93 protein-coding genes (2 of these 93 only partly in view) are annotated in these 115,343 nt (G+C 29.4%); 52 read left to right on the forward strand and 41 right to left on the reverse strand.

The annotated features are described in order from the left end of the window. Positions 1 to 540: the 3' portion of a head GIN domain-containing protein gene (locus BW723_RS16870; protein ID WP_068357643.1), read on the forward strand. The gene continues 195 nt to the left of window position 1, outside the view; the window shows 540 of its 735 coding nt (coding positions 196-735); its start codon lies beyond the left edge, outside the window; it ends in the stop codon at positions 538 to 540. Positions 541 to 782: 242 nt separating this feature from the next. Here BW723_RS16870 and BW723_RS16875 read toward each other — a convergent pair whose 3' ends face one another. The 3 genes from BW723_RS16875 to BW723_RS16885 all read right to left on the reverse strand — a co-directional run bounded on the left by BW723_RS16875 (position 783) and on the right by BW723_RS16885 (position 3,322). Further along, positions 783 to 1,217, reverse strand: a complete 435-nt coding sequence (locus tag BW723_RS16875) for a hypothetical protein (RefSeq protein ID WP_139059063.1) — start codon at positions 1,215 to 1,217, stop codon at positions 783 to 785. A gap of 48 nt (positions 1,218 to 1,265) precedes the next feature. Then, on the reverse strand, positions 1,266 to 2,441 hold the full coding sequence (locus BW723_RS16880) for a GlmU family protein (RefSeq protein ID WP_068357507.1): 1,176 nt from the start codon (positions 2,439 to 2,441) through the stop codon (positions 1,266 to 1,268). 101 nt (positions 2,442 to 2,542) lie between these two features. Continuing rightward, the gene (locus BW723_RS16885; RefSeq protein ID WP_068357504.1) at positions 2,543 to 3,322 is read right to left on the reverse strand and encodes a T9SS type A sorting domain-containing protein; all 780 of its coding nucleotides are present in this window, start codon (positions 3,320 to 3,322) and stop codon (positions 2,543 to 2,545) included. Between the two features lie 214 nt (positions 3,323 to 3,536). Between BW723_RS16885 and BW723_RS16890 the strand changes: the two genes are divergently transcribed. Genes BW723_RS16890 through BW723_RS16910 form a run of 5 tightly spaced genes read left to right on the forward strand, consistent with a single transcriptional unit; the run spans position 3,537 to position 8,057 of the window. Further along, positions 3,537 to 4,094 carry an acyl-CoA thioesterase gene (locus BW723_RS16890; RefSeq protein ID WP_068357501.1) on the forward strand — a complete coding sequence of 186 codons (558 nt, stop codon included), beginning with the start codon at positions 3,537 to 3,539 and terminating at the stop codon, positions 4,092 to 4,094. A 12-nt stretch (positions 4,095 to 4,106) separates the two neighbouring features. Continuing rightward, positions 4,107 to 4,655, forward strand: a complete 549-nt coding sequence (locus tag BW723_RS16895; RefSeq protein WP_068357499.1) for an NUDIX hydrolase — start codon at positions 4,107 to 4,109, stop codon at positions 4,653 to 4,655. After that, positions 4,652 to 5,437 carry a hypothetical protein gene (locus tag BW723_RS16900; RefSeq protein ID WP_068357496.1) on the forward strand — a complete coding sequence of 262 codons (786 nt, stop codon included), beginning with the start codon at positions 4,652 to 4,654 and terminating at the stop codon, positions 5,435 to 5,437. The genes BW723_RS16895 and BW723_RS16900 overlap by 4 nt, the downstream gene beginning before the upstream one ends. 37 nt (positions 5,438 to 5,474) lie before the next feature. Beyond that, positions 5,475 to 7,385 carry a DUF294 nucleotidyltransferase-like domain-containing protein gene (locus tag BW723_RS16905; protein WP_068357492.1) on the forward strand — a complete coding sequence of 637 codons (1,911 nt, stop codon included), beginning with the start codon at positions 5,475 to 5,477 and terminating at the stop codon, positions 7,383 to 7,385. Between the two features lie 9 nt (positions 7,386 to 7,394). Next, positions 7,395 to 8,057: a 3'-5' exonuclease gene (locus BW723_RS16910; RefSeq protein ID WP_068357491.1), complete on the forward strand. Its 663-nt coding sequence runs from the start codon at positions 7,395 to 7,397 to the stop codon at positions 8,055 to 8,057. A gap of 94 nt (positions 8,058 to 8,151) precedes the next feature. Here BW723_RS16910 and BW723_RS16915 read toward each other — a convergent pair whose 3' ends face one another. The 3 genes from BW723_RS16915 to acs all read right to left on the reverse strand — a co-directional run bounded on the left by BW723_RS16915 (position 8,152) and on the right by acs (position 13,388). Beyond that, entirely contained in the window at positions 8,152 to 8,916 is a 765-nt protein-coding gene (locus tag BW723_RS16915) for a DUF6503 family protein (protein ID WP_068357485.1), read from the reverse strand. A 633-nt stretch (positions 8,917 to 9,549) separates the two neighbouring features. Then, positions 9,550 to 11,316, reverse strand: coding sequence for an ABC transporter ATP-binding protein (locus BW723_RS16920; RefSeq protein WP_068357482.1), 1,767 nt, complete (start codon positions 11,314 to 11,316; stop codon positions 9,550 to 9,552). Positions 11,317 to 11,480: 164 nt separating this feature from the next. Next, positions 11,481 to 13,388 carry an acetate--CoA ligase gene (gene acs, locus BW723_RS16925; protein ID WP_068357479.1) on the reverse strand — a complete coding sequence of 636 codons (1,908 nt, stop codon included), beginning with the start codon at positions 13,386 to 13,388 and terminating at the stop codon, positions 11,481 to 11,483. Positions 13,389 to 13,605: 217 nt separating this feature from the next. Here acs and BW723_RS16930 point away from each other — a divergent pair, with 217 nt between their 5' ends. The 6 genes from BW723_RS16930 (at position 13,606) to BW723_RS16955 (ending at position 22,086) form a co-directional block, all read left to right on the forward strand. Then, positions 13,606 to 14,310 carry a hypothetical protein gene (locus BW723_RS16930; RefSeq protein WP_068357478.1) on the forward strand — a complete coding sequence of 235 codons (705 nt, stop codon included), beginning with the start codon at positions 13,606 to 13,608 and terminating at the stop codon, positions 14,308 to 14,310. Between the two features lie 5 nt (positions 14,311 to 14,315). Further along, positions 14,316 to 17,030, forward strand: coding sequence for a carboxypeptidase-like regulatory domain-containing protein (locus BW723_RS16935; protein WP_068357475.1), 2,715 nt, complete (start codon positions 14,316 to 14,318; stop codon positions 17,028 to 17,030). A 2-nt stretch (positions 17,031 to 17,032) separates the two neighbouring features. Then, positions 17,033 to 18,244 carry a DUF4249 domain-containing protein gene (locus tag BW723_RS16940; RefSeq protein ID WP_068357468.1) on the forward strand — a complete coding sequence of 404 codons (1,212 nt, stop codon included), beginning with the start codon at positions 17,033 to 17,035 and terminating at the stop codon, positions 18,242 to 18,244. A 13-nt stretch (positions 18,245 to 18,257) separates the two neighbouring features. After that, positions 18,258 to 20,006 (forward strand): hypothetical protein, encoded by a 1,749-nt coding sequence (locus BW723_RS16945; protein WP_068357463.1) that lies wholly within the window; start codon positions 18,258 to 18,260, stop codon positions 20,004 to 20,006. 480 nt (positions 20,007 to 20,486) lie between these two features. Continuing rightward, positions 20,487 to 21,218 (forward strand): sulfite exporter TauE/SafE family protein, encoded by a 732-nt coding sequence (locus tag BW723_RS16950; RefSeq protein ID WP_068357461.1) that lies wholly within the window; start codon positions 20,487 to 20,489, stop codon positions 21,216 to 21,218. Positions 21,219 to 21,291: 73 nt separating this feature from the next. After that, positions 21,292 to 22,086, forward strand: a complete 795-nt coding sequence (locus BW723_RS16955) for a TerC family protein (protein ID WP_068357458.1) — start codon at positions 21,292 to 21,294, stop codon at positions 22,084 to 22,086. A 47-nt stretch (positions 22,087 to 22,133) separates the two neighbouring features. On the opposite strand, the gene BW723_RS16960 is transcribed toward BW723_RS16955, so the two are convergent. The 4 genes from BW723_RS16960 to BW723_RS16975 all read right to left on the reverse strand — a co-directional run bounded on the left by BW723_RS16960 (position 22,134) and on the right by BW723_RS16975 (position 25,276). Next, positions 22,134 to 22,502 (reverse strand): glyoxalase, encoded by a 369-nt coding sequence (locus BW723_RS16960; RefSeq protein WP_068357452.1) that lies wholly within the window; start codon positions 22,500 to 22,502, stop codon positions 22,134 to 22,136. Continuing rightward, the gene (locus BW723_RS16965; RefSeq protein ID WP_068357448.1) at positions 22,499 to 22,978 is read right to left on the reverse strand and encodes a hypothetical protein; all 480 of its coding nucleotides are present in this window, start codon (positions 22,976 to 22,978) and stop codon (positions 22,499 to 22,501) included. Before BW723_RS16965 ends, BW723_RS16960 begins: the two co-directional genes overlap by 4 nt. 86 nt (positions 22,979 to 23,064) lie before the next feature. Then, entirely contained in the window at positions 23,065 to 24,252 is a 1,188-nt protein-coding gene (fabV, locus tag BW723_RS16970; protein WP_068357445.1) for an enoyl-ACP reductase FabV, read from the reverse strand. 76 nt (positions 24,253 to 24,328) lie between these two features. Continuing rightward, positions 24,329 to 25,276 (reverse strand): phosphoribosylaminoimidazolesuccinocarboxamide synthase, encoded by a 948-nt coding sequence (locus BW723_RS16975; RefSeq protein WP_068357443.1) that lies wholly within the window; start codon positions 25,274 to 25,276, stop codon positions 24,329 to 24,331. Between the two features lie 231 nt (positions 25,277 to 25,507). On the opposite strand from BW723_RS16975, the gene BW723_RS16980 reads away from it, so the two are divergent. Further along, positions 25,508 to 28,555 (forward strand): choice-of-anchor I domain-containing protein, encoded by a 3,048-nt coding sequence (locus tag BW723_RS16980; protein ID WP_083139589.1) that lies wholly within the window; start codon positions 25,508 to 25,510, stop codon positions 28,553 to 28,555. Positions 28,556 to 28,638: 83 nt separating this feature from the next. On the opposite strand, the gene BW723_RS16985 is transcribed toward BW723_RS16980, so the two are convergent. Together BW723_RS16985 and BW723_RS16990 are read right to left on the reverse strand one after the other, a co-directional pair. Continuing rightward, positions 28,639 to 29,259, reverse strand: a complete 621-nt coding sequence (locus tag BW723_RS16985; RefSeq protein ID WP_068357436.1) for a hypothetical protein — start codon at positions 29,257 to 29,259, stop codon at positions 28,639 to 28,641. Further along, positions 29,256 to 30,209 carry a PhoH family protein gene (locus tag BW723_RS16990; RefSeq protein WP_068357434.1) on the reverse strand — a complete coding sequence of 318 codons (954 nt, stop codon included), beginning with the start codon at positions 30,207 to 30,209 and terminating at the stop codon, positions 29,256 to 29,258. The genes BW723_RS16985 and BW723_RS16990 overlap by 4 nt, the downstream gene beginning before the upstream one ends. Before the next feature lie 126 nt (positions 30,210 to 30,335). Here BW723_RS16990 and BW723_RS16995 point away from each other — a divergent pair, with 126 nt between their 5' ends. From BW723_RS16995 to gldG, 5 genes are all read left to right on the forward strand, one after another. Beyond that, a complete protein-coding gene (locus tag BW723_RS16995) occupies positions 30,336 to 31,196 on the forward strand; it encodes an SAM hydrolase/SAM-dependent halogenase family protein (protein WP_068357429.1) in 861 nt (286 codons plus the stop codon). A gap of 6 nt (positions 31,197 to 31,202) precedes the next feature. Beyond that, entirely contained in the window at positions 31,203 to 31,499 is a 297-nt protein-coding gene (locus tag BW723_RS17000; protein ID WP_076686440.1) for a putative quinol monooxygenase, read from the forward strand. A gap of 124 nt (positions 31,500 to 31,623) precedes the next feature. After that, a complete protein-coding gene (locus tag BW723_RS17010; RefSeq protein ID WP_068359230.1) occupies positions 31,624 to 32,148 on the forward strand; it encodes a GNAT family N-acetyltransferase in 525 nt (174 codons plus the stop codon). Then, a complete protein-coding gene (gene gldF / locus BW723_RS17015; protein WP_068359233.1) occupies positions 32,149 to 32,868 on the forward strand; it encodes a gliding motility-associated ABC transporter permease subunit GldF in 720 nt (239 codons plus the stop codon). Beyond that, entirely contained in the window at positions 32,861 to 34,501 is a 1,641-nt protein-coding gene (gene gldG / locus BW723_RS17020) for a gliding motility-associated ABC transporter substrate-binding protein GldG (protein WP_068359238.1), read from the forward strand. The genes gldF and gldG overlap by 8 nt, the downstream gene beginning before the upstream one ends. Positions 34,502 to 34,654: 153 nt before the next feature. On the opposite strand, the gene BW723_RS17025 is transcribed toward gldG, so the two are convergent. Next, entirely contained in the window at positions 34,655 to 35,419 is a 765-nt protein-coding gene (locus tag BW723_RS17025) for an NAD(P)H-binding protein (RefSeq protein ID WP_068359240.1), read from the reverse strand. A 129-nt stretch (positions 35,420 to 35,548) separates the two neighbouring features. Here BW723_RS17025 and BW723_RS17030 point away from each other — a divergent pair, with 129 nt between their 5' ends. The 3 genes from BW723_RS17030 to arsB all read left to right on the forward strand — a co-directional run bounded on the left by BW723_RS17030 (position 35,549) and on the right by arsB (position 38,330). Further along, positions 35,549 to 36,397 (forward strand): DUF2911 domain-containing protein, encoded by an 849-nt coding sequence (locus BW723_RS17030; protein WP_068359246.1) that lies wholly within the window; start codon positions 35,549 to 35,551, stop codon positions 36,395 to 36,397. A 248-nt stretch (positions 36,398 to 36,645) separates the two neighbouring features. Then, positions 36,646 to 37,278 carry an arsenate-mycothiol transferase ArsC gene (locus BW723_RS17035; RefSeq protein WP_068359252.1) on the forward strand — a complete coding sequence of 211 codons (633 nt, stop codon included), beginning with the start codon at positions 36,646 to 36,648 and terminating at the stop codon, positions 37,276 to 37,278. Between the two features lie 2 nt (positions 37,279 to 37,280). Then, a complete protein-coding gene (gene arsB, locus BW723_RS17040) occupies positions 37,281 to 38,330 on the forward strand; it encodes an ACR3 family arsenite efflux transporter (protein ID WP_068359255.1) in 1,050 nt (349 codons plus the stop codon). 81 nt (positions 38,331 to 38,411) lie between these two features. Here the strand turns inward: arsB and BW723_RS17045 are convergent, their stop codons facing one another. The 3 genes from BW723_RS17045 to BW723_RS17055 all read right to left on the reverse strand — a co-directional run bounded on the left by BW723_RS17045 (position 38,412) and on the right by BW723_RS17055 (position 43,850). Beyond that, on the reverse strand, positions 38,412 to 39,383 hold the full coding sequence (locus tag BW723_RS17045) for a Gfo/Idh/MocA family protein (RefSeq protein ID WP_068359258.1): 972 nt from the start codon (positions 39,381 to 39,383) through the stop codon (positions 38,412 to 38,414). Between the two features lie 2 nt (positions 39,384 to 39,385). Then, entirely contained in the window at positions 39,386 to 41,098 is a 1,713-nt protein-coding gene (locus BW723_RS17050) for a sodium:solute symporter family protein (RefSeq protein ID WP_068359260.1), read from the reverse strand. 265 nt (positions 41,099 to 41,363) lie between these two features. Continuing rightward, positions 41,364 to 43,850, reverse strand: coding sequence for a PIG-L family deacetylase (locus tag BW723_RS17055; RefSeq protein ID WP_068359262.1), 2,487 nt, complete (start codon positions 43,848 to 43,850; stop codon positions 41,364 to 41,366). Between the two features lie 220 nt (positions 43,851 to 44,070). On the opposite strand from BW723_RS17055, the gene dnaN reads away from it, so the two are divergent. From dnaN to BW723_RS17090, 7 genes are all read left to right on the forward strand, one after another. Further along, positions 44,071 to 45,189, forward strand: a complete 1,119-nt coding sequence (dnaN, locus tag BW723_RS17060; protein ID WP_068359265.1) for a DNA polymerase III subunit beta — start codon at positions 44,071 to 44,073, stop codon at positions 45,187 to 45,189. A gap of 150 nt (positions 45,190 to 45,339) precedes the next feature. Next, entirely contained in the window at positions 45,340 to 45,555 is a 216-nt protein-coding gene (locus BW723_RS17065) for a hypothetical protein (protein WP_068359268.1), read from the forward strand. Beyond that, positions 45,548 to 45,862, forward strand: a complete 315-nt coding sequence (locus BW723_RS17070; RefSeq protein ID WP_068359271.1) for a type II toxin-antitoxin system RelE/ParE family toxin — start codon at positions 45,548 to 45,550, stop codon at positions 45,860 to 45,862. The genes BW723_RS17065 and BW723_RS17070 overlap by 8 nt, the downstream gene beginning before the upstream one ends. A gap of 8 nt (positions 45,863 to 45,870) precedes the next feature. Beyond that, a complete protein-coding gene (locus BW723_RS17075; protein ID WP_226789179.1) occupies positions 45,871 to 46,470 on the forward strand; it encodes an acyl carrier protein phosphodiesterase in 600 nt (199 codons plus the stop codon). A gap of 49 nt (positions 46,471 to 46,519) precedes the next feature. After that, entirely contained in the window at positions 46,520 to 48,220 is a 1,701-nt protein-coding gene (ggt, locus tag BW723_RS17080; protein ID WP_083139660.1) for a gamma-glutamyltransferase, read from the forward strand. Between the two features lie 106 nt (positions 48,221 to 48,326). Next, positions 48,327 to 48,746: a VOC family protein gene (locus BW723_RS17085; RefSeq protein ID WP_068359286.1), complete on the forward strand. Its 420-nt coding sequence runs from the start codon at positions 48,327 to 48,329 to the stop codon at positions 48,744 to 48,746. After that, complete coding sequence (locus tag BW723_RS17090; protein WP_068359290.1) at positions 48,746 to 49,624, forward strand: RluA family pseudouridine synthase; 879 nt, start codon at positions 48,746 to 48,748, stop codon at positions 49,622 to 49,624. Before BW723_RS17085 ends, BW723_RS17090 begins: the two co-directional genes overlap by 1 nt. 78 nt (positions 49,625 to 49,702) lie before the next feature. On the opposite strand, the gene pdxR is transcribed toward BW723_RS17090, so the two are convergent. After that, positions 49,703 to 51,202 carry a MocR-like pyridoxine biosynthesis transcription factor PdxR gene (gene pdxR, locus BW723_RS17095; protein ID WP_068359298.1) on the reverse strand — a complete coding sequence of 500 codons (1,500 nt, stop codon included), beginning with the start codon at positions 51,200 to 51,202 and terminating at the stop codon, positions 49,703 to 49,705. A gap of 84 nt (positions 51,203 to 51,286) precedes the next feature. Between pdxR and BW723_RS17100 the strand changes: the two genes are divergently transcribed. From BW723_RS17100 to BW723_RS17170, 15 genes are all read left to right on the forward strand, one after another. After that, positions 51,287 to 51,817: a DinB family protein gene (locus tag BW723_RS17100; RefSeq protein WP_068359302.1), complete on the forward strand. Its 531-nt coding sequence runs from the start codon at positions 51,287 to 51,289 to the stop codon at positions 51,815 to 51,817. Then, positions 51,804 to 52,094: a DUF1272 domain-containing protein gene (locus BW723_RS17105; RefSeq protein WP_068359310.1), complete on the forward strand. Its 291-nt coding sequence runs from the start codon at positions 51,804 to 51,806 to the stop codon at positions 52,092 to 52,094. Before BW723_RS17100 ends, BW723_RS17105 begins: the two co-directional genes overlap by 14 nt. Position 52,095: 1 nt before the next feature. Next, positions 52,096 to 52,611, forward strand: a complete 516-nt coding sequence (locus BW723_RS17110; protein ID WP_068359313.1) for a GNAT family N-acetyltransferase — start codon at positions 52,096 to 52,098, stop codon at positions 52,609 to 52,611. 1 nt (position 52,612) lies between these two features. Then, positions 52,613 to 53,272, forward strand: a complete 660-nt coding sequence (locus BW723_RS17115) for a pyridoxamine 5'-phosphate oxidase family protein (protein WP_068359384.1) — start codon at positions 52,613 to 52,615, stop codon at positions 53,270 to 53,272. 49 nt (positions 53,273 to 53,321) lie between these two features. Beyond that, positions 53,322 to 54,599, forward strand: a complete 1,278-nt coding sequence (locus BW723_RS17120; RefSeq protein ID WP_068359316.1) for a hypothetical protein — start codon at positions 53,322 to 53,324, stop codon at positions 54,597 to 54,599. Beyond that, a complete protein-coding gene (locus BW723_RS17125; protein ID WP_068359319.1) occupies positions 54,599 to 55,681 on the forward strand; it encodes an AI-2E family transporter in 1,083 nt (360 codons plus the stop codon). Before BW723_RS17120 ends, BW723_RS17125 begins: the two co-directional genes overlap by 1 nt. A 7-nt stretch (positions 55,682 to 55,688) precedes the next feature. Continuing rightward, positions 55,689 to 56,885 (forward strand): class I SAM-dependent methyltransferase, encoded by a 1,197-nt coding sequence (locus BW723_RS17130; RefSeq protein ID WP_068359321.1) that lies wholly within the window; start codon positions 55,689 to 55,691, stop codon positions 56,883 to 56,885. A gap of 179 nt (positions 56,886 to 57,064) precedes the next feature. After that, positions 57,065 to 57,871 (forward strand): formate dehydrogenase accessory sulfurtransferase FdhD, encoded by an 807-nt coding sequence (fdhD, locus tag BW723_RS17135; RefSeq protein WP_068359323.1) that lies wholly within the window; start codon positions 57,065 to 57,067, stop codon positions 57,869 to 57,871. Further along, entirely contained in the window at positions 57,864 to 60,155 is a 2,292-nt protein-coding gene (locus tag BW723_RS17140) for an FdhF/YdeP family oxidoreductase (RefSeq protein ID WP_068359325.1), read from the forward strand. The genes fdhD and BW723_RS17140 overlap by 8 nt, the downstream gene beginning before the upstream one ends. A gap of 87 nt (positions 60,156 to 60,242) precedes the next feature. Next, positions 60,243 to 61,697: a hypothetical protein gene (locus tag BW723_RS17145; RefSeq protein ID WP_226789180.1), complete on the forward strand. Its 1,455-nt coding sequence runs from the start codon at positions 60,243 to 60,245 to the stop codon at positions 61,695 to 61,697. Positions 61,698 to 61,733: 36 nt separating this feature from the next. Beyond that, positions 61,734 to 63,365, forward strand: a complete 1,632-nt coding sequence (locus BW723_RS17150; protein WP_068359331.1) for a beta-N-acetylhexosaminidase — start codon at positions 61,734 to 61,736, stop codon at positions 63,363 to 63,365. Between the two features lie 5 nt (positions 63,366 to 63,370). Next, a complete protein-coding gene (locus tag BW723_RS17155) occupies positions 63,371 to 64,447 on the forward strand; it encodes a mevalonate kinase family protein (protein WP_068359334.1) in 1,077 nt (358 codons plus the stop codon). 10 nt (positions 64,448 to 64,457) lie between these two features. Further along, positions 64,458 to 65,330 (forward strand): sugar phosphate nucleotidyltransferase, encoded by an 873-nt coding sequence (locus BW723_RS17160; protein WP_068359337.1) that lies wholly within the window; start codon positions 64,458 to 64,460, stop codon positions 65,328 to 65,330. A 48-nt stretch (positions 65,331 to 65,378) separates the two neighbouring features. Beyond that, positions 65,379 to 67,187 (forward strand): sodium:solute symporter family protein, encoded by a 1,809-nt coding sequence (locus BW723_RS17165; protein WP_068359343.1) that lies wholly within the window; start codon positions 65,379 to 65,381, stop codon positions 67,185 to 67,187. Between the two features lie 97 nt (positions 67,188 to 67,284). Beyond that, the gene (locus BW723_RS17170; protein WP_068359346.1) at positions 67,285 to 67,506 is read left to right on the forward strand and encodes a hypothetical protein; all 222 of its coding nucleotides are present in this window, start codon (positions 67,285 to 67,287) and stop codon (positions 67,504 to 67,506) included. Between the two features lie 228 nt (positions 67,507 to 67,734). Here BW723_RS17170 and ettA read toward each other — a convergent pair whose 3' ends face one another. Together ettA and BW723_RS17180 are read right to left on the reverse strand one after the other, a co-directional pair. Continuing rightward, positions 67,735 to 69,426, reverse strand: a complete 1,692-nt coding sequence (gene ettA, locus BW723_RS17175; protein WP_068359348.1) for an energy-dependent translational throttle protein EttA — start codon at positions 69,424 to 69,426, stop codon at positions 67,735 to 67,737. A 50-nt stretch (positions 69,427 to 69,476) separates the two neighbouring features. After that, a complete protein-coding gene (locus tag BW723_RS17180) occupies positions 69,477 to 69,659 on the reverse strand; it encodes a CAL67264 family membrane protein (RefSeq protein WP_068359350.1) in 183 nt (60 codons plus the stop codon). 119 nt (positions 69,660 to 69,778) lie between these two features. Here BW723_RS17180 and BW723_RS17185 point away from each other — a divergent pair, with 119 nt between their 5' ends. Then, positions 69,779 to 70,753, forward strand: a complete 975-nt coding sequence (locus BW723_RS17185) for a hypothetical protein (protein ID WP_139059086.1) — start codon at positions 69,779 to 69,781, stop codon at positions 70,751 to 70,753. Continuing rightward, a complete protein-coding gene (locus tag BW723_RS17190; protein ID WP_139059087.1) occupies positions 70,753 to 71,718 on the forward strand; it encodes an early set domain-containing protein in 966 nt (321 codons plus the stop codon). Before BW723_RS17185 ends, BW723_RS17190 begins: the two co-directional genes overlap by 1 nt. Before the next feature lie 104 nt (positions 71,719 to 71,822). Here BW723_RS17190 and BW723_RS17195 read toward each other — a convergent pair whose 3' ends face one another. The 9 genes from BW723_RS17195 to BW723_RS17235 form a co-directional block, all read right to left on the reverse strand. Then, complete coding sequence (locus tag BW723_RS17195) at positions 71,823 to 72,284, reverse strand: hypothetical protein (RefSeq protein WP_139059088.1); 462 nt, start codon at positions 72,282 to 72,284, stop codon at positions 71,823 to 71,825. Between the two features lie 134 nt (positions 72,285 to 72,418). Next, on the reverse strand, positions 72,419 to 74,443 hold the full coding sequence (locus BW723_RS17200) for an NADPH-dependent 2,4-dienoyl-CoA reductase (protein WP_068359355.1): 2,025 nt from the start codon (positions 74,441 to 74,443) through the stop codon (positions 72,419 to 72,421). Positions 74,444 to 74,689: 246 nt separating this feature from the next. After that, positions 74,690 to 75,397, reverse strand: coding sequence for a pirin family protein (locus BW723_RS17205; RefSeq protein ID WP_068359356.1), 708 nt, complete (start codon positions 75,395 to 75,397; stop codon positions 74,690 to 74,692). 159 nt (positions 75,398 to 75,556) lie between these two features. Continuing rightward, positions 75,557 to 76,426: a pirin family protein gene (locus BW723_RS17210; protein WP_068359357.1), complete on the reverse strand. Its 870-nt coding sequence runs from the start codon at positions 76,424 to 76,426 to the stop codon at positions 75,557 to 75,559. Positions 76,427 to 76,532: 106 nt separating this feature from the next. After that, complete coding sequence (locus BW723_RS17215; RefSeq protein WP_068359359.1) at positions 76,533 to 76,970, reverse strand: MarR family winged helix-turn-helix transcriptional regulator; 438 nt, start codon at positions 76,968 to 76,970, stop codon at positions 76,533 to 76,535. Between the two features lie 79 nt (positions 76,971 to 77,049). Beyond that, positions 77,050 to 77,298: a glutaredoxin family protein gene (locus BW723_RS17220; RefSeq protein ID WP_068359360.1), complete on the reverse strand. Its 249-nt coding sequence runs from the start codon at positions 77,296 to 77,298 to the stop codon at positions 77,050 to 77,052. 2 nt (positions 77,299 to 77,300) lie between these two features. After that, a complete protein-coding gene (locus BW723_RS17225; RefSeq protein ID WP_068359361.1) occupies positions 77,301 to 77,834 on the reverse strand; it encodes an NADPH-dependent FMN reductase in 534 nt (177 codons plus the stop codon). A gap of 141 nt (positions 77,835 to 77,975) precedes the next feature. Further along, positions 77,976 to 78,377 carry an OsmC family protein gene (locus tag BW723_RS17230; RefSeq protein WP_068359362.1) on the reverse strand — a complete coding sequence of 134 codons (402 nt, stop codon included), beginning with the start codon at positions 78,375 to 78,377 and terminating at the stop codon, positions 77,976 to 77,978. Next, a complete protein-coding gene (locus BW723_RS17235) occupies positions 78,377 to 78,733 on the reverse strand; it encodes a DoxX family protein (RefSeq protein WP_068359364.1) in 357 nt (118 codons plus the stop codon). The genes BW723_RS17230 and BW723_RS17235 overlap by 1 nt, the downstream gene beginning before the upstream one ends. A gap of 218 nt (positions 78,734 to 78,951) precedes the next feature. Between BW723_RS17235 and BW723_RS17240 the strand changes: the two genes are divergently transcribed. Next, positions 78,952 to 79,518 (forward strand): PAS domain-containing protein, encoded by a 567-nt coding sequence (locus tag BW723_RS17240; protein WP_068359366.1) that lies wholly within the window; start codon positions 78,952 to 78,954, stop codon positions 79,516 to 79,518. A gap of 79 nt (positions 79,519 to 79,597) precedes the next feature. On the opposite strand, the gene BW723_RS17245 is transcribed toward BW723_RS17240, so the two are convergent. From BW723_RS17245 to BW723_RS17285, 9 genes are all read right to left on the reverse strand, one after another. After that, positions 79,598 to 81,286, reverse strand: coding sequence for a hypothetical protein (locus BW723_RS17245; RefSeq protein WP_068359386.1), 1,689 nt, complete (start codon positions 81,284 to 81,286; stop codon positions 79,598 to 79,600). Between the two features lie 63 nt (positions 81,287 to 81,349). Then, entirely contained in the window at positions 81,350 to 81,874 is a 525-nt protein-coding gene (locus BW723_RS17250; RefSeq protein ID WP_068359367.1) for a hypothetical protein, read from the reverse strand. 248 nt (positions 81,875 to 82,122) lie between these two features. After that, positions 82,123 to 83,358, reverse strand: a complete 1,236-nt coding sequence (locus BW723_RS17255; protein WP_068359369.1) for a DUF6638 family protein — start codon at positions 83,356 to 83,358, stop codon at positions 82,123 to 82,125. Then, entirely contained in the window at positions 83,358 to 83,951 is a 594-nt protein-coding gene (locus BW723_RS17260) for an NUDIX domain-containing protein (protein ID WP_068359389.1), read from the reverse strand. The genes BW723_RS17255 and BW723_RS17260 overlap by 1 nt, the downstream gene beginning before the upstream one ends. Positions 83,952 to 83,962: 11 nt before the next feature. Beyond that, positions 83,963 to 84,730: a YwqG family protein gene (locus BW723_RS17265; protein ID WP_068359372.1), complete on the reverse strand. Its 768-nt coding sequence runs from the start codon at positions 84,728 to 84,730 to the stop codon at positions 83,963 to 83,965. Between the two features lie 6 nt (positions 84,731 to 84,736). Next, complete coding sequence (locus tag BW723_RS17270; RefSeq protein ID WP_068359374.1) at positions 84,737 to 86,698, reverse strand: AAA family ATPase; 1,962 nt, start codon at positions 86,696 to 86,698, stop codon at positions 84,737 to 84,739. 69 nt (positions 86,699 to 86,767) lie between these two features. After that, the gene (locus BW723_RS17275; protein WP_068359376.1) at positions 86,768 to 87,811 is read right to left on the reverse strand and encodes a hypothetical protein; all 1,044 of its coding nucleotides are present in this window, start codon (positions 87,809 to 87,811) and stop codon (positions 86,768 to 86,770) included. A 3-nt stretch (positions 87,812 to 87,814) separates the two neighbouring features. After that, positions 87,815 to 88,363, reverse strand: a complete 549-nt coding sequence (locus BW723_RS17280; RefSeq protein ID WP_068359377.1) for a hypothetical protein — start codon at positions 88,361 to 88,363, stop codon at positions 87,815 to 87,817. Positions 88,364 to 88,533: 170 nt separating this feature from the next. Continuing rightward, a complete protein-coding gene (locus BW723_RS17285; protein WP_068359378.1) occupies positions 88,534 to 89,877 on the reverse strand; it encodes a microtubule-binding protein in 1,344 nt (447 codons plus the stop codon). A gap of 245 nt (positions 89,878 to 90,122) precedes the next feature. Here BW723_RS17285 and BW723_RS17290 point away from each other — a divergent pair, with 245 nt between their 5' ends. After that, positions 90,123 to 94,592 (forward strand): T9SS type B sorting domain-containing protein, encoded by a 4,470-nt coding sequence (locus BW723_RS17290; RefSeq protein WP_076686443.1) that lies wholly within the window; start codon positions 90,123 to 90,125, stop codon positions 94,590 to 94,592. Between the two features lie 6 nt (positions 94,593 to 94,598). Then, positions 94,599 to 97,316, forward strand: a complete 2,718-nt coding sequence (locus BW723_RS17295; RefSeq protein ID WP_068359597.1) for a T9SS type B sorting domain-containing protein — start codon at positions 94,599 to 94,601, stop codon at positions 97,314 to 97,316. 70 nt (positions 97,317 to 97,386) lie between these two features. Here BW723_RS17295 and infB read toward each other — a convergent pair whose 3' ends face one another. From infB to rimP, 3 genes are read right to left on the reverse strand one after another with little or no spacing between them, the layout of a single operon-like run. Next, entirely contained in the window at positions 97,387 to 100,251 is a 2,865-nt protein-coding gene (gene infB / locus BW723_RS17300; protein ID WP_068359599.1) for a translation initiation factor IF-2, read from the reverse strand. Positions 100,252 to 100,311: 60 nt separating this feature from the next. After that, positions 100,312 to 101,568 (reverse strand): transcription termination factor NusA, encoded by a 1,257-nt coding sequence (gene nusA, locus BW723_RS17305; protein WP_068359601.1) that lies wholly within the window; start codon positions 101,566 to 101,568, stop codon positions 100,312 to 100,314. Positions 101,569 to 101,579: 11 nt separating this feature from the next. After that, positions 101,580 to 102,041, reverse strand: coding sequence for a ribosome assembly cofactor RimP (gene rimP / locus BW723_RS17310; protein ID WP_068359602.1), 462 nt, complete (start codon positions 102,039 to 102,041; stop codon positions 101,580 to 101,582). A 196-nt stretch (positions 102,042 to 102,237) separates the two neighbouring features. Between rimP and BW723_RS17315 the strand changes: the two genes are divergently transcribed. Continuing rightward, positions 102,238 to 103,068, forward strand: a complete 831-nt coding sequence (locus BW723_RS17315) for a universal stress protein (protein ID WP_068359604.1) — start codon at positions 102,238 to 102,240, stop codon at positions 103,066 to 103,068. A 582-nt stretch (positions 103,069 to 103,650) separates the two neighbouring features. Here BW723_RS17315 and recR read toward each other — a convergent pair. Further along, positions 103,651 to 104,268, reverse strand: a complete 618-nt coding sequence (gene recR / locus BW723_RS17320) for a recombination mediator RecR (RefSeq protein WP_068359606.1) — start codon at positions 104,266 to 104,268, stop codon at positions 103,651 to 103,653. Positions 104,269 to 104,361: 93 nt separating this feature from the next. On the opposite strand from recR, the gene BW723_RS17325 reads away from it, so the two are divergent. The 3 genes from BW723_RS17325 to BW723_RS17335 all read left to right on the forward strand — a co-directional run. Then, positions 104,362 to 105,804: a sodium:solute symporter gene (locus BW723_RS17325; protein WP_068359608.1), complete on the forward strand. Its 1,443-nt coding sequence runs from the start codon at positions 104,362 to 104,364 to the stop codon at positions 105,802 to 105,804. Between the two features lie 331 nt (positions 105,805 to 106,135). Beyond that, positions 106,136 to 106,681 carry a hypothetical protein gene (locus BW723_RS17330; protein WP_068359610.1) on the forward strand — a complete coding sequence of 182 codons (546 nt, stop codon included), beginning with the start codon at positions 106,136 to 106,138 and terminating at the stop codon, positions 106,679 to 106,681. 1,008 nt (positions 106,682 to 107,689) lie between these two features. Beyond that, positions 107,690 to 115,343, forward strand: the 5' portion of a protein-coding gene (locus BW723_RS17335; protein WP_076686445.1) for a choice-of-anchor A family protein. Its footprint extends 2,015 nt past the window's final position; 7,654 of the gene's 9,669 nt are visible here — the first part of the coding sequence; its start codon is at positions 107,690 to 107,692; the stop codon falls past the right edge of the window.

Here is a 115,343-nt window from a genome sequence, read left to right on the forward strand (position 1 = left end):
AACATAAAAATTGAAGGTGAAGAAAACATTATACCTTATGTAGAAACTGAAGTGAGTGGAAATACTCTTAAAATTAAATATGAAAAAAACATAAATATTAACACTACAAAAAGACTTACTGTAACTGTAACTTATAGTGATATTGATAAAGTTTCTTTAGGTGGTTCTGGTAATATTTCTAATCAAGGCACTATAAAAGCTAGCGATTTAAAAACTTCTTTAGGTGGCTCTGGTAATATTACTTTAAAAATAGATGCTGATGAAGTTAGTGCAAACATTGGCGGTTCTGGAAACATTAAATTAGAAGGAACTTCTAATGAATTAACCTGTTCTATTGCTGGCTCTGGAAGTATTAAAGCTTATGAATTAAGTACAGATACTTTAAATGCAACAATTGCAGGTTCTGGTTCTATAAGAACTACAGTAAAAACCAAGATTAAAGCAAAAGTTGTAGGTTCTGGAAGCATTTATTACAAAGGAAACCCTAAATATGTAGATTCTAAATCTGTTGGTTCTGGTGATGTAATTGATAGAAATTAACATTCATAGAATCATTCTAAACCTATTAAGATAAGCCTTAGAAATTAAAATTATATTCTTAAAAAAAGACCTGAAAATTAAATTTTCAGGTCTTTTTTTATTTTATCACAATAAATATGTATTTGAGTATGTTTAGTTATCAATTTGAGCCCCAAAATTAGTAAATAAATGACAGATATAAAGTTTTAAAACTTTTAGAAATAATCCATAAACAGTAAAAATTTTATATACAGATTTCACTATTAGCAATGTTTAATAAATTGCAAATACAGTACCAATAATAAAACTAATAATGGCTTCTTTATTGATAATTTATTAGAACTAAAAGTATCTGTATATGCAATATATAAAGCAGTTAATCCAAAAATTAGAAATGTTATTGTTAAAAATAAATCATATTGGCTATCTGATATTTCTAACCAATTAAAGAGAATTTCCTCAACTACAGAATGACCAAACAAAGCTAATGCTAGATTTGCTTTAGCAGGATTAATAAACAGTAGAATACCAGCAATTAAAAGAATTATAGAAATTACTACAGGAGAGAAACTCATTAAATAATCAAAATCAAAATAACTTTCTAGATGATAAGTCAGCTTTGAATTGACAATAAAATTAATCGAATAAACAATCGAAAAAATTGAAAAAATTAATCCTATAATTCTGTTGTATTTCATTTGATAAATTATAAAATTTCTCTGCTTGTTGTTACCAATTACAAACTATTAATAATTTCTATACTGTGCTGTTAATTCAAAAACATTTTGCAGAATTCTTTTTTCTACATCATCAAAAACTAAACTTCTACGTTGCATAACTACAGTTGCAACTTCATAAACTTTATTAGTTTTGTATTCTGTAAAACCAGATGCGCCTCCCCAACTAAAAGATGGTACAAAATTTCTTGGAAAACCACTTCCATAAATATTAGCAGAAACACCAACTACAGTTCCTGTATTAAACATTGTATTTATGCCGCATTTAGAATGATCTCCCATCATTAAACCACAAAACTGTAATCCTGTTTTTGCAAATCTACCAGTTTCATAATCCCATAATTTTACTTCTGCATAATTATTTTTAAGATTAGAATTGTTAGTATCAGCACCTAAATTACACCATTCCCCTAAAACTGAATTTCCTAAAAAGCCATCATGTGCTTTGCTAGAATAACCCATTAAAACTGAATTATTAACCTCACCTCCTACTTTACAATATGGTCCTAAAGTGGTTGCTCCATAAATTTTAGCGCCCAATTTTAAAACTGATTGTTCGCACATTGCTAAAGCACCTCTTATTACACAACCTTCCATTATTTCTGCATCTTTACCAATATAAATAGGCCCATTAGATGCGTTTAAAGTGGCAAAAGTTAATTTGGCACCTTCTTCTAAAAATATGTTTTCTTTATCAATACATTGTACAGTTTCAGGAATTGGTTGAGAGGTTCTACCTTCTGTAAGCAAATCGAAATCTTCTTGAATTGCTTTGCTGTTTAATGAAAAAATATCCCAAGTATTTTTAATTTGAATAATATCTTCATCAAACTCAATTGCAGTGTATTCATCAAAATCTACTTCTTCTTGAGAATCTGAAGTAAAAAAAGCAATTACATCATCACCTTTAAAAATTGCTTCATTTTCTGATAAATTTTTCACTTTTTCCACCAAACTTTTTGTTGGACAGAAAGAAGCATTTATTAAAATGTTTTCTGCCAATTCAACCATAGGATATTTTTCTTCTAAATATTCCTCAGTAACTGTAGTTGTAGTTAAGCTTAAGTATTTTTCCCATTTTTCTCTAATGGTTAAAATTCCGATTCTTAAATCTGCTACTGGTTTGGTGTATGTAAATGGTAAAAGGGATTTTCTGACATCTCCATCAAATAAAATATAATTCATTACTTGGTTTTTATAGATAAACAAATTTACCTTTTTTTAAAGCATAAAAAAAACCGATAGCAATAAATACAACCGGTTTTCATCATTTGAATTAAAAGGGTTTAATATTTCATAAATTTCTGACTTCCAATTTTATCTTCAGAAACAACTTTTAAGATATAAATACCTTTTGATAAATTACTTACGTTAATTTTACTATTTAATTCAGTAATATTATTTGTTAAAACTAATTTTCCTGTATAATTATAAAATTGAACTAATGCTTTATTTGTACCATTAGGTAACTGAATGTTAAGATTTTCTATAGCCGGATTTGGGTATAAATCAAATTTTAAACGTTTTGCTTCAGAGATGCTTAGTGAAGGCGAAGATGTACTTGCTGTTATAACTTGATCTCCACCATCAAAAGCATTTCCATTACCATTAGTTGCATTTACAGCAGTATAAAATGTTACATTTCCTAAATCTGTAGAAGGAGACCTCCATGTAAAAGACCAATCTCCAGAAGTTGAGGGAAAGGAATGGGTTATTGCTTTGCTACTATTTACAGTTCTACTTCCAGAACCAGCAGTAAAAGCACCAATTTTTGCATTCGAATTATTTTCTGCTGTAAGTTGAAAACCGTGAGCAGAAGAACTAGAAGTTGTGTTTATATTTATAGTATAATCTGTATTTAATAAATAACCTGTTGTAGGAATATTAGACGTTATTATAGCAGATGCATTAAAATTACCTCCACTATGACATGCAGCACAAGTTGCACCTCCATCTCCTGGAGAACCAGATCTAGCATCAGACCTACCTCCAGAACTAGACATTAATAGAAAAGCAGAAACAGGAATTAACAATAATAAAAGTTTAAAGATGTAATGTTTTTTCATTTTTTTTAATTTAGTTGATTATATATTGATAAGTAAAGTCGATTTAGCAAAAAATCATAATACCATTGTAAATAAACCTATTAGATAACTTTAAAACAATAAAAAAAGGTTGAGAGGGAAAAATAAGCTTGTAAAAAGGAATATTTTTACTTGAAAATCTATACTTTTTAAGCAACAAAAGAATTTCGAAAAAAAAGAATTGTATTTTTGATATATGACAAAAAACAAAACAAACTTTAAGCACATTAGCGAATCTCAATTAATGATTACAGAATTAATGTTGCCTTCTCATTCTAATTTTAGTGGTAAAATTCACGGAGGGCATATTTTAAATTTAATGGATCAGATTGCATTTGCTTGCGCCTCAAAACACTCAGGTTATTACTGCGTTACAGCTTCTGTAAACAAGGTAGATTTTTTAAACCCAATAGAAGTTGGAGAATTACTTACATTAAAAGCATCTGTAAATTATACTGGTAGAACCTCTATGGTTGTCGGTTTAAGAGTAACATCAGAAAATATTAGAACTGGTAAAATAAAACACTGTAATTCGTCTTATTTTACAATGGTTGCAAAAGATGATGATGGTAAAAGTGTACCTGTTCCTGGTATAATTTTAACCTCAGAAGAAAGTATTAGAAGGTTTGCAAGAAGTATTGTTAGGCAACAACATAGCAAAAAAAGAACTTCTAGATTTAACGAAGAATCGTTTAATATGGAAGAATATATGCACCTTTTCGAAGATAGCAACTCTAAAATTGAATTAAAATAAATTTTATTTTCTGTGGATGAACGCATAGACATTTTAACACCTGATGGAAAACCAACAGGAAAAACAGCTTTAAAATCTGAAGCGCACAAAAATGGATGGTTCCACGCAACTGTACATATTTGGTTATTTACTTCGGATGAAAAAATATTGCTTCAAAAAAGAGCAATGACTAAAAAAGTTTTTCCGGGTTTGTGGGATATTTCTGTAGCTGGCCATATTGCTGCTGGTGAAACTGTTTTAACATCAGCAAAAAGAGAAGTTTTAGAAGAAATTGGTTTAAATTTAAAAGAAAATGAACTGATTAAAATTGGAACAAGAATACATCAAGTTTCTCATCCTAACGGAATTCAAGACAACGAACATCATCACGTTTTTATTGCAGAACTTAAAAAACCTATAGAAACACTAACTATTCAAAAAGAAGAAGTAGACGCCATAAAATTATACGATTTATCCATATTAACAGAAACCGAAAAATTTGAAAACGTGTTGCTTTCTAGGTTTCATAATTATTATTGTGATGTTTATTCTAAAATTCATCAGCATATAAAAAAAAGATGAAAAAAAACAAAGTAGTAAAATTATTAGCGGACCATAAAACAAGTCAAAATCCAGAAGAAAAATACTCTTCATTAATAGAGAAATTTATTTCTCCTTTTGTAGATGACCTTAATGATTTTGATCATCAAGAAGAAATTTTTAATTTTATTATAAACGCCTGGAATTATGGTAATTTAAAGTCCATTTTTGATAAAGATGAGTTTAAAGAGATTATTTCTGTTGCTAAAGAAGATGATCCTCTTCATTTTCCTTTACTTAAAAAAATGGTAAAAGAAAAAACCATTAAATTTAAAGAATTTACCGATTTTATTGTCGATTTTGATATTAAAGTAAATAAAGATTCAATTAGTTTTAAAGTAAAAACAGCAGAAGAAGATGATTATATGCTAAATCTTTTAACAGATACTATTTCTGACGATACTACTCCTTTAAAAAGTGATTTTGAAGAGAACTATATTAACAGAGCAGCAATTTCTATAAAACCTTTACAACCTTTTATAGATTGGCAAAATGCTATTTACCCAGATTCTACCATAGATGAAAATGACTTGAAGGATATAAATATTTATTTAATAAATAACGCTAGTTACGAAGATGTAGACACCTATTTAAAAAAGAAATTTGATAAATATTTTATGATGGAGCTAGAAGGTTGGCATACAGATAAAAGAGATTGGCCACAAAGACGTAATTACAAAATGTTTAAAAAATGGTTTCAAGTTAACATTTCTACTGCTGTTTTTGATTTAGAAAAAACACCAATTAGTAAAACTGATTACTAATTTTTTATATTAAAAATTCATCAACCAATAAAAATAGATGAAAAACTCAATTGCAGAACGTGTTTACGATTTTTTAAAGAACTTCCCTCCTTTTAATTTGCTTTCTAAAAGTAAATTATTAGAAATTGCTACTGAAATAGATATCATTTATTTAGAAAAAGGAAAAGTACTTTTCAATCAAAATGATGCAAATCACAAACATTTTTATATTGTTAGAAATGGCGGAATTAGTCTATCTAAAAAAACAGAAAAAGATAATGTTTTAATTGATATCTGTGATGCTGGAGATATTTTTGGACTAAGACCTCTAATTAGTAAAGAAAACTATTTGTTAGATGCAATTGCCAATGAAGAATCTATTGTTTACGGTATTCCTATTGAAGTTTTTCAATCAGTATCAGAAAAAAACATCAAAATCAATAAATACCTAATTACTTCTTTTGCATCAAAATCTTTTGATCCTTACACAACAGAACAAAGCAGTAATGTTTTTACGGATTATATAGTAAAAGACAGTTTAAAATATTCTAATTTACATTCAGTAAAATATACTAAAAATCCTTTAAGTTGCACCGTAAATTCTAGTGCAAAAGAAGCTGCAATAAAAATGAGTACTCAAAAAGTAGGTTGTATTGTTGTAGTTAATGAAGCCAAAATTCCAAAAGGAATTATTACCAATAGCGATCTTAAAAACAAAATTGCAACTGGTGTTTTTTCGATTGATACTTGTGTTTCAGAAATTATGTCATCACCAGTAATTACACAACCAAAAAACTTGACAGTTTTAGACGCTCAATTACAAATGATTAAACATAAAGTTAGTCATTTATGTATTACTGTAGATGGTACAAGCAATTCTAAATTAATCGGAATTTTAAATAATCACGATGTTTTAGCCTCTTTAGGAAACAACCCAACTGTTATTTTAAAAGATATTAAAAGAGCCAAAAGAACTAGCGAACTTCGCAAAATTAGAAATAAAGCCAACATTCTTTTAAAATCGTATTTAGAACAGAACATTCCGCTTTCGCATATATCTAAAATAATATCAGAAATTAACAATAGTGTTATTATTAGAGTTGTAGAAATTTCTTTAAAAAAGATGCCTACTCCTGCACCTGTAAAATTTTCTTGGATTGCCTTAGGTAGCCAAGGTAGAGAAGAACAACTTTTATATACAGACCAAGATAATGCTTTGATTTTTGAAGATACTACAGCAGAAAACTACTTAGAAACTAAAAATTACTTTTTAAAATTAGCAGGGTATATTACAAAGTCGTTACATAAAATTGGGTTTGAATATTGCCCAGCAGAAATGATGGCAAACAATCCAAAATGGTGTTTATCTTTATCTGAATGGAAAGAACAATTTAATAGCTGGATTATAAATGTAGATGAAAAAGCAATTTTATTATCTTCTATTTTCTTTGATTTTAATCACGTCTATGGCGATGCTACTTTGGCAAAAGAACTAACTAAAAGTATTTTCAAAACGCTAAACAAAAGAAGTTTACTCTTTAATTTTCTTGGCAAAGAAGCCATTGCAAGTCCTTCTCCTTTAGGCTTTTTTAAACAATTTTTAGTTGAAAATAATGGTGATCATAAAGATTCTTTTAACATAAAACAAAGGGCTTTAATGCCTTTAATTAATGCTGCAAGACTTTTAACTTTATCTAATAATATTTACGAAATTAACAACACTGCCAAACGTTTTGAAAAGTTAGCAGAAATTGAACCACAAAATAAAGAATTATACCAATCTTGTTCTTATGCTTTTAAAGCCTTGCTAAAGTTTAAAACCAAACAAGGTATTTTGCATAACGACTCTGGTAAATTTATAAAATTAGAATCTTTAACAAAAGAAGAAAAACTGAAACTAAAAAGATGTTTTAAACCAATTAGAGAAATACAAGAAGTGCTTTCTCTTCGATTTAATTTATCTAAATAAAATTATACTATGGAGTTTAATTGGTTTCAAAAAAAAGAGAAAAAAGTATTACCTGAGTATTTTTTAGAGTATAAAAATGCTTTTTTAAATGCAGAAAAACTCCCTATAAACCAAACTCGATTTGTTGTTTTTGACACTGAAACTACTGGTTTTTCTATGAAAAAAGATAGAGTTTTATCTATTGGTGCAGTTTCTTTAGTAGACAATATTATAAATGTAAACAATTCTTTTGAGGTTTATATAAAACAAGAAATTTTTAAAGCAGAAACTGTGCCCATTCACGGAATTTTAAAATACGGTGAAATGGATAAAATAAATGAATTAGAGGCTTTAAAACAATTTCTAAAATATATAGAAAATGCGGTTTTAGTTGGACATCACGTGGGTTTTGATGTACAAATGATTAATGAAATATTAAAAAGAAATAAATTACCCAACTTGGTAAATAAATCGATTGATACTGGTTTTCTTTTTAAAAAATCAAAACACGCTGTTTATAAAAATGATAAAAAACATTATACTTTAGATGATTTGTGCAATGAACTAAAAATCTCTAAAAGTGATAGACATACTGCAAGTGGAGATGCTTATATTACTGCAATTGCCTTTTTAAAAATTCTATCTCGTTTAAATAATAGAACTGATTTAAAATTTAAAGATTTACTTTTTTAAAAAAAGAAAACCTCGAAAACATTTTTGTTTTCGAGGTTTTATATTTCTATTTATTGATAAAGTTCTAATAATTTAACAATAATACAATCTTAAATTATTGAACTGGTTTTGCAAAAAATGTGTCAACCAATTTTCCTTGACTCAATAAAGGCAAAGTAAAAACTGTTGCTGGTCTTGCAGGTTCTGTCGGATTTCCTTTTTCGTCTTTTTTGTACCAAGTTAATTCTTCTGGTAAAACTAAACCATTAACATTTGCCCATTTATTATAACGAATTAATTTAAAACGATCGCTTGTAGCTTTAGAATTAAAAGTTACTGTATACGCTAACCATTCCATTTGGTAAGTTTCTGGATTGTAATAAATAATGTAATTATCATCAGAAGAATTACCAATATTTGCTTTATAAGAAATTTTATAACCAGGATAATCTACACCATCAAAAGAAATTGGTGCTGCTTTTTTATACACAATTCCATCATCAGCTAGCACAAAAGGCATAGCGTAAAAATAGAAATACAAGTTGTAATAAAATTTAGGATTACCTTTATAGGCACCTTCTTTTTCTTCAGCTAACCAAACTTCTTTTCCATCAAAACCTAAAGAATAATTTGGTGAGTTGATTACTGTTTTTCTTGATTTTAAATTAATAGTATGCGCTTCTTCACCTTTATTAAAAGATAAAATTTCAGCATTTCTCCAAGTTTGTATTCCACCATGTTTTTCAAATACTTTTCCAAGTTCATCAGGGAAATTTTCATTTTTAACTACTTGTGCTTCTTTTTCTTTGGTTTCTTTCTTTTTTTCATTTTTACAGGCAACAGCAATAACTATAACTAGCAATAAAAGTATTTTTTTCATTTGTTTTTAATGTGTTTGATTTGATTTTCTTATGTCGGATTAAAAATTAATACTTACTGATAATATGAAAAAAATTATTTATTAAAAAAAACATTTTAATAATAATAATAATATCCAATCGCCTGTCTTTTAAACTAACTAGTTGTTATTTAACTAAGATGTTAATGTTAGTTTTTTGTTGATAAGTATAATTTATAGTAAAAAACATATTTAATAGATTTTTTTTATATTTGTATAGATAAAATATTATTATCAATAATACAGGTTAGAGCTCTTAGACCTTTATGTTAAGGGAAATAAATTTTAATCTTATATAAATTGGTTAAAAAAGAAAAAAAACACTTCCAAATGGTGGATAGTGTTTAAAAAAGAAATTAGACTTGTAGTTCAAACTGCAATAAGTCTAATCCGATTGTGGCTTCTATAATCGATTACCACTCTAACCAAAGAGGTTAGTTTTAATTTATCAAATTTTAATAAAAGTCTGTTGTTGGCGCAACAGACTTATTATGTCTAATAATTTTCTATAAAGGTAAGGTAATTGCTGTTAAATTACAAATTTATCCAAATATTATAGTTTTACACCAATAGGGATATAATTAAATAAATTACAAATACTAAAATTAAAACCTTTTAAATTTTAGATTGATACGTATACAAATCAAAATATCTGCCTTTGGCTGCTATTAATTCTTCGTGAGTACCTCTTTCTGCTATTTTACCAGCCTCTATTACTAAAATTTGATCTGCTTTTTTAATAGTACTTAATCTGTGCGCAATAACAATGGTAGTTCTATCTTTTATTAATTCTGATAAACTTTTCTGAATTAATGCCTCACTTTCTGTATCTAAACTAGATGTTGCTTCATCTAAAATAAGAATTCTTGGATCTGCTAAAATGGCTCTTGCAATCGCTAATCTTTGTCTTTGTCCTCCTGATAATTTTACACCTCTTTCTCCAATTAAGGTATCTAAACCATCATCAAATCTGTCTGTAAATTCGTTTACATAAGCTGCTTTTACAGCATTTTGTAATTCTTCTTCTGATGCGTTTGGTCTTGGGAATAGAATATTTTCTCTAATTGTACCTTCAAACAGAAACTCGTCTTGTAAAACAACTCCTAAATTTTTACGATAACTAGACAATTTTACTTTAGACATATCTTGATTATCAATAGTAATTGTACCCGATTTCGGATTTAAAAATGTTGCAGACAAACCTGCAATTGTAGACTTCCCTGAACCAGAACTACCAACCAAAGCTGTTACAGAACCTGCAGGGACTTGAAAATTGATGTTATGCAACACTTGTTTACCTTCTTCATAAGAAAAAGAAACATCATCAAAATTAATCTCGCCATTTACATTATCTAATTCAATATTTCTGCTTACATCATCTTCTTCTGCAGACATATTCATCAATTCTTCTGTTCTATCTAAACCTGCTAGTGCTTCTGTTAACTGACTTCCAATATTACTCATTTGCACAATGGGTGCAACCATAAATGCTAGTAAAAATGTAAATTGAATAAAATCTCCAAAAGTTAAAGATCCTTGCATCATATAATAACCGCCAATTCCCATAACTCCTGTAGTGGCTAAACCAATTAAAAAAGTAGAAGAACTTGTCATTATAGCAGTTGCTGTCATACTTTTTTTAACATTGATAAAAATATCTGCAACACCTTTTTCAAAAATTTTGCTTTCTTGTTCTTCTGCATTAAAGGCTTTTATAACTCGAATTCCGCCTAAAGTTTCAGTTAAACGTCCTTTTACCTCTGCATTTATTTTACCTCTTGTTCTAAAAATTGGGCGAATGTATTTGAATGATTTTAAGGCTATCAAACCAAAAATGGATAATGGCACAAAGGTAAAAACTGTCATCCAAACATTCATTTTTAATAAAATAACCAAGGTTACAATTGCTGTAAAAGAGCCACCAATTAATTGTACTAAACCTGTACCAATTAAGTTTCTAACCCCCTCAACATCGCTCATAATTCTAGAAACTAAAGCGCCAGATTTTGTGTTATCAAAAAAACTAATAGGTAATGTTAAAACCTTTTTTTGCACTTCTGCTCTTAACTCTGATATTAAATATTGCGCTTGTATACTCAATACTTTTGTCAATAAAAAAGAAGTAATTGCTTGTACAGAAATAGCACCAATAACTATTGCTATTAAAGTATATAACTGACTGTAATCTTTATTAGGAACAACCTCATCTAACAATACTTTGCTTTGTAAAGGTAAAACAAAACCAGATAAACTTCTGATAATAATTAGAATTAAGCCTACAAAAACAAGGTTTCTTCTTGGCCAAATAATCGTTTTAAAAGCTTGTTTTAAGGTTACTTTTGGCTTCTTTTTATCTTTTGATGATTCTTTATAATGCTGCATAATTTTTAATCGTCAATTTATATGCCATTAGAAACTATTCTGACAGATGTGCAAAATTAATAGAAAGAACTGTCAGGTTTCTAATACTTGACAGCTCTATTATTTTTTGATAAGGTAATCAGCAAGCTAGTTTGCATAAGCCATAGAATCCTTTCAGAAATTATTTACAATCGATCATCAATAATATTTTGTACAACTTCTGGATTTAAAAGTGTGCTTGTATCTCCTAGATTACCCATATCATCTGATGCTATTTTACGTAAAATACGTCGCATAATTTTTCCTGAACGTGTTTTTGGTAAACCTTCTGAAAACTGAATTTTATCTAATTTAGCAATCGGTCCTATTTTTTCTGAAATCGCTTGATTGATTTCTTTACGTAAATTATCGTGATTTCTGCTTTCGCCTGTGTCTTTTAAAATTACGTAACCATATAAGGCACTTCCTTTAATTTCGTGTGGAAAACCAACAATGGCAGATTCTGCTACTGCAGGATGTTCGTTAATTGCATCTTCTATGGGTGCTGTGCCTAAATTATGACCAGAAACAATAATTACATCATCTACTCTACCTGTAATTCTGTAATACCCAACTTCGTCTCTTAGAGCACCATCTCCTGTAAAATATGTATTTTCAAAGGCTGAAAAATAGGTTTCTTTATAACGTTGATGATTGCCCCAAATGGTTCTTGCAATACTTGGCCAAGGATGTTTTATACATAATCTACCTTCTACTTGATTCCCTTTTAATTCCTCTCCATTTTCATCCATTAAGGCTGGTTGAATTCCGATAAAAGGCAAAGTTGCATAAGTGGGTTTTGTTGGGGTAACATACGGAATTGGAGTAATCATTATTCCTCCTGTTTCTGTTTGCCACCAAGTATCTATAATTGGACTGTTCTTTTTACCTACATTATCATTATACCAATGCCAAGCTTCTTCATTAATAGGTTCTCCTACAGAACCTAGTACTTTTAATGATGATAAATCGTATTTATCAACCAGTTCTGTTCCGTGTTTTGCTAAAGCTCTAATTGCTGTTGGTGCTGTATAAAATTGATTGATTTTATGTTTTTCTACTATTTGCCAAAATCGACCAAAATCTGGATAACTTGGCACACCTTCAAATAGTACTGTTGTTGCGCCATTTGCTAAAGGCCCATACACAATGTAAGAATGACCAGTAATCCAACCAATATCTGCTGTACACCAATACACATCATTTTCTCTATATTGAAAGGCATTTTTAAAAGTGTATGCAGTATAGACCATATAACCTGCTGTGGTATGTACCATCCCTTTTGGCATTCCTGTTGAGCCTGAGGTATATAAAATAAATAAAGGATCTTCTGCATCCATAGTTTCTGCTTGACATTCTTTTGATGCAGCATCTAACAAAGGTTGCAGCCATTGGTCTCTTCCTTGTTTCATTTGGATATCAGAATTGATTCTTTTTGCCACCAAAACTGTTTCTACACAAGTACAGTTTTCTAAAGCATCGTCTACAATTCCTTTTAAATCGATGGTTTTTGATCCTCTGTAAGAACCATCTGCAGTAATTACCATTTTACAATCGGCATCATTAATTCTTGTTGCTAAAGCTGATGCTGAAAAACCTGCAAAAACCACAGAATGTATGGCTCCTATTCTTGCACAAGCTAAAGTTGCTATAGCCAACTCAGGAATCATTGGTACATAAATACAAACTCGATCGCCTTTTTGAATTCCGTTTTCTTTTAAAACATTGGCAAACTGATATACCCTTTCTGATAACTGTTTATAAGTAATATGTTCGGCTTTTTCATCAGGATGATTGGGCTCGAATAAAATTGCAGTTTTATTGGCTCTGGTTGCCAAATGCCTATCTATACAATTTTCTGTGATGTTTAATTGTGCGCCTTTAAACCACTTGATTTCTGGTTTTGTAAAATCCCACTCTAGAACTTTATCCCATTTCTTTCGCCAAATGAAATGTTCTTCTGCTATTTCTTCCCAAAAATTCTCTGGTTCACGAACAGATTTTCTGTAAACTTGAAAATATTCTTCTAAATGTTTTATGTGATAATTACTCATAATTAACTCTTAATCTCTCATTATTAATATATTATTTATCCTTCAGTACTTGCTATTCAATTTTTTTACTACTATTTTACTCTCTTTTAGTTGGAGTATTTGTAATATTAACAAATACACAGTTAAAACAGCTATTTATTACGATTTTTATTTTTTTTTAACTAAAAAAATAAAATTATAAACCATAAAATAGATTTTTTATACATAAATTAGAACTATGAAAAAGATTACTATAAGCACTTACCTATTATTGCTAAATTTCTTCCTATTAAATAGTCAGTCTAAAATAAATGAAAAGAATAGTTATTTATTATTTGATGAAGCATTAGGGCTTAATAATACAGAGTTATATAATGGAATTATTTATAGAAACAATTTAAAAAAAACGAGCATCAATACCCGTTTTTATAATTCAGAAAACTTCCAGTTAGCTAATATAAAGTATAATAACAATTGGTTTTATAATATTGAAACTAAATACGACTTATACAGTCAAAAAGTCATAGTAAAACTATCTTATTTAAATGAAGGTCATATAGTTATAGAACTTTTCAGCAACAGTATTGAGGAGTTTAATATCAATAATAAAAAATTTATTAGAACCAAAGACTTTACTTTTTGGGAAATAGTATTGGAAAACAATAATCTAAATATTTACAGGAAACATAAAAAAAATAAGAAAGAAACAATTGTTGACAATAAGCTATACGATAATTTTAAAACTGTTGGCCCAAATTTAATTGTTAGCTATAAAAATAAACTTCACGAAGTAAAAAAAGAAAAAGATATTTTGAAAATTTTTGGCAATGATAAATTTTTAAAAAAAATTTTTAAAGAAAACAAGTCTATTAAAAAAACAAATAAACAAGATTTTTACATAGAATGTATTAAAAATATTAATGATTTATTATTGAATAAATAGTTTATATGAAATCAATATTAATTTTGCTATTAACATTTACTTTAAGTATTACTTATGGACAGGAAAAAGAACAATTGATTTCTGCTTTATATGAAAATACTAAAATTGAAGATGTTTTAAATGATTTAGAAAAAAAAACTGCATTTAAATTCTTTTATAAGAATGAGTGGATTGATAATGAAACTATTACTAAAAGTTATCATAATAAATCATTAAAAGATATTTTAAAAGACATATTTACAGATAAACCTATAAATTTTTACTTCATAGAAAATAAAATTATTTTTACTAAAAACAATTATATTCGAGATGATTCTCTTTTTAATAGTAGCAACGATAATAAAAGTTTTTTTGATGAAAATGAATTTAACGATCCAGATATAATTAAAATAGGAAAAGAGTCAAAAAATAATAAAAAAAGTAAATTTACACTTAAAGGTTACCTTAAAGATGAGAATACCAATGAGCTTTTAAAAGGAATATTAATTAGTGTTAAAGGACAAAATACTAATACACAAACTAACATAAAAGGTTATTATGAAATTGAACTAAAGCCAGGATTCAATATTTTACGTTTCCATACTTTGCCTAGTATAATTGAAGAAAAAAAGATTTTAATGTTTAATGATGGTAATTTTGATTTTAGTTTTACAAATAATTCTGTAGAACTAGAAGAAGTAGTTATATCTGCAAATAGTAACCAAAATGTTAAAGAAGCTGTTACAGGCTTAGTAACTATTCATGTAAAAAATATAAAAACTATTCCTACATTATTGGGGGTAAGTGATATTTTTAGAGTTGCTACTACATTACCTGGCATTACAACAGCGGGTGAAGGAGCTTCTGGATTTAATGTACGAGGTGGTAAAGCAGATCAAAACCTAATACTTTTAGACAATTCAGTTATCTATAATCCTTCACATTTCTTTGGAATTTTTTCTGGTATAAACCCATCTACTTCTGGAAACGTAGACATTTTTAAGGGCTCTATGCCTGCAGAATATGGTGGCAGATTATCTTCTGTCTTTGACATAAACACTAAAAATGGAAATACCACTGAGTTTACAGGAGATATTTCTGTTGGACCAGTTATGAGTAATTTTTCTATAGAAAATCCAATTGTTAAAAATAAGTCTAGCCTATTAGTAGGTGGTAGAATAACGCACTCTAATTGGCTATTAAAATCTATAAACAATGAAAATTTAAAAAATAGTCAAGCTTCATTTTATGATATTATTGCTAATTATAGTCATAAAATAAATGATAATAATAATATTAAAATATCTAGCTACTACAGTAAAGACCAATATAGTATTACCTCGGATTCATTATATAATTATAGTAATAAATTAATATCATTTAATTGGCAACATAAAATTAATGAATATAACAAAGCTAAACTTTCAATATCTAATAGTAGATATCAATTTGGAATTGATTATGAGAGCCAAAATTCTATTTTAGATAAAAGCTTTACTCTTAATTATGAAATATCCGATTCTGAATTAAATTATAAAATAAATTATTCTCCCAATAAAACGCACCATATAACTTATGGTATTTCTGGAAAGCTTTATGCTGTAACTCCAGGAAATTTAACACCCATTAACAATACAAATGTAGTTCCTGTTAACTTACCCAAAGAAAAAGGACTTTTATTTGCACTTTATGCATCAGATAAATTTGAAATAAATGATAAACTCTTATTAAATTTTGGATTTAGGGGTTCACTTTATTCTTTTTTAGGTCCAGCAGAACAAAGAATTTATGAAGAAAATCTTCCTTTAAGCAGTAGTAGTTTACTTGAAGTTAAAGAATATGGAAAAAATGAATTTATAAAAAATTACTTTGGGCCAGAATATAGATTATCATTAAGATACTTTTTAAAAGAAAATGTTTCTATAAAAGCAAGTTTTAATAATGTTTACCAATATATCCATACATTATCAAATAATACAACCCCATCACCAACAGACACTTGGAAACTTTCAGATTTAAATATAAAACCCCAAGAATCTATTCAGTATTCTTTAGGGGTGTATACAAATACATTAAACAATCAATATGAATTTAGTTTAGAAGGTTATTATAAAAATTTTGATAACATTCTTGACTATAAAGTTGGCGCAAAATTACTACTTAACGAAGCTATAGAAACAGAAATTTTACAGGGTACAGGAAAAGCTTATGGAATTGAATTATTATTAAAAAAAACCACTGGGAAGCTTAATGGCTGGGTTAGCTATACATACTCAAGATCTCTCAATAAATTTTTTGGAGAATTTAATGAAGAAATTATTAATTCTGGAGAATACTTTCCATCCAATTTTGATAAACCTCATGATCTGAGTTTAGTTACGAACTTTAAGTTTTCTAAAAGACTAAGTATCTCTACTAACTTTTTTTATCAAACAGGTAGACCTGTAACATACCCTGTTGGAAATTATTTATATAATGGTCCTGAATATGTTTTATATAGTGATAGAAATAAATTTAGAATTGACGATTATTATAGATTAGATTTAAGTTTTAATTTTGAAGGTAATCATAAGTTAAATAAAGCTATACATACATTTTGGAATTTTTCTATCTATAATGTTTTAGGTAGAAATAATCCATATTCTGTTTTTTTCCAAAATATTGATGGAAATGTAAAAGCGTTTCAAAGCACAATTTTTTCGCAACCAGTACCTACAATTTCCTTTAATTTAAAATTTTAGTAATGAAATTTAAAAATAAATATTATACCATCTTTTTTCTAATAGCTCTAACATTTAATAGTTGTGTCGAAGAGTTTGAAATAACTTCAGAAAAATTTGAAGATTTATTAGTAATTGAAGCAGTATTAACTAATGAAGTTAAAAATCATGAAATTACTCTAAGTAGAACCTATCCTGTAAATGCATTGTTTAATATAGCTATACCCGAAGAAAGTGCAACTGTTAAAATTATAGATGACCTAGGAACAGAATATAAGTTTTCTGAAGGTGAAAAAGGTATTTATACTTCTAATATAGAATTTGGAGCAACAACAGGTATAGGATACAAATTATATATTAAGACTAATGATGGAGAAGAATACTCAACACAAAATTATAATCTTCCAGATTCTAATTTAGAAAACGAAGTTTATTTTGATCAATATTTTGATGGAGATGATAGTGGTGTAACTTTTTATACTAAAAGTAACGACCCTACTTCTAGCTCTAAATATTATAGATATGAATTTGAAGGCACTTATAAAATAGTTGCTCCTTTATGGTCTCCTTATGAGTTAGTTGCAGAGCCAACAGTTGTTGATAGTTTACGTTTAGAATTAAAGACCAGAGAAGAACAAATTTGCTTTAAAACAGAAAGATTAAATGGTTTAACACTCAGAAACACTTCTAATACGCACCAAGATGTTATTGATCCTTTTATTATTACATCAATAAGTAGAAAGAATTCTAGAATTGCATATAGATATAGTATGTTAGTTAACCAATATGTTTTATCTAGAGAAGCTTATAGTTATTACGAAGTATTGCAAAAATATTCTGATGGTCAAGATAATGTGTTTTCAGAAAATCAACCTGGTTTTGTTTTAGGAAATATATTTGATGTAAATGAACCTAAGAATAAAGTAATTGGTTTTTTTGATGTTTCAAAAGTATATTCTAAACGGATATATTTTGATTATTATGATTTCTATCTTGGTGAAATAAGACCTAATAAACTCTCACAGTGCCCTTATATCTCTCTTTTAGATGTGGGGCAAACTGAAAGTGAAGGCTTATTCAGTAATTCACTTTGGACCTTAGTTAAACAAGGCTCAGTAAAATTTATTATTGAACAAGATTTTAATCCTGTTTCACATTACTGGGTTACATATCCTGAATGTGGAGATTGTAATTATTTTGGGACTAATATACGTCCAGATTTTTGGGAAGATTAAACTTATAAAATTTATGAAAAAAAATATCACTCTTTTTATTTGTTCTTTTTTTGTATTTCAATTTTCATTTAGTCAATTAAATACTAAAAATCAAACAAGAAGTTTTAATAATATACATAAAGAATCTATTTTTATTCATTATAACTCTAGTTTGTACTTAACTGGTGAATACATTTATTTTAAAATTTATTGCTTAAATGCAAATAATAATAAATTAAGTAATCTTAGTAAAGTTGCTTATTTAGATATTGTAAATGAAGAAATGCAAACGGTTTATTCAGTTAAAGTGAAACTAGAAAATGGAGTTGGTTTTGATGATTACCTAGTTAACACAAAACTTAAATCTGGAAATTATAAACTTATTGCTTACACAAATTGGATGAAAAACAATAATGTTTCAAAAGCTTTTTTTGAATCAAACATTACAATAATTAACCCATATACTCAAAATCAAAAAGGATTAACAATTAGCCAGAACAATGATAGTTTACTTATTGCCCCAAAAAATGAACTTAAAAATAATATAACTATCAAGAGTAAAATAATTGATTTACAAACTAATAAAAAAACATTTAACAGTAGAGAAAAAGTTAAATTGCGCATTAAAGCTTTAGTAGAAAATAATTCTTTTGGATCCTATTCTTTATCTGTAAAAAAAGTTGATTCAATTTCTAATAGCAAAACGAAAGATTTTATAATTAGTAAGATACAAAAAGCGAATACATCAGAAAATTTAACCAAACCATTATATTATCCTGAAATAAGAGGCGAACTGTTTTTTGGTAAAATCATTAGAAAAGATGAAAGTGAAGATATTAAAAATAAAAAAATTCTTATTTCTACATATAATAATGCATCCTATTTTAACGTATCAACCACTAATGTAAATGGAGAATTTAACTTTAGCTTAAAAAACAACATTGATAATAATATTAATTTTCAAATCTTAAATGAAAATAATGATAATTTTGATATTGTAATTTTACCTAATAACAATGTAATTAAAAAAGAACTAGCATTCGAAAAATATATTCTAAACCCTAAACTGGAGAAAAAAATTATAGAAAGAAGTGTGTATAATCAAATAAACAACTCATTTAATATCGTAAAAACCACTAATTCAAATTCGAAAATTTCTAACGTTTTTTATAAAAACGCAGATGATTCTTACAACTTAGATGATTACACCAGATTTAAAACCCTTAAAGAAACTTTACTAGAAGTTGTTAAAGACTTAACTATAAGAAAAATAAATAGTAAAGAACATATTTTTAAATTAAGACGTAAAAATAATAGAAATAGTTTAAGTTACGATTATATACCATGGGTTTTTATAGATGGAATTTTAATACAAAATCATAATGATATTATCGATTATCCTAGTAAAAATATTAAAAGTATTAGTTTGTTAAAAGACAAATATTTAATAGGAACAGAGATTGTTAGTGGTATTGTATTAATGGAAACTTTTAATAATCATTTTATTGATAACAATAATCTTAAATACTCAAATATTAAAACTTTGTCTAGAGCTTTACCAAATAAAAACTATTTATTTCCTAATTACGACTCTATTAAGAATGATAAAATCCCTGATTTTAGACATCAATTATTTTGGAAACCAGATATTCTTTTAAATAAAAGTCAACTCGAAATTATGTTTTTTACTTCAGATATTTTAGGAACTTATGAAATATCTATAAAAGGTGTTACAAAACAAGGTAAATTAGTTTCTACCTCACACATTATTGAAGTCAAATAAAATAACACAAAAATTTCTGATTAATTTAAATCACTTCTCAACTTGGTTTTCTGATATTTATTACCCGAACTTCTTTTGAAAGATTAAAAATTAATTTTAATATATTTATTGATACTGTAAAGTTAGTTACCATTAATTACTATAAAGAAATTGAGTTAATAGTTTTATCATTAAAAAAGTATCACTAAAACTCCTAACAACGTAAATACAATAGTGTTATTTCTCAATATTTATTTTTATAAACCAACCTAATGCGATTGAAAGAAAAAAATCTGCTGCAAGTCTAAAACACCTAAAAATAATTACTACCAAAAACCTAATATATCATTACTATTTTATTTTAAAAACAATATAATCCATTACTTATGGAATCGAGTTAATTATGTTTTTTATCAAATTTATTTACCTATTTTTAAATTTTATATAACAATTTTAAATATTCTCTTGATTTTAGATCTTTTCAATCAATACTGGCACATTATGCTACTATTTTTTACTGTTGCAATTTTATATTCTTCAGTAGGTTTTGGAGGCGGCTCTAGTTATTTAGCAATATTAGCTTTAACAAGTGTTGTTTTTACACAAATTAGAGCAACAGCTTTACTTTGTAATATTGTTGTGGTTTCTGGTAACGTACTTTTATTTTATCAACAGAAAAAAATCGACTTAAAAAAAATACTTCCTTTGGTTTTAATGAGTATACCTTTTGCATATTTGGGTGGCTATTTAAAAATAAGTCAGCAGTTCTTTTTTATACTTTTAGGAATAACATTATTATTTGCTGCCATTTCTATGTGGCTTTCCAAACGTATAATTTCTTCAGATGAAAAAAAAGAAAATTCAACTAGGTTAAAAAGCTTAAGTTTTGGTGGAATTATAGGTTTCATTTCAGGAATGGTTGGTATTGGAGGAGGAATTTTTTTAGCGCCACTTTTGCATTTAACCAATTGGGATACTCCTAAAAAAATTGCAGCAACTGCTAGTCTTTTTATCCTTGTAAATTCAATAGCTGGTTTGTTGGGGCAATATTCTAATCCTGATTTTATTATTGATTGGAATTTAACCTCAATATTATTAGTAACCGTTTTTATTGGCGGACAAATTGGTAGCAGAATAAGTAACAAATTATTTACACCTATTCAATTAAAAAAAGCAACTGCCATTTTAATTGCTTTTGTAAGTCTTAAAATTTTATGGAAATATCTTTTTTGATAAATAAAATTCGTTTCCATTGTATAATTAAATCAATAAAAATATATTTGAACCTCATCAAACAAAATAAAAAATGTTAGGAATTATTTTTACCTTATTAATGTTAGTGCTTTTACAAGCCGTTTTAGGATTCGACAATTTACTTTACATCTCTTTAGAATCTAAAAAAGCACCAGAAGCAGATCAAAAAAAAGTTCGTAAAACAGGAATTTTAATTGCCATTGTTCTTAGAATTGTCTTGTTATTTGTACTAGTTTCCATTATCGACTTTTTTCAAGAACCTTTTTCTTTTTTATCAGGTGGAATTGACGATATTATCCATTTTGCATTTAATGGTCATAGTATTATTGTGCTTTTAGGTGGTGGTTTTATAATCTACACAGCCATTAAAGAAATTTGGCATATGATTTCTACCAAAGGTTTAGACGTTGATGAAATGGCTACAGAAAAGAAATCTAAATCTGCAAATACAGTAGTTACTAGTATTGTAATTATGAACTTGGTTTTTTCTTTCGATTCTATTTTGGCAGCAATTGGTTTAACTAGCGAAATTGAAAACCCTACAACCGCATTTATTGTTATGGCTATTGCAATTGTAATTAGTGGTTTGCTAATGTTAATTATGGCCGATAAAATTTCTACATTTTTATCTAAAAACAGGATGTACGAAGTACTTGGTTTGTTTATTCTATTTATTGTAGGAATAATGTTGGTTACTGAAGGTGGACATTTAGCACATTTAAAACTTTTTGGCAACGAAATTGTACCTATGAGTAAAACAACTTTCTATTTTGTTTTAGCAGTTTTAATAATTGTTGATGTGGTGCAAGGTAGATATCAAAAGAAATTGCTTTCTGAAAAGAAGTAATTTTAAAGAAATATATAGAAAACCGTTACTAAATTGTAGCGGTTTTTTTATTTAATTTCAGCAATAGAATCCTGTAATCTCTTTGTAATAATTTGTTTGATTCTTCTATTAAATTCTGATGAATTGTTTTGATAAACCTCATATTCATCCAAAGAAAAATGACCTAAAATTGCGCCTAAAATTTGATTTTTAAATTGTAAATCCTTTTCTAAAACCGATTTTATTTTTGCTCTTTTCTTTTGTTCTGATAGTACAGAAAAATCAATTTTTCGCTTAATTAAATAACTTTTAAAAAATGCAATTAACAAAGTGTGTTGCATTTTAATAATTGGTCTTAAAACTGAGTTTTGAAAAGCCTCTGTTTCTGTAGTATTTGCATTTACTAAATCCGATAAAATTAGTCTTTCTTTTCTCATCTTTCTAACAATTCATCTAATTCCAATTGATAATCGTATTGTAAATCTTCGTGTAATTTTTCAATTGCTTTGTTTATCATTCTAACCTGAGCATCAAAAACATTTTGTAAACGCTGACTTCTATTTATTGAAGGCTTCATTTCTTTTAATTTCTTGCAGAAATACAAAAGCAATTCAGTTTCTGTTTCTTTCTTTTTAGAATATCTGATAAACTTTTTGGTAAGCGATAAAATTTTACGGACACTTTTTCTGATGTAAAAATAACTCTTGGTATTTATATCAGAAAATTGCTCATCCATTTGATCTTTAATCGATTGAATGTAACCTTCTTCGTTATGAGATTCAAATAACAAATAGGTTAACAACTCCTTATTTTCTTTTTTAAATCTTGATAAATGCAAGCACAACTCTTTTAACTCATCTGCAGATTTATGAGATAATTCGTCTTTAAGTTGTTTAATAGTTACTGCTTTCAATTATCGTTTTTATAACTTATAAAAATAAGTTTATGATAAAAAAATGAATCCCTACAAGGTTTTGAAAACCTTGCAGGATACTGTTTTTATTGCTCACTAGGTATTGAAACCATTTCATTTACATCTGCATCATAATCTACACCAGCTACTTTAAAGCCAAATAGATTAAAAAACTCGTTGCTGTAACCTTCTAAATCTCCTAATTCTGATAAATTTTCGGTAGTTGCTTTTTTCCAAAGTTCAGCAATTTCTGCTTGTACATCTTCGCGCATTTCCCAATCATCAATTCTAATTCTACCTTTATCATCTAAAGCCAAATCACCACCAAATAAACGCTCACTATACAAACGCTCTATTTGCTCAATACAACCCTCGTGAATTCCTTTTTCTTTCATCACTTTAAATAATAATGAAATGTATAAAGGAATTACAGGAATTGCAGAACTAGCTTGAGTTACCAAAGCTTTATTTACAGAAACATAAGCATTACCATTTATTGATTTTAAATCATCAGTAATTTCAAAAGCTGTTTTCTCTAAATCGTCTTTTGCAGCACCAATTGTTCCATTTCTGTACACTGGTTTTGTAACTTCTGGGCCAATATAAGAATAGGCAACAGTTGTGGCACCTTCAGAAAGTAGGTTTTCTGCTTGTAAAGCATCCATCCACATTTTCCAATCTTCACCACCCATTACTGTAACTGTATTTGCAATATCATCGCCTTCAGCAGGATTTATTGATATTTCTGATACATTACCTGTATGAAAATCGACTGTTTTATTCGTAAAAACTTCACCAATAGGTTTTAAAACAGATTTAAATCTTTTTCCTGTATTTGGATGTTTTCTTACGGGTGATGCCAAACTGTAAATTACCAAATCTACCTGACCTAAATCTTCTTTAATTAGGTTTACAACTTGCTCTTTTATCTCATTAGAAAAAGCATCTCCGTTTATACTTTTTGCATACAAACCTGCTTTATGAGCGTGTTTCTCAAACGCTGCAGTGTTGTAATAACCAGGAGAACCTGGTCTACCTTCTGTTGCTGGTTTATCGAAAAAAACACCTATTGTTGCTGCATCTGAACCAAATGCACTTGTAATTCTAGAGGCTAATCCAAAACCTGTTGATGCTCCTAAAACTAAAACTTTTTTTGCTCCTTCTATTTTACCTTTCGATTTAACATATTCTATTTGATTGATCACGTTTTGTTCACAACCTGTTGGATGTGATGTTAAACAGATAAATCCTCTTGTTCTTGGTTCTATAATCATTTGTTGTATATTTTATCGCCTTTGTCTTTCAGACATTTCCCAAAAGAGGAAAAAAGGTATAATTTAATATTTAGTTTTAATTTTCTAGAAAAGCATTGACATTTTGCTCAATTCTATCCAACACATTTTCTGTTGAAGCTTTAACAAAAGTTTCTCCAGTAATTTGTTCGTATAACTCTATATATCTGTTAGAAATTTCGATGATTTTTTCATCAGACATTTCTGGTATTTGCTGATTTTCTTTACCTTGAAAACCATTTTCTATCAACCACTGACGTACAAATTCTTTCGATAATTGTTTTTGAGCTTCGTTGTTATTTTGTCTTTCTTGATAACCGTCAGCATAAAAATAACGAGAAGAATCTGGTGTATGAATTTCATCAATCAAAACAATTTTACCCTCTTTTGTTTTACCAAATTCGTATTTAGTATCTACTAAAATTAAGCCTCTTTTTGCAGCGATTTCTGTACCTCTTTTAAACAAAGCTCTTGTATAATTTTCTAAAATGATGTAATCTTCTTCAGAAACAATACCTTTTGCTAAAATGTCTTCTCTAGAAATGTCTTCATCATGTTCGCCATTATCTGCTTTGGTAGATGGTGTTATAATTGGTTCTGGAAACTTGTCATTTTCTTTTAACCCTTCTGCCATTGCTACACCACACAATTGTCTTTTACCCAATTTATATTCGCGAGCTGCATGGCCAGAAAGATAACCTCTAATTACCATTTCTACTTTAAAAGGTTCGCATAAATGACCAATAGCCACATTTTCATCTGGATTTGCAATTAACCAATTAGGAACAATATCTGCAGTATCATTCATCATTTTGGTTGCAATCTGATTCAAAATTTGTCCTTTAAACGGAATTTGACGTGGTAAAATTACATCGAAAGCAGAAAGCCTATCAGAAGCAATCATAACTAAAAGTTCATCATTTATATTATAAACTTCTCTTACTTTACCTTTGTAAACAGATTTTTGTGTTGGAAACTTAAAATTGGTTTCGTTTATGGTGTTCATTCTATATAAAAATTAAAAACTGCAACAAAAATAAGTGTTTTGTAATATAAAACAGACCCTAATACTTTTTTTTAGAATAATATTATTTAATTATAAATTAACAATACCATAATTTAGAGCGCCTAATTTAAATCAAATTAAAAATATTTTTTACAATGCCATAACTTTTGATTAATGTTATATCTCATTTTAATTAGTTTCTTGGACTCACTAATTTAAACGAATATTAAAATGAAGAAAACTACTTTGTTAACTAGCTTAATGCTAGTCTTTTCTATTACATTACTAACTGCTCAAAATGAGCTAAAACACGTATCTAGTTACCAAACAAATACAGAAGGTGTAGCAGAAACTGTAGCTTATGATGTTACCAACAAACGTGCTGTGTTTACAAGTTCAGAAAACAATAATTTAACCTTTGTAGATATTAGCACACCAGCAACACCAACCTTATTTACAACTGTAGATTTATCTGCTTATGGTGGTGGACCAAATTCAATTGCAATTCATAGTAATATTATTGCTGTAGCTGTTGAAGCAAACACTAAACAAAATCCTGGTAAAGTTGTATTTTTTGATTTATCAGGTACTTATATTAACGAAGTTACTGTAGGTTCTTTACCAGACATGTTAACTTTTACACCTGATGGCTCTAAAATTTTAGTTGCAAACGAAGGTGAACCAAATGACGATTACACAGTAGATCCTGAAGGTTCTATTTCTGTAATTGATGTAAGTAGTGGTGCTGCAAATGCTACTGTAACTTCCATCAACTTTAATAGTTATGATGATAAAAAAGAATCTTTAAAAAATAAAGGGATTCGAATTTTTGGAAATAACGGATCTGCCACTGTTTCTCAAGATTTAGAACCAGAATTTATTACTGTTATAGAAGATGGTACAAAGGCTTATGTAAACTGCCAAGAAGCAAATGCTTTAGTCGTTTTAGATTTAACAAATAATACGATTCTAGATATTTTACCTTTAGGTTACAAAAACCATATGTTAGGTACACCATCTGTAACTAGTTATACATTAAACGAATTAGTAGCAAATTGGCCAGCATTAGGAGCTCCTGCTTACGATGGTGGACAACCAGTTGTTAATTTAGGTGGTTTTTCTGGTTTGTATTTCGATGATGTGAATTCTACAGACACAGATTACGTTTTTTATGCAATTCCAGATAGAGGGCCAAATGATAGTCCTGTAAGTATTGCAGATGTTAGTCCTGCTCCAACAAAAAACTTAAGACCTTTTAAATTGCCTAATTATCAAGGTAGAATTGCAAAATTCACTTTAAACAAAACAAACGGAACTGTTACTTTAGATGATCAAATAATGTTAACCAGAAAAGATGGTACAACTCCAATTACTGGTAAAGGTAACATACCTGGTTATGACGAAGTTCCTGTAACGTATACTGATGTAAATACAGCTTACACAAATGTAGACTACACAAAAGGAACAGAAGAATATCACGCTTTACCTTTTGATGAATATGGAGGTGATTTTGAAGGTATTTTAATTGATAAAGATGGTAACTTTTGGATGTGTGATGAATACAGACCAGCCATTTATAAATTTGATAATACAGGTAAATTAATAGAACGTTTTGTATCTGAAGGTGCTTCTTTATTAGGCACAACAAATATGCCTGCAGGTACTTATGGTGCTGAAACTTTACCAGAGGTTTATAATAAAAGAAGAGCAAATAGAGGTTTTGAAGCAATTGCTTATGATAAAGACAACCATATTATTTATGCTTTTATTCAATCTCCTCTATACAATCCATCAAGTGGAACAAAAGACAATTCTGATGTGATTAGAATTTTAGGTGTTGATGCAAATAACGGAAATCCTGTAAGCGAATATGTATATTTATTAGAAAGAAATAAAGATGCAGGTTATTCTTCTTCTAGAGTAGATAAAATCGGAGATGCTGTGTTTACAGAAAATGGTAAATTTTTAGTTATAGAAAGAGATTCTGAAGGACCAACGATAGCACATGGAAAAAAATATGTTTTTGAAATCGATATTAATTATGCTACCAATATTCTAAATACAACGTTTACAGGTAAAGAATTAGAAGAATTAACTGCGGATGAAATTGCAGCTCAATCCATAATTCCTGTTCACAAAAACAAAGTAGTTAATTTACCAACAGTTGGCTACCAAGGTTCTGACAAAGCAGAAGGAATTGCTTTATTACCAAATAACGAAATTGCTGTTTTAAATGACAACGACTTTGGTTTAGCTGGTGCAGGTGTTACTGATAATAGTGTGTTAGGAATTATTTCTTTTGCAAATGATTATGGTTTTGACGCCTCTAATAAAGATGATAAAATAAACATTACACAACACCCAACATTAGGGATGTTTATGCCAGACGCAATTAGCTCATACAACGTAAATGGTTTAAACTACATAGTTACTGCAAACGAAGGCGACTCTAGAGATTATGATGGATATTCAGAAGAAGAAAGAGTAAAAGATTTAACTTTAAATACAACTTATTATCCAGATGCAGCAACTTTACAAGAAGATGAAAATCTTGGTCGATTAAAAACTACCACTGCAAATGGCGATTATAATAATGATGGTGAATACGAACAAATTTATTCTTATGGAGCAAGATCTTTTTCAATTTTTGATGAATATGGAAATTTAGTTTTCGATAGCGCTAATGAATTTGGACTAAAAATTGCTGAAGAAGAAGCATCATTATTCAATCAAGATGAAGAAGAACTTGATGGTAGATCTGATGATAAAGGTAGTGAGCCAGAAGCTATAGCAATTGGAACTATTGAAGGGAGAACTTTTGCTTTTATTGGTTTAGAAAGACAAAGCTCAATTTTAATGTACGACATTACAGATCCTAAAGATGTAGAATTTATTACTTATTATAAAGGAAATGTTACTTCTAACGATGTTGCTCCAGAAATCATTAAATTTATTGCTGCTTCAGAGAGCCCAAATGGTAAAAACTTATTATTAGTTGGTTATGAAGTTAGTGGTTCTATGGGTATTTTAGAAATTGATGACGATGCTTTAAGTATTAGTGAAGAAGTTGCTGATAATAATTTTAAAATTTATCCAAATCCTGTTTTAAACAAAGATTTAAAGTTTAATAAAACAATATCTGGAGTTATTTACAATACAAACGGACAAGAAATAAAAAGATTCGAAAATAAAGAAGCTCTAAATGTTTCTGAATTCAATGCTGGTATTTATATTATTAAAACAATTAACAACGGAGTTAAGCGTTTCATTAAATTATAAAAACTTAAGGTCCTTAAAAGTAAAAATCCCGATTAATAATCGGGATTTTTTTTGCTTTATGATGTATCTGATTTTTCTTTTTTCTATTCTTTTTTCTTTTTTAAAACTTTAATTTGTTTTAAATTATCGGTAATAGGTGTTGCTGTAATTACCTTTTCACCTGGAATAAAATAGAAGAAATAAGCAGAGTTTTGCCCAACTTTACGCACATCTAATCTCGAATTGTCTTTAAAAATTAGGGTGTAATTAGGTATAATTTCTTTATTATTATATTTATGTTTCATTCCTATTCCCATTCCTGTTCGCATAGAAATAAATAGTAAAAAGAAAATAATCATCATACCAGGAATTATATTTTTCTTCTCTTTTAGTAACTCGTACTTTTTATCCCATTTTTCTATATCATATAGTTTTCTGTACCATTTTTTCTTTCTTAAAAAAGCGTAAAAACTAAACATCCATTTGGTAAAATACAAATACATCAACCAAAACATAAAACCTAAAAAGAGTGATATTTTCCAGTTATTGGTTAATAAACTTATAGGTGATATTAGCGCATCTAAAATAGTAGTATAGTTTAAATAAGAAACTCCAAAAATTCCATAAAAAATAGCATCGCTTACAATACCTAAAATTATGAGGTATAAATAACCAATATAAAAATAATCTTGGAGTCCTAATTTTTCTTTTTCTATCTTAATCATTCAGTTTCAATACTTTTATACGCTGTAATAATTTTCTTAACCAATCTGTGTCTAACCACATCTTTATCATCAAGAAAAACTTGTCCTATACCTTCAATATTTTTTAAGGCTAAAAGAGATTCTTTTAAACCAGAAACTTGTTTTCTTGGTAAATCTATTTGTCCTGGATCTCCTGTAATAATAAACTTAGCACTTTTACCCATTCTTGTTAAAAACATTTTCATTTGATTATGAGTAGTATTCTGTGCTTCATCTAAAATAACAAATGCGCTATCTAAAGTTCTACCTCTCATAAATGCCAAAGGTGCAATTTGAATAACTCCCTTTTCTAAATGCGATTCTAATTTTTCATGCGGAATCATATCTCGCAAAGCATCATATAAAGGTTGCATATAAGGGTCTAATTTGTCTTTTAAGTCTCCAGGTAAAAAACCTAAATTCTCACCAGATTCTACAGCAGGTCTTGTTAAAATTATTCGTCTAACATCTTTTTCTTTTAACGCTTTAACAGCCAATGCAACAGCTGTATAAGTTTTACCTGTACCTGCAGGACCAACAGCAAAAAGCATATCATTTTTTTCCATTAACGATACCATTTTACGCTGATTTTCGGTTTGCGGTTTTATCAATTTACCACTAACACCATGCACCAAAATATCTTTTGCATTTCTTGCTGCAGTAGTTTTTTCTTCATTTCCATTAGATGTTAAAATACGTTCAATACTATTTTCGTCTAACTTGTTGTAGCGATTAAAATATTTAATTAAACGTTCTAATCGTATTTCAAATTCATCTAAAATATCTGCTTCTCCATAAATTTTAAGTTTTGATCCGCGAGCAACAATTTTAATTTTCGGGAAGTATCTTTTTAATTGCTCTATTGTACTATTCTGTGTACCAAAGAAATCTTTTGGGTTAATTTCCGTTAACTCTATAATGCGTTCGTTCAAATGATTATATTTTATATTTTGTTACAATTTTATTTCAACTAAAAGTAGTAATTAAAACTACTAAAATGATTAGATTTGCTTAAAATAGTTAACAACTTTTACACAATTAATTAACAGTAAATATTAATGTCTTTAATTACTTTAACAACCGATTTTGGAACTAAAGATCACTTTGTAGGTGCTGTAAAAGGGGCTATTTACACAGAATTGGCAGATGCTAGAATTGTAGATATTACACACGAAATATCTCCATTTAACATTACAGAAACTGCGTATATTTTAAAAAATTCTTACAAAAGTTTTCCTAAAGGCACTATACATATTATTGGTGTAGATTCTGAGCTGAGTAAAGATAACAAGCATATTGCGATGTCTTTAGACGATCATTTTTTTGTATGTCCAGATAATGGATTAATCTCAATGATTGCATCAGAAATTAACCCTACAAAAATTGTAGAAATTAATATTCATGATAGAATTGAAAGTAGTTTTCCTGTTTTAGATGTGTTTGTAAAAGTTGCTTGTTTTATTGCCAGAGGTGGAAATTTAACGGTTATTGGTAGAGAAATTTACGATTTTAAAAAGTTAGTAGAAATTCAGCCAAAAGTAAATCAAGCACAAAATCAAATTATTGGTGGTGTTTTATATATTGATAATTATGGAAATTTAATAACCAACATCAGCAAAAAAATGTTTAATGATATTGGTAAAGGAAGAGGTTTTAAAATTAATGCTTCTCGTTATTCTTTTACTAAAATTTTTACCAAATACAATGAAATTACTGGTGATAGTGCCCATGACAGCTATCAATACGATGGTAGTAAATTGGCCATTTTTAATTCTGCTGGTTTTTTAGAAATTGCCATATATAGAAGCAATTTAAAAACAGTTGGTGGTGCTTCTACGTTGTTAGGTTTAGAATATAGAGATCCTATTATTATTGATTTTTTTACAGAAACTAAACCAGAATACTCGTCTTTATCTTAATTATTTATGTTTGTTAGAATTGTAAAAATGAGTTTACACTCTAAATATATTGCTGATTTTCAAGAAATGTTTGATGAAAAAAAAGCAGTAATCAGAAATTCTGAAGGATGTAAATTGTTAGAATTATATCAAGATAAAAATAATCCTGAACTATTTTTCACATACTCTTATTGGGAAAATGAAAGTGATTTAGAAAATTATAGAAATTCTGAGTTTTTTAAACAAACTTGGCAACAAACCAAAGGCTATTTTAACGATAAACCTGAAGCTTGGAGTGTAGATAAAAGAGTTAGTATTCAGTAAGCAGTAAGCAGTAAGCAGTAAGCAGTAAGCAGTAAGCAGTAAGCAGTAAGCAGTAAGCAGTAAGCAGTAAGCAGTAAGCAGTAAGCAGTAAGCAGTAAGCAGTAAGCAGTAAGCAAATTTAAAAATGAATTTTGATTTTAAAAATTTTCCTGAAATTAAAACTGAAAGATTACTTTTAAGAGAAGCTACTTTTAAGGATATAAATTCAGTTTATGAATTACGTTCTTCTAAAGAAATAAATAAATTTGTTGGCACAAAAAGAGTCAAAAATTTAGAGGAAGCTAAAGATTTTATTGAAGTTTGTAACAATTTATATCAAAAAGAAAAAAGGATATTTTGGTTGATAGCATATCAAACTCAAGTAATTGGCAGCATTGTTTTACATCAAATTGATATTCCTAAAAATTATGCTGAAATTGGTTATAAATTAAAACCAGAATTTCAACAAAAGGGATTAATGACAGAAGCAATGCAATCAGTTTTAGGATTTGGAAAATCAAAAATGAAATTGAAAACCATAGAAGCTTTTACACATAAAAATAATTTAGCTTCAATTGCGTTGTTAGAGAAACTTGATTTTGTTTTTCAGCCCAATAGAAAATGTAAAACTTTTGATTTTAATCGAATTTATAAATTAGAAATAAACTAAATGTATCCTATTCTAAAAAAAGAATTCAACTCATTTTTCGCAAGCCCAATTGCCTATTTGGTTATTGGTGTTTTCTTGCTCATAAATGGTTTGTTTCTATTTATATTTAACGACGATTTTAACATTTTAAATGCTGGTTTTGCAGATGTAACTCCGTTTTTTTATTTAGCACCTTGGGTGTTTTTATTTTTGATTCCTGCATTAACAATGAAAAGTTTTGCTGATGAATTTAACACAGGTACAATTGAGCTTTTGAAAACAAAACCCATTTCTGATTGGCAAATAATTCTGGGCAAATTTTGGGCTTCTCTCCTATTGGTTTGCATTGCTATTATTCCCACTTTTATTTATGTTTATACCGTTTTTCAATTAGGAAATCCTACAGGAAATATCGATTTTGGTAGCACCATTGGTTCTTATATTGGTTTGTTATTTTTAGCTGCAACTTACACATCAGTAGGTTTATTTACATCAACTTTATCTAAAAATCAGATTGTTGCATTTATTTTAGGTGTTTTTATAACGTTTTTTTTGTTCTACGGATTTGATGCTATTGCAACTTCTTTTGGTAACAGTAGTTTAACCATTCAACAATTAGGTATCAACGAACATTTTAAAAGTATTTCTAGGGGAGTTATAGACACAAGAGATCTTATTTACTTTTTAAGTGTTACATTTTTCTTTTTATTCATCACTAAAACACGTTTAGACAATGAATAAAAAAATCAAAAATATAAGTTTCATCATCATTGGTTTAATTGTTTTAAACATTGCAAATCAATCTTTTTACCAACGTTTCGATTTAACTTCAGATAAACGCTATACGTTATCAGAAACTACAAATTTAATTTTATCAAAAGTTAAAAAACCACTTTTTATAACGGTTTATTTAGAAGGGGATTTTCCATCAGAATTTAAAAGATTACAAGTTGAAACGCGTCAATATTTAGAAGAGTTATCAGCAAAAAACAGTCAAATAAAAATCCATTTTGAAAATCCTGATGATCAAAGAGAAGAATTGATTAAAAGAGGAATGATGCCAAGCCAATTAACGGTAGAAGAAGATGGTAAATTATCTGAAGCCATTATTTTTCCTTGGGCAGAAATTGTTTTTGGTGAAAAATCAGAAATCGTTTCTTTATTACCAACAGGAATTGTGGCTAGCCAAGAAGAACAATTGCAAAAAGCGATAGAAAATTTAGAATACAGTTTTTCTGAAGCTATAAATTCCATCCATCAGAAAAAACAAAAAAGCGTTGCTGTACTTACAGGAAATGGCGAATTGCAAGACATTTATCAATATAGTTTTTTAAGCGAAGTTGCTAAGAAATACAAATTGGCAAAATTCACTTTAGATTCTGTTGCTACAAATCCGCAGCAAACTTTACAAGATTTAAGCTCTTTAGATTTGGCAATAATTGCAAAACCAACTCAAAAATTTACAGAGAAAGAAAAGCTAGTTTTAGATCAATACATTACAAATGGAGGTAAAACTTTGTGGATGTTAGACAATGTGCAAGCAAATCAAGACAGTTTATTTAATGGAGGTAGGATGTTGGCTTATCCAAGAGATTTAAACTTAACAGATTTATTATTTTCTTACGGAATTCGAATAAACACTACAATAATTAAAGATTTGTATGCAGCTCAAATTCCGCTAGCGACTGGTAATGTTGGCAATCAACCACAATTTCAAAATTTCGATTGGTTTTACCATCCTTTGGTTAGTGCAAATCCGAATCATTCTATTACAAAAAATGTAGCTCCTGTTCGTTTGCAGTTTGCAAATCAGATAGATACTTTAAAAAATAATATTAAAAAAATTCCTTTGTTGATGAGTTCTCCTTTAACTCAAAAAGTAGGAACACCAACAATAATCGAGTTACAATCTATTGCTGATGAACCTCAGGAAAAAGATTACATTTCTGGAAATCAATTATTTGGTGTTTTATTAGAAGGTGATTTTAAATCGGCTTATAAAAACAGAGTTAAACCTTTTGAAACCAAACTTTTTAAAGCAAATGCAATCAATAATAAAATGATTGTTATTGCTGATGGTGATGTTGGAAAAAACCAACTTTTAAAAGGACAACCCACTGATTTATCTACAGACAAATGGACAAACCAACAATTTGGAAACAAAGATTTCTTAATAAATGCTGTAGATTATTTATTGGATGATTCTGGGTTAATCAACCTAAGAAATAAAACTTTACAAATTAGAATGTTAGATAAGCAAAAGGCATTTAAAGAACGTACTTTTTGGCAGTTTTTAAATGTTGTTTTACCTTTAATTTTATTGGTTTTATTCGGTTTTGTTTTTAATTATTTACGTAAGAAGAAATATAGTTAGATGTTAGATGTTAGATGTTAGATGTTAGATGTTAGATGTTAGCAAAAATGAAAAATTAGTCAAACTTATTAAACTTTAAATTTTATCCAAACTTTGAACTTTAAACTCAGAACTTTGAAACTTTGAAACTTTGAAACTTTGAAACTTTGAAACTTAAAATGAAAGTAAATCATCGTGAATAAACTCATACTTTAAAACTTTCTGAATTTTATCCGAAGAAATTATTTTCCATTCATAAACAGCATTAAATTCAAATTCTGGGATTTCAAAACCAGCACTCAACTTGGCTAACGTGTAAAATTCTCTTCTTGTTGGGTGATGATTAGAACAAGCATTAAACGTTTCGTTCCAGGAATTTTGATTAATGATTTCGTGAATGATTTCTATACAATCTTCTCTATGAATCATATTTACAAAACCTTTGGGTTGTGGAATTTTTCTACCATTTTTAAACCAATTATAAGGCTGTCTATTACCACCAAACAAACCTGCAAAACGAATAATTGTAGTTTCAAAAAAGGTGTTTTCTCTAAATAAATTTTCAATTTCTACTAAAGGATGATTTTTTAAAACCTCATCTTCTTCTGTCATCACTTTATTAATTCGCCCATACACAGAAGTAGAACTTATAAAAATTACTTTTTGAATAGATGATTCTTGTATTTGAGCTATTAAATTTTCAAAACCATCAATATCTTTAGAAGTTATAGCAATAATTAAAATATCTGAATCTAAAAAAGCATCAAATTCTTCATTTTCAGAAATATCAACCAAATACGTTTCAATACCCAAATCTTCTAAAACATCTATTTTTTCTTCGGATGTTGTAGAACCTTTTACAGAAAAACCATCCTCTAAAAAAGAGACAGCCAAAGGTTTACCTAACCAACCACAACCTAAAATGCTAATATTTTTCATCTATTACTGCCTTTAATGATACAAAGATACAATCCCTTTTTAAGGTTTTGTTAACATTAGTCACTTTTTGAAATTGTAATTTTGAAGTTGTACTTTTGAAAGTAATTAAAAACTAAAATCAACTTATTTATGAAAAAAATTATATTATCATTATTTGTAGCAGCAATGTCTTTTTCTGCAAACGCACAAATTAAAACTCCAGCTCCAAGTCCGTTTCAAAAAATTGAACAAATTGTTGGCTTAACAGATGTAACTGTAGAATATTCAAGACCAGGTGTAAAAGGAAGAAAAATATTTGGAGGATTAGAAGATTATGGTAAAGTTTGGAGAACTGGTGCCAACCAAAATACTAAAGTAACCTTTAGTACTGATGTAACTGTTGCAGGTACTAAAGTTAAAAAAGGCACTTATGCTTTATACACAATTCCAGGAGAAAAAACTTGGGATATTATGTTATATGCTGATGCTACAAACTGGGGAAATCCTGCAAAATGGGATGAATCTAAAGTGGTTGTTAAAGTAAATGTACCAGTTATAGAAATACCAATGATTATTGAAACGTTAACCATTTCTTTTGATGATTTAACGAACAATTCTGCAGTTTTAGGTATTATGTGGGAAAACACTTATGTAGGTTTAGAATTTGAAACACCTACAGATGCTATGGTTTCTGCTGAAATAGAAAAAATTATGCAGGGTCCTTCTGCTGATGATTATTATGCAGCAGCAGCTTATAATTTAAGTGCTGGTAAAGACATAGAAAAAGCAAAAACTTGGATTGATAAAGCTGTAGAAATGACTGCTGATGCTCCTAAATTTTGGTTTTTAAGAAGACAATCTTTAATTTATGCTAAAGCAGGAGATAAAAGCGGAGCAATTAAAGCCGCAAAAGAATCTTTAAAATATGCTAAAAAAGCAAATAACGGAGGTTATATTAAAATGAATACAGCTTCTTTAAAAGAATGGGGAGCAATGTAAAATGCTTTTTATTTTTTATAAAATTTAAAAACTCAAGCTTATGCTTGAGTTTTTTTTATTGGGTAATATTTATGTTATTTAAATGTCAATAAATTAAAAATGTTTTTTCATTTTAAATATTAATCGTAATATTGCAATGTAATAATTGATGAATGAAATTTTACATCAATATTTATTAAAATCAGAAATAGATTAAAAAAATTTAAAAATATTAATCGCAAAATTGCAATTAACAAATTAATATAAAAATGACAACTACAGAAACTACTCTATTTAAAGAAATTGAAACATTTATTTCGCAGTTAGATCCAAAAACAATTTCAGAAGAACGTAAAGAAGTTTTACAACCTTTAACAGACTACATTCAAGAAAAAGTAAACAATAAAGAAGCGATTAGAATCAATTTTATTTGTACGCACAATTCTAGAAGAAGCCATTTATCGCAAGTTTGGGCACAAGCCATTTCGAATTATTTTAATATTTATAATGTAACTTGTTATTCTGGAGGAACAGAAGCTACAGCGCTTTTTCCTGTTGTTGCAGAAACATTATCTAACTCTGGATTCCAAATCAAAACAATTTCTGAAGGTAATAATCCTGTTTACAGCATTAAATACTCAGAAAATGAGCATCCAATCATTGGATTTTCTAAAAAACTAACAGATGATTTTAATCCAAAATCTGGTTTTGCTGCAATTATGACTTGTTCACAAGCAGATGGAGGCTGCCCATTTATTGTAGGTGCAGAAAAACGTATTCCTATTACTTTCGAAGATCCAAAAGCTTTTGATAACACACCTCAACAAGCAGAAAAATATAACGAAAGAAGCATACAAATTGCTACTGAAATGTTTTACATATTCTCACAAATAAACGCTTAAAAATGGCTAATAAAAAATTAAGTTTTTTAGACAGAAACCTAACTTTATGGATTTTTGTTGCAATGGCTTTAGGTGTAAGTTTAGGATTTTTTATTCCAACTTTTCCAGATTTCATCAACTCATTTAGCAAAGGTTCTACAAACATACCTATTGCCATTGGTTTAATTTTAATGATGTATCCGCCTTTGGCGAAAGTAAATTACGCATTGTTACCAAAGGTTTTTAGAAATACCAAAATCTTATCAATCTCATTAATTTTAAATTGGATTATTGGTCCTGTTTTAATGTTTGTTTTGGCAATTATTTTCTTGAGCGATTATCCAGAATATATGGTAGGTTTAATTTTAATAGGCTTAGCACGTTGTATAGCAATGGTTTTAGTTTGGAACGATCTTGCTGAAGGAAGTAGCGAATATGGTGCAGGTTTAGTGGCTTTAAATAGTATTTTTCAAGTATTTGCTTACAGTTTTTACGCTTGGTTATTTATAACTGTACTTCCACCCTATTTTGGTTTTGAGGGTGCAATTGTAGATATTTCTATTGCAACTATAGCAGAAAGCGTTGCTATTTATTTGGGAATTCCGTTTTTCTTAGGTATTTTAAGTAGGTTAGTTTTGGTAAAATTAAAAGGTGAAGAATGGTATACTAAAAAGTTTATTCCAACAATTTCTCCTTTAACTTTAATTGCACTTTTATTTACAATTGTTGTAATGTTTTCTTTAAAAGGAGAATTAATTGTACAAATACCAATGGATGTTTTATTGATTGCTGTTCCTTTATTGATATATTTTACATTAATGTTTATCATCGGCTTTTTCTTTACCAAAGCAACTGGCGCAGATTACGACAAAACAACTGCGGTTGCATTTACTGCAGCTGGTAATAATTTTGAATTAGCAATTGCTGTTGCTATTGCTGTTTTCGGATTAAATTCTGGGCAAGCTTTTACGGGTGTAATAGGTCCATTAGTAGAAGTACCAGCATTAATTTTATTGGTAAAAGTTTCTTTTTGGTTGCGTAAAAAATATTTTACAAAACCAAAAACTGCTTAACTTTAAATGTATAAAATGAATTAAAAAAGAGTTTGAAATAGGATTTCAAACTCTTTTTTGATGTTTAAATATCTAATAACCTTAATATTCTAAACCAATAATTTCTCTAACTTTATCTAAGGTTGATATTAAGTTTCTAGAAAAATCGAAAGTCATAATATCACTTTCTTTTTTACCATTTCTTATCAAATTATTAAAGTGTTCCGTTTCAAAATTGTAACCAATGGTTTTATAGTTGAAATCAATAATTTCTTCCTTGCCATTTTTAACTACTGTAACTGTTGTTGGCATATGAAACATTGTGTTTATTTTAATTACAGCTTCATCAAAAGTAAAAATTGCTTCTGTTGGTAAATCTTTATCTAAAGAACTTTTTAAAATTGCTTTTGCATTATTATAATCAAAAGTGATATTACAATTGGAATCTGCACCATTTTCAAAAAATGTAGCTGTAGCAGCAATGTTCTCAGGTATTCCTAATGTAGAAAGAGCTGCAAAAATTGGATAAATTCCAATATCTAACAAACTACCACCACCAACAGATTTTTTAAATAATCTTGATGAATTATCAAACGCTCTGTAAAATCCGAAATCGGCTTCTAAAGTTTTAATTTTACCAAATTCCTGACTTTGTATAATATCTAAAACATATTTGTAATGAGGCAAAAAGTACGTCCATAAAGCTTCCATTAAAAGCACATTATTGGCTTTGGCAACTGCGATCATTTCTTCTACTTCTTGCAAATTCATTGCAAAAGGTTTTTCGCATAAAACTGCTTTTTTATGTTGCAAACAAAGAATGGAATGTTCTTTATGAAAACTATGTGGAGTTGCAATATAAACTGCATCTACTTCATTATCTTTTGCTAAATCTTCATAAGAATCATAGGCTTTTGTAGCACTGTGTTCTTTAGCAAAAGCATCAGATTTATCTTGATTTCTAGAAGCAACAGCATACAATTCTGCATTTTCTACAACTACTAAATCCGTAGCAAATTTATTGGCTATTTTACCAAGACCAATTATCCCCCATTTAATCGTTTTATTTTCCATTTTTACACTTCACTTAATTTTAAATTCGTTTTTTTAGGTAAAATTGTTTGAATAATGATTGCAATTGCCATTACCAAAACACATCCCAATAAATTTAGCCATAAATAAGGCAACCAATCTAAAAAATAAACTCCTATAATTATGGTTTGCGTTATTAAAGCTGCTACAAAAACAGCATTTCCTTTAACAAACTTTATAAAAAATGCTAGTAAGAAAATTCCTAAAACGTTACCATAAAAAATAGATCCAATAATGTTAACTAACTGAATTAAATTATCGAATAAATTGGCAATACAAGCCACAGAAATTGCTATTATACCCCAAGCTAACGTAAACCATTTAGATGCTTTTACAAAATGGGCTTCGCTTTTTTCTTTTTTTATATTTCGTTTGTATAAATCCATAGCAGTTGTGCTCGCTAATGCATTTAATTCTGATGCTGTAGAAGACATTGCTGCAGATAAAATTACAGCCAATAATAAACCTATTAAACCTCTTGGTAAATTGTTTAAAATAAAATGAATAAACACATAATCTTTGTCATTAGATTCTATTTTATCTAAAGTATTTTCTTCATCAACTTTATCAATAATTGCTTTCGATTTTTCTTTTAAAACTAAATCTTTAGCATTTAATTCTTGAATTTTTTGTTTTTCATCGATCTGAAATCCATCTAAAAAAAGTGCTTTTTTACGAGTTTCTATGGCTATATGTTCTTGCTCTAATTGCTTATATTCTTGTGCATATTTCGTTTTTACAACCTCTTCATTTGCTGTCGGATTAAAATTTAATGGAGCAGGATTAAATTGATAAAATACAAAAACCATTACCCCAATTAACAAGATAAAAAACTGCATTGGCACTTTTAAAAGTCCGTTAAAAATTAAACCTAACTGACTTTCTCTAACCGATTTTCCAGACAAATAACGTTGCACTTGACTTTGGTCTGTACCAAAATATGAAAGCATTAAAAATGTACCACCTAAAATACCTGTCCAAACTGTGTATCTGTTGCTTAAATCAAAAGAAAAATCGAGCACTTCCATTTTATTGCTTGCTCCAGCAATTTCTAAAGCATTTGTAAAGGTGATATTTTCTGGCAGCTGACTCATTATCATAAAAAACGCAATTAGCATTCCTATAAAAATGATAATCATTTGTTGTTTTTGAGTAACATTAACGGCTTTTGTACCACCAGAAACTGTGTAAATAATTACTAAAAAACCGATAATAATATTAAGCGTTAACAAATCCCAACCTAAAACTGCACTTAAAATTATAGCAGGTGCAAAAATAGTAATTCCTGCAGCTAAACCTCTTTGAACCAAAAATAAAATAGCTGCTAAACTTCGTGTTTTTAAATCGAATCTGCCTTCTAAAAACTCGTAAGCTGTATATACTTTTAACTTATGATAAATGGGTATAAAAACCACACAAATAATAACCATTGCAATTGGCAAACCAAAGTAAAATTGCACAAACCCCATACCACTATGAAAAGCTTGACCTGGAGTAGATAAAAACGTAATTGCACTGGCTTGTGTAGCCATAACAGACAACCCAATTGTCCACCATTTTGTGTCATTACCACCTTTTATATAGTCTGAAACATTGGCGTTTTTTCGGGTTACATAAGTACCATAAGCCACAATAAAAATTAAAGTTACAGATAAAATAATCCAGTCTATTGTGTGTAATTTACTTGCTATTTCCATACTCTAAACTGTAAAATAATTTGTAATAAAATAGAACGCAATTAAATAAATAACATTTGCCACTAACACCAAAGTGTATTCTTTTTTCCAAGTGTATTTTTTATTCATTTTATGTTTTTTTTGTAGCTATTTCCTGCTTTCAACACTCGCTTTTTTTAGTTTGTTCTCGATACAAATTTGCAAAAAAACAAATTTACTCGAACTGACACTAAAAAAGAGCTCAAACAAATGTTTCAATCAGGGCTAAACTAATTTGTGAACTTTATTACTTTTTACCAACAGAAAGCATATTTGCAAACAATTTATAAGCACCAGAAACACCTGCAGGTAATTCTCTAAAGAAACTTATACCTGTATAAATGTAATTTCCTTTACCATATTTTGCAATAAGTAAACTACCTTCTTTTGCAGTTTCTCCTTTATCATTCATAGATAAAATTGGCGTGTATTCTTCGCTCCAAGAATTAGGGAAATATAAACCTCTTTCTTGTACCCAACCTTTAAAATCGTCTTGCGTAATTTTATTTGGATAATTTAAAACAGGATGTTTTTCATCTAAAATTCTAACCTCAGCAAATTCGTCTGTAACACGATCTCTTGATAATTTTAAAGTATAAGGAGCTCCAACATTTACTCCTCTATTGGTGTTATATTGTACAATTAAATTACCTCCTTTTTCTACATATTCTAACAAGAATTTTTGTTTAAACTTCAATTCTTTAACTACATTATAAGCTCTAATTCCTAAAACAATAGCATCGTATTTGTGTAAATTTTCGTCGTTAATTTCTGTTGGATTTATTTCATCAACAGTATAACCAATCTGACGTAAATTTTCTGGAACAACATCTCCTGCACCTTTTATATAACCAATATTATCGCCCACTTTTTTAATGTTTAAACGAACAACTTTGGCTTCAGAATTTAATAAAACAGATTGCTTTGGTATATGATTGTAATTAATTTCTACCAATTCTTTGGTAAACTCTTTTCCATTGGCAGTAGCTTTTACTTTTATTTTACCAACAGATTCATTTTTTGGCGGAAAAACTGCAAAATCAAAAGTTTCTTGATCGTTTTTCTTTTCGATATTAAAAATATGTTGTTTTGGTGATATTTGCCATCCTTCAGGAATTTCTAAAACCAATTTTCCAGAAATAAAATTTGCACCCGCTTTTACAGTAACACTAACTTGCTTGTGATTTTCATCATCAAAAATTAATACTTTGTCTTTTAATTTGGTAGTTACTAATGGCAAAATTTCAAAAGGTTGATAAATTTCTCCTTTATCTCTTTCAGAAAATCTTCTAACTACATTTTTGGTAAATGTTATTGGTATGCCATCAATAATTAAATTAAAATCAATTTGTACAGGTCTTTTGGTTTCTGGATTACCAATTAACACTTGCTCATCTACTTGATACATACCTAAAGTGGCATCTTGCTTTAACCAATAAGGATCTGAATATGCTAGATCTTTAAGGTTAATTATTTCTCTAAAATTAAACTTTTTATTGTTGCCTATTGGCAATTGTTTTGCATACGTTTTATCATCCACAGTAGAAGTTATTGATGACAAAATCATAAAAGATTCGCTTCTATTTAAGACTTCCATATCTACATTAATTTTAGAATTTGGTGTAGCATAAGAACTTTCTGCAGAAGCTTCTAAATACAAGCCTGTACTTGCCTGAATAATTTCTTTAATTTGTTTTTCTTTAATGGTTCTCCAATGGCTATCTTCTAATTGAATAATTAAAGTGTAAGCTTCTAACAACTGCTTTATATGTTTTTCTGGATGTACAAAATCGAAATTCTTTTCAATTTCATATAAAATATCACCAATTTCTCCTCCACCTTTTACACGATTCCAAGTGGTATTAATGCCAGAAAAAATATCATTTTTATCTTTTAAAGGTTCCCCTTTTAAAAACTCTGCGTATTCTGTTTGGGCTCCTCTTGTTGTTAATCTACCAAAACCTTGGCACAAATGCTGACTGCTTGCCATTGAAGCTAACTCATTATTAGACAAACCTTTTAACGGATAATAAACGCCAATATCGAATTTTGTATACTCTTTTGCTATTTCTTCGAACTTTGCTTTATCTCTATAAAACCAAGAAGAAGTGTTATGAAATAAACGCTTTGGCTGCCAAGTTTTCGTATATTCTAACTGATTTTTATAAGCTAAAGTATCGCCTGCCAAATCAAAAGCCTCTACACTTAACATTGCAGAACTTGTGTGATGTCCGTGCGTAGTTCCAGGTGTTCTATGGTCGAATCTATTGATAATTACATCTGGTTTAAAAGTTCTAATGGCCCAAACAACATCACTTAAAACCTCTTCTTTATTCCAAATTTCTAAGGTTTCATCTGGATGTTTAGAATAACCAAAATCGTTGGCTCTTGTAAACAATTGTTCACCACCATCTACATTTCTGGCTGCTAATAATTCTTGAGTTCTAATAACACCTAATAATTCCCTAATTTCTGGACCAATTAAATTCTGACCTCCATCTCCTCTTGTTAACGATAAATAACCAGTCCTTGCTTTAACTTTATTGGCTAAATAAGCAATTAATCTAGTGTTTTCATCATCTGGATGTGCAGCAATGTATAAAGCTGTTCCCAAAAAATTCAATTTCTGAATTTTCTCGTAAATCTGGTTAGAGGTTAATTTTTGAGGTTTTTGTGCAAAAACTGATATTGATATCAGCAAAATTGCTAAAATTGAAAGTATTTTTTTCTTCATTTTTCTTTGTTGACAACAAACAAATGTAGTTTTTTAATCAGTAATAATAGGACTCTTAACATAATTATAACGTTTTTAAATCCGAAGAAAAAGTAAAAAATAGCCGTAAAATTACATTTAGAATATTCATCAACAAATTGCTCATAACCTGTTAATAAATTAATTTTTAAAACAACATATTAAGGTTATATTTGTAAGAATAATTAAGAAAATAAAATCAATGAAATTTATTGTATCAAGTTCGCAATTACTAAAGCAATTACAAGTTTTGGGCGGCGTTATAAATAGCAACAACACTTTACCTATTTTAGATAACTTTTTATTTGAACTATCTGAGAACGAATTAAAAGTTTCTGCATCAGATTTAGAAACCACAATGAGTTCTGTGGTAGAAGTTGAAAGCGAAAGTACTGGTTCTATTGCTGTTTCTGCACGTTTGTTGTTAGATACTTTAAAAACTTTTCCTAATCAGCCTTTAACTTTTAAAACTGAAGGCGAGAATACTATAGAAATTAGTTCTGATCAAGGAAAATATGATATGGCTTATTTTGGTGGTGATGAATTCCCGAAAGCGGTTTCTTTACCTAGCCCAAGTGTAACTGTTGTACCTGCAAGTATTTTAGGAACTGCAATTTCTAAAACTATTTTTGCTGCTGGTAATGACGATTTAAGACCAGTAATGAGTGGTGTATTTTTTCAGTTTAGCTCGCAAAGTTTAACTTTTGTTGCTACTGATGCTCATAAATTGGTAAAATATTCTAGAACTGATGTTACTGCAGACCAAACAGCAGAGTTTATTATGCCAAAGAAACCTTTAAACTTATTAAAAGGTATTTTAGGTGGTTCTGAAAGCGATGTTACTATTGAATATAATGATGCTAATGCAAAATTTACTTTTGATAATGTAGTTTTAGTTTGTAGATTAATTGATGGTAAATACCCAAATTACGAAGCTGTAATTCCTAAGGAAAATCCGAATAAATTAACAGTTGATAGAGCTTCTTTTTTAAACTCTGTAAGACGTGTTTCTATTTTCTCTAGCAAAACTACACACCAAATTCGTTTAAAAATGGCAGGAACTGAATTAAACATTTCTGCAGAAGATTTAGATTTCTCTAACAAAGCAGACGAACGTTTAAGTTGCGATTATCAAGGCGATGATATGCAAATTGGTTTTAACTCACGTTTTTTAAGTGAAATGTTAAACAATTTAAGTTCTAGCGAAGTTTTAATTGAAATGTCTTTACCAAACAGAGCAGGAATTTTAACACCTATTGATGGTACAGACGAAGGTGAACAAGTTACAATGCTTGTTATGCCTGTTATGTTGAATAACTAAAACACGCAGTGTTTTTTTTATTAAGGAAGATTTGTCATTCCTGTGAAAACAGGAATCTATAATAATTATAAAACCACAACTTTTTAGTTGTGGTTTTTTGATTCCTTCTTGTTTATAAGAAGATTTCTTATCTTTACTAAAATATCAGTTATGAGTACTTTAGAAATTCGAAACGAAATATTAGAAATTATAAAAAATGAAGATGAGTCTTCATTAAAAAAACTATACCAAATTATAAAGAACTACAAGCACCAAAAGCAATTAGACAAAATGATTGAAGAAGGTGAAGAGGATATTGAAAACGGAGATTTATACAATACTTCAGAAGTAGAGAAAATGCTAAATAGCTGGGTTAATAATGAGTAATATTATTAATTGGACTAAAAGAGCAACTAAAGATTTAGAAAAAATAACAAGGTTTAACCTTAACTTATATGGTGTAAAGAAAACAACTGAAATTTCTCAAAACATCATCAATACTCCAAAAATTCTTCAAAACCCGAAAGTAAATATTTTAGAATCGGGGCAAATTGATGAGTCTTTTAACCATTTAAAAAGAAACTATCGTAAAATTATAACAAGTCATTATAAAATAACTTATAGAATTGGTAAAGGAAAAATCTATATTGTAAGAGTTTTTGATACTCGCCAAAACCCTAGTAAAAATAGATAACACATTTAATGAATTTCCTAGCTCACCTCTACTTATCGCAAAACAACCCCAATATTATGATTGGTAATTTTATTGCAGATCATATTAGAGGCAACAATTACGAAGGCTTTTCTAAAGAAATTCAGCAAGGTATTTTTCTACACAGAGAAATTGATACTTTTACAGATACACATCCTATTGTTAGAAAAAGTAAAAGACGATTACACGAACGTTACAGACATTATGATGGCGTAATTATCGATATTTTTTACGATTACTTTTTGGCTAAAAATTGGGCCAATTATTCTGCAATTCCTTTAGATGTTTATGCAAATTCAGTTTATGTTTTTTTTGATAAAATTTCAGCAAGCTTACCTTTAAAATCTCAGAATTTTATAAAATATATGATTGAGTACAACATTTTGTACAACTATCAATTTAAAGACGGAATTCAGAAAGTTTTAAACGGAATGAATCAAAGAACTAAAGGTAAATCTCAAATGAATTTAGCTATCGAAGATTTATCTTTATTTGAAAAGGAATTAGAAGAGGATTTTACAATTTTCTTTAAAGATTTGTTAGAATTTACAACTATTAAACTGAAAGATTTAACAAATTTATCAAGCTAAAAAAAAATGCTTTTTTATAAATTTACAACAATTCTAATCTAGAACTATAATGAATTTAAAACCATTTATACTATTCATACTTCTTTTTTCTGTAATTAGTTGTAATGACAAGAAGGAAAAAGTAACTAAAAAAGAAATAGGCCTAATTACAAAACAAGCAATGGTAGTTTCTGCCAGAGTTGAAGCTTCTAAAATAGGAACAGCAATATTAAAAAAAGGCGGAAATGCTTTTGATGCAATGTTTGCCACAGAAATGGCTTTGGCTGTAGCTTATCCTTTTGCAGGAAATCTTGGTGGTGGTGGTTTTATGGTCTACAGAAAAAATGATGGCGAAATTGGTGCACTAGATTATAGAGAAAAAGCGCCATTAGCAGCCACTAGAGATATGTATTTAGATGATGATGGCAATATAATTAAAGGAAAAAGTACTATTGGAGCAATGGGAATTGGAATTCCTGGCACTGTTGCTGGTGTTTTTGAAGCACATAGAAAATTTGGGAGTTTAAGGGTGCAAGAAATTCTAGAACCTGTTATTGCTTTAGCAAAACGTGGTGTTGTTGTAACTGCTAAACAAGAAAAAAGATTGAACAATTATCGTCCTTTATTTGATAAAGTGAACAAAGATTCTATCACTTTTACGCACAAATGGAAAGAAAATGATACTATAAAATATCCTGCTTTAGCAGAAACATTAATCCAAATTCAAAAAAATGGAAAAGATGAATTTTACAAAGGAGAAATTGCAAAAACCTTAGTAAAATTTATACAAGATAATGGTGGAATTATGACTCTTGAAGATTTAGAAAAATACGAAGCAAAATGGAGAACTCCTATTACTTTTAATTATGATGGTTTACGTATCATTTCTATGTCTCCACCTTCTAGTGGTGGAGTTTGTTTGGCACAAATAATGAATGCTATAGAACCTTTTGAGTTAGATAAATTTGGTCATAATAGCACAAAAGCTATTCAGGTTATTACTGAAGCAGAAAGACGTGCGTATGCAGATAGAAGTCATTTTTTGGGTGATCCTGATTTTGTTACAATTCCGCAAAAAGAATTAATTAGCAAATCTTACAGCAATAAGAGAATGTCTGATTTTAGTTTTGACAAAGCCACTTCTTCTGCTGATGTGTCTTATGGAAATGTAGAAATTATTGAAAGTGATGAAACCACACATTATTCAATAATAGATCAGTTTGGAAATGCAGTTTCTGTAACTACAACTTTAAATGGTGCTTATGGTTCTAAACTATATTCTTCTGAATTAGGTTTCTTTTTTAATAATGAAATGGACGATTTTAGCAGCAAACCTGGTGAGCCAAATATGTTTGGTTTAATTGGTGCAAAAGCTAATGAAATTGCTCCAGAAAAAAGAATGTTAAGTTCTATGACACCTACAATTGTAGAAAAAGATGGAAAACTTTTTATGGTAGTTGGTACTCCTGGAGGCTCAACAATTATTACTTCTGTTTTACAAACAATTTTAAATGTTCACGAGTTTAAAATGAATATGCAAGCAGCTGTAAATGCGCCAAGATTTCATCATCAATGGTTGCCAGATGTTGTAAAAATGGAACCAAATAGTTTTGATAAAGAAACCATTACAGAGTTAACAAGTCTTGGTTATACTATTGATGAAACTACTTCTAGAATTATAGGTAAAGTGTCTGCTATTTTAGTTTTACCAAATGGAACTTTAGAAGGTGGTGCAGATAAAAGAGGTGATGATACTGCTGATGGATTTTAATTTGATGTTAGCTGTTAGCAAAAATGAAAAATTAGTCAAACTTATTAAACTTTAAATTTTAAATTTTAACCAAACTTTGAACTTTGAAACTTTGAAACTAAAAAAAATGAAAACACAACCCTTTCACTTAGCAATACCAGTTCAAAACTTAGAAAAATGTAGAGCTTTTTATAGAGATATTTTACAATGCGAAGAAGGCAGATCTGATGTTCATTGGGTAGATTTTAATTTCTTCGGACATCAATTGGTAATTCATCAAAAAGACGGATTTAATCCTGAGCGTATTTCTAATGCTGTTGATGGTAAAGATGTACCTGTTCCTCACTTTGGAGTTGTTTTAACTTGGGAAGATTGGCATGCTTTAGCAGAAAGATTAAAAGCTGTAAATACCAATTTTGTAATAGAACCTTGTATTCGATTTGAAGGAAAAGTAGGTGAACAAGCTACTCTTTTCTTTAAAGATCCAGAAAATAATGCTTTAGAGTTTAAAGCCTTTAAAGATATTGGGCAGTTATTTGCAAAATAATGCAACTCTTAGAAACTCATATTGCTAAAAAATTACAAGAACCAATTCGTTTTCAAGAATATGGAGTTGGTGTTTTTAAAACAATACCCACAAAATCTAGTATAAAAAAAGCAATTAAAAAAGGATATATCTTTATTGATGGAGTTCTAGCAACAACATCAAAATATATTTCTGGAGGAGAAAAAATTGAACTTTTTGAACCTAAAAATCAAGCTAATTTTAAAAGGCTAAAACTCGATTTAGAAGTTTTATTTGAAGATGACTATTTAGCTATTATTTACAAACCTTCTGGCATTTTAGTGAGTGGAAATAAATTTGTAACTGTTGCAAATGCATTAACACAAAACTTACAAAAAAGTAATCAAACAGATGCAGTAAAACCACAACCCATTCATAGATTAGATTACCCAACATCAGGTGTTTTATTAGTTGGCAAAACAAGTTCGTCTATCCAAAAATTGAGTGATTTATTCAAAAACAAAGAAATTCAAAAAACTTATTTTGCTATAGCAATTGGTAAAATGTGTGCTGGAGGTACAATCAATTTTAAGGTTGATGATAAACAAGCATCCACAGAATTTGAAGTTTTATCATCTGTAAAATCAGAACGATTTGAGTTTTTAAATTTGGTGAAATTATTGCCAAAAACAGGTAGAAAACATCAGTTAAGGAAACATTTATCAGCAATTGATCATCAGATTTTAGGTGATCAAGATTATGGAAATTCTGAATTAATTTTAAAAGGAAAAGGTTTGTATTTACACGCTTTTTCTTTAGAATTTCTACATCCGTTTACGAAAGAAACAATTTCTATATCTAAAGAATTACCTAAGAAATTTAAGAAGATTTTTATTTTTTGCCACGAATACACTAATTAATCAATGAAAACAGAATAAAGTTAGAATCGCAAAAATTCCATTTGAATTTTATAACCAGAAAATAATAATCTCAAGTTTCTACGTAAATTTTGTGAATTCTTGACTTTTAATATCATTAAAAATCATTGAAAGCCTACTCATCAACTCATAAATTTCCTCTTCATTATAAGTTGCAAAACCTATTCTTATTGCATTATGACCAATTTTAGCATTGTCATAACGTCGCCATTCACCTATTTCTAATTTATATTTTCTTGCAATTTTTGCAATTGTTTTCCAAGAATATTTTTTATGTAAAGTTAGCCAAACAGCCATTCCTCCTTTTGGTTTATCAAAAGAAAAAACATCTGAAAAATTATCTTTTAATAAACTACAAAACAAGTCTCTTCTTGATTTATAAACTTTCATCACTTTTTTAATATGCCTGTCTAAATCACCAGATTTTATAAAATCTTCAAAAGTTAATTCCAATAAAGCATCACCTTGTCTGTCTATAAACCGTCTTTGATTTGCAGCTTCATTTACAAAAGAACTTGGTGCAATAATATACCCAATTCTGTATACAGGAGCCACAGTTTTACACACAGAACCTATATAAATAACATTGCCATTCGTATCATGACTTGCTAATGGCAAAATAGGTGAATGATTGTAATTAAAATCGTAATCGTAATCATCTTCAATTATTGCAAAATTGTATTTTTTAGCTAAATTCAATAAATGAATCCTTCTTTCTGCGGATAAAGTTACTGTTGTTGGATGATGATGATGAGAGGTAACATAAACTCCTTTTATAGATTTTTTTTGGCAAATTTCTTCAATTTCATCCGTAGAAAGTCCATTTTCATCAACATTCACTCGAATTAAATTTGCATTTCTCTGTAAGAAATTAGTATCAGCAGATGTATAATTTGTTTGTCCAACAATAATATTATCATCTTTTTGTAATAGTAGTTTTGCCGATAAAAAAATTCCCATTTGACTACCTCTAGTAATCAAAATATTTTCCTTTTTAATGTTTAAACCACGAGTTTTATTCAGATAATCAGCTAAAGTGATTCTTAATTTTTCATTGCCAAAAAGAGAACCATAAGACATTTCTTTATAAATATCTTTTCTACTACAAATTCGTCTGTAGGTTCTAGCTAAATCTTCAGTTGGCGTTAATCTAGCATCAGATATCCCATCATTTAAATACATAAAACCTTCTTTAGGTTTCAAAAAACTACGTTCTAAAGATATATCAGTATAAAAGTTAAATCCGATTTTATTATCTGATGATAAAATATCTTTTTCAATAAAGTTTTGCTGATGTAACTCTGGCAAATTAGAATTGATAAAAGTTCCTTTTTTAGGAATACTTTCTACCCAACCTTGTAATAATAATTCTTCATAGCAAGCAACTACAGTTTTCCTGTGTACACTTAACAAATCTGCTAGAATTCTGCTTCCAGGTAATTTTGTTTCAGGAACTAATTTTCGCTCTTTTATCAATTGAATAAACTGATTTGCCAACTGTAAATACAAGGCTTGATTGCCATTTCTATCTAAATGAAAAATTGTTTTATATGGAAACATTCTCTGGACTACTTTATATTTTTATTCTGGACGATTATAATAGACCATAAATATAGTAATTTTGAAATATCAAACCACTAAAAGATGAAAAGACAAGATTTAAAATTAGAAGAATTTGAGATTTATTTTAAAAGATATTTAGATAAATTAAACAATGAAACTGAGTTATTACAAGGTTTTATTGATGGAAAATCTGCTACAACTTCATTTTTTAAATCCATTTCTAAAGATAAATTAGAGTTCAGGTATCAACCAGAAAAATGGTCGATAAAAGAAATTTTACAACACCTTATTGATACTGAAAGAATCTTTATGTACAGATGTTTTAGAATTGCAAGAAGAGACACAACTGCTTTGGCTGGTTACGATCAAGAAATTTACAACCATCCATCAAAAGCTAATAAAAAATCTCTAGAGAATTTATTGAATGAATTTAACATCAATAGAAATAATTCTATAGCTTTATTACAAAGTTTAAGCGATGATGATTTATGTTTTACAGGTAAAGCAAGTGGTGGCAAAATGTCTGCAAGAGCAGCAGCTTTTATAATTATTGGTCATGACATTTGGCATACAGATGTTATTAAAAACAAATATTTGAATGTTAGAAATTAGACCTAATTGCGAACATTGCAATAAAGATTTACCAAACACATCATTAGAAGCAATGATTTGCTCTTTTGAATGTACTTATTGTAAAACCTGTGCTATCGAGATTTTTAAAAATGTTTGTCCGAATTGTGCTGGTAATTTTGTTGAACGCCCAATTCGTCCATTAAAAATGATTGAAAAATATCCAGCATCAACAAAAAGAATTTTTAAACCTAAAGATCTTAAAGTTGCAAAATTAAACTCAGATGCATATTTAAAAATAAATCCAAAGGATAGATAAAATGATTGAAATAAGAAGAGCTACTGAAAATGATGCAACTTATATAGCGTTGTTAGGCAGAATTACCTACACAGAATCTCATGGAGATTTTATTGAAGATAAGAAAAACTTACTTGATTTTTACAATACATATTATGCTGTTTCTCAAATAAAAAAAGAGTTAAATGACATAAACAATATGTTTTGGATTGTTTTTTCTGATGAATTACCAATTGGTTTTGCTAAACTTTGTTTAAACGTAAACACCTTAAATTCAATAGATGAAAGTTATTGTAAATTACAAAGGCTATATATTTTAAATGATTTTATAGGTTTTAAAATAGGAACTCAATTACAAGAAATCATACTTAAAAAAGCAATTGAATTAAATTACAAAAAGATATGGTTAACAGCTTATTACAAAAACACCAAAGGCATAAAATTCTATAAAAAATATGATTTTAAAGAAGTTGGTAGTATCGACTTTTATGTTGGCAAAACTAATTATGAGAACTTAATTTTTGAAAAAACTTTATAAAATGAAAGAATATCCGCAAACAAAAATCAACAGAATTAAAAGAGGTGCAAATAGAGGTACTTACAATGTAGAAAAAATTAACACCATTTTAGATGCTGGTTTTTTGTGTTATGTAGGCTATATTTATGATGGAAAACCAATCACGATTCCTATGGCATATGCTAGAAAAGAGGATAAAATTTATATTCACGGTTCTACAGGCAATAGAATGCTTTTATCAATTTTAGAAAGCAAAGAAACCTCTATAACTGTTATGCATTTAGATGGTTTGGTTTTGGCACGTTCTGGCTTGCATCATTCAGTAAATTATAGATCTGCAACTCTTTTTGGTAATCTAAAAAAGGTCGAAAAAGATGAAGATAAAACAAAAATTTTAAGATTGATTGTAGATCAAATGGTACCAAATCAATGGGATTCTTTAAGACCAATGTATCAAAAGGAATTAGATAGAACATTAGTGGTAGAATTTACCATAGAAACTGCATCTGCAAAAATTAGAGATGTTGGTGTTGCTGATGAACCAGAAGATTATAAATTAGAGGTTTGGGCTGGTATTATACCTATAAAACAAATTGCAGAATATCCAATTCCTGATGAAGGAAAACCAAAATCAATGGAAATACCTCAACATATTTTAGATTATTATGAGAAAAATAAATAATGACTGATTAAAAATTAATAAATTCGCTTTTTAATATATCGTTTTTTCTATGAAAAAGTTTTTCAAAATTATTGCTACTATATTACTTTTAATCATTGGTTTTTGCGTGGTTTACTATTTTATAAATAATGAAGATTTACCACAAGGTAAAAAAGGCAAAGAAGCAGATGCTTTAGCTATAAAAATGTATAATGCCATAAACCACGAAGCTTTCGAAAATACCGAAATTTTAAAATGGAGTTTTAGAAATGAGCATTTTTACACTTGGCATAAACAACAAAATATTGTCCATATTTCATGGGCAGAAAACAAAGTAACTTTAAACACCAAACAACCAGAAAAATCTGTTGTTTATGTTGATGGAAAAATTTCTGAAAATAAAAAATTAATAAAACAAGCTCAAGGCTATTTTAACAACGATTCTTTTTGGTTAATAGCACCTTATAAAATTTTTGATGCTGGCACAGAAAGAAGCATTATAAAACACGAAGGTAAAAACGCTTTAATGGTTACTTATACTTCTGGTGGCTCTACTCCTGGAGATTCTTATCTTTGGATTTTAGACGAAAACTACTACCCTACCTCTTTTAAAATGTGGACCTCTGTAATACCAATTGGTGGAGTTTCTGGTTCTTGGTCTAACTGGAAAAAAACTGAAGCAGGTATAAAATTACCTACAAAACATACATTATCACTTTTTGGTCTAGAAATAGATATGGGTAATGTTAATGCTTATAACGAAAAAGCAAATGAATTGGCTGATAAAATTTTAAAAGCGCTTAAACACGAAGCTTATAAAGAAACAAAGTTTATCGAATGGAGTTTTGCAGGTAAAAGAAGTTTTAATTGGGATAAAAAAAATCATATTGTTGATGTATCTTGGGATGATTTTAAAGTAAATTTATATCCCGAAGATTTAGAAAAAAGTATCGTATTTTTCGAAGGAGTAAAACAAGAAGATACTGATGAAAAAATTGTAAAAAGAGCTTGGGATATTTTTAATAATGATTCTTTTTGGCTAGTTGCACCTCATAAATTATATGATGATGGAGTTATTAGAACCATAGAAAATATAGAAAACGAAACAGCTTTAAGAATAACTTACACTTCTGGTGGTACAACTCCTGGTGATGCTTATGTATGGATTTTAGATGAAAACTATGTGCCAAAAAGTTATAAAATGTATTTAAAAAACCGAGGTAAACAAGGCACTTTAGTTACTTGGGATGATTGGGTTACCACAGAAAGTGGTACTTTACTACCAACAAATCATACTTTTTTAAATGGAAGAAGATTAAGTATGGGAGAAGTAAAAGCATATAATTAATGACAGCCAAAACTATAGCTAACGGAATTTTAAGAGCCTTAGGAATTCTTCTCGGAATTTTTATTTTGGTTTATTTTTTATACGCAATTCAATCTGTAATTATCTACTTAATTATAGCTGCAATTTTATCTTTAATCGCAAGACCTGGTATTCTTTTTTTAAAGAGAAAATTAAAATTCCCAAATACATTAGCTGTAGTTACCACAATGATTTTAATGTTGGGTTTACTTACTGGTTTAATTTTAATGTTTATTCCTTTAATTGTAGAGCAAGGCAGAAGTTTATCTCTTTTAGAAGTAGATCAATTAGAAAATAATTTACAGAGAATTTTTACTCAAATTACAACCTATTTTTCATCGAAAGGTATAGATGTTTTAAGCGAATTAAAAAATGTAGATTTTTTATCACAATTTCAAGAAATACCTAACTTATTAAATTCAGTTTTAGGTGCTGTAGGTTCATTGAGTGTTGGTTTATTTTCGGTATTGTTTATCTCTTTCTTTTTTATGAAAGATAGCAAATTGTTAAAAAATGGAGTAATGACATTAATACCTAATGGAACAGAAAAAAGGTTTTCTAAATCTCTAGAAACCATTAACAATTTACTTTCTCGATATTTTATTGGTTTAATAATTCAGATTACTATTTTATTTGTTTTTTACACAATTATTCTCTTAATATTTGGTATTGACAATGCTGTTGTAATTGCTTTTTTATGTGCATTGCTAAATTTAATTCCTTATGTTGGCCCAATGATAGGCGCCATTTTAATGTGCATTTTATCAATGACTAGTAATATAGAACTAGATTTTCAGACAGAAATTCTACCAACAACAGGTTATATTATGATTGGTTATTTAATTGCACAATTGGTAGATAATTTTGCAAGTCAGCCAATAATATTTTCGAAAACAACAAAATCTCATCCATTAGAAATTTTCTTAATTATTATAATTGGAGGCTTACTTTTAGGTGTTGTTGGTATGATAACTGCTGTACCACTTTACACTGCATTAAAAGTAATTTTAAAAGAATTTTTATCAGAAAATAAGATTGTAAAATCAATTACAAAAGATTTATAACTACTATTTGAATCCGAAAATTTTACATAAGGATGTACAGCAATTTATACAAGAAAATTTAAAATCAGATATTACAAAACTGATTTTAAAAGGAAGTCCTTTTGACGGAATTTCGATTCAAGAATTAGCAAATCAAGTTGTTGCGAAACAAAAATCGTTAGGTAAACTGCCAACTTGGTTTAACACAGAAAACATTTATTATCCGCCAAAAATAAGTATTGAGCAAACTTCATCAGAAATTACAGCCAAATACAAATCAAGTTTAATTTCTGGTGATAAAATTATCGATATTACTGGTGGTTTTGGTATTGATTGCTTCTACTTTTCTAAGCAATTTAAAGAAGTATCGCACTGCGAAATAAACGAGGAGTTATCAACAATTGTAAAGCATAATTATCAACAATTAAAAGCAGAAAATATTACAACTATTTCTGGAAACGGACTTGATTTTTTAAAAAATACAAATCATTTTTTTGATTGTATTTATGTAGATCCATCTAGAAGAAGTGATGTAAAAGGAAAGGTTTTTTTATTAAAAGATTGTTTACCATATGTACCACCAAAAATCGATTTCTTTTTTACAAAAGCAAAACATATTTTAATTAAAGTTTCTCCTATTTTAGATATTAAAAATACAACTAAAGATTTAAAAAATGTAAAAGAAGTACATATTGTAGCCATTAATAATGATGTTAAAGAATTGCTTTTTTTATTAGAAAAAGATTATGAAAACGCTATTAAAATTAAAACTATAAACTTTCAAAAAAACGGTAGCCAAAAGTTTGAATTTGATTTCACAAACTCAGTAGAATCTACATATTCAGAGCCACTTACTTATTTATATGAGCCCAATTCAGCAATTTTAAAATCTGGTGGATTTCATCATATATCAAATCAATTAAGAGTTTTTAAATTGCATCAGCATTCTCATTTATACACATCAGATCAATTAATAGATTTTCCTGGTAGACGTTTTAAAATTGAACATATTATTTCTTATGATAAGAAAAAACTAAGAAAAATTTTACCATATAAAAAAGCGAATATTACTTCTAGAAATTTCCCGAAAACCGTTGCTCAATTTAGAAAAGAAACCAAAATAAAAGATGGTGGAGAAGTTTATATTTTTTTAACTACAGACTTAAACAATAATCATAAATTGGTTATCTGTAAAAAAGTTAACATTAACTTATCATATTTGTAATATTTTACATTTTTTATTCTTTCAAATTCAAATAATTATTTATATTTGCAGCACTTTATGTGTTTTATTTTTAGGGGTATAAGACACTAAAGCCCAAGTCTCGGTTTCTATATCGAGACTTTTTTTATTACTAATAGTTTTTCATTAAGTTTGTATAGAAAGAATAACTTTCCGTAAATATGCAAATAGCTAATTATCAAGGTTTAAAAATATCTTCTAATCATCTTACAAAAACTGATGATTACTTGGTAGTAGAAGCACCACTACAAATTAACATTAACAACGAACCATATACAGTGGTTATGCGAACTCCAAATGATGATTTTGAACTGATAACAGGCTTATTATTTGCAGAAGATATTTATAAAAAGAAAGAGCCTTTACAATTTAATATTGAAAAAGAAACTTCAACAATACCTGCTATCATAAATGTTACCATTAATAAGAATAATTTAGGAAGTGGTTATTTAAATAAACGTACTTTACTCTCAGTTTCCTCTTGTGGAATTTGCGGAAAAAAAGAATTAAAAGATTTAAATGTTGTTGGAGATCGATTACAGAAAAGCACCTTTATTTCTTCGGATGATTTGCATAAGATGTATGTAATTATGAATAACTTTCAAGAAACATTTAGAAAATCTGGTGGTAGCCACGCATCAGCAATTTTTAATAAAAATCAAGAACTTTTAACGGTTAAAGAAGATATTGGTAGACATAACACTGTAGATAAAGCAGTTGGAGATTTACTTAAAAAAGAAGCATTAAAAAATGCTCATTATTTATTAGTAAGTGGCCGAGTTTCTTACGAAATTGTTACCAAAGCTTTTATTGCTAAAATACCGATTATTGTGGCAGTTTCTGCTTGTTCTTCTTTGGCTGTAGATTTTGCAAAAGAATTCGGAATTTGCTTAATAGGCTTTACTAGAAATCAACAAATGACCATTTACGCTAACCCAAATTATATTAATAAACTAGAGAATGTCTAAAAAAACAAATGCACAACCACCAGAAAAATTAACAGGAATTGAATTAAAAGAAATTCCAAAATCTTCTGTGGGACCAAAAGCAATTGCGACAGCATTAGGTCATATTAAAAATGAAGTTGGCGTAGTAAAAGGAATTCGTTTATTAAAAAATTTAAATCAAAAATATGGATTTGATTGCCCAGGTTGTGCTTGGCCAGATCCTGATGAAAAAAGAGCTTTTTTAGCAGAATATTGTGAAAATGGTGCAAAAGCAGTTGCAGAAGAAGCTACTAAAAACAAAGTTTCTCCTTTATTTTTTTCTACTTATTCTGTAAGTAATTTAGCGAAATTATCAGATTACGAAATTGGTAAGAAAGGGAGAATTACACATCCGGTTTATTTACCAGAAGGTGCCAATTATTACAAAGAAATTTCTTGGCAAGATGCTTTTAAGTTAATTGCTGATGAATTAAATGTTTTGGACTCGCCAGATGAAGCTGTATTTTATACTTCTGGTAGAACCAGTAATGAAGCCGCATTTTTATATCAATTATTTGTGCGACAATATGGTACAAATAATTTACCAGATTGCTCTAATATGTGCCACGAATCTAGTGGTGCTGCACTTTCTGAAACTTTAGGTATTGGTAAAGGTTCTGTTACTTTAGACGATTTTAACCATACAGATTTAATAATTGTAATTGGGCAAAATCCGGGAACAAATCACCCTAGAATGCTAACTGCTTTAGGAGAAGCAAAGAAAAAAGGAAGTAAAATTATTACTATAAATCCTTTGCCTGAAGTAGGTTTAATGAATTTTAAAGAACCACAAAATCCTTTAAAATGGTTAGGTTCTGGTCAAGATTTAACCGATTTGTTTTTACAAGTTAAAATAAATGGTGATGTTGCTCTATTAAAAATCATTCTAAAATTAATGTTAGAGCAAGAAGAAAATGTACCTTATTCTGTTTTTGATTATCAATTTATTAAAGATAAAACCTACGGAATTGAAGATTTACTAGACGATTTAGAAACCTATTCAATAGATTATTTATTACCGCAAACTGGTTTAACTTTACAAGAAATCAAAAAAGCTGCAGATTTAATTATCAACAATAAAAAAATAATTATTTGTTGGGCAATGGGCATTACTCAGCATAAAAATTCTGTAGATAATATTAGAGAGATTGTAAACATTTTATTGCTAAAAGGCAGCATTGGTAAAAAAGGAGCAGGTACCTGCCCAGTTCGTGGCCACTCTAATGTTCAAGGAGATAGAACTGTGGGGATTTGGGAAAAAATGCCACAATCTTTTTTAGACAATTTAGAAAAAGAATTTAAATTTAAAGTACCTAGAAAGCATGGTTTTGATGTGGTTGATTCAATTGAAGCTATGCACAAAAAGAAAGCAAAGGTATTTTTTGGAATGGGTGGTAATTTTATTTCTGCTACACCAGATACAGAATATACTGCAACAGCTTTACGCAATTGTAATTTAACCGTTCACGTTTCTACCAAACTTAACAGAAGTCATTTAATCCACGGAAAAAAAGCTTTGATTTTACCTTGTTTAGGGCGTTCAGAAAAAGATTATCAGAGTTCTGGAGAACAATTTGTATCCGTAGAAAATTCTATGGGAGTTGTTCATAAATCAAAAGGACATTTAAAACCTTGTTCTGAAGATTTATTAAGTGAAGCTGCCATTGTTGCTGGTTTAGCAAATGCTACTTTAAAAAAATCGACAATAGATTGGTCTAAATTAGTGTCTAATTACGATTATATTAGAGATAAAATAGAAGCAGTAATTCCGGGTTTTGATAATTATAATGAAAGAGTTAGAATTGATGGTGGTTTTTATTTGCCAAACAATGCCAGAGATAATGATTTTAAAAACACTTTTACTGGTAAAGCTAATTTTAGCGTCAATTTACCTTCGGATATTGTTTTAAAAGACAATCAATTTATGATGATGACCATTAGAACACATGACCAATACAACACTACTATTTATGGTTTAAATGATAGATATAGAGGAGTTTTAAATGAACGTAGAGTAATTTTTATGAATGCTGATGATATGAAATCATTGGGATTAGAAAAACTAGATTTGGTAGATTTAACTAGCCATTTTAATGATGAAAAAAGAGAAGCTAAAGGATTTTTAGCAATACCATACAACATACCCAAACAATGCACAGCAACTTATTTTCCAGAAGCTAATGTTTTAGTGCCTATAAAAAGTACAGCAAAAATTAGTAATACACCAACTTCTAAAACAGTAACAATTTCTATTCAAAAAAGATAATTTTTAATTATGAAAAAACATCTATTTATACTGATAATCTTAGTCTGTAATCAATTTATTTATGCTCAAAACGAGATAGTTCCAGAAATGAAAACCCAAAAAGCTTTTGGTAAAATAGACTTTTTGTCAATTAAAATGCCAGAAACTTCAATTCCTAATGAAGCAAATATGGGTTTTACTGGTATTCATTACAACTTAATGTTGAATAATTGGGCTTACGCAGGTACTGGAATATATGGAGCTGTTTCAGGTGAAAGAGGTGGTTTTTTTACATTGGGCGTAAACCTTGGCGTTAAAAAATATTTTAGCGATGCTTTTTATATCGATTCTGGTTTCCATTTTGGTGGTGGTGGTGGAAAATCTGCACCAGATGGTGGTGGTGCATTTATTTTACCGCATTTTAATTTGGGTTACGATTTTAAAAATTTCTCAATAAATTCGGGTTGGTCTTATGTTAACTTTTTTGATGATGGATTAATTAAAGGTCATCAACTAAATGTTAGTTTAGAAATTCCTTTAGACTATGAGTATGCAAATTATAATCAATCAGAAAAAGAAATAAATTTTTCTGATTTAGCAAAATCTGATTGGAATATCAATTCTAAAAAAAATTCAATGATGTTGCACCTCAATACACTAAAAATAAATGGTGATACTCAAGGTATAAATAATGGTAAAACTATAAAATTAGCAGGTTTTGAATTCGATTCTTATATTACAAAAAATTGGTTTGCCTTCTTAAAAGTAGATGGTGCTTTTGACGGAATTAAAGCAGGCTTTATGGATGTATTTTTAGGAGGTGGTTATCACTTTTATTTAAATAAAAATAACACAAACATTCTGGCAAAATTTGGAGTTGGTGCAGCTGGTGGTGGAGGTGTAGATACACAAGGCGGCTTTTTATTATATCCTGATGTATCTATTGAACAAAGAATTTTTAAAGATTTGTTTGTATCTGTAAACAAAGGTTTTGTAATATCTCCAAATGCTCACTTTAACACATCATCATTAGGCATTGGTTTAAAATATTATATAGATAGAAACGGAATTATAGCAGACAAAACTTTTACTTCAGGTAAATTTAAAGGCTTTGAAGTAATTGTAAAACAAGATTTATATTTAGATGCTGAGAGAGATAAAGACACAAATCCAACACAAAATTTACATCAGATCTCTCTGCAAATAAATTTAGATTTAAACAAAAACGTTTATGTTGCTGGACAAACCTCATTTGCTAATTTTGGTAATGCTGGTGCTTATGCAGAAGGTATTGTTGGTTTAGGTGCTAAAACAAATCCTATTGCTAACAATAAAATTACCATTTTCGGCCAAGTTTTAACGGGCGCAGCTGGTGGTGGAGATATTAGTACTGGTGAGGGTTTAATACTAAAACCAAGTGCTGGTTTAAGCTATAAATTAAACAATACTTTAAGCCTAAGAGCTTCTGGAGGTTATGTAAAAGCCAAAGGAGGGCAATTAAATAGTACTTTCTTTAACTTCGGATTAAAATATCACTTATCTTTTTTAAAAATGAACCAATAAAAGCTTATTTTTAAGAAATAATCTCATCCCTAAAAAATGAAAATCAAATTTATAATTTTTTTCAGTTTGTTTCTTTTGCTAAAAACTCAAAATATTACATCACAAGAAATACATATTACACCTCGTCCTCAAAAAATAATTACAGGTAATAAATCTTTAAAAATAAATTCAGAAACACAAATTGTTTTTAATGATAACAGCAAAATTCTTGCTGATAATTTACAGCAATATTTTAAAGAAGAATTTAATTTACAATTAAAAACCACAGATTTTCAAAACCTTAAAATAAATTTCATCGATTTTAAAATTGATAAAAGTTTTGCTGATGAAAGCTACGAACTTAATGTTTCTGTTGATAAAATTTCAATCATTGCCAAAAATGAAACAGGTTTGTTTTATGGAATACAGACTTTAAAACAATTGTGTTCTTACAATGCTAAATTTTCTAAATATGAAAAATATTTAGAATTAAAAGTGGTAAAAATAGAAGATTGCCCAAGATTTAAATGGCGCTCTTTTATGTTAGATGAGGCTCGTTATTTTAAAGGGATGAAACAAGTAAAAATGCTTTTAGATGAAATGGCGTTTTTAAAAATGAATGTCTTTCATTGGCATTTGGTAGACGACCAAGGTTGGCGAATTGAAATAAAAAAATATCCAAAGCTTACAGAAATTGGTTCTAAAAGAAAAAGCACACAAATTGGTCCTTTACAATGGGAAAGTCCTATTCAATCTGCAGAACCGCATACTGGTTTTTATACGCAAGAACAAATTAAAGAAATTATTGCCTATGCTAAAGAAAGACATATAACAATTGTGCCAGAAATAGAAATGCCTGGGCATTCTACTGCTGCAATTGCTGCTTATCCTTGGTTAGGAACTTCTGGAAAAGAAATTGAAGTACCTATAAAATTCGGTGTTGGTAAAGATGTTTACAATGTTGCAAACCAAAGAGTAACTGACTTTTTAAAAGATGTTTTAGATGAAGTTATGGCGCTTTTTCCGTCCGAAGTTATTCATATTGGTGGAGATGAAGTAAAATACAATCATTGGAAATCTTCTGCTTATGTTCAAAAGTATATGAAAGAAAACAAATTGGCAACTCCTGCAGATTTACAAGTTTATTTTACAAATAGCATTTCTAAATATTTACAAAGTAAAGGTAAAAGAATGATGGGTTGGAACGAAATTATGGGGCACAATTTACATTATTATCAAGATAAAAACGACACAAAAACTACGCAAAAATTAGCACAAGAAAGTATTATTCATTTTTGGAAAGGAGATGTAGAATTGGCTACAACTGCTGCAAGTAATGGCTATGAAATTGTAAATTCTTTACACACTTTTACCTATTTAGATTATAGATATAAAAATTTACCATTATCTAAAGCGTATGCTTTTAATCCTGTTCCAGATAAACTAGATGCAAAATATCACGATAAAATAATTGGTTTAGGTTGCCAAATGTGGGGAGAATGGATACCTACTGATGGTGAAATGCATTACAAAGTTTTTCCTAGAATTGCAGCTTACGCAGAAGTTGGTTGGACAGAAGAAAAGCAAAAGAATTTTAGTGTTTTTAAAAAATCATTAAAGAATTTACAAAAAAGATGGACAGCCAAAGAAATTTATTTTGCTCCTGATAATTTTGTCGAAAAAAAGTAATTCGTTTGAAAGAAATTATATCTATAGCTCCTGGAAGAACATGTTTGTTTGGCGATCATCAAGATTATTTAGGCCTGCCAATTATTGCTTGTGCTATCAATAGACACATTACTTTAAAAGCTACAAAAAATAATTCTGATACTTTTAATATTGATTTACCAGACATTAATCAAAAAAGAACAATTTCGATTTTTAAAGATGCTGAAAAACTAGAAAAAGAGGATTTTTTACAATCCGCTTTACAAGTTTTAAAAAGATACAAATGTATACCCAATTCTGGGTACGATATTTTAATTACTGGTACAATCCCTATAAATTCTGGTACTTCTAGTTCATCAGCATTAACAGTAGCTTGGATTCAGTTTTTGTTAAAAGCCTTTGGGCCAGAAAAATTCTTAAATCCTCAAGATATAGCGCAATTGGCTTTTGAAGCTGAAGTTTTAGAATTCAATAATCCTGGTGGTAAAATGGACCAATATAGTATTGGTTTAGGTAATATTATTTATCTAGAAACTGGTAATGATTTTTCTTTTGAAGTTTTAAAAGCACCTCTATCAGGATTAATTATGGCAGATTCTGGTGTACCAAAAGAAACTACTGCTTTGTTAAAAAGGCTAAAAACAAATTCTTGGTTGGCTATTGAAAAAGTACAAAAAAAGATGCCAAATTTTAAAGTTGAAACTGCAAATTTTGATGATTTGCAAACCTATTTAAATTGTATTTCTGATGATTTAAAACCTTATTTAGAAGCTGCAATAGGTAATTTTAGAGTCACGAAATTGGCTTTACAAGAGTTTAAAAAAGATAATCTAGATTTAGTGAAAATTGGAGAATTGATGAATTTACATCATCATTATTTAAAAAATCTATTAAAAATAACAGTTCCTAAAATTGATACTATGATTGATGCTGCTTTAAATGAAGGTGCTTTAGGCGCAAAAATTGTAGGTTCTGGAGGTGGAGGAAGTATTGCTGTTTTATCACCTAAAAACAAAGAAATTGTTATTAAAAAAGCACTTTTTAATGCAGGTGCAAAAGATGTTTATATTGCTGCTGTAGATAAAGGAGCGAGAATCGAATAAATAAAATACTATGCATAATAATTTGGTAATTTTAGCAGGTGGAATGTCATCAAGAATGAAAAAACCTTCTACTTCAAAATCTGTTAATGAACAAGAAACTAGCCAAGCAAATAACAGAAGTAAAAGCTTAATTAGTGTTGGTAATTCTGGCAGACCTTTAATGGATTATCTTTTATTTAACGCAAAAAAAGCAGGTTATAAAAACATTTATATTGTTATCAATGAAAAAGGTGGCTTGTTTAAAGAGTTTTATGGAGAAAAAAGTAAAAACAATAATTTTAACGGATTAAACATCTCCTTCCCTATTCAATACATCCCAAAAGATAGAGTAAAACCTTTTGGAACTGCAGATGCTGTTTTTCAGGCTGTTGAACAATTCCAAGAACTACAATCACAACAATTTACAGTTTGTAATAGCGATAATTTATATTCAGAAAAATCTTTAAAAATATTAAGAGAAACTTCGAATTCGAATGCCTTAGTTTCTTTTGATAGAGATGCTTTAGAATTTTCTTTAGAAAAAATTTACTCTTTTGCAATTATGAATTTAGATGAAAACAATTATCTAAAAAACATTATTGAAAAACCATCTGTTGAAGAAGCAGAAAACTATAAAGATGATGAAGGTAAGATTAGAGTAAGTATGAATATTTTTAAAATGGACGGAAAAATGATATATCCTTATTTAAAAAACTGTCCTATTCATCCTAAGAGAAATGAAAAAGAATTACCAACAGTAGTTTTAAATTGTGTTGCAGATTATACTGAAGCTTTTTTAGCCATTCCGCTTTCTGAACACGTGCCAGATTTAACTGCTAAAGACGATATTATCATCATAAAAGAATATTTAAAGAAGCATTATCCAGATACTTTAACTTGGTAAGTTTTTAATTTTTATATTGCAAGTATCCTAATCATCAATAAAAAGTTTATGATCAATTTAAGTACATTAGATTATGTATTAATCATTTCATTTTTTTTAATCACTTTATTTATTGGAATTTACGTTTCTAAGAAATCTGGAAAAAATTCAACCGAGTTTTTTCTTTCTGGTAGAAATATGCCTTGGTGGTTGTTAGGTGTTTCTATGGTTGCCACTACTTTTTCTACAGATACCCCAAATTTTGTTACTGATATTGTAAGGAAAGATGGTGTTTCATCTAACTGGATGTGGTGGGCCTTTCTAATTACAGGATTATTGACTGTGTTTGTCTATGCTAAATTATGGCGAAAATCGAATGTAAAAACAGATATTGAATTTTATGAATTACGTTATGGAGGAAAACCCGCGAAGTTTTTAAGAGGATTTAGAGCTTTATACTTAGGGTTTCTGTTCAATATTTTTGCAATGGCAGGTGTAACTCTTGCTGCTATAAAAATTGGGAGTATTATGTTAGGTTTACAACCTTGGGAAACCATTATTTATGCAGGAACTGTAACTGTAATTTTTAGTGCTTTAGGCGGATTTAAAGGTGTAGTTTATACTGATTTTATATTGTTTTTTACTGCGATGGTTGGTGCAATTGGTGCAGCGTATTATTTGGTAAACTTACCAGAAATTGGCGGAATTGAAGCTTTAATTACCCACGAGAATGTAGTAGATAAATTATCGATTTTACCAGACTTTAATAATACAGAAGCCATAATTACATTGTTAGTTATTCCTTTGGCTGTGCAATGGTGGAGTTCTTGGTATCCTGGTTCTGAACCTGGAGGTGGTGGATATATTGCACAAAGAATGTTAGCTGCAAAAGATGAAAATCACGCAATTGGCGCTACTTTTTTCTTTAATATTATGCATTATGCTTTACGTCCTTGGCCTTGGATTTTAGTTGCTTTAGCTTCTTTAATTGTATTTCCAGATATTGCTAGTATTCAAGAAGCATTTCCTAATATTTCTGAAAGTAAATTAGGTGATGATTTAGCCTATTCTGCAATGTTAACCAAATTACCAAGTGGATTATTAGGCTTAGTTTTAGCTTCTTTAATTGCAGCTTATATGTCAACAATTTCAACACATTTAAATTGGGGATCATCATATATTGTAAATGATTTTTACAAACAACACGTTAAAAAAAATGCATCAGAAAAACATTTAGTTGCTGTAGGTAGAATTTCTACAATTTTATTAATGGTTTTTAGTGCATTATTTGCTTTGTATCTGCAAAATGCAAAACAACTTTTTGATATTATAATTATGTTTGGTGCTGGTACTGGTTTAATCTTTATTTTAAGATGGTTTTGGTGGCGAATTAATGCTTGGAGTGAGATTTCTGCAATGACAGTTTCTGGAGTAATTTCATTGATTTTTTCATCAGAAAGTATAAGTAATTTGTTTTTTGGTCATGAAGGCTTTTTTCCAATTTGGGCTAAACTTCCAGTAATTGTTTTTATTACAACTGCAATTTGGATTTTATTCACTTTTATTACTAAACCTGAAAAACAAGAAGTTTTAATTAAATTTTACAACAAAACACAACCTGGTGGTCCAGGGTGGATTCCTGTTTTAGAAAAAGTTAAAGACAATAAAATTATATTAGAAGAAAACAAAAACTGGAATGTACCCTCAGGAATTTTAGCAATGTTATTGGGTTGTATATTAATTTACAGTTGTCTCTTTACAACTGGTTATTGGATTTATGGTGAATATAAGTTAGCTATTATAACCTCTTTACTAGTTATAATTTCAGCATTTTTATTAATCAGGACTTGGAAAAAAATTAAAACTGATGTTTTATAAGCCTTAAAAAGTTTCAAATATTTTTTGAAAATTAAAAAATATTGTATATTGCATACCTATTAAAATCCCTAAAAAACCCTTAAAATTCCCCGGTATTATGGATAAAGACACCATAAGACAAGTACTTTTACTTGCTGTATCATCAATTGTATTATATTTTTCTGGAATTTATTTAATGTCTCTAGGTAAATTAAAATCTGTAGAAGACGGTTTTATCGTTATGATTTTCTTTTTTGCCTTTTTTCCTTTTTTAAGTGTATTTACAAAGTTAACCTTTAAAGCTTTTAGAGCTTTTATAGGCGCAAAAAATTACCAATAAAACATTCATTTTGTTATAAAATACAAAAGCTGATATTTTTTATATCAGCTTTTAGCATTTTGTACGGTCAAGGTTTTTCTTTAAAAAAATAAGGTTTTTTCCTAATCTTAAATATTAAATTAATATTTATTTTTGAACACGCCCTCCAACTTTTAGTTGCTTTTAATTGCATTTAGCTTGATTTAGTCAAATCTTCATTCTTTAATATTAAAGAATGAAGATTTTTCTTTATCTAATTAACTTTTTATATTTAATACGTTTTGGCATTAAATCTCCACCCAAACGTTTCTTCTTATTCTCTTCGTAATCAGAAAAAGAACCTTCAAAGAAATAAACTTGGCTATCACCTTCAAAAGCTAAAATATGAGTACAGATTCTATCTAAAAACCATCTATCGTGACTAATTACTACAGCACAACCTGCAAAATTTTCTAAACCTTCTTCCAAAGCTCTTAAAGTATTTACATCTAAATCATTTGTTGGCTCATCTAAAAGTAAAACATTACCTTCTTCTTTTAAAGTCATTGCTAAATGCAATCTGTTTCTTTCTCCTCCAGAAAGTGTATTTACTTTTTTATTTTGTTCACTTCCTGAAAAATTAAAACGACTTAAATAAGCACGAGAGTTTACTTGTTTACCTCCCATCATTACTAAATCTTGACCATCAGAAAAGTTTTCCCAAATTGTTTTATTAGGATCAATATCTGAATGTGCTTGATCTACATAAGCTATTTTAGCAGTTTCACCAACCTTAAAGTTACCATCATCTGGAGCTTCTTCTCCCATAATCATTTTAAAAATAGTGGTTTTACCAGCACCGTTTGGACCAATAATACCAACAATTCCTGCTTGTGGCAGATTAAATTCTAAATTCTCGTATAAAATTTTATCATCAAAAGCCTTAGATACTCCTGTAGCTTCAATTACATTGGTTCCTAAACGTGGACCATTAGGAATATAGATTTCTAATTTTTCATCAACTTGCTTTTGGTCTTGACTCATTAATTTGTCATAATTTTTCAAACGTGCTTTTTGCTTTGTTTGACGACCTTTTGCTCCTTGACGTACCCATTCTAACTCACGTTCTAAAGTTTTTTGACGCTTAGATGCTGTTTTGCTTTCTTGCGCCATTCTGTTCGATTTTTGATCTAACCAAGAAGAATAGTTTCCTTTCCAAGGAATACCTTCTCCTCTATCTAATTCTAAAATCCAACCAGCAACATTATCTAAGAAATATCTATCGTGAGTTACTGCAATTACAGTTCCTTTATATTGTGCTAAATGATGCTCTAACCAATGTACAGATTCTGCATCTAAATGGTTGGTAGGCTCATCTAATAATAAAATTTCTGGTTCTTGTAATAATAATCTACACAATGCAACTCTACGTTTTTCTCCTCCAGAAAGCACTCCAATTTTTTTATCAGAATCTGGTGTTCTTAACGCATCCATTGCAATTTCTAGTTTGGTATCTAATTCCCAAGCATTAGCAGCATCAATTTTATCTTGAAGTTCTGCTTGTTGGTTCATTAGTTTTTCCATCTTATCTGCATCAGAATAGACTTCTTCTAATCCAAACATATCGTTTATTTTGTTGTATTCGTCAAGAATTGCAACAGTTTCTGCAACACCTTCTTTTACAATTTCTAAAACTGTTTTTTCTGGATCTAATTGTGGTTCTTGCTCTAAATACCCAACTTTATAACCTGGAGAAAAAGTAACATCTCCTTGAAAATTCTTTTCTACACCTGCAATAATTTTTAATAATGTTGATTTACCTGATCCGTTTAAACCAAGAATACCAATTTTTGCACCATAGAAGAAGCTTAAATAAATATCTTTTAAAACTTGTTTACCTGTTGATTGATAGGTTTTAGAAACCTTATTCATCGAAAAAATGACTTTCTTATCGTCTGACATTTTATTATTTTTTTATAAATATGAAATTTTGCTACAGAAATTTGTAGACTTTATACTCTACCTTTAAGAGCGTTAAATACCCAAGCTATACAGAAAAAACCAAACCCAACAGTTGCAAAACCCCAACCTGCTACATCTTCGTACCTATAACCGCCTAATAAAATTAATACTATACCCATTACTATCATTAATAAAGTAGCGTAACCCAATACGGTATTTTTATTCATTGCCATCGTTCTTAATTAATTGTTGAAAGGCAAATATCGCTATTTTATTTGAATTTTTGAAGCTCAAATCAATTGAAGATTACTTGTTTATTGTAACATATAACAAGAAAAGTAGTCTATATAATATGACAAGATTCATATTTGTTACTATTCTACTATTTTTTAGTTTGTTCTCTTCTGCAAACAACTATAAGAATCAGATTTTTAAAGAGTTTCCTGTACACTTTACAAACGCTAAAGTAATTAATGAATTTACCACTAGAATTCCTTTTAAATTAATTGGTAGATTAATTGTTCTTGAAGGTTATTTAAAAGATAAAAAAGGTAATTTTATTTTAGATACAGGTTCTGAAGCACTAATTTTAAACAAAGTGCATTTTAAAACTTACCCTTTTAACCACCGAAAAACAGAAAACACTACTGGTATTTTAAGATCTATTGATAATCCTATAGAAAAGAGAATAAAAAAATTATCATTTAAAAATTTACATTTAGAAAACAAAAACTCAGATATTATCGATTTATCTCATATCGAAAAAAGCAAAAAAATAAAATTATTAGGCATAATAGGTTATAGTATTTTAAAAGATTATGAGGTTTTTATTGATTTATACCTAAATCAAATAACACTTACAAAAATTGATAAATCAGGAAAAAAGTTAGGTAAAGAAAAATATCTTGAAAAAATTGTAGATAGCATTCAATTTAAATTAAAAAAACATACCATTGTAATTGATGGTTTTATTAATAATGAAAAAATTACCTTTGGTTTAGATTCCGGAGCTGAGTTTAATCAGATAAATTCTAGGATTAATAAAAAAGTTTTAAAACATTTTTATCCAAATAAACGGATATATTTAACTGGTGCAAGTTCAAAAAAAATAGAAGTTATTTACGGAAACTTACATAGAGTTAAGCTGAATAATAAAATTTATTTTGGCCCAATGAAAACAATATTAGTTAACCTAAAAAACCTAAACAAAGCGTTTGGCACAGATTTAGATGGTATTTTAGGACATGACTTTTTTGCTCAAAAAAGAGTTATCATCAACTATAAAAAAGAAAAATTATATTTTATAAATTACCCAGTTATTAAATAGTGAAAACAAAAATATTACATATCATTTTATTATTCTTTGTGATGAATACTCTCAATACAAGCTCACAAGAAAAACCTATTAAAGGTTATAAAATTGATGGTGATTATATCATTTTTACTTTTAATAAGAAAGATTATTTAGAAGCTACAAATGAAAGAAATAATCAAAAATTAGACTTTGATGATTTTGATATTGAAAAAGTTGTAGTTGCTGGTAGTTTTAACTTGTGGTCTAGAGACAATTGGGAAATGGTTAAAGTAAACAACAATATATATCAGCTTAAAAAAAGAATTGATGATTTTAACGATGATTTTAACTGGGAATTTAAATTTGTAATTAACAATTCTATTTGGGCAGAACCATCAAAAGAAATGGCAAACATAGTACCTGCCATAAAAGATGGTTATCGAATAAACAAATACAATTTTAAAATTTTACCTGTAAACATAAAAAAAGACGGAAATGCCAAGTTCTTTTTAAAGGGTTACACAAATGCAAAAGAGGTTATTTTAAGTGGCTCATTTAATTATTGGAATGAGCATTTATACAAAATGAAAAAAACCAAGAATGGTTGGAAATTAAATTTACAACTAAAACCAAATGATTATCAATATAGATTTATTGTTGATGGAAATTGGATAGAAGATCCTGATAATTCAAATAGAATTCCTAATGAATTTGGCGAGTATAATTCTGTTATTGATATCAGAAAAAAAATTACATTTTTTCTAAGTGATTTTAAAAATGCCAAAAAAGTAATTTTAGCTGGTACGTTTAATAATTGGTCTGAGGATCAATTAAAAATGAAAAAAACTGAAAATGGTTGGATTTATAAAATTACACTTAGTGGCGGAAAACATCATTATAAATTTATAGTAGATGGCCATTGGAAATTAGACCCCAATAATCCGATTAAAGAATATGATGGAAATGGTAACATCAATTCTGTGAAAATGGTTAAATAAATAGCTTAAAACCTTCTTTGCTGTCCATTTCCTCTTTGCCTTTGCCCATTATTGTTCTGATTTCTTTCTGGTCTTTTGGGCTGTAGATTTTCTTTAATATTATTTTAATATTTTATCCACTTTTTATTTTGTTTTTCAGATAAAATTTCTTCTAAAAATTGGTTTAAATCCTTTTCATTGATTTGTACTCCTTCTTTTATTGGTCTTAAAATTTTACCAATATTAGACCTCATTTCCTGACTTTTATCAGAACTATTGTTTTGTAGATTGTTACGTTGAACATCTTTTAAAGAGCTCATTACTACATCTAAATTATTTAACTTTTCAGAATTCAATAAAGCAATTTCTTTTATTTTAAAGTTGTAATTATTTAAAGCTTTTTTTACTTTAAAAATTAAATTATCATCTTTAACTTTATTTTTTTTAATTACTTCTTCTGTATCATAATAAAAAATCCCTGCCGCATCACTTGCTTTAAATTCTTTTGTCTCTCTTGCATTACCTTGTCCATTTTGTTGTGGCGCCACTTCAAAAACCGCTTCCACCTCCTCTAGAGCGTTGAGCATAAAACAAATTACTTAAGAGTAAAAGTGTAATAAATAAAATATTTTTCATTTTGTGATTTCAATAATTATACAAATAATTAGATAATGTTTTGTTTAAACTTGTTTTGCAAATCTAATTTAATTTTTATGACAGATTATAATTTTACAGCCAATCTTGCGCCTTGGTTTATAGCGCGTTTTGCATCTAATTCGCTTGCAAAATCTGCACCACCAATTACATGTACACTTTTACCTAAATCTAATAAAGGTTGATATAATTCTTTAAATGGTGTTTGACCTGCACAAATAATTACATGATCTACATCTAAAATTACTTGTTCATTATTCTTGGTATAATGTAAGCCTTCATCATCAATTTTATTGTAAGTAACTTCACCAATAAACTGAACTTTTTTCTTTTTTAAAGTAGATCTATGAATCCATCCTGTAGTTTTGCCTAAGTTACCACCAAATTTACCTTTGCTTCTTTTAAACATAAATATTTCTCTTGGTGATTCTTCATACTCAGGTTTTATGCCTTCTATGCCACTTCTAGCTTTCAAAGATTTATCAATTCCCCATTCTTTTAACCAAGCATCAATATTTAACGCTGTAGATTCGCCTTCATGCGATAAATATTCAGAAACATCAAAACCAATACCACCTGCACCAATAACTGCCACTTTTTTACCTACTGTTTTTTTATGTTTTAAAACATCGATATAACTCAATACTTTAGGGTGATCAATTCCTTCAATTTTTAATGCCCTTGGTTTAATTCCTGTTGCCAAAATAATCTCATCAAAATCCGCATTTACTAAATCTTTTTCTGATATTCTAGTATTCAGTTTTAAATCGACATTATACAATTCAATTTGTTTTTTAAAATAACGAATGGTTTCATAAAACTCTTCTTTACCAGGTATTTGCTTTGCCATATTAAACTGACCACCAATTTCTGAAGCAGCATCAAATAACGTAACAGCATGACCTCTTTTTGCTGATATTGTAGCAGCTGCCAAGCCTGCTGGCCCTGCACCAATTACTGCAATTTTCTTTTTGTTTTTAGTTGGATGATAAACCAATTCCGTTTCATGACAAGCTCTAGGGTTTACCAAACAACTCGCAACTTTTTGTTGAAAAACGTGATCTAAACACGCCTGATTACAACCAATACAAGTATTTATTTCATCACTTTTATCTGCTTTCGCTTTATTAACCCATTCAGAATCTGCTAAAAAAGGGCGAGCCATAGAAATCATATCTGCATGACCTTCTGCCAAAACTTTATCTGCAGTTTCTGGCATATTAATTCTGTTAGAAGTTATTAAAGGAATTGAGATTTCTTCTTTCATTTTTTTGGTAACCCAAGTAAAAGCGGCTCTAGGCACTGAAGTTGCAATAGTTGGTATTCTAGATTCGTGCCAACCAATACCTGTGTTAATAATTGTTGCTCCAGCTTTTTCTATTGCTTTACCTAATTGTACAATTTCTTCCCAAGAACTTCCATTTTCTACCAAATCTAACATTGATAGTCTGTAAATTATGATAAAATTCTCACCCACAGATTCTCTAATTTGCTTTACAATTTCGATAGGCAAACGCATTCTATTTTCATAATCTCCACCCCAATTATCGGTTCTTTTATTGGTTCTTTTTGCAATAAATTGATTAATTAAGTAGCCTTCAGAACCCATAATTTCTATACCATCATAACCTGCCATTCTCGATAATTCTGCACAATTTACAAAGTCTCTAATGGTTCTTTTAATTCCTGATTTTGTTAATTTAAAAGGTTTAAAAGGCGTTATTGGCGATTTTATTTTTGATGGAGCCACATTAAAAGGATGATAACCATATCTACCCGAATGCAAAATCTGCATACAAATTTTACCTCCTTCTTTATGTACAGCTTCTGTAATTTTTTGATGATGAATAGCGTGTTTTTCTGTAGACATTCTTGCTGCAAAAGGCCCTGTCCAACCTTGTATATTTGGGGAAATACCTCCTGTAACTATTAAGCCTACTCCACCTTTAGCGCGTTCTGCATAATATGCCGCTATTCTATCCAATCCGTTTTTTTCTTCTTCTAAACCAGTATGCATAGACCCCATTAAAATTCTATTTTTTAAAGTTGTAAACCCTAAATCTAATGGTTCAAAAATGTGCTTGTATTTCATATTACTAAAATTATAATTTATTATGCACGCATAATACTTTGCAATATAAGAAAATAAATACATCAATAATAAATGTATTGATATCTATTATGATTTTTGATTAAAAATACAAATGCTATTTCAGCTAAAAATATAAATCGACTACACTAAACTAACGTTTATAAATCTTCGAACTTCATGCTGAATTAAAGATAATTCAAGAAATTTAAAGGGGCAGAAAAGTAAGAATTCTAAGTAAATTTATCTCTAATTCATTGGCACATCAATTACCAATAATTTACTGGCTTTTAATGCTTTAATTTTTACTTTATCAGTATTTTCAATACCAATTGCATCTCTACTTTGTAGCTTTTCACCAGCAATTTCAACTTCACCATCAATTAAGAAAAAATAAACTCCGTTTTTTGGATCATATTCAGTATAATAATTCTCATCCATGTCTATTAGGTATAAATAAGCTTGCTGATTTATAGGCAAAGAACCTTTAATTTGCTTGTCTTTTGGAGAAACTAAAATCTGAAATCTATTATTACGTTCTGTAATATCAAAATGTTTTTGATTGTAATAAGGTTCAACTTCTTGTTGTTCTGGAATTATCCAAAGTTGTAAAAAATTAACCTCATCAGTTTTACTATCATTAAATTCTGAATGTGTTAAACCTGTACCTGCACTCATAACTTGTACTTCACCAACTTCTATAGAACGTTGATTGTTCATACTATCTTTATGAGAAAGTGCTCCAGAAATTGGTATAGAAATAATTTCCATATTTTTATGAGGATGTGTACCAAAACCCATTTTTGGTTGTACCACATCATCATTTAATACTCGTAACATTCCAAAATTCATTCTTTCTGAGTTTTGGTAATTGGCAAAACTAAAAGTATGATGCGATTTTAACCAACCATGATTGGCAAAACCTCTTGTATCTGATTTGTGAATTGTTTTTTTCATATTAAACTTGTTTAATACCCTGAACTTGTTTCAGGGTCTATTTTAATAATTTGTGTTTTTTAGATTGTTAGATTGTTAGATTGTTAGATTGTTAGATTGTTAGATTGTTAGAATAAGACTTTTCTAAACACCTAAAAATCTATTTATCCAAAAATTTAATTAATATAAATACCCCATTTTTCCTTGCTGATAATCACGCATCGCTTCTAAAATTTCGGTTTGAGTATTCATTACATAAGGTCCATATTGTGTAATCTTTTCATTGATAGGCTCACCTGAAAGAATTAATAATGTACTTTTTTGATGCGCTTTAAACTGAATTGTATTTCCATCTTGATGAAACACAATCATCTGATTTTCTCCTTTTTTTAAAATCTGAGAATTATTGACCAAAATCTCACCATCTAACAAATAAATTAAAGATTGATGATTTTCTGGAATATCAATATCCATTGTTCCGTTTGCATCTGCATTTGCTGTAAAAACATTGACTGCGGTTTGCGTTTTTATAAAACCAGTTTGTTCTTTTTGATGACCTGCAACAATATTTAATTGCACTTTTTTATCTTGTGTAAACAACTTCGGAATTTGATTTTCTTCTAAATGTTGGTAATGAGGTGTCATCATTTTGTGCTTTGCTGGCAAATTTAACCACAACTGAATTCCTTCTAAATCGCCACCTTTTTTCACAAATTCTTTGGTTGGAGCTTCTGCGTGGATAATTCCTCTACCTGCAGTTGTCCATTGAACACCACCAGCTTTCACAACCATTTCATTTCCTAAAGAATCTTTGTGCAATTGCTCGCCTTTAAACAATAAAGTAATTGGCTCGAAACCTCTATGAGGATGTGGCCCTAAATCGAAAGGATTATTGAATTCTGAAATTGCATAAGGACCATAATGATGTAACAACAAAAACGGATCTACATTCTCTAAACCTTGTGTTGGTAATGGTTGACGCAATTTTATAGCTCCCATATTTACAAGAGAACTTGCAACTATTTTTTGTATGGTTTTATAAGTTTTCATTGTTTTAAGTTTTTTGTTCTTGAAAATTCTGATATAAAATCGAAATCAGAAGAACTGAGAATTCTTAGTTTTTATTTTCCGTGGAAAATAATAGTGCAAATTTTTTCTATCTTAATTTATCTAATAGATTGCTTAAAGTTATTGCTTCTTCATCTGATAAATTATCTAAAAAAGAAAGATTACCATTTACATCTATAGTAGATAATAATTCTAAACCTTGAGTGGTTATTTTTACAAAAACTACTCTTCTATCGTGTTCACAACGTTCTCTTTCAATAAGATTTTTATCGCATAATTTATCCATTAAACGAGTTGCATTTGGTGCTCTTTCTATCATTCTATCTTTTACAATTTGCACCTTAATTTTATCTTTTGCACCTCTTAAAATTCGTAAAATATTGTATTGTTGAGGCGAAATTCCATAAGGTTTAAAAAACTCATTCTCTTGACTGCTTAACCAATTAGATGTGTATTTTATATTGATAAAAGCCTTTAATTTCTCGCTCTTAAAATTACTGTTGATGTCTTTTGAAATGTCTCCCATATTTTATGTTTGGTGTTTGGTGAGTATGTTTGGTGTTTAATTCCAAACACCTAACATCCTGCTTCAAGCTTCAAACTTGTTACGCTCTCAACTTTAAATCTTGCATTATTTTATTAAACTCTTCTGTTGTTGGTGTTAAAAACACTTTATCATCTACAAACAACGTTGGATATTTTGCAACTCCATTGTATAATTCTTTGCTGTGTTCTCTAGCTTCAACATCTTTAGAAATATCTTTATAAGTGTAAGGAACATCTGTTGAATTTAAGAAATTTTTAAAAGCAACAGTATACGCGTGTCCTGCTTTTCCGTATAAAACTATCTTCATAATTATTGATTTACATTATTTTCAAACTCCACCACTTTTGATTTTAAAGCTGCTAAAAGTTCTTCGTTAATTAATTTACCTTCTTTAAAATTATCGTAAAAGCTTGGTAAAGAAAAAGTGGTAATTGTTTTTGCGCCTTGTCTTGGAAACCTTTGCTCTGCTGCTGCTAACACAAACCTACCTCCCATTCCTCCAGGAGAAGTTGCCATTAATAATAATGGTTTTTCTCTAAAAACATTTACTTCTAATCTTGAGCTCCAATCAAAAATATTTTTAAAGGCAGCTGAATAGGAACCATTGTGTTCTGCTAAAGAAAGAATAAAGCCATCGTAATTATTTAATAATTCGTTGAACTTTTTTGCATCTTCTGGGAAACCATTTTGTTCTTCATCTGTGCTATAAACAGGGAAATTAAAATCTCTTAAATCTACAATATCAAAAGAAGTATTTTCTAAATTTTCTGCTGCAAAAGTTGCTAATTGTTTATTGATTGAAGTAGAACTTGTACTACCTGCAAATGCTAATATTTTTTTCATTTTATTTTGTTTTTAAATTGTTCTCGATACAATTTTTCCAAAAAGAAAAATCACTCGAACTGAAATACTGAAAACTAGTCTTATACAGTTAATATTTAATAGTGATAAACTGAAAAATTGGACTGCCAACTGAAGACTGATTTACTGAATACTAGTTTCTATCAAAGTTTCACCTTTTATCATTTTGGCCACAGGACATTTACCTGCAATCGTTAATAATCTTTTTCTTTGTTCTTCTGTTACTTCTTTTTCGAAAGAAATATCTTCTTCTAACCACTTTTTAATTCCAGTAGCGGTTTGTGCTTCTTTTTGAGAAACAATTACTTTTATTTTTCCAACATCCCAACCTTTTCTTTCTACGTACATTCTTAAAGTAATTGAAACACAACCTCCAACAGCTGACAGTAAATATTCTACAGGTGTTGGCCCATTATTATCTCCACCAGAAACAACAGGTTCATCAATAGTTAAAAAATGATTTCTGGTTTTTGCTTCTGCTAAATAATTTTTATTTGTTAAAACTACTTCTGATGATTTTTCCATTAAGCTTGTAATTTTTTATACGTAAAATATGATGTTATTAATAAAATCATTGCAATTAATGCACCTGTTTGTTCTCCATCATTAATCATAACGTGTGCAAAAAATGCTAAAATAAAAGCAAAAAAGAAGGCTGAGTAGGCCCAATCTTTTAGAGATTTATTACTCACAAACCATATAGCTACTAAACCTAATAACTTTGCTACTGCATATGGATAAATAATATATGTTGGATACCCAAATCCTTGAAACATTACTGATACTTCATCATAATTAAAAAAATACATACCCACTGAAAAAAGCATTAGCACAGTTAGTAAACCTGTAGAAACATAATAAATAATTTTAGTTGCTTTCATTATAGATTGATTTTAAAATTAATACAAAGTTACAATAATAAATTTTATTTACCAAGGAAAATATATCCAAGGAATTATATGGAATTAATTTTAATTATTATAAAGAATTTTTCTTGATATTATTCTAACATTAAATACTAATTTCCCTAATTTTGGGTGTTATAATTAATGGCAAAACCCCTCAAAGAATTGAAAACAATTTTGATAAAAACTAAAATATGAAGAATAATATTTCTAAAATGAGTTCATTAGATATTTACCTATCCAATTTAAGTGATAAGGAATATGAAGAAATCAAACATAAGTTTTCAACTCAAAAATTAAAGGTAATGCCTTTAATATCTTGGGATTTATTTACTCTAGATTATCAAAAAAGAATAGATGAAGCCAAAAAGAAAACTGAGCTACAACAAGTACTTTCCTTTGCTAAACAATTTAATTGGCAAAACAACCTAAAACAAGCTTTTTCAGAAAACGAATACGAAGCCTTAATTATTACCGATAAAAACCAAAATATTATTTGGGTAAACGAAGGTTTTACTTTTATGACAGGCTACTCAAAATCATTTGCAATTAACAAAAATCCAAGATTTTTACAAGGAAATAATACTTCTTTAGAAACAAAAAAAAGGGTTAAGAAAAAGATTGCACTCAACAAACCTTTTAAAGATTTTATAATAAACCAACGAAAAGATAAATCTAATTATAAATGTGAAATAAAGATTATCCCTCTTTACAATGAACATACAACCCATTATATTGCCTTTGAGAAACAAGTTGTGTAAATTATTATAAGAAATAATTTACACAACTAATCACTACTAGTACTTTATAAAAAAAAAGCTCAAGATTTCTATAAAAAAATTAATTATTCATTTTTATAGAATCTATCTGCTTTTGTAATCTTTGTATTTCTTGAATCTTTTTCTGTTGATTAGATAACAACTGAATAGAATCTAATATTGCTCTGTTTTGCTCTAAAATTGTTTTCTCCTTTTCAAAATAAATATTCTGATTTTCGCTACTTCTCCAAGCTTCATTTAATTGTAAATAAACCTCTTCATTCCATTTGCTTGGGTGTTTTGCATCAATCCAAACTACATCTCTGTATTCACTATCAATTAATGCTAAATCTGGTGTTGCAGAACCATCAAACTGTGAGTTTTCTTTCTTTATTGCTGATATTGTACTTAAGAAAAACATACGTTTTCTCCCCGCAATTTTTTTAATATAAGGCCTAAATTCTACAGGTTTGTTTACTGACCAATCGTACTCTTTTCTAGATTCAATTACCTTTAAAGGCATTGCAGAAACACCTGCATAACCTTCTTTTTTTGAAGCGTGATCGTAAAAATATAAAGCATTTGTACCATCTGCAGGTATAAAAACACTAAAGGTTAAACTGGTTCTTTCTGAACCAACTGGCTCTAAACCAAACCAATGATACAAACCACTGTAAGCCCCTGTTTTGGTATCAGAAAAATCGAAATCGGTTACAAAAGGTTGCTGATTTTGATCGTCTGCCAAATCTGGAATTTTAACTGCAGTTTTCATATTCCAAGGTAATGGGTCTGAAAAACCTGCTAAAAACTTTAAACTTTCTGCTTGTAAACGCGACACTTTTTCTGCTAATGTATTTTGTCTTGTTAAAAATTGATGATTTTTCATTTCATCTGGTGAAATATATTCTCCTTTACCAATGGTAATTCTTTCTAAATAATCAGAAAAAGTATGTTCTCCATTTTCGATAACCATTACTCCACCAAAAGTTGGATATGGAAAAAAGAAACCTTTCCATTTTATTAAACTCACAACCTCAACCCAAGCACCTTTATCATTTTTCATATAATAGGTGTCACTTGGTTCATAGTTGAACAGCATCCAAGGATTTAAACGTTGCACAACTGCATTGTATGTATTTCTACTAAATTTTAGAGATTCACCAATTGAAAAAGTTACCGGAATTCTATTTTCTGATGAAAAACGAGGAAAAGGTGTTGTACTTGACACTGAAAAAACCTCTTCTGTATTGTCTTTTAAACCTTGCCAATAATATTTTTCTGTTGGCTGAATTGCCATTGTCCATTGATTAGAATCATCTACTCTCACCAAATGCGGTAAAGAAACATCTTTCGTTTCACCTACAGATTCGTTTGCCATAGAAAAGATGTTTCTTAATGGCTGAATTCTTTCGTTTTGGGTTAATGGCAACTCTACAATTTCTATTCTGTTTAAATCGTTAAAAACATTATAGGTTTGCATATAATTGTACATCTTAGAATGAAAACCTATGTAATAAATTGCTCCGAAAAACAAGGCTAAGAAAAACAAAACACCAATTCTACTACCAGTTTTTGCTGATTTTCTAAACCTTCTTAATCCGAAGAATAAAACTGTAAAACCTAAAATTATAATAAAGATATATTTTCTAAAAAATAATAATGCAGGTTGATAATCGTCTCTTAAAAAAAACAACAATCCTATTACCAATATTGATAATAGTATTACATTTCTTTTTTGTTTTAAACCTTTGTTCCAATATGTTTTTATCATTTTTTTAATTTTTTGCCACGTATACACTATTTTTTTTTCTGAAAATAACCAAATAAAGGTTTTTTATTTCAAAAATCCTTTATCTTTTAAACGTTCTCTGGCGCTTTTCTCTTGTTCTTTAGATTGCTTTATTTCTTCTTTGGCTTTTTCTACAGCTTGTGGTTCTTTATTTTGCAAATCTTCTATAAAATCTTTTCCTTTTTCAATTGCATCTTGAAATTTATCTTCTAAAGATTCTGATTGCTCTTCTATAACTGCTGATGATTTAAAAACAAAACCGGCAACATAAGTACCAATTAAAGTTCCGAAAATCATTGAGGCAAATAATGAAATTGTTGCTAAATCAATAGGAATTAAAATACGTGTAATTAAAATCACTATTAAAAAAAAAGCTGTAATAAAAACCAACCTAAGTAAAAATGATTGTTGGTAGACAAATCCTTTTTTATCTGTTGCTTGCATTTGCAATTCTTTCGAGTTCATCAATTTATTAAAAAAACGATATACTCCATTTCCTTGAGATTCTCTCCAGAAAATAACGGCTCCAAATAAAATGGATGCTATGAAAATTATGAGTTCTAGTGTCATATTTTTTTATTTATCCTGCAAGGTTTTTAAAACCTTGTTGGTTTGTTTATTTTTTTATTTAATATTTTAAGACTTAACTTATAAATCAATAGGTTTTAGTTAGCATAAAACTATGGTATAATATTATACCTACAAGGTTTTTGAAACCTTTCAGGATGTGAATCCTTATTATTTTCTTTTGATAAATATACAATTTTCTATTTCCAACTTCATTTTTCTAATTAAACTTATATCATATAAATTCTAACCTAAAACCCACTTATAATCGTTTCCACTACCCAATCTTTTTTAGATTCTTGCCAAGTTTTAAAATTCTTATAAAAATCTTCTTTGTCATACCAATACCAAAACAACACATCTTTTGGAGCTATATTAATCAGCAATTTCCAAATTAAATCTTGATGATTTGGTCTTAATGATGAATGTGGTTTATGTAACGAAAAATAAAATTCTTCATCTACAATATCCTTAATTTTAATATCTGGATTCATCTGTTTTTTCTCCAAATATCGCTCTACACTCATAATCTTTTTTCGTGTTTTTATATCCACTTTATTCAAATAACTTTTAAATAACATTTTGTCTTTTAAAATATCATTTACAGGATGTTGTGTTTCTTTTAATGCTTCTCCGAAAATAAATTTCTTAATTCTATCATATCTTTTTGATGTAACTTCTTTTGCTAAATCGCATTCAATAATTACATGATCTCTTAATTGAGTAACCAATTCTGGTTGAGATATATGAAACATTAAAACATCATAAGTAGTATCGTTAATAGCTTCTTTATATGCTTCTTTGTTTTCGAAAACTAAAATTGGAGTAATAAAATTTCTCAACAAATAAATACCTCCAAATGCCTTGGTATAAAAAGAATCTGATGTATAAATAATAGATTCTAAATTAATGTCTCTTTCTCTTAAATCGCCATATTTTTTTGCTGATTTTAAAAGTTTTTGATGCAGGTTTTCATCAACAAAATTATTGTCTTTATGAAAGGTTTCTATCAGTTTTAACTGTTCTTCTTTTGCTTTATGTAAATTATCAATTAAATGAAATTTAATTTCTACGTCTTGATATTTTAAAACATCTAAAGGCTCATAAAAAACATCAATATTTTGATCAAAATCAATACAAAGTGCAGAATCTCTAGTTATATTCTGAATTTTTTTAGCGTGTTTTCTAAACACCAATTTCATTAATTCTACATCAAAAGAATGAAAAGGATTGTAAATTGGTAATCCTTTTTGCAATGGTGTAATTATAATTGCGTGCGGATTTGCTTCTCCGTTATTTAAATAAAACACCTCGTCTTTTTCTTCTGCAATTTCTGGGCTCCAACCAATTCCGTCTATAGAAAATGAAGTTAATTTGGTTTTTGTAAAACCTAATTTTACCAAACATTTATTATAACGTTCTACTAATTTTCCGCTAATGGGAATTAGTTCGTTTCTGTATAAATTGGCTTTGATTAATTTATCCATTAATACTTTAATAACTTATTAATCTGTAAATATTGCAACAACATAATTGTTCTTGCATCAATAATTTCCTCGGTTTCAATCATTTTTAAAGCGTCTGAAAATTCTGTTTCTAACACTTCTATTTCTTCATCTTCTGCGATAACTCCTCCACCATTTTCTGTTTTGTTTTCATCAGCATATTCACCAATAAAGAGATGTACTTTTTCGTTTACAATTCCTGGTGATAAAAAAACCGTACTTATTCTTTTAACGTTATCTATTTTATAACCAACTTCTTCTTCAGTTTCTCGAATTGCAGCACTTTCTGGAGATTCATTTTCATCAATAGCACCACCAACAACTTCAATAGAAAATCCGTCAGAAATTCCGTGAACATACACAGGAACTCGAAATTGTTTTGATAAAATTACTGTGTTTTTTTTAGGATTGTATAACAAAATCCCAATTCCATCACTTTTACCATAAATCTCGAAAGTTAGATTTTTTGATGTACCACTTTCAAATGTATAATCGAAATTAATGTCTTCTAATTTTCCCCAACCACTAGATTTTACGGTTGATGAGACATTATTTATTTTCTTTTTAGTTTCCATTTTTTTATTTTTTAACAACAATCCCAATAAAAATAAGCTTTAGAAAAATCTTTTTCTAATAAACTTTTCTTATTAATAAAAATATGACCTAAACCACTATCTCCAAACATAATATCATCTTCAGAATCAATTTGCAATAATTGAATATCGTCAACATTATTTCCTTCACAATCTCTAGGATCTGATTGAGTAAAATCTGCATAACCTCCAATTTTATGGCTTTCACAAGTAAAAAAATCGAACAAATCATTTCTTTCAACTTCTGCTAATGTATCCTCAAACTCCCAATAAGGAAGTCCATCAAATGAAAAATCAAATTGTAAATCTTCGGAATTACCCTTATCAATTGATTTTTCAAAAGTTAATTTGTGAATTTTAAAAACAGGAGATTCTTCATAATAAGATTCATTTAAAAAAGAAAAATCTGTTAAATGTTCTTTTTCTAAATCTTTTTTTGAATGAAAAAATATTTTAAAACCTTCTTCATACCAATCAAAAGGTGATAAAAAAAGTTGTAAAAGCCCCTCTTTAGGAAAATTCTCTAAATTTGGAATTTCTTCAAAATTTAATTGAGCAATCATAATCATTGGGTTACCCTTTTTGTCTTTTGGATATTCTTTATCTAAAGGTAAAAAAGGTTTACCTAGAAACTTACTTTCTCTTATACTTAAACTATCTTTTAGAAGCTCACATTTAATGGGTTTGGCATTAATTTTAACAAACTCTCTTTCATACTTTTTAAGTGCTTCTTCGTATTTCTTAAGAAATTTTGGAATCATAAACTGTTACTTTCTTTTTTCAAATTGCTCTCTCGCTTCTAAATCTATATTTAATTGATTTACTCTTGCATCAACTTTACGTTTAAAATCGGTATCTGCAATAGTTGCAACATTGTCTAAATAACGTACCACTTCTTGTCTTCTAATTTCAGAAAAATCTAAACCTTTCATATTGGCTTTCATCAATTCTTGCAACATATTAAACTTGGTTTCATAATCTTTCTTGAAATACATTTCAGGATTTTCAAACCAATCTTGCTCTAAATCAAAATCTGTTAATCGCAATGAAATTGCACTCTGAATATTTCTAACATCTCTTGATGAAAAGAAAGGAAATATCTTTTGAATTTCTTTGTACAAACTTGCAAAAAACGAATGTTCGTTGGTTTTGTGTTTCTGTGTTGCAATATCATAAGCTTCTAAAACTCTTGCTTCTGATGGTTTTTCTATGGCATTTAGAATTTCGCCCATACTTTTTGTTAAACCTTGATCTTTTAAAAAATCGTAGTTTTTTGGGTTTTGCATATTCACAAAATCTGGCATTGTTTTTTCAAATTTCTTCCACCAGATATAATCTTGATCTAGAAAATCGTGCTCAGTTCTTGCTCCATCAATCTTAAATCTACCTTGAATTCTAGAAATTACAGCCTTGTCCAACATTTCTGGTAAGTTTGTAAATAAACCTACAGAAGAATTTCCATAATTTACGGCGTAAGCGCCTTCTGTGTAACGTAAGAAAACACCAATCACTTCTTTAACTCCAGCAGAAACTCCTTGTGCAGTTCTTTCTTGTAAATTGTTTTCGGCATCATCAATTGGTGCAAAAATAATTTTTGTTGGGTCTTGCATTGGCTTCATCCATTCTACCATTTTTTCTGCAGAACCACCTTGAAACGTAGAAATTAACGTATCTGGCATTGGATGAAATAAAAACGGAATATCCAAATTGTCACAATGTTCTTTTAAGCGAGTTGCAATGGCTGCAATTAACATCGATTTTCCTGTTCCTGGAATTCCATATCCCATAAAAACTGGCATAAATCCACCTAATTCTTGAAACGGGTTTTTCTGTGCTTCAAAATCGTAACTCAACATTCTTTCTGTTAATCTACGTGCAAAATGTTTGGCATCTTTATTCCCTACAATTTGCTCAAACTGAATTTTATTAAACTCGACACTTTTTGCTGTTCCTTGAAAAACATTTTCCCAACCAGAAACTGCAAAGTCTGAATTCTCTAATTTGTAGGTTCTATCAACAATTGTTTCTGTATATTCTAAACTACTTTTACGCAACTGAATTTCATCAATTAAAGCCTCAAAATATACCACTGTAAAATCGATAACATCTTTATCTGATTTTATGATTTCTGGATGCCCAAGATATTTATCAAAATAAAATAATGTACACGCAATTCCTTTTAAAGGTGATAAAAAAGAAACTTCTGGAATACCTGCAAACTTTTGTTTCATTACAGATAAATCATCTGAAGCCACTGGTTTTAAATCGTGTAAAATTTTATACGCTGTTGCAAATAATTGAAATGCAGTTGCTGTTTGTAATTTACTTTCAAACTCTCTTTTTTGGGGTGAATTTAATGCAGATTTACGCTCATTTAAAGAGGATAAACCTGACGCATCATAATAAGAATCTTTAATCCAAATTCCTAAAGTTAAGCCTTCTTGCACAGTAAATAAAGTCTGATTTAAATGTACAGGAATTGCAATTGAATCTGGTAATAATCGTTTTTTTAATGCTAAAATTGTTTTAGAAACTGATGTGATTTCTACATTGCTTCCATTATTTGCTCTTGATAAATACAGCAAAATAGAATCGTCTTTAGCATCTTTTTCTCTACTTTTTGCTTTATTACCTTGCTCCCATTGAACGGATTTTATATAATCTGTAGCTTCATCACGAAGTACATCTAATTCATTTTGTTTTATAGGAAAAGTTGAATTGTGTTCCATTGTTTTTAGCTTTTAGCAATTTGATTTTGGCTGTTAGCCACTTACTAATATTGTAATTCTTTTCTAATTTCACTTAACTTTTAAATCGGCCATTTGAATAGGTTCTTTTGCTAAATTATCTAGTGATCTAGGAATTTGATTGTGCAAAAGTTGAATAATTCTATGTGGTGCAAAAAGGTATTTTTGTTTGATAACATCGCTCCATTTTTGCATTGTCTGTTTTGAGAAAAATCCGCCTTCTGTAAATGTATCTCCAGAAAAAACTTCATCAATAGTTAATGAAACAGCATAAGATTCTAAAGAAACTGTTTTGCTTGAAATTCCGCCTAAAATTGCGTGTGTAATAAGATTTTCATCCTTAGCAAAAACATTGTGTAAAGGTCCAAGATCTATTCTTTTTATGTGTTTTGGTTGAATTCCTATTAATTTTCTATCAATATTATAAGCCATTGTATCTAAAGACATTTCTCTATCTGCACTTTCTTTTAAAGTTTGATAAATTTTTTCTTTATCCTTAATTGCATTATTTCCATCGTAATTAAAATACATAAAACAGATAAATGGCCTGTTATGACTCACATCGTAGAAACTCCAGCTGGTTACATAATCGTGATTTGCATCTTTTGGAGCCTCTAAAATTTTACCTTGTACAAAACGATTGAAAATGAATTGTCTTTCTACGGATGTGTAATAAATTATTGATGATGCTTTAAATAATTCTGTTTTTTTGATGGGTTGCTTCTTTCTTAAAAGTGTATCTAAAAACTGTTCTTTTAAAACAGAAGTATCTACAAGTTTATCTAAATACTGTTTTCTTAGTTCTAAATCATTATACAAATATCTAAATTCCAAATAATTAGGAAATCCAGAATCTGTTAAATCTACTTTCATATTATCTTCTTCATCATACATATATTTAATACGCATTGCCTCAATAGAATATAAAAGTAAATCTGAATATTGCTTAAAAAACACAATTTCTTGTTGGCTACATAATTGCTCTTGCTGAATTCTTACAATGATTTCTTTTAAAACAAAATCTACCATTTTATGATAAAAAACGTATTGTTCTTTGGTGTTTAAAACAGCAGAATCTAAGGGAGTTGTTATCATTTATTAATGGTTATTTTTACTAACAATAAAGTGAAATTCTCTTTCTAAATCTCGTTTCAGTTTTTTTAAACCACTCCTCATTGCAAAATACGGAATACCAAACATAAAAGCAGCGTGAATAATTATAAATGGAATTGCAATATAACTTCCATCATCAAAAGAACCAGCATTAAAAGTAAAGCTAATTATAAAAACCGTATAAATTAAAATTGCAAAACCCAAAAAGAAATACATAAAATTATTCCAAGATTTTATTTGTCCAGTAACTATTAATTTATCATCTTTTTCTCTATAATTTCCTATAGCTTTTGCAAAACCAAATTGTCTATCGAAAAACCTTTTACGTTTCCTTATTTTAAAACCAAAGTGATTTGCTCTACCCTTAAAAATATTTTTACTGGATGAGAAAATTTCAAAAGCACTAGATAAAAGATTATCAATATCATCTTCATCTGCGTGCTTTCTCAAAGCAGTAACAAAATCATTTTTATTTGTATTTAATGAAATTGAAAAATTGTCAATTAGCTTAATTTTTCTTAAAAACTCTTCCATAATCTAATTTGATATTCTTTTAGCTATTTACAGTGAACTATCATTTTAAATAAGCCTGCGTTAAGGATTGAAATGGCATCCTTTTTTCTTTTTCAGAAAAAAGATATAACGGAAAGCCTGACCCTGATTTTTCATCAGGGAAACGCCCTACCAATTATTTTTTTTTAAAATTAGCTTAACATATCATCATCAGAAACTTCTTTTTTTGGAGCTTCTGGTGTAGGATTATCTTCTAAAGTTGGAGTTTCTTTATCTGCTTTGTAATAATCTTCGAAAATCTCTTTCATATCAATTCCATATCTGTCAGCAAAGTTCTTTTGAATATCTCCGTCTTTTTCTCTAATTTCTTGTAACGCTTCTGCATATGTGCTATACACACCTTTCATCACTTTTTCGTGAACAGGTATATTGTCCATCATTTCTTGACGAGCTCTAGCACTTGCAGAATGCATTGACGCTAAAGTTGCACCTATGTGCTCATCAGTTTTTACACCTAATTGCTCTAAAATAGCTGCAAATTCTTGATCTGTTCTTGCTTTTAAGGCAACTACATAACCATCATAATACTTTAATCGCTCTTCAGTATCCGACTTTAATTTTGCTCTATGTGTCTGTAAATTAGAGCGTAAAGACGTCAAAACTTTAATTGTTAAATTGTGTTTATGCACAAAACTATCTTTTGACGCAGCTAAAGTTGTGTAGGCATTTTTAAGCCCTTCTAGCTCTTCTACTTTTTGCTCTAAAGTGGTTACTTTACCAATTGCTTCTGAATATTCTGTAGATTGCTTGTCTGCAATTTCATCTAATTCTTGACGAGATTGTTTTAATAAAGCATATTGTTCTTCTAACTTACCTTCTATTTCTTTCTTCTTTTCTAAAGCTTTGGTATGGTTTTTAGAAGCTTCTACAATAGCTGTTTTTAACTTTTCTTCTACTTCCCTAATTTCTACTTCTCTGTTTTTTAAACGACTAACTGCTGCTTGAGATTTATAAGAAAGCTCACTTAATAAAGTTTGAATATCTGCACTTTCTATACGTTGCTGAAACATTGCTTTTGCTTTATTATCAGCTCCTGCTCTAATTTTTTCTGCTGCTGCAAACTCAACTTCTTCTTTTTTAATCTTCGATTTTCTACCCCAGAGGTTATTCCACCAAGTATCTGGTTTATTTTGTGCGTCTTCTAATTCAATTCTTGCTCTTTCTAATTCTTTTTGAGCATCGTCTATAACTTTTTGTTCTGTTGGATTTAAAGCAGAAAATTTTTCGAACATAATACCAACTTCATCTTGATAGTCTGTTAAATCTTTAATAGCATCTAAAAGTGTAGTTCTATCTTTTTCTGCCATATGTACAACATCATCTAAAGTAGCATTTAGAATTTTTTGACGTTGTTGAGGGTCATCTTCTTGTGCTAACTTAGATTTCATAGTATCTACAGCTTTACCCCAATTTACATCTACCTTTTCAGTTTTTTCAGCAGAATTAGTTTCTAATAAATCAAAATCATCAGACATATTTTTTTAGTTTTTAAGGTTGAACAATTTTTAGACAAGCAATTTCGTTATTTTTTTTTAGTAAAAGAAATAATATTATCACTAAATATATGTTGTCAAAATTTAAGTTTTGTTACAATTATTTTTACTTTTTTAAGAAAAATATTGCTTAAACTTTAAAATCATTAGTATTTAACATTGTTAAAAAAAATATTTTTCAATAGTTTTTAAATATATTTGACATCCTTTATTTCTAAAATTCTTAAATGAAGAAATTATTACTTTTTTTTATATTTATTTTTACGATTAATGCATTCTCTCAAAAAGAAGCTAACTTTTGGTATTTTGGTCAAAATGCCGGTTTAGATTTTAGTACAAGTCCGCCAACAGCACTTACAGATGGCCAAATAAACACAGATGAAGGCTGTTCTTCTTTCTCTTCTCCTAGTGGTGAATTGCTATTCTATTCTGATGGTATTAGTGTTTATACGAAAGAGCATCGTTTAATGACCTATTCTAATGGTACATCAGCAAACAATTTAAAAGGAAATCCTTCTAGTACACAATCTGGTATGATTATACCTAAACCTGGCTCTACCACAATTTATTATTTATTTACTGTTGGTACAGATTATGTAGGTAATGCTAACAACCCAAATCCTGGTTTTAATTTTTATACTATAGATATGTCTAAAAATAGAGGTTTAGGAGAAATAACTAGAGGTCCAACTGATTTAGCCATTAACCCAGATACCAATATTAATATGAGTAATAATTGGTCTGAAAAAGTAGCTGCAGTTAAGGGTGCTGATTGTAACGTTTATTGGGTAGTTTCTTTTGCAGTAGATACTTTTTATAGTTATAAGGTTACGGATGCAGGTGTAGATATAAACAATATAATAACAAGTAAAGTTAACTTTACTGCATCAGATAAAAGAGGATATTTACAAGTATCTCCAAATGGAAAAAAAATTGCATTTGCAGATTATAATGCATCTGGTAATAGTATTACTGGTAGCTTAGTTTTATTTGATTTTGATAATGCTACTGGTAAAGTAGATCAGTTTTCGTCAGAAACATTAATTACACGATTTTCAGGAGAATCACCTTATGGTGTTTCTTTTTCACCACAGTCTAACAAGCTATATGCTTCTAGTTATAATGGCAGTTTTTCTGTTTTTCAATTTGATTTAGAGAGCAGTAATATTGCTGCAAGTAAAAAGACAATTGCCAATAGAAATGGATTTAGAGGTTCTCTACAATTAGCGCCTGATGGAAAAATATATGCATCTATTCCTGATTCATTTTTTCTAGATGTTATAGAAAATCCAGATGAAGACGCAGATAAAATAATTTACACCGAAAATGCAATACATTTAAATGGTAGACTTACTGCTCAAGGTTTACCTCCTTTTATATCATCATTATTATTACCAATCGAAATTTTAGATGCTGATACTAATATTTCTATTAATAATACAGATGCACAATTTTGTATTGGTCAAGATAAAACCATTATTTCTGAAGATATTGCTGGAACTGGAGCTACCTATAGTTGGACGTTTAACGATGGTATTAATCCGCCTACGGATATTACACCTACAACTAATCCTGGAAGTTTAGTATTAACCAACATTCAACCTTCTAATGCAGGTGAGTATACTTTAAAAATAGAATTAACAGATGATTGTGGTGTAGTTACTCAATATAATGGAACTTTTAATGTAGAAGTTTTTGAAACTGCAGCTGCAAACAAACCTAATGATATTTATTTTTGTGATACTGATAGAAATGGTTTTAATAAGTTTGATTTTCAAGCGGATTTAAACTCAGAAATTTTAGGTGGTTTAGACCCTACTATTTTTGATGTTTTATACTTTAACACCTTAGACGATGCCAATACTGGTAATAATCCTTTACCAAATCCTTACAGTAATCCTACTGCGTTTTCTTCTGAAACTATTTATGTTAGAGTTCAAAATACTAATGCTATAGATGCTTGTTTTGCAATTACTGATTTTATTTTAGCAGTAACAGATTACCCATCACCAACACAACCAGAACCTTATCGAATTTGTGATAATACAGAAAGCTCTAGTGACACTGATGGAATTATAAATACCTTTTTATTAAACACTAGAGATGCTGAAATTTTAGGTTCTTTAAACAGTGCTCAATACAATATAAGTTATCATACAACTCAAATTGGAGCAGAAAATAATGATATTACAACTATTGTTGATAAAGACTCAAATTATTCAGTTACTAACTCAAAAACTCTATATATTAGAGTAGAAAATAAAGACAATATTGGTTGTTATGATGCCAATACAAGCTTAGAATTAATTGTAGATGCATTACCAAATACTAACCTAGAAGTAGATTTATTACAATGTGATGATGATTTAGATAGAGTTTCTACAATAAATCTAACTGAAGCTGAGATTAGTATTTCTATCAATTATCAAAATGAAACTTTTAAATATTTTGCAACTGAAGCAGATGCAATTTCAGGATCTCCTGAAGTTGCAGATAAACTACGTTATCCTGTAAACCAAACTGGTGAGGCTTGGGTTAGAATAATTTCTGATCAAAATTGTTATCGTATTTCTAAAATAAATCTATCTGTAGAAGCTTCTGCAGATGTTGCTTACTATAAAGAGTTTCCTGCTGTTTGTGATGATTTTTTACAAAAAGATGGAACAGATGGTGCTTTAAACGATGATACTGATGGAATTACTAATTTTGATTTTAGTGTTGCTAATACAGAAATATTAGCATTTTTCCCACCTGCATTACAACCTGATTTAGAGGTCTCATATTACGAAACAACAGCAGACAGAACAGCTGTAATAAATGCTATTGCTGATATTTCTAATTATAGAAACATCAACTACCCTTCTAATATTACAAGACAAACAATCTATTTTAAGATAACTAACAAAAACAATAATAACTGTTCAGGTATAGGAGAGTTATACCTAAAAACAAATTTAGTACCTACTGCAGCTACAGCACCAGATTTAGAATTATGTGATGACGTTTTAGATGGTGATACTGCAAACGGAATTGTACAATATTTTGATTTAGAATCACAAACTACAGCCATTTTAAACGGTCAAAATGCTGCGGATTTTACTGTAACCTATCACGATTCTGAAACTGATGCCAATGCAGGAATTAACGAACTTATTTCTCCTTTTGAGAACACAGTTCGTGATTCTCAACCAATTTATGTGCGTGTTACAAATAATACAACTGGTTGTTTTACAGATCACACTTCTTTTAATGTAATTGTAAATCCTGTGCCAATTGCCAATTTTGTGAATGATTTAGAAGTTTGTGATGACAATTCTGATGGTTCTGCAAGAAATGGTTTTTCGCAATCTATTGATTTAGAATCGCAAACTGCTGGTATTTTAGGTACTCAAGATCCAAATATTCACATTGTAACGTATCATCGTTCTTTGGCTGATGCTCAATCTGGAAATCTGCCTTTAGTTTCCCCATACACAAATAATACTATCGATAGAGAAACCATTTATGTTCGTATTTTAAACACAAATTCGATGTGTGTTAACGGAATTTCTAATTTTGATGTAATTGTAAATCCAGAACCAACCTTTGAGCAACCCACAAACTTAGCCTATTGTGATGACGAATTAGATGGTGATGATGCCAATGGAATAGTACAAAACATCGATTTAGATAGTAAAATAACAGAAATTTTAGGCGCTTCTCAAAGTCCGAATGATTTTTGGGTTACCTTTCATAAATCGCAAGCGGATGCTACTTCTGGTAATGATCCTGTGGTTTCTCCTTATCAAAATACAAATACAACAGAAACTTTTTATGTTCGTATTCAAAACAAACAAACACTTTGTGTAAATGATGATGCTACTTTTGATGTAATTGTGAATCCTCTACCAGATTTTATGGTAACTACTCCACAAATTTTATGTTTAAATGATTTACCATTAAATATAGCAGTAGAAAGTCCTAGAGATGTTTACACTTATATTTGGAAAGATGAAAATGGAAACACTTTAAACGCTACTTCTGTAGATAATATTGATGTAACAACTGCTGGTAAATACACAGTTACTGCAACTACAACCAATGGAACTTTTTGTGAAAGAACAGAAACCATTGAAGTAAACGCATCTAACATTGCTACTTTAGAAAACAGTTTTATAACAATTATTGATGAATCTAACAACATTAGTAGTGAAGATAATTTATCGATTTATATTGATGTTATCAATAACGATTTAGGTCCTGGAGATTATCAATTTGCAATAATAAACACAACAGAAAACAACGAAAGAACACCAATGATTGGCTTTCAAGATGATCCTCTTTTCGAGAATTTAGAAGGCGGAATTTACACCATCATTGTAAATGATAAAAATGGTTGTTCTCCTGATACAACTTTAGAAGTTTCTGTAATTCAGTTTCCTAAATATTTTACACCAAATGCAGACGGTTATAATGATACTTGGGTAGTAAAAGGGGCAAATAAAACATTTTATCCGAATGCGAGTATCAATATTTTTAATAGATATGGTAAATTAGTGGCACAAGAACCAATAGACAGCCAAGGTTGGAATGGTATGTACCAAGGTAAACTATTACCATCTGATGATTATTGGTACAATATTACACTTGTACCGCCTGAAAATTCAGGCAGACCAATTATTAATAAAAAAGGAAATTTCTCTCTAATGAGAAAATAAAAAAATATGCTATACAAAAGACCAACATTCGTTCTACTCTGTTTATTTATAACTTATTTTACTTACGGACAAAGAGAGACTGATAATTGGTATTTTGGTAATGAAGCTAGCATAAGTTTTGCAAACGGTAAACCTGTAACTATTAATGATGGTAATCTATTTACACCAAAAGGTAGTACCTCAATTTCTGATAAAAATGGTAACTTATTATTTTATACAGATGGTGTTTATGTATTTAATAAAAATCATTTCGGAATGCAAAATGGAGCATTATTAGCAAGTGATGATGAAGTATTGCAAAGTTGTGTTATTATTCCAAATCCAGAGAATGAAAACTTATATTATCTTTTTACTTTAAAAGTTACTAACGATTCGCCTCCTTTAGGAACTGCAATTCTTCCAGGTCTTTATTTTTCTACAATAGATTTATCTAAAAACGGAGGTTTAGGTGCAGTAACTAAAAAAAATACGGCATTAACTTCTTTAGCATCCGAAAAACTTACAGCTGTACATGCTAAAGATGGTAAAAATTTTTGGGTGGTAAGTTTTGGAAAAGAAAATAACTCTAGTATTAATTATAATACATTTTATGCATATAAGGTAGATGAAAAAGGAGTTAATAGAACTCCAGAAACATCCCAGATATCAATTGCTGCTCAAGAAAATAATGGCGCATTAAAAATCTCTCCTAATGGAAATTATATTGCAATGAGCAACAATTCTACAGCTTTGTTTGCAAATTTTAATAATGAAACTGGGCGCATAACCTCTACAAAATTTATAAGTGTTTTAGAAGGTTTTTTTCCTCCAAGACCATTTCCAACTGTACACGGAATTGAATTTTCGCAAGATTCAAAACACATCTATGCAGAATCTATAAACGAAACTAAAGGAGAAAATACCATTTTTCAATTTAAAACTGATGATTTAGATGATAGACAGGTTGTTAATGTTACAGACAATATTGATGCTTTTGCAAATGGAAATTATATGCAATTAGCTAGTGATGGGAATATCTACGTAACAACATCTAGCAGTGAAACTAAAGGGGGTAACTATTTAAGTCAAATAGTACCACCAAAAACATCAGATAAAACTTTAGCTACGTTTAATGAAAACGCAGTTGATTTATTAACAGCAGAATCTATCTTAGGTTTACCAAACTTTGTTCAATCTTATTTTAGAACAAGAATTTTAACTGAAAATGATTGTATAAACAATAATCTTTTTTTTGAAGTAGATACTTATGCAAACATTACTGCTGCAGAATGGGATTTTGGAGATGGTACAACATCTTTAGAAATTTATCCTGAACACTTATATACTTCACCTGGTCAATATAAAGTTACTGCAACAATTACCATTAATAACAGACAAATAACTGTAGATAAAAACATTAATATTTACGCTCCACCAGAAGTAATTAGCGATCAAAAAATTATTCAGTGCGATTTTGATAATAATGGTACAGATAGTTTTAATTTAACAACTATTAGTAATGATATAACTCCTTTTGGCAGTAGACTGGAAATTTATTACTATGAAAGTTATGCAGATTATTTAAATGATAATCCTATTGCAGATCCAGAAGATTATACCAATATCAGTAATCCACAAACTATTTATGCGAATATGATTAATAGTTATGGCTGTTCTAGCTTGGCAGAATTTACTATAGAATCTTTGTTTGTTGAGTTAGAAAGTATTTCTGATATGTATTCTTGCTCTTTGCCTAATGATGGCTTAAATGGAAGTTTTAGCTTAGAACTTAAAGAAGAAGAAATAAGAACTAATTTAGGTATACCAACAACTACAAACCTTCGATTTTATCCAGATTCAAATAGTGCACAAACAGATAGAAATGAGTTAAGGATGCTTAATTTTGTTTCTCCTACAACAACAATCTGGGTAAGAGCAGATACTTCTTTAGGTTGTGGAGGAATAGAACCTATAAATTTAATTGTAAATACTGAACCTAAAATTAATATTGATGATAGTTACACCATCTGTTTCGACCCTAGTGTAAAACCGCCAGTAATTATTTCTGCAGATAGTATAAACGAACGTTTTGAATGGAGAAATAGTGCAAATGAAATTATAAGTATAAATCAAGATTTTACATTAGATTCTGTAGGTGAATTTTCATTAACAGTTTACAAATCAGAAAATGGTTTACTTTGTTCTAATACTAAAACTTTTACAGTTGTAAATCCTGATAAACCCATTTTTGATAATATTATAGTAAATACTGAAGATGAAACCAATAATATTATTGAAGTTTATATAAATGGAAATAGTAACTATGAATTTTCTTTAGATAACATCAATTTTAGCGGAAATTCAACTTCTTATACATTTACTAACGTCGAACCTGGTTTAAGAACAATTTACATTAGAGATACGAATACTTGCGAGCAACCTGTTGAAGCTGATATAACTGTAATAGGTTTTAAAAAATTCTTTACACCTAATGGTGATGGTGATAATGACTATTGGAATATTAGAGGAATAGATGCCAATGAATTTAAGTCGATAAGTGTAATGATCTTTGATAGATATGGAAAAGTTATTGGTACCATATCAGATTTTAATTCCTTAGGTTGGGATGGTACTTATAATGGTAAAAACTTAATCTCTAACAACTATTGGTTTAGAGCAGAAATTGTTGATAAGGATAATAATTTAATTGAAGAAGCTGGTAATTTTAGTTTAATTCGAAACTAACTTTTAACCATAAAAAAACACCAAAACTATTTAAGTTTTGGTGTTTTTTTAATTATTTAAAAAAGAGATATTATTTCAATTTCTTTTTTACTGCAACTTCCATATAAGCTTCAATAATATCACCTTGTTCAATATCATTAAAGTTTTTAATCTGAACTCCACAATCATATCCTTTGGTAACTTCTCTTACATCATCTTTAAAACGTTTTAAAGCAGTAAGAGTACCATCATGAACAACAATACCTTCTCTAATAATTCTAATTTTAGAATCTCTTTGTATTTTACCAGACATTACCATACAACCTGCAATGTTACCAACTTTAGAAATCTTATAAATTTCTCTAATTTCAACATTACCAACAACCTCTTCTTTCATTTCAGGAGATAACATTCCTTCCATAGCGTCTTTTAAGTCGTTAATGGCAGCATAAATAATAGAGTATGTTCTAATATCTACTTCTTCTCTATCTGCAACTGCTCTTGCATTTCCTTGTGGTCTTACATTAAAACCAACAATAATTGCATCTGAAGCTGTTGCTAATAATACATCACTTTCTGTAATGGCTCCAACACCTTTATGTAAAATATTAACTTGAATTTCTTCAGTTGATAATTTTTGGAAAGAATCTGTTAATGCTTCTACAGAACCATCCACATCTCCTTTAAGAATAATGTTTAATTCTTTGAAATCACCAAGTGCAATTCTACGTCCAATTTCATCTAAAGTTAATGTTTTCTGAGTTCTAACAGATTGTTCACGTTGTAATTGAGAACGTTTAGAGGCAATTTGTTTTGCTTCTCTTTCATCTTCAAATACATTAAACTTATCACCTGCTTGTGGAGCACCATCTAAACCTAAAATTGAAACTGGAGTTGATGGCCCTGCTATTTTTAATTTTTTACCTTTATCATTAAACATAGCTTTTACTTTACCACTATGTTTACCCGCTAAAATATAATCTCCAACTCTTAAGCTACCTGCCTGAACTAAGATTGTGGTTACATAACCTCTACCTTTATCTAACTGAGCTTCTACCACAGTACCAACTGCATTTTTATTTGGATTCGCTTTTAATTCTAAAATTTCTGCTTCTAATAATACCTTTTCTAAAAGTTCATCAACACCTTGACCTGTTTTTGCTGATATATCTTGAGATTGGATATTTCCACCCCATTCTTCTATCAACAAATTCATTTGAGATAATTGTGTTTTTACATTATCAGGATTTGCATTAGGCTTATCAATCTTATTAATTGCAAAAATAATTGGCACACCTGCTGCTTGTGCGTGAGAAATAGCCTCTTTTGTTTGTGGCATTACATCATCATCTGCTGCAGCTACAATAATAACTAAATCTGTTACTTGAGCACCTCTGGCACGCATTGCTGTAAAGGCTTCGTGACCTGGTGTATCTAAAAATGCAATTTTTTGATCGCCTACATTTACAGAATACGCTCCAATATGTTGCGTAATTCCTCCACTTTCACCTTCAATTACATTTGCTTTTCTAATATAATCTAGTAAAGAAGTTTTACCATGATCTACGTGACCCATTACAGTAATAATTGGAGCACGAGTTTCTAAATCTTCTGGTTTATCTTCTACTTCTTCAATAGATTCTTCTACTTCTGCACCTACAAATTCTACTTTGTAATTAAATTCTTCTGCAACAATAACTAATGTTTCAGCATCTAAACGCTGGTTCATAGTTACCATCATTCCTAACATCATACAAGAAGAAATAATTTGAGTAACTGGTACATTCATCATTGTAGCTACCTCACTTACAGTAACAAATTCTGTTACTTTTAAGATTTTATTATCTAATGATTGTGCTTCTAATTCTGCTTCAGTTTGCTCTCTATGTGCATCCCTTTTATTTCTACGGTATTTTGCTCCTTTTCCTTTAGAAGATTTACCTTGTAGTTTTTCTAGAGTTTCTCTTACTTGTTTTTGGATTTCAGCTTCTGTAGGTTCTTCTTTTTTAACAGGTGTTCTTTGGTTTCCTCTACCTCTAAATCCTGGTCTATTATTACCTTGACCACCTCTGTTATTTCCTTGACCACCTCTATTATTTGGGTTACTTCTATTGTTGTTAGAAGTATTTGGTTTGCTTATACGCTTACGCTTTTTCTTAGCATCTGCAGCAGCTGGTTTTTTAACCTCTGGTTTTTTCTTTTTAGGTCTTTCAAATTGCTTTAAATCAATCTTTTTACCTGTAAAGTTTGGCCCATCTAATTTCTTATATTGAGTTTTAATAGATTCAGCATTTTCAGCAGTAACTTCTTCAGTTTTTTCTTCTGATTTAGTATTGCCTTTTCTTACTTCATTTTTCTTCTCAGTAACTTTAGATGCAGCTTTTTCAATTTCTGAAACTGTTTTTTTAACCTTTGGTGCTTCTACAACAGGTTTTTCAACAACTGGAGTTTCTTCTTTAGGAGTTTCAACTACAGGTGTTTCTTTTTCTTCTACCTTTGCTGGTTCTTTTTCTTCGATTATAGGTTCAGTTTTAGCAACAACCTCTTCTTTAGGTTCTTCCTTTACTTCCTCTTTTTTCTCGACAGGTTTTTTACCAACATTATCGATATCGATTTTACCAACAGTTTTCAACTCGAATCTATCTGCCTTGGCTTTAAGAATTTCTTCTTTCTTTGCTTCTTCTGCTCTTTTCTTTTCTAACTTAGCTTCAGCTTCTAAACGAATTGCTTCTTTCTCTTTACGTTTTTCCTCTCCTACTTCTTTAGATGCGGCTTTCTTGTTCGCATCTGTTTCAAAGCCATCAAGTAAAACTTGATAAACATCTCCCGTAATTTTAGTGGTAGGTCTTGATTCTATTTCATGACCTTTACCTGCTAAAAATTCGACAGCTCTATCAAGAGAAATGTTTAATTCCCTTAAAACCTTATTAAGCCTCATTGTTTTGCCTTCAGACATATATTCTTTTTAACTTTATTTTTGTAAAAATATACTTTTTACCTTACTTATATACTATAATTAGTCCTCGAATTCTTCTTTTAAGATTCTTTGAACGTCTATAATTGTTTCTTCTTCTAAATCGGTTCTTTTTACCAACTCTGCAACGCTTGTTTCTAAGACGCTTCTTGCTGTATCTAAACCAATTTTCTTGAATTCTGTAATTACCCAGTCTTCGATTTCATCGATAAATTCTGTTAACTCTACATCTTCTTCTTCTAAACCTTCTCTTTGAACGTCTATTTCGTAACCAGTTAACTCACTTGCCAATCTAATATTAACACCACCTCTACCAATTGCTTTAGAAACTTCTTCTGGTTTTAAAAGTACACTTACTCGTCCTTTTTTACCATTTTTTTCTTCTTCATACATTGTTATTTCCATTGATGTCACTTTTGCAGGGCTCAATGCTCTTGAAATAAACAATTGTTCGTTTTTGGTATAGTTGATAACATCGATATTTTCATTACCTAACTCACGTACAATTCCGTGAATTCTAGAACCTTTAACACCTACACAGGCTCCTACAGGATCTATTCTATCATCATAAGAATCTACAGCTACTTTTGCTTTTTCACCAGGAATTCTTGCAACACCTTCTACAGTAATTAAACCATCGAAAACCTCAGGAATTTCTTGCTCAAACAATTTATTTAAAAATGCTGGTGATGTTCTAGAAAGAATAATTGCAGGCTTATTACCTCTTAATTCTACTGTTTTTATAACACCTCTTACAGAATCTCCTTTTCTAAAGAAATCTGAACGAATTTGCTCACTTTTTGGTAAAACAATCTCATTACCATCATCATCTAATAAAATGATTGCATTATGACGAATGTGGTGCACTTCTGCACTATACAAATCGCCTTCTAATTCTTTAAAATGCTTAAAGATATTTGTACTATCGTGCTCGTAGATTTTAGAAATTAGGTTTTGACGTAACGCTAAAATTGCTCTTCTTCCTAAATCTATTAATTTTACTTCTTCAGATACATCTTCACCGATTTCAAAATCTGGCTCAATTAATCTTGCTTCAGCTAATTCTATCTCTTCATTATCATCTTCAGAAAAGCCATCTGCAACAACAACTCTATTTCTCCAAATCTCTAAATCTCCTTTATCTGGGTTAATAATAATGTCAAAATTATCATCTGAACCAAACTTACGCTTTAAAGCAGCTCTAAATACTTCTTCTAAAATAGACATTAATGTTACTCTGTCTATACTTTTATTATCTTTAAATTCTGAAAACGAATCAATTAACGCTATATTTTCCATTACATCTTTACTTAAAATACAATCTTCACTTTTGCCTCTTTAATATCTTTATATGCTACAGTTGCCGTTTTTTGAACAGTAACTTTTCCTTTACCTATTGGTTTTGGTTCTCTAGCTTTCCAATTTAACACAATCTTTTCATCATCTGCTTCTGTTAGAGTTCCTTCTAACTCTTGGTCTGCTATTTTAACTTTTAATATTCTATTTAAATTCTTTTTGTACTGTCTTTTTTCTTTTAAAGGATGAGAAATATCTGGAGTGGTTACTTCTAAAGAAAAATCTTCTTCTTCTCTATCTAAATTATGCTCTACATTTCTACTAATTCTAATGCATTCGCTTAAAGGAACTCCATTATCACCATCAACAGTAACTTGAATTTTATTGTTTACAGATATTGATAAATCAATCAAAAACAAACTTTCATTTAAGGCTAATGCTTCGTCTACTAAATCTTTTATTTTGTTTTGATCCATTTTATAATTTTATAAACACCTCAAAAAATATTGATTTTGAGTATAAAAAGAGGGGACTTTAAGTCCCCTACATTCTTCATTTATTATTAAAATCGGTGCAAATATACGAATTCTTTAGTATTTATCAAACTGAATTATATCCAATTATTTTTGTAACTTTAAATATCTCATTTATTTAACCTAAAATAATGTAATTATGGAAAAAATATTGGTCCCTATAGATTTTTCTAAAAAGTCTGAATTCGCTTCTAAAATGGCTGCAAGAATTGCTAAAGAATCGAACAGTATAGTGTATTTATTACATATGATAGAATTACCAACTGGTGTTGTAGATATGGGTGCAGGCAGTAAATTTAGCATTCCTGAAAGTATGTTATATTTAAGAAAAGTTAGAGAACGTATGCTAGAATTTAAAGAAAAGTTTTTCCATAAAAAAACAGAAGTTCATCATATTATTAAACTGCAACAGCCTCACGAAGGTATCTTAGAATATGCAGATAAAATTGATGCAGATTTAATTGTGATGGGTTCTAAAGGACATTCTAAGTTTGAAGAAATACTTATTGGCTCTAATACAGAGAAAGTGGTAAGAACCTCTAAAGTACCTGTTATTGTTGTAAAGAGAGATAATGAGAAATTTAGAATGAGAAATTTAGTTTTTGCTTCTAGTTTTAAAAATGAAGACAAAAAAGCAGTATTTAAAAAGTTTTTAGATTTTGCAAATCACTTTAAAAGCGAGATTCATTTATTAAAAGTAAATACACCTTCTAGATTTGAAAGTACACAAGAAGCTAAAGAAAAAATAACAAACTTTATTAAAGATTTCGACCTACCAAAATATTCTATAAATATCTATAATGATGCCACAATTAACAAAGGAATTTTAAATTTTTCTAGAGATATAGATGCAGATTTAATTGCTTTAAGCACGCATGGTAGAAGCGGATTATCTCATATATTTTCTGCAAGCGTAACCAAAACTTTATCTAAAAAAGCATTAAAACCTATTTTAACAATTAAAGTTTAGGTTTTGAAAGTTTAATTTTAAGAATGTTAGTAAAATCAAGGGGTCTCAACGATTATTTAATTTAATTAATTGATAATAAGTTGTTTATACTTTTGCTTTTATTTTCAAAAAAAGTATAAATTGATTTTTTTGTTAAAAACTTCAAGGTTTTTGTGAATAAGTCTAACATTTAGCTTAACAGAATAAAAACTACCTTTGAAGTGTAGGATTTCGAAGGTAGTCTCATTAGCTATTCTAGACCGAGTTTAGCAGACTCAATCTTAAACCGGAAGAAAGGTTTTATCAAAAAATGTAAAACTGAAAAGAATTATATAAGACAACACATTAGTCTAATCATAACAGCTCATTAACTTCCAAATTTTAAAAAGTCGATTGTTACTGCAATCGGCTTTTTTCTTATTACAACATAATACAAATTCTAAATAAACTTTACTTTGTACTACTTTGTACTACTTTGTACTACTTTGTACTACTTTGTACTACAAATATAATAGAAAGAGGTATTAATATTAATACTTAAAAAAATATTTATAAACATTTTTTACAAATTGTTTATAAACATAACTTCCAAAATAATTCAAATCAACCTCTTATACTTTGCTCAAAAGGAATTCTATTAATAATACTTCTACCTAAAGTAACCTCATCTGCATATTCTAACTCATCCCCTACTGCAATACCTCTTGCTATTGTAGATGTTGTAATATCAAATTTTTGAAGTTGCTTATAAATATAAAAGTTAGTGGTATCACCTTCCATTGTAGAACTTAAGGCAAAAATTAACTCTTTAACTTTTCCTTGTTCAACTTTATTAATCAAAGAGTCTATTTGTAAATTTTGAGGCCCAATACCTTCTATTGGTGATATTTTACCTCCTAAAACGTGATATAATCCTTTAAACTGAGCAGTACTTTCTATAGCCATCACATCTCTAATATCCTCAACTACACAAACAATTTCTGGATTTCTTTTTGGATTTTGGCAAATATCACACAAAACTGTATCAGAAATATTATGACATTTTTCGCAAGTTTTTACATCATTTCTTAAATGTAATAAGGCTTCAGATAAATATTTTGTATTTTCTGCAGGTTGTTTTAGTAAATGCAACACCAAACGCAAAGCTGTTCGCTTACCTATTCCTGGCAAACGCGAAACCTCATTCACTGCATTTTCTAAAATCTTCGATGAAAAATCCATAGTTTGCAAAATTACAACTTCTATAGAAAAAAGAATCAAGAAAAAAGACAAAAGACTATATTCGTGGTTTAGAATTGATCATCGATAATAAATATGCAACCACTTCACATCATCTTATTAATAGTAGGTTATTTTACTGTACTTATTCTTATTTCTTACATCACAGGAAAATCTGCCAATAACAAAACTTTTTTTAAGGCAAACAATTCTTCTCCTTGGTATTTAGTTGCTTTTGGTATGATTGGGGCTTCGCTTTCTGGAGTTACATTTATTTCTGTTCCTGGTTGGGTAGAAGCACAAAGTATGAGTTACATGCAAATGGTTTTAGGCTATGTAATTGGTTATGCCGTAATTGGTTTGGTGTTATTACCACTTTATTATCGACTTAATTTAACATCAATCTACACCTATTTAGAAGATAGATTTGGAAAATATTCTTACAAAACAGGAGCCTCTTTTTTCTTATTATCAAGAACAATTGGTGCAGCTTTTCGTCTGTTTTTAGTAGCAAACGTACTTCAACTTTTATTATTTGATGCTTACGGAATTCCTTTTTGGGTAACAGTAACCATAACTATTTTATTGATTTGGCTCTATACTTTTAAAGGCGGAATTAAAACTATTGTCTGGACAGATACTCTACAGACTTTATTTATGTTAATTGCAGTTGGTGTTTGTATTTATACGATTTCTGATGAATTACAAATATCAAACATATTCTCTTATATTACTGACAACAAGCTTTCTAAAACCTTCTTTTTTGATAATATAAAAACTGGCGATTATTTCTGGAAACGCTTTTTAGCAGGTGCTTTTGTAGCTATTGTAATGACTGGTTTAGACCAAGATATGATGCAAAAAAACCTGACTTGCAGAAACTTAAAAGATGCACAGAAAAATATGTTTTGGTTTACTATTGTTTTAGTAATTGTAAACTTTTTCTTTTTAGCTTTAGGAGTACTTTTAACAGACTATGCTCAGAAAAACGGAATTGACGCACATAAAGATCAATTATTCCCAATAATAGCTACAAAAGGAACTTTAGGTTTAGCAACTGCTATTTTCTTTTTATTAGGGTTAATTGCTGCTGCATATTCTAGTGCAGATTCTGCCTTAACTTCTTTAACCACTTCTTTTAGTATTGATATTTTAGAAATTGATAAAAATAAAGATCAAGTAGAACAAGAAAAAACAAGAAAGAAAATACATATCATCTTTTCTTTCATTTTAATTGCAACCATTCTTATTTTTAAATATTTTATTGCTGATGAAAGTGTTATCGCTAAAATATTCACATTTGCGAACTATACTTATGGCCCACTTTTAGGTTTATATGCATTTGGACTCTTCACCAAATTAAAAGTAAAAGACAAATTTGTACCATTAATTTGTATCTCCTCTCCTTTTATCACATTTTTAGTAAACTTTTTGTGCCTAAAACACTTTAATTTCGACTTTGGCTTTGCACTCTTAATCTTAAATGGGGCAATTACTTTTATAGGTTTACTCTTTCTTAAAAAATCAAAAAACTTATAATCTACGATTTAATAAATACAATACTCAAGTAATTTCTACAAAATAAACTAAACTTCAATATCAACTGTAATTTAATTCTTTTTACATATATTTATGTCATAATTTAATTCCCCCATAATTATGAAAATCTTTACTCATTCCAGTCTAAGTTTAAACCACTCAGTTCAATCAATTTTATTGTTTTTAGAAACTATTTTTTTAAGTAGTTTCCCTTCATTCTACTCAAATTGCTTAAAAGAAAAACTCTTTCAACGATTTAAGTTACTATTCATTTAAAAATTCACTGTATTTTTTAATTTACTAATAATTTTAATCATCACATCCCCCAGATATGAAACCTGAACACAAATTATCGTTTGTAATGTGTATTATTTTGCTTTCTATTACATCAATCTATCCTTCTAACTTTAGCGCAGAAAAGAAAATCAAGTTAACAATAGATAAAAACTCTTTTTTGGTAAATCACCAATTAAATTGGAAAAACACTAATCATTTTAATACAAGCTCTTATTGGCAAGAACAAAAAATCGCTACTTTACACAATGACAGCGCAATAACGATTTCTAATAAAATGATTACTACATCAAAACATAATCCATATCAATATAAAAACGTGGAGAACAACAAATTTGGAGGAGTTAAAATAACTGATCTAAATAATACTACAAATAAAAAATTTAACAGAACTGACACAATTAATTATTCAAATATTGATAACAACGGAGGTATCTCATCTGCAGAGATTATGGCAACTGTTACCCCTAAAATCGATTTACCTACTGCAGCAACAGATGCCATTGCTGTAGATGAAGATAACTCCAATAATAGAACTAATATTCTTAAAAATGATTCTTTTGGTAGCGATGCCCTTTACTAATATTATAATTCCTATTATAACGCAACTTCTTTAAATATTAATGGTCAAAATCAGTCAATAGTTAGAGTTTTTTTTCGCAGCTTTTGATAATATTAGAAAAACTTAAAAAATAAAAAAAAACATATATCAACAAAAGACAACTATTCAAAGAAATAAAACCCCTTTTTTTTCAACACCATATTCCGGTACCATTTAATAGTCATAAAAGTAATTCTGCTTAACATTTTAAACCTTCCATTTATTTTTTTTTAATAAAATTATAGGTATTTAATACAAAACCTGTATTACAAAAACCGATATAAAAGCCTCAACTTTCTGAATACCAATTCTATTCAACAAACTTTTACCCTCAAAAAAAGTGGAAAAATTGAATTTATAACATATTTTTTATTATATTTGTTAGTATTAATCCAAACCCCCTAACCTATGAGTACAACAAAAAAAAATCTTTTTTAGAACCATATTATATATTAATTGTTTGATAATTAATATGTAAAACTTTTTAGTTTAAATATTTTTTATATATTTGCAAAAGTTTTAATATTTGGTTTTAGAATTGAAACACTAAAACAGCCCCAATCTTCAATAATTAATAGTTATTAACGTCTATATAAAAATGTATTTCACCCTAATACTTTCTATATTGAACGAATTTAAATTAACAATAAACTAAAATTAATTAATTTTGGTTTAAATAATTAAAAGTTATTAACCCTAATTAAAACTTTTTTAATGAAGAAAAGTGTAACCCTTAAGCCAAAGAAAATACTGAAAACCTCAGTAACTAAAATCTCTAACAATTTATCTAACAAATCTAAATTAGAAATTGAACTAAATACTATGTAATAAAGTATTTGGTCATTTTTTGTTTTACTCCATTTTTTACATCTATTAGAAGATACAATAAAATCAAAATCTAACAATTAATATTATCCCTAAATCCAAAACCTCTAAAGTCTTGCATCAAGGAAAATAAAAATTGTAACCCTAATTATAATTTTTCACACTATGAAAAAACAAATTACTCTTTATCAAACCAAAAAGCTTAACCCTTATCTTAATTTAAGGCGTTTTAAGAATTTATTAGTTCTTGTAATTTTATTTACTTCTTTAGGTTTCTATGCTCAAAGTCAAAATAGTATATCCGATGATTCTCAAGGTAAAATGAGTATACGTCAGAATGCACAATCGAGCGCTAAGTCAAATACTAAATTTGCTGTAGAAGATTTATCTATAATTAACTCATATACAAATAGAACTGGTGTATGTTCTCCTGAAACTTCTTTAATTATTACAGAAGATAGTAGTTGGGGAATTTCGAGATCTACTATTAATAATAGTGGTGTCCCTTCTTTTTGTTTAAGCTTAAATGATGATGCTCCAGATGTTGATGATATTTATAATACTACCTTAACACCTAGTACAGATATTAGTTTTGCTAATAATAATTATACAACTAATCAAATTTTAGATAAAGTACAACGTACTCTGGCTGTAATGACACATTCAAGTTATGCTCCAAGTTCACAACCTTCATCTCTTACAGATAATTTTCATAGAGCAATTGCAGTAACAGTTTGGCATTGGACAAACAATTTAGACACAAGTAACTATAATTACACTTGGACTGGTAATAGTGGTAATACTTACTCTGTAAGTAACCTAATAAACTGGGTAAACAACGGAACATTACAACCTTCTGAGGTTTTTTGGTTATTACCAGAAAATAACAGTAATCAACCTGAAGTATTATTAAACGAAAATACTTCTTCAGACTGTTGTCCTACTCCTCCTTCTATTACTACTAGTGTTAGCGCTGCTACTTCTGGTAATAATGGGAAAATTACATTAGATTCAAATTCTGGCGGTTTATATTATGGAATAAGTTCAGCAAATGCAGGAAGCTATAATGGACCAACAACTATTGTAACTGCCACTGAAATCCCAGGTTCATTACCATCAACAATTTTATCAACTGGCGCATCAACTGGTGGTACATATATTGTTAGAGTGTTTACAAATATAGATGGTTGTTATACAGATTATACAGTTACAATTCCTCCAAATACAGGGCAAAGTTGTACATCTGTTTATGCAACATATCAAAGTGATCAAAATAATGTAAACGGAAGAAATAATGTTTCAGGTGCTGCAGATGGTAATTATGCAGAAATACATAGCAGTAATCAACAATTAATTTTAGATTTTAATCAGATTTTCCCTGCTGGAACTGAATACAAAATTACTTGGAAAAAGAAAAGTGGAGCAAGTGGAACTGCATATATTGATTTATCTGAATCTACTTCTTCTAACTCTGGTTTTACAAATCATCCAACCTCACCTAGTACTTCATCTACTAGTTTTATAACAACTACTGTAACATCAAATTCTGCTTTTAGATATTTAGCTTTTGATAAAGGAAATATAAACAATACAGATTACGATTTAGATGCTGTAGAAGTAAGTGTTTGTGTTAGTTGCGATGTTGCTGATAACACAACAACAACAGCTTCAATTACAGAAAGCGAAACAAAAACTTTAACTGGTTCACCTTCAGGTGGTACTTGGTCTGTTGTTTCTGGTGGTGGTGCTATTAATGGCACTACATATACTCCAGACGATGTAAATACTAATACAACAGTAACCTTAAGATATACAATTGCTGCTGATGGATCTTGTGCTGCAACAACTGACGATGTTACTTTTAATGTAACTAGTTTAAATTGTGATAGGACTAGCCCTACAGCACCTGCATTAGATTTTAATATTTTTACTTTAAACAGTTTAAGTTTACAAACAAACGAAACAGAAGGTAGCGTTGCTACTGGAGGAGATTTAACTGTTTTAGGTAACTACCAAGTTGCAATTAATAACCCAGGTACTTTTCAAGTTAACAATACTCCTATTGGTTTATTAGTTGGTGGTAAAATAAATTATCAATCTGGTAATTCTTTACAAGTAAATAGTAATAGCTATGTTAAAATTGGTAATGGCCAAGGATCTAATGTTTGGTATACAGATCAAAATAACGCATATTCAAATATAAGAATAACACCAAGTACTAATTACAATTCTACACCTAGAATTGACTTACAAACTAACGCGAATAATTTAAATGTTTCAGCTACAAATAACCCTGTATTTGAAAGTAATTTAATAGACTTTACAAGTGCATTTCAAACACTACAAGCCAATTCTATAACATTGTCTCAAAATGCGAATAATGCTCAATTAACTAATGCTAATGGGCAATCTATTTCTAATACTTCTTTACCAAATCAAATAAAAATTAATTTACAAGATGGTATTAACTATTTAAATGTTACTGGTACAGATTTAAACAATGTTGATGTTATTACGTTTAACAATGCACCAAGTGCTTCTAAAGTTTTAGTAGTTAACGTAAATGCATCTGGAACTTTTAACTGGGATGTTTGGAATCAATCTGCTATTTCTCAGCAAAATGCACCTTATATTATTTACAATTTTTATAACGCAACAACGCTTAATATTGTAGGTAACCCAACCATTGTTGGTTCAGTTTTTGCTCCTTTTGCAAATATTAATAAAACTGTTAATCAATCTAATTTAGAAGGTCAAGTAATTGGTTTATCTTTTAATCATGCAGGTGGACAAGTTCACACTGCTAATTTCACACCTGCTTTAATCAATTGTGCTGAAGTATCTTGTGATGTAGCTGACAATACTACATCTACAACTTCAATCACAGAAGGTGAAACTAAAACACTTTCAGGTTCACCTGCTGGTGGTACTTGGTCTATCATTTCTGGTGGTGGTTCTATCTCTGGTAATACATATACTCCAGATGATATCAACACTGATACAACTGTTGTAATTCGTTATACAATTGCTGCGGATGGTGACTGTGCTGCTACAACTGATGATGTTACTTTTACAGTGACTCCTGTGTGTGATGTAGTTGCTGATAATACAACGTCTACGGCTTCTATCACTGAAGATGAAACAAAAACTTTAACTGGTGCTCCAAATGGTGGTACTTGGTCTATCGTTTCTGGTGGTGGTACTATTTCTGGAACAACTTATACGCCTGATGATATCAATACGGATACTACTGTAGTGATTCGTTATACAATTGCTGCGGATGGTGACTGTGCTGCTACAACTGATGATGTTACTTTTACAGTGACTCCTGTTTGTAATGTAGTTGCTGATAATACAACATCAACAGCTTCTATAACAGAAGACGAAACTAAAACACTTTCAGGTGCGCCTGCTGGTGGTACTTGGTCAATCGTGTCTGGTGGTGGAACTATCAACGGAACAACTTATACTCCAGATAATATCAACACAAATACAACTATTGTAATTCGTTATACTATTGCTGCGGATGGTGACTGTGCTGCGACTTCTGATGATGTTACGTTTACAGTAACTCCAGTGTGTGATGTAGTTGCTGATAATACAACATCAACAGCTTCTATAACAGAAGACGAAACTAAAACACTTTCAGGTGCGCCTGCTGGTGGTACTTGGTCAATCGTGTCTGGTGGTGGAACTATCAACGGAACAACTTATACTCCAGATAATATCAACACAAATACAACTATTGTAATTCGTTATACTATTGCTGCGGATGGTGATTGTGCTGCGACTTCTGATGATGTGACTTTTACGGTTACTCCTGTTTGTAATGTAGTTGCTGATAACACTACTTCTACTGCTTCAATTACAGAAGACGAAACTAAAACACTTTCAGGTGCGCCTGCTGGTGGAACTTGGTCAATCGTGTCTGGTGGTGGTTCTATTTCAGGTTCAACTTATACTCCAGATGATATCAACACGGATACAACTGTTGTAATTCGTTATACAATTGCTGCGGATGGTGACTGTGCTGCTACAACTGATGATGTTACTTTTACGGTTACTCCGGTTTGTGATGTAGTTGCGGATAACAATACGTCTACTGCTTCTATTACGGAAGACGAAACTAAAACACTTTCAGGTGCGCCTGCTGGTGGTACTTGGTCAATCGTGTCTGGTGGTGGAACTATCAACGGAACAACTTATACTCCAGATAATATCAACACAAATACAACTATTGTAATTCGTTATACTATTGCTGCGGATGGTGACTGTGCTGCTACTTCTGATGATGTTACTTTTACAGTAACTCCAGTTTGTGATGTAGTTGCTGATAATACAACATCAACAGCTTCTATAACAGAAGACGAAACTAAAACACTTTCAGGTGCGCCTGTTGGTGGAACTTGGTCAATCGTGTCTGGTGGTGGAACTATTAACGGTTCAACATATACTCCAGATGATATCAACACTGATGCTACTGTGGTAATTCGTTATACAATTGCTGCTGATGGGGACTGTGCTGCAACTTCTGATGATGTTACGTTTACTGTTACTCCTGTATGTGATGTAGTTGCTGATAATACAACATCTACTGCTTCTATCACTGAAGATGAAACAAAAACTTTAACAGGTGCTCCTACTGGTGGTACTTGGTCTATCGTATCTGGTGGTGGTTCTATTTCTGGAACAACTTATACTCCAGATGATATCAATACTGATACAACTGTAGTGATTCGTTATACAATTGCTGCGGATGGTGACTGTGCTGCAACCACTGATGATGTTACTTTTACAGTAACTCCAGTTTGTGATGTAGTTGCTGATAATACAACTTCTACTGCTTCAATAACAGAAAATGAAACTAAAACGCTTTCAGGTGCGCCTGCTGGTGGTACTTGGTCAATCGTATCTGGTGGTGGTTCTATTTCAGGAACAACATATACTCCAGATGATATCAATACTGATACAACTGTAGAGATTCGTTATACAATCGCTGCTGATGGGGACTGTGCTGCAACTTCTGATGATGTTACATTTACTGTTACTCCTGTATGTGATGTAGTTGCTGATAATACAACATCTACTGCTTCTATCACTGAAGATGAAACAAAAACTTTAACAGGTGCTCCTACTGGTGGTACTTGGTCTATCGTATCTGGTGGTGGTTCTATTTCTGGAACAACTTATACTCCAGATGATATCAATACTGATACAACTGTAGTGATTCGTTATACAATTGCTGCGGATGGTGACTGTGCTGCAACCACTGATGATGTTACTTTTACAGTAACTCCAGTTTGTGATGTAGTTGCTGATAATACAACTTCTACTGCTTCAATAACAGAAAATGAAACTAAAACGCTTTCAGGTGCGCCTGCTGGTGGTACTTGGTCAATCGTATCTGGTGGTGGTTCTATTTCAGGAACAACATATACTCCAGATGATATCAATACTGATACAACTGTAGTGATTCGTTATACAATTGCTGCGGATGGTGACTGTGCTGCAACCACTGATGATGTTACTTTTACAGTAACTCCAGTTTGTGATGTAGTTGCTGATAATACAACTTCTACTGCTTCAATTACGGAAAGTGAAACGAAAACTTTAAGCGGTTCTCCTGCTGGTGGAACGTTCTCTATCGTTTCTGGTGGTGGTTCTATTTCTGGAACAACTTATACTCCAGATGATATCAATACTGATACTACTGTCGTGATTCGTTATACAATTGCTGCTGATGGTGACTGTGCTGCTACAACTGATGATGTTACTTTTACAGTAACTCCTGTTTGTGATGTAGTTGCGGATAATACAACATCAACAGCTTCTATAACAGAAGATGAAACGAAAACACTTTCAGGTGCGCCTGCTGGAGGTACTTGGTCAATCGTATCTGGTGGTGGTTCTATTTCTGGAACAACATATACTCCAGATGATATCAATACTGATACAACTGTTGTAATTCGTTATACAATTGCTGCGGATGGTGATTGTGCTGCGACAACTGATGATGTTACTTTTACAGTAACTCCTGTTTGTGATGTAGTTGCGAATAATACTACTTCTAATGCTTCAATCACGGAAGACGAAACTAAAACACTTTCAGGTGCGCCTGCTGGTGGTACTTGGTCAATCGTGTCTGGTGGTGGTTCTATTTCAGGTTCAACTTATACTCCAGATGATATCAATACGGATACAACTGTTGTAATTCGCTATACAATTGCTGCGGATGGTGACTGTGCTGCTACAACTGATGATGTTACTTTTACAATAACTTCTGTTTGTGATGTAGTTGCTGATAACACTATTTCTACTGCTTCAATAACAGAAGACGAAACTAAAACACTTTCAGGTGCGCCTGTTGGTGGAACTTGGTCTATCGTATCTGGTGGTGGTTCTATTTCTGGAACAACTTATACTCCTGATGATATCAATACTGATACTACTGTCGTGATTCGTTATACAATTGCTGCGGATGGTGACTGTGCTGCTACTTCTGATGATGTAACGTTTACGGTTTCTCCAGTTTGTAACAACCCAGTAAATACAGTGCCAGGAACTCAAACAATATCTGAAAATACTGTAAGACATAGTATTAGCGGTATAAGTGTTACAGACCCTGATTCTGATATCGCTAAAGTAAGGTTAACAGTATCTAATGGAACTTTAGGAGTTATTGTAAGAGTTAGCAATAACAGTCCTGTTACATTTAATGGCCCTGGAGATATTACAATTACAGGTACAGAAAGAGTAATAAATTCTTACTTAAGAACCTTAGTTTATAGTCCAAATTCAGGTTTTTATGGTACAGACATTTTAACTATGACATCTATGGATAATTGTATTACTTCTTTAAGTGATATTGATACAATTGATATTATAGTTACACAAGTTTGTGAAACTGCTGATAATACAACATCAACAGCTTCTATAACAGAAGATGAAACTAAAACGCTTTCAGGTTCGCCTGCTGGTGGTACTTGGTCTATCGTGTCTGGTGGTGGTTCTATTACTGGAACAACATATACTCCAGATGATATCAATAATGATACTACTGTTGTAATTCGTTATACAATTGCTGAAAATGGTTCTTGTGCTGCAACCACTGATGATGTTACTTTTACAGTAACTCCAGTGTGTGATGTAGTTGCGGATAACACAACTTCTACTGCTTCAATTACAGAAGACGAAACTAAAACACTTTCAGGTGCTCCTACTGGTGGTACTTGGTCTATCGTATCTGGTGGTGGTTCTATTTCTGGAACAACATATACTCCAGATGATATCAATACTGATACAACTGTTGTAATTCGTTATACAATTGCTGCGGATGGTGATTGTGCTGCTACTTCTGATGATGTAACTTTTACGGTTACTCCATTATTAGGAAGTATTGGTGATACTGTTTGGTATGATGCAAATAGTGATGGTTCTTTACTTGGTGAAAATGGTTTACAAGGAGCAACTGTAACTTTAGACCCAGGAACTCCTGGAGATGCAAGTGATGATGTAACCACTACAACAGATGTAAATGGTAACTATTTATTTGATGATTTGGATGCAGGAGATTACACAGTAACTGTAGATGTAAGCACAGTAACTGGTGGTTTACCTACAGGAGTAACAATTGCAGATTTAGTACAAACTTATGATAATGACGGAACAGGTTCTGCCAATACAAGTGATGTAACTTTAGCTTCTGGAGAAAATAACTTAGACCAAGACTTTGGTTATGTTGGTGATAATGGTTTAGGTTCTATAGGAGATACAGTTTGGTATGATACAGATGGAGATGGAATTAAAGATGCAAGCGAAG

This window comes from Polaribacter reichenbachii, from assembly GCF_001975665.1.
Taxonomy (GTDB): domain Bacteria; phylum Bacteroidota; class Bacteroidia; order Flavobacteriales; family Flavobacteriaceae; genus Polaribacter; species Polaribacter reichenbachii.

What these genes read in the sequence shown, in the direction of transcription:
- BW723_RS16875 (WP_139059063.1), bottom strand. Translation starts at nt 1,217, where the DNA reads ATGAAATACAACAGAATTATAGGATTAATTTTTTCAATTTTTTCGATT.
- BW723_RS16880 (WP_068357507.1), bottom strand. Translation starts at nt 2,441, where the DNA reads ATGAATTATATTTTATTTGATGGAGATGTCAGAAAATCCCTTTTACCA.
- BW723_RS16885 (WP_068357504.1), bottom strand. Translation starts at nt 3,322, where the DNA reads ATGAAAAAACATTACATCTTTAAACTTTTATTATTGTTAATTCCTGTT.
- BW723_RS16890 (WP_068357501.1), top strand. Translation starts at nt 3,537, where the DNA reads ATGACAAAAAACAAAACAAACTTTAAGCACATTAGCGAATCTCAATTA.
- BW723_RS16900 (WP_068357496.1), top strand. Translation starts at nt 4,652, where the DNA reads ATGAAAAAAAACAAAGTAGTAAAATTATTAGCGGACCATAAAACAAGT.
- BW723_RS16905 (WP_068357492.1), top strand. Translation starts at nt 5,475, where the DNA reads ATGAAAAACTCAATTGCAGAACGTGTTTACGATTTTTTAAAGAACTTC.
- BW723_RS16910 (WP_068357491.1), top strand. Translation starts at nt 7,395, where the DNA reads ATGGAGTTTAATTGGTTTCAAAAAAAAGAGAAAAAAGTATTACCTGAG.
- BW723_RS16915 (WP_068357485.1), bottom strand. Translation starts at nt 8,916, where the DNA reads ATGAAAAAAATACTTTTATTGCTAGTTATAGTTATTGCTGTTGCCTGT.
- BW723_RS16920 (WP_068357482.1), bottom strand. Translation starts at nt 11,316, where the DNA reads ATGCAGCATTATAAAGAATCATCAAAAGATAAAAAGAAGCCAAAAGTA.
- acs (WP_068357479.1), bottom strand. Translation starts at nt 13,388, where the DNA reads ATGAGTAATTATCACATAAAACATTTAGAAGAATATTTTCAAGTTTAC.
- BW723_RS16930 (WP_068357478.1), top strand. Translation starts at nt 13,606, where the DNA reads ATGAAAAAGATTACTATAAGCACTTACCTATTATTGCTAAATTTCTTC.
- BW723_RS16935 (WP_068357475.1), top strand. Translation starts at nt 14,316, where the DNA reads ATGAAATCAATATTAATTTTGCTATTAACATTTACTTTAAGTATTACT.
- BW723_RS16940 (WP_068357468.1), top strand. Translation starts at nt 17,033, where the DNA reads ATGAAATTTAAAAATAAATATTATACCATCTTTTTTCTAATAGCTCTA.
- BW723_RS16945 (WP_068357463.1), top strand. Translation starts at nt 18,258, where the DNA reads ATGAAAAAAAATATCACTCTTTTTATTTGTTCTTTTTTTGTATTTCAA.
- BW723_RS16950 (WP_068357461.1), top strand. Translation starts at nt 20,487, where the DNA reads ATGCTACTATTTTTTACTGTTGCAATTTTATATTCTTCAGTAGGTTTT.
- BW723_RS16955 (WP_068357458.1), top strand. Translation starts at nt 21,292, where the DNA reads ATGTTAGGAATTATTTTTACCTTATTAATGTTAGTGCTTTTACAAGCC.
- BW723_RS16960 (WP_068357452.1), bottom strand. Translation starts at nt 22,502, where the DNA reads ATGAGAAAAGAAAGACTAATTTTATCGGATTTAGTAAATGCAAATACT.
- fabV (WP_068357445.1), bottom strand. Translation starts at nt 24,252, where the DNA reads ATGATTATAGAACCAAGAACAAGAGGATTTATCTGTTTAACATCACAT.
- BW723_RS16975 (WP_068357443.1), bottom strand. Translation starts at nt 25,276, where the DNA reads ATGAACACCATAAACGAAACCAATTTTAAGTTTCCAACACAAAAATCT.
- BW723_RS16980 (WP_083139589.1), top strand. Translation starts at nt 25,508, where the DNA reads ATGAAGAAAACTACTTTGTTAACTAGCTTAATGCTAGTCTTTTCTATT.
- BW723_RS16985 (WP_068357436.1), bottom strand. Translation starts at nt 29,259, where the DNA reads ATGATTAAGATAGAAAAAGAAAAATTAGGACTCCAAGATTATTTTTAT.
- BW723_RS16995 (WP_068357429.1), top strand. Translation starts at nt 30,336, where the DNA reads ATGTCTTTAATTACTTTAACAACCGATTTTGGAACTAAAGATCACTTT.
- BW723_RS17000 (WP_076686440.1), top strand. Translation starts at nt 31,203, where the DNA reads ATGTTTGTTAGAATTGTAAAAATGAGTTTACACTCTAAATATATTGCT.
- BW723_RS17010 (WP_068359230.1), top strand. Translation starts at nt 31,624, where the DNA reads ATGAATTTTGATTTTAAAAATTTTCCTGAAATTAAAACTGAAAGATTA.
- gldF (WP_068359233.1), top strand. Translation starts at nt 32,149, where the DNA reads ATGTATCCTATTCTAAAAAAAGAATTCAACTCATTTTTCGCAAGCCCA.
- gldG (WP_068359238.1), top strand. Translation starts at nt 32,861, where the DNA reads ATGAATAAAAAAATCAAAAATATAAGTTTCATCATCATTGGTTTAATT.
- BW723_RS17025 (WP_068359240.1), bottom strand. Translation starts at nt 35,419, where the DNA reads ATGAAAAATATTAGCATTTTAGGTTGTGGTTGGTTAGGTAAACCTTTG.
- BW723_RS17030 (WP_068359246.1), top strand. Translation starts at nt 35,549, where the DNA reads ATGAAAAAAATTATATTATCATTATTTGTAGCAGCAATGTCTTTTTCT.
- BW723_RS17035 (WP_068359252.1), top strand. Translation starts at nt 36,646, where the DNA reads ATGACAACTACAGAAACTACTCTATTTAAAGAAATTGAAACATTTATT.
- arsB (WP_068359255.1), top strand. Translation starts at nt 37,281, where the DNA reads ATGGCTAATAAAAAATTAAGTTTTTTAGACAGAAACCTAACTTTATGG.
- BW723_RS17045 (WP_068359258.1), bottom strand. Translation starts at nt 39,383, where the DNA reads ATGGAAAATAAAACGATTAAATGGGGGATAATTGGTCTTGGTAAAATA.
- BW723_RS17050 (WP_068359260.1), bottom strand. Translation starts at nt 41,098, where the DNA reads ATGGAAATAGCAAGTAAATTACACACAATAGACTGGATTATTTTATCT.
- BW723_RS17055 (WP_068359262.1), bottom strand. Translation starts at nt 43,850, where the DNA reads ATGAAGAAAAAAATACTTTCAATTTTAGCAATTTTGCTGATATCAATA.
- dnaN (WP_068359265.1), top strand. Translation starts at nt 44,071, where the DNA reads ATGAAATTTATTGTATCAAGTTCGCAATTACTAAAGCAATTACAAGTT.
- BW723_RS17065 (WP_068359268.1), top strand. Translation starts at nt 45,340, where the DNA reads ATGAGTACTTTAGAAATTCGAAACGAAATATTAGAAATTATAAAAAAT.
- BW723_RS17070 (WP_068359271.1), top strand. Translation starts at nt 45,548, where the DNA reads ATGAGTAATATTATTAATTGGACTAAAAGAGCAACTAAAGATTTAGAA.
- BW723_RS17075 (WP_226789179.1), top strand. Translation starts at nt 45,871, where the DNA reads ATGAATTTCCTAGCTCACCTCTACTTATCGCAAAACAACCCCAATATT.
- ggt (WP_083139660.1), top strand. Translation starts at nt 46,520, where the DNA reads ATGAATTTAAAACCATTTATACTATTCATACTTCTTTTTTCTGTAATT.
- BW723_RS17085 (WP_068359286.1), top strand. Translation starts at nt 48,327, where the DNA reads ATGAAAACACAACCCTTTCACTTAGCAATACCAGTTCAAAACTTAGAA.
- BW723_RS17090 (WP_068359290.1), top strand. Translation starts at nt 48,746, where the DNA reads ATGCAACTCTTAGAAACTCATATTGCTAAAAAATTACAAGAACCAATT.
- pdxR (WP_068359298.1), bottom strand. Translation starts at nt 51,202, where the DNA reads ATGTTTCCATATAAAACAATTTTTCATTTAGATAGAAATGGCAATCAA.
- BW723_RS17100 (WP_068359302.1), top strand. Translation starts at nt 51,287, where the DNA reads ATGAAAAGACAAGATTTAAAATTAGAAGAATTTGAGATTTATTTTAAA.
- BW723_RS17105 (WP_068359310.1), top strand. Translation starts at nt 51,804, where the DNA reads ATGTTAGAAATTAGACCTAATTGCGAACATTGCAATAAAGATTTACCA.
- BW723_RS17110 (WP_068359313.1), top strand. Translation starts at nt 52,096, where the DNA reads ATGATTGAAATAAGAAGAGCTACTGAAAATGATGCAACTTATATAGCG.
- BW723_RS17115 (WP_068359384.1), top strand. Translation starts at nt 52,613, where the DNA reads ATGAAAGAATATCCGCAAACAAAAATCAACAGAATTAAAAGAGGTGCA.
- BW723_RS17120 (WP_068359316.1), top strand. Translation starts at nt 53,322, where the DNA reads ATGAAAAAGTTTTTCAAAATTATTGCTACTATATTACTTTTAATCATT.
- BW723_RS17125 (WP_068359319.1), top strand. Translation starts at nt 54,599, where the DNA reads ATGACAGCCAAAACTATAGCTAACGGAATTTTAAGAGCCTTAGGAATT.
- fdhD (WP_068359323.1), top strand. Translation starts at nt 57,065, where the DNA reads ATGCAAATAGCTAATTATCAAGGTTTAAAAATATCTTCTAATCATCTT.
- BW723_RS17140 (WP_068359325.1), top strand. Translation starts at nt 57,864, where the DNA reads ATGTCTAAAAAAACAAATGCACAACCACCAGAAAAATTAACAGGAATT.
- BW723_RS17145 (WP_226789180.1), top strand. Translation starts at nt 60,243, where the DNA reads ATGAAAACCCAAAAAGCTTTTGGTAAAATAGACTTTTTGTCAATTAAA.
- BW723_RS17150 (WP_068359331.1), top strand. Translation starts at nt 61,734, where the DNA reads ATGAAAATCAAATTTATAATTTTTTTCAGTTTGTTTCTTTTGCTAAAA.
- BW723_RS17160 (WP_068359337.1), top strand. Translation starts at nt 64,458, where the DNA reads ATGCATAATAATTTGGTAATTTTAGCAGGTGGAATGTCATCAAGAATG.
- BW723_RS17165 (WP_068359343.1), top strand. Translation starts at nt 65,379, where the DNA reads ATGATCAATTTAAGTACATTAGATTATGTATTAATCATTTCATTTTTT.
- BW723_RS17170 (WP_068359346.1), top strand. Translation starts at nt 67,285, where the DNA reads ATGGATAAAGACACCATAAGACAAGTACTTTTACTTGCTGTATCATCA.
- ettA (WP_068359348.1), bottom strand. Translation starts at nt 69,426, where the DNA reads ATGTCAGACGATAAGAAAGTCATTTTTTCGATGAATAAGGTTTCTAAA.
- BW723_RS17180 (WP_068359350.1), bottom strand. Translation starts at nt 69,659, where the DNA reads ATGGCAATGAATAAAAATACCGTATTGGGTTACGCTACTTTATTAATG.
- BW723_RS17185 (WP_139059086.1), top strand. Translation starts at nt 69,779, where the DNA reads ATGACAAGATTCATATTTGTTACTATTCTACTATTTTTTAGTTTGTTC.
- BW723_RS17195 (WP_139059088.1), bottom strand. Translation starts at nt 72,284, where the DNA reads ATGCTCAACGCTCTAGAGGAGGTGGAAGCGGTTTTTGAAGTGGCGCCA.
- BW723_RS17200 (WP_068359355.1), bottom strand. Translation starts at nt 74,443, where the DNA reads ATGAAATACAAGCACATTTTTGAACCATTAGATTTAGGGTTTACAACT.
- BW723_RS17205 (WP_068359356.1), bottom strand. Translation starts at nt 75,397, where the DNA reads ATGAAAAAAACAATTCACAAATCAGATACAAGAGGTTTTGCCAATCAT.
- BW723_RS17210 (WP_068359357.1), bottom strand. Translation starts at nt 76,426, where the DNA reads ATGAAAACTTATAAAACCATACAAAAAATAGTTGCAAGTTCTCTTGTA.
- BW723_RS17215 (WP_068359359.1), bottom strand. Translation starts at nt 76,970, where the DNA reads ATGGGAGACATTTCAAAAGACATCAACAGTAATTTTAAGAGCGAGAAA.
- BW723_RS17220 (WP_068359360.1), bottom strand. Translation starts at nt 77,298, where the DNA reads ATGAAGATAGTTTTATACGGAAAAGCAGGACACGCGTATACTGTTGCT.
- BW723_RS17225 (WP_068359361.1), bottom strand. Translation starts at nt 77,834, where the DNA reads ATGAAAAAAATATTAGCATTTGCAGGTAGTACAAGTTCTACTTCAATC.
- BW723_RS17230 (WP_068359362.1), bottom strand. Translation starts at nt 78,377, where the DNA reads ATGGAAAAATCATCAGAAGTAGTTTTAACAAATAAAAATTATTTAGCA.
- BW723_RS17235 (WP_068359364.1), bottom strand. Translation starts at nt 78,733, where the DNA reads ATGAAAGCAACTAAAATTATTTATTATGTTTCTACAGGTTTACTAACT.
- BW723_RS17240 (WP_068359366.1), top strand. Translation starts at nt 78,952, where the DNA reads ATGAAGAATAATATTTCTAAAATGAGTTCATTAGATATTTACCTATCC.
- BW723_RS17245 (WP_068359386.1), bottom strand. Translation starts at nt 81,286, where the DNA reads ATGATAAAAACATATTGGAACAAAGGTTTAAAACAAAAAAGAAATGTA.
- BW723_RS17250 (WP_068359367.1), bottom strand. Translation starts at nt 81,874, where the DNA reads ATGACACTAGAACTCATAATTTTCATAGCATCCATTTTATTTGGAGCC.
- BW723_RS17255 (WP_068359369.1), bottom strand. Translation starts at nt 83,358, where the DNA reads ATGGATAAATTAATCAAAGCCAATTTATACAGAAACGAACTAATTCCC.
- BW723_RS17260 (WP_068359389.1), bottom strand. Translation starts at nt 83,951, where the DNA reads ATGGAAACTAAAAAGAAAATAAATAATGTCTCATCAACCGTAAAATCT.
- BW723_RS17265 (WP_068359372.1), bottom strand. Translation starts at nt 84,730, where the DNA reads ATGATTCCAAAATTTCTTAAGAAATACGAAGAAGCACTTAAAAAGTAT.
- BW723_RS17270 (WP_068359374.1), bottom strand. Translation starts at nt 86,698, where the DNA reads ATGGAACACAATTCAACTTTTCCTATAAAACAAAATGAATTAGATGTA.
- BW723_RS17275 (WP_068359376.1), bottom strand. Translation starts at nt 87,811, where the DNA reads ATGATAACAACTCCCTTAGATTCTGCTGTTTTAAACACCAAAGAACAA.
- BW723_RS17280 (WP_068359377.1), bottom strand. Translation starts at nt 88,363, where the DNA reads ATGGAAGAGTTTTTAAGAAAAATTAAGCTAATTGACAATTTTTCAATT.
- BW723_RS17285 (WP_068359378.1), bottom strand. Translation starts at nt 89,877, where the DNA reads ATGTCTGATGATTTTGATTTATTAGAAACTAATTCTGCTGAAAAAACT.
- BW723_RS17290 (WP_076686443.1), top strand. Translation starts at nt 90,123, where the DNA reads ATGAAGAAATTATTACTTTTTTTTATATTTATTTTTACGATTAATGCA.
- BW723_RS17295 (WP_068359597.1), top strand. Translation starts at nt 94,599, where the DNA reads ATGCTATACAAAAGACCAACATTCGTTCTACTCTGTTTATTTATAACT.
- infB (WP_068359599.1), bottom strand. Translation starts at nt 100,251, where the DNA reads ATGTCTGAAGGCAAAACAATGAGGCTTAATAAGGTTTTAAGGGAATTA.
- nusA (WP_068359601.1), bottom strand. Translation starts at nt 101,568, where the DNA reads ATGGAAAATATAGCGTTAATTGATTCGTTTTCAGAATTTAAAGATAAT.
- rimP (WP_068359602.1), bottom strand. Translation starts at nt 102,041, where the DNA reads ATGGATCAAAACAAAATAAAAGATTTAGTAGACGAAGCATTAGCCTTA.
- BW723_RS17315 (WP_068359604.1), top strand. Translation starts at nt 102,238, where the DNA reads ATGGAAAAAATATTGGTCCCTATAGATTTTTCTAAAAAGTCTGAATTC.
- recR (WP_068359606.1), bottom strand. Translation starts at nt 104,268, where the DNA reads ATGGATTTTTCATCGAAGATTTTAGAAAATGCAGTGAATGAGGTTTCG.
- BW723_RS17325 (WP_068359608.1), top strand. Translation starts at nt 104,362, where the DNA reads ATGCAACCACTTCACATCATCTTATTAATAGTAGGTTATTTTACTGTA.
- BW723_RS17330 (WP_068359610.1), top strand. Translation starts at nt 106,136, where the DNA reads ATGAAACCTGAACACAAATTATCGTTTGTAATGTGTATTATTTTGCTT.